This is a genomic window from Streptomyces sp. Y7, from assembly GCF_043195415.1.
GTDB lineage: Bacteria > Actinomycetota > Actinomycetes > Streptomycetales > Streptomycetaceae > Streptomyces.
Genome location: NZ_JBIDDQ010000008.1, coordinates 223734 through 335459 on the forward strand (window position 1 = coordinate 223734; position 111726 = coordinate 335459).

Below are 111726 nucleotides of genomic sequence, written 5' to 3' on the forward strand. Positions count from 1 at the left end.
CGGCGCGCCCTGGTAGACGTCGGGCGTCCACATGTGGAACGGGACCGCACCCACCTTGAACAGCAGTCCCATAACGATCATCGCGGAGCCGACGAGCAGCAGCGCGTCGTTGCCCATGGTGTCGGCGAGCGCCGGGGTGACGTCCGGTACCGCCCCGTCGACGACCTGCGCGATCGTCGCGTACGACACGGAGCCCGCGTACCCGTACAGCATCGCGATGCCGAACAGCGTGAACGCGGAGGCGAAGGCCCCCAGCAGGAAGTACTTGACCGCCGCCTCCTGCGACATGAGCCGCTTGCGCCGGGCCAGCGCGCACATCAGGTACAGCGGGAGCGAGAGGACTTCCAGGGCGATGAACAGCGTCAGCAGGTCATTGGCCGCCGGGAAGATCAGCATGCCCGCGATGGCGAACAGCAGCAGCGGGAACACCTCGGTGGTGGTGAACCCGGCCTTCACCGCGGCCTTCTCGCTGTCGCTGCCCGGCACGGAGGCCGCCTGGGCGGCGAAGGAGTCGACCCGGTTGCCGTGCGCCGCCGGATCGAGCCGCCGTTCGGCGAACGTGAACAGGCCGACCAGGCCGGCTAGCAGGATCGTGCCCTGGAGGAACAGGGCGGGTCCGTCGACGGCGATCGCGCCCATCGCGGCGATGCCCGACTTGGTCGTGGCGTATCCGCCGGCCGCCAGCGCCACGACCGCGGCGAAGGCGGCGACGAGCGCCACGACGGAGACGAACACCTGGGCGTAGTAGCGCGCCTTGCGCGGTACGACCGCCTCGATCAGCACGCCGACGATCGCCGCACCGACAATGATCAAGGTGGGCGACAGCTGCCCGTACTCGATCTTCGGCGTGTCGATCTTCAAGATCGGGTCGGCCGCGGTTGTCCACAGGCTGTGGACGGCTGATGTGCTCACTTGGCCGCCTCCACCTCGGGCTGAGGATCCTTCTTCTGAACGTCCGACATGGTCTGCTGGACCGCCGGGTTGACGATGTCCGTGAGGGGCTTCGGGTAGACGCCCAGGAAGATCAGCAATGCGACCAGCGGGGCGACGACCACGAGTTCACGCACCCTGAGGTCGGGCATCGCGGAGACCTCCGGCTTCACCGGGCCCGTCATCGTCCGCTGATAGAGGACGAGGACGTACAGCGCGGCGAGCACGATGCCGAAGGTGGCGATGATGCCGATCACCGGATAGCGCGTGAACGTGCCGACCAGGACCAGGAACTCACTGACGAACGGCGCGAGTCCCGGCAGCGACAGTGTCGCCAGGCCGCCGATCAGGAAGGTGCCGGCGAGTACCGGGGCGACCTTCTGCACACCGCCGTAGTCGGCGATGAGCCGTGAGCCGCGCCGGGAGATCAGGAAGCCGGCGACCAGCATCAGCGCGGCCGTCGAGATGCCGTGGTTGACCATGTAGAGCGTCGCGCCGGACTGGCCCTGGCTGGTCATCGCGAAGATGCCCATGATGATGAAGCCGAAGTGCGAGATCGACGCGTACGCGATCAGGCGCTTGATGTCCCGCTGGCCGACCGCGAGCAGCGCCCCGTAGACGATGCTGATCAGCGCCAGGACGAGGATCGCGGGCGTCGCCCACTTGCTGGCCTCGGGGAACAGCTGGAGGCAGAAGCGGAGCATCGCGAAGGTGCCCACCTTGTCGACGACCGCGGTGATGAGGACGGCGACCGGTGCGGTGGCCTCCCCCATCGCGTTCGGCAGCCAGGTGTGCAGCGGCCACAGCGGCGCCTTCACCGCGAAGGCGAAGAAGAAGCCGAGGAACAGCCAGCGTTCGGTGTTCGTCGCCATGTCCAGCGTGCCGTTGGCGCGGGCCTCGGCGATCTCCTGGAGGCTGAAGTTCCCGGCGACCACGTACAGGCCGATCACCGCGGCCAGCATGATCAGACCGCCGACCAGGTTGTAGAGCAGGAACTTCACGGCGGCGTACGACCGTTGCGTCGACGCCACCTTCTCGCCGTGCTCGTGGGCACGGTCCCCGAAGCCGCCGATGAGGAAGTACATCGGGATGAGCATGGCTTCGAAGAAGATGTAGAAGAGGAAGACGTCGGTGGCCTCGAAGGAGATGATCACCATCGCCTCGACGGCCAGGATCAGGGCGAAGAAGCCCTGGGTGGGCCGCCACCGCTTGCTGCCTGTCTCCAGCGGGTCGGCGTCGTGCCAGCCCGCGAGGATGATGAACGGGATCAGCAGCGCCGTCAGCACGATCAGCGCGACCGCGATGCCGTCCACGCCGAGTTCGTAGCGGACCCCGAAGTCCGCGATCCAGGAGTGCGATTCGGTGAGCTGATAGCGGTCGCCGTCGGGGTCGAAGCGGACCAGGACGGTGATCGCGAGGGCGAGTGTGCCGAGCGAGACGAGCAGCGCGAGCCATTTGGCGGCGGTGCGCTGCGCGGCCGGTACGGCGGCCGTGGCGATCGCCCCGATCGCCGGGAGCACCGCCGTGGCTGTCAGCAGAGGAAAGGACATCGGTATCAGACCGCCCTCATCAGCAGGGTCGCGGCGATGAGGATCGCCACACCTCCGAACATCGAGACCGCGTACGACCGCACGAAGCCGTTCTGGAGCCTGCGCATCCGTCCGGACAGGCCGCCGACGGAGGCCGCCGTGCCGTTGACGACGCCGTCGACCAGGGTGTGATCGACGTACACCAGGGACCGCGTGAGGTGCTCGCCGCCGCGGACGAGGACGACGTGGTTGAAGTCGTCCTGGTACAGGTCGCGGCGGGCGGCCCGGGTGAGCACCGACCCGCGCGGGGCGACGGCCGGGACCGGGCGGCGGCCGTACTGGCCGTAGGCGATGGCGACGCCGATGACCATGCACGCGACGGTCGCGCCGGTGATGACTCCCGCGCTGAGCGGCGCGTGCCCGTGGTCGTGCCCGGTGATGGGCTCCAGCCAGTGGATGAAGCGGTCGCCGATGCTGAAGAACGCACCGGCGGCGACCGAGCCGACGGCCAGCACGATCATGGGGATCGTCATGACCTTGGGCGACTCGTGCGGGTGCGGTTCGTTGCCGTTCTCGTCCGGCTGCCAGCGCTTCTCACCGAAGAACGTCATCAGCATCACGCGCGTCATGTAGAACGCCGTGATCGCGGCGCCCAGCAGGGCGCAGCCGCCGAGGATCCAGCCCTCGGTGCCGCCCTTGGCGAACGCCGCCTCGATGATCTTGTCCTTGGAGAAGAAGCCGGACAGGCCCGGGAAGCCGATGATCGCGAGGTAGCCGAGGCCGAAGGTCACGAAGGTGACCGGCATGTACTTGCGCAGGCCGCCGTACTTGCGCATGTCGACCTCGTCGTTCATGCCGTGCATCACCGAACCGGCGCCGAGGAACAGCCCGGCCTTGAAGAAGCCGTGCGTCACCAGGTGCATGATCGCGAAGACGTAGCCGATGGGGCCGAGGCCGGCCGCGAGGACCATGTAGCCGATCTGCGACATGGTCGAGCCGGCCAGCGCCTTCTTGATGTCGTCCTTCGCGCAACCGACGATCGCACCGAACAGGAGCGTGACGGCGCCGACGATCGTGACGACGAGCTGCGCGTCGGGCGCCGCGTTGAAGATGGCGCCGGAGCGGACGATCAGGTAGACGCCCGCGGTGACCATCGTCGCGGCGTGGATGAGGGCCGAGACCGGGGTCGGGCCCTCCATCGCGTCCCCGAGCCAGGACTGCAGCGGGACCTGGGCGGACTTGCCGCACGCGGCGAGCAGCAGCATCAGGCCGATCGCGGTGAGCTTGCCCTCGCTCGCGTCCCCGACCATGCCGGGCTCGCCCTCACCGCCGAGCAGCGGCCCGAAGGCGAAGGTGCCGAACCACAGGAACATCAGCATGATCGCGATCGACAGGCCCATGTCGCCGACGCGGTTGACCAGGAAGGCCTTCTTCGCGGCGGTGGCGGCGCTGGGCTTGTGCTGCCAGAAACCGATCAGCAGGTAGGAGGCGAGACCGACGCCCTCCCAGCCGACGTACAGCAGCAGGTAGTTGTCGGCGAGGACCAGCAGCAGCATCGCCGCGAGGAACAGGTTCAGATAGCCGAAGAAGCGGCGGCGCCGCTCGTCGTGCTCCATGTACCCGACCGAGTACAGGTGGATCAGCGAGCCGACGCCGGTGATCAGGAGCACGAACGTGATCGACAGCTGGTCGAGGCGGAAGGCGACGTCCGCCTGGAAGCTCTCGACCTGGATCCAGCTGAACAGGTGCTGGGTGAGGGTGCGCTGTTCGGGATCCTTGCCCAGCAGGTCGGCGAAGAGGACGACGCCGAAGGCGAAGGAGACGAAGGACAGGAGCGTGCCGAGCCACTGGCCGACGGCGTCCAGCCGCCGGCCGCCGCACAGCAGTACGGCCGCTCCGAGCAGGGGCGCTGCGATCAGCAGCGCAATCAGGTTCTCCACGTTTTCTTCCGACCCCTCAGAGCTTCATCAGGCTGGCGTCGTCGACCGAGGCCGAGTGGCGGGAACGGAACAGCGACACGATGATCGCCAGCCCGACGACGACCTCCGCGGCGGCGACGACCATCGTGAAGAAGGCGATGATCTGGCCGTCGAGGTTGCCGTGCATCCGGGAGAAGGCGACGAGCGTCAGGTTGCAGGCGTTGAGCATGAGCTCGATGCACATGAACACGACGATCGCGTTGCGCCTGATCAGCACGCCGGTGGCGCCGATCGTGAACAACAGGGCAGCGAGATAGATGTAGTTGACCGGGTTCACTTCGACGCCTCCTCCGGCCGCTTGAAGGTCGACGGCTCGATGGCGGTGCGCTCCAGCCGCTCCTCGGCCCGCTGCTCCAGCGCCCGCAGGTCGTTGAGCGCCTCGGTGGACACGTCGCGGATCTGGCCGCGCTCGCGCAGCGTCTTGCTGACCGTGAGGTCGGAGGGGGTGCCGTCGGGCAGCAGGCCCGCGATGTCCACCGCGTTGTGCCGGGCGTAGACGCCGGGGGCCGGCAGCGGCGGGATGTGCTTGCCTTCGCGGATGCGCTCCTCGGACAGCTCGCGCTGGGTCTTGGCGCGCTCGGTGCGCTCGCGGTGCGTGAGCACCATGGCGCCGATCGCGGCCGTGATGAGCAGGGCGCCGGTGATCTCGAAGGCGAAGACGTACTTGGTGAAGATGAGGGCGGCGAGGCCCTCCACGTTGCCGTTCGCGTTCGCCTGGGCGAGGCCGTTGAACTCCGTGATGGAGGCGTTCCCGATGCCCGCGAAGAGCAGGATGCCGAAGCCGAGCCCGCAGAGAAGGGCCAGCCAGCGCTGGCCCTTGATGGTCTCCTTCAGGGAGTCCGCCGCCGTCACGCCGACCAGCATCACCACGAACAGGAACAGCATCATGATCGCGCCGGTGTACACGACGATCTGCACGATGCCCAGGAAGTAGGCACCGTTGGCGAGATAGAACACGGCGAGGACGATCATGGTCCCGGCCAGGCACAGGGCGCTGTGCACGGCCTTCTTCATGAACACGGTGCACAGAGCGCCGATGACGGCGACGGTGCCGAGGATCCAGAACTGGAAGGCCTCTCCGGTGGAGGTGGAGTAGGCCGCGAGTTGCGCGGTCATCGGCCGATCACCTTCTCGGACGCCGGCTCGGTCCCGCCGAAGGTCGAGTCGGCCTCCTGCACGACCTCACCCTTGGAGTGGGCGACCTGCTGCTCCGTGCCGGGCGCCGCCTCCGTCACCAGACCCCGGTAGTAGTCCTGCTCGTCGGTCCCCGGGAAGATGGCGTGGGGCGTGTCGACCATGCCGTCCTCGAGACCGGCGAGCAGCTGCTCCTTGGTGTAGATGAGGTTGGCGCGGCTGGAGTCCGCGAGCTCGAACTCGTTGGTCATCGTGAGCGCGCGCGTGGGACACGCCTCGATGCACAGGCCGCACAGGATGCAGCGGGCGTAGTTGATCTGGTAGACGCGCCCGTACCGCTCGCCGGGCGAGTAGCGCTCCTCTTCGGTGTTGTCGGCGCCCTCCACATAGATGGCGTCGGCGGGGCAGGCCCAGGCGCACAGCTCGCAGCCGACGCACTTCTCCAGGCCGTCCGGATGGCGGTTGAGCTGGTGCCGTCCGTGGAAGCGGGGAGCGGTGGTCTTCTGCTGCTCCGGGTACTGCTCGGTCAGCCGCTTCTTGAACATGGCCTTGAAGGTCACGCCGAAGCCTGCGACGGGGTTCATGAAACCGGGCTTGGTCTCCTTGGGCTCCTCAGCCATCGGACGCCTCCTTTCCATCCAGAGATCCGTCACTCTGAGTATCGGGCCCACCACTGACAATCAGCTCCCGCTCGCGGCGCGAGGGGCGGCGCGGCACCGGCGGCAACTCCTGCCCCGGCAGCGGCGGTACGGGGAATCCGCCCGCCATCGCGTCGAACGAGGCCGGTTCCTCGACGGCCGCCTCGGCTCCCTTGGCCTTCTCGCGGAACATGTCGGCGAGGAAGGAGAGCAGGAGCAGCGCGAGGACGCCGCCGCCGACGTAGAGGGCGATGTCGGCGAAGTCGTAGTTCTCGTTGCGCAGGGTCCGCACGGTCGCGACGAGCATCAGCCAGACGACGGAGACCGGGATGAGGACCTTCCAGCCGAGCTTCATCAGCTGGTCGTAGCGCACGCGCGGGAGCGTGCCGCGCAGCCAGATGAAGAAGAACAGCAGCAGCTGGACCTTGATCACGAACCAGAGGAGCGGCCACCAGCCGTGGTTGGCGCCCTCCCAGAAGGTGCTGACCGGGTACGGGGCCCGCCAGCCGCCCAGGAAGAGCGTCACCGACACCGCCGAGACCGTCACCATGTTCACGTACTCGGCGAGCATGAACATCGCGAACTTGATCGACGAGTACTCGGTGTTGAAACCGCCGACCAGGTCGCCCTCGGACTCCGGCATGTCGAAGGGGGCGCGGTTGGTCTCGCCGACCATCGTCACGATGTAGATCAGGAAGGACACCGGCAGCAGCACGATGTACCAGCGGTCCTGCTGTGCCTCGACGATCGCCGAGGTCGACATCGAACCGGAGTAGAGGAACACCGAGGCGAAGGCGGCGCCCATCGCGATCTCGTAGGAGATCATCTGGGCGCAGGAGCGCAGGCCGCCGAGGAGCGGGTAGGTGGATCCGGAACTCCAGCCCGCCAGCACGATGCCGTAGATGCCGACCGAGGCGACCGCGAGGATGTAGAGCATCGCGATCGGCAGGTCGGTGAGCTGCATCGTGGTGCGCTGACCGAAGATCGAGATCTCGTTGCCGGCCGGGCCGAAGGGGATCACCGCGATCGCCATGAAGGCCGGGATGGCCGCGACGATCGGTGCGAGGACGTAGACGACCTTGTCCGCGCGTTTGACGATGACGTCTTCCTTGAGCATCAGCTTGATGCCGTCGGCGAGCGACTGGAGCATGCCCCAGGGGCCGTGCCGGTTGGGCCCGATGCGCAGCTGCATCCAGGCGACGACCTTGCGCTCCCAGACGATGGAGAACAGCACGGTCACCATCAGGAAGGCGAAGCAGAACACCGCCTTGATGACGACCAGCCACCAGGGGTCGCGGCCGAACATCGAGAGGTCTTCAGCGGCGAGGAAAGGGCTCATGCCTCCACCTCCTCGGGGCCCTCGGACGTGAGGGTCGCCGGGCCGATGCGGACGAGTGAGCCGGGCAGCGCCCCGGAGTCGGAGGCGACGCCGGCGCCCACGGAGTTCAGCGGGAGCCACACCACCCGGTCGGGCATCTCGGTGATCTGCAGCGGCAGTTCCACGGATCCGGCGGGGCCGGTCACGGCGAGGACGTCGCCGTCCTTCACCCCGGCCTCGGCGGCGGTGGCGGCCGACACGCGCGCGTGGGCGGCGTGCCGGGTTCCGGCGAGCGCCTCGTCGCCCTCCTGGAGGCGGCCTTGGTCCAGCAGCAGCCGGTGCCCGGCGAGGACCGCCTCACCGGCGGCCGGCCGCGGCAGCTGGGCCCCGGTCTGAAGGGGTGCGGTGGCCCGCGGCCCGTCCCAGGCGCCGAGCCGGTCGATCTCCGCGCGCGTGGTGCGCAGATCGGGCAGGCCCAGGTGTACGTCCATGGCGTCGGCGAGCATCTGCAGGACCCGCGCGTCGGCCGGGGCGAGGCGGCGGGTCATCTGGTCGGGCTTGAGCGCGGCCTCGAAGAAGCGTACCCGGCCTTCCCAGTTGAGGAAGGTGCCGGCCTTCTCGGCGACCGCGGCGACCGGCAGCACGACGTCGGCGAGCTCGGTCACCTCGCCGGGCCGCAGTTCCAGCGACACCACGAAGCCGACCTCGCCGAGCGCCTCACGCGCGCGTGCCGGGTCGGGCAGGTCGGCGACCTCGACGCCCGCGACCAGCAGGGCCTGGAGTTCGCCGGTCGCGGCGGCCTCGACGATCTGGCCGGTGTCGCGGCCGTAGCGCAGCGGGAGATCGGCCAGTCCCCAGACGGCGGCGACCTGTTCACGCGCGCGTGGGTCGGTCGCGGGACGTCCGCCCGGCAGCAGCGACGGAAGCGCGCCCGCCTCGACGGCACCGCGCTCTCCGGCCCGGCGCGGGATCCACACCAGTTCGGCGCCGGTCGCAGTCGCGGCCCGTACGGCCGCGGTGAGCCCGCCGGCGACGGCGGCGAGCCGCTCACCGACGACGATCACCGAGCCCTCGGTGCGCAGCGCCTCGGACGCCAGCGCACCCGCCCCGTCCAGGCCGACGCCGCTCGCGAGCGCGTCCAGCCACTCGGTCTCGGTACCGGGAGCGGCCGGCAGCAGGGTGCCGCCCGCCTTCTCCAGGCCGCGCGTCGCGTGCGTGGCGAGCGAGAAGACCTTCTGGCCGTGCCCCCGCCAGGCCTTGCGCAGCCGCAGGAAGATCCCGGGCGCCTCCTCCTCGGCCTCGAACCCGGCCAGCAGGACGGCCGGCGCCTTCTCCAGGGAGGCGTACGTGGCACCCCTTCCGTCCAGGTCACGGCCGTGGCCGGCGACCCGCGCGGCGAGGAAGTCGGCTTCCTCGCCGCTGTGCACACGCGCGCGGAAGTCGATGTCGTTGGTGTCGAGCGCCACGCGCGCGAACTTGCTGTACGCGTAGGCGTCCTCGACGGTGAGCCGGCCGCCGGTCAGCACACCGGTGCGGCCGCGGGAGGCGAGCAGGCCCTGCGCGGCGATCTGCAGCGCCTCCGGCCAGGAGGCCGGTTCCAGTTCGCCCTCGGCGTTGCGCACGAGCGGTGTCTGGAGCCGGTCGCGCTGCTGGGCGTAGCGGAAGCCGAACCGGCCCTTGTCGCAGATCCACTCCTCGTTGACCTCGGGGTCGTTGGCCGCGAGGCGTCGCATGACCTTGCCGCGCCGGTGGTCGGTGCGCGTGGCGCAGCCGCCGGAGCAGTGCTCGCACACCGACGGCGAGGAGACCAGGTCGAAGGGGCGGGAGCGGAACCGGTACGCCGCCGAGGTGAGGGCGCCGACCGGGCAGATCTGGATGGTGTTGCCGGAGAAGTACGACTCGAACGGGTCGCCCTCACCGGTGCCGACCTGCTGGAGCGCGCCCCGCTCCAGGAGCTCGATCATCGGGTCGCCCGCGATCTGGTTGGAGAACCGGGTGCAGCGGGCGCACAGCACGCAGCGCTCGCGGTCGAGCAGCACCTGCGTGGAGATCGGGACGGGCTTCTCGTACGTGCGCTTGCGTCCCTCGAAGCGGGACTCGGCCTGGCCGTGCGACATGGCCTGGTTCTGCAGCGGGCACTCGCCGCCCTTGTCGCAGACCGGGCAGTCCAGCGGGTGGTTGATGAGCAGCAGCTCCATCACACCGTGCTGGGCCTTCTCGGCGACGGGCGAGGTGAGGTGCGTCTTGACGACCATGCCGTCGGTGCACGTGATCGTGCAGGACGCCATCGGCTTGCGCTGGCCCTCGACCTCGACGATGCACTGCCGGCAGGCGCCGGCCGGGTCGAGGAGGGGGTGGTCGCAGAAGCGGGGGATCTCGATGCCGAGCTGTTCGGCGGCCCGGATGACCAGAGTGCCCTTCGGCACACTGATCTCGACGCCGTCGATCGTCAGCGTCACGAGATCTTCCGGCGGGACCGCCGCCTCTCCCCCTCCGGAGGGAGCGCTGGTGGTCACAGTCATGCGTTCACCTCCGTGCGGTGGTCGGCCCAGAGCGTCGACTTGGCCGGGTCGAAGGGGCAGCCACGGCCCGTGATGTGCTGCTCGTACTCCTCGCGGAAGTACTTCAGCGAGGAGAAGATCGGCGAGGCGGCGCCGTCGCCGAGGGCGCAGAACGACTTGCCGTTGATGTTGTCGGCGATGTCGTTCAGCTTGTCGAGGTCGCTCATCACGCCCTTGCCGGCCTCGATGTCACGCAGCAACTGCACGAGCCAGTACGTGCCTTCGCGGCAGGGCGTGCACTTGCCGCAGGACTCGTGGGCGTAGAACTCGGTCCAGCGGGTGACGGCGCGCACCACGCAGGTCGTCTCGTCGAAGCACTGGAGCGCCTTGGTGCCGAGCATGGAACCGGCGGCGCCCACGCCCTCGTAGTCGAGCGGGACGTCGAGGTGCTCGTCGGTGAACATCGGCGTCGAGGATCCGCCCGGCGTCCAGAACTTCAGGCGATGGCCGGGGCGCATGCCGCCGCTCATCTCCAGCAGCTGGCGCAGGGTGATGCCGAGGGGGGCCTCGTACTGGCCGGGGCTGGCGACGTGGCCGCTGAGGGAGTAGAGCGTGAAGCCGGGGGACTTCTCGCTGCCCATCGAGCGGAACCATTCCTTGCCGCGGTGCAGGATCGCGGGAACTGACGCGATCGACTCGACGTTGTTCACAACAGTCGGGCAGGCGTAGAGACCTGCCACCGCGGGGAAGGGGGGACGCAGCCGCGGTTGTCCACGGCGGCCTTCGAGCGAGTCGAGCAGTGCGGTCTCCTCACCGCAGATGTACGCGCCGGCGCCGGCGTGCACGGTGAGTTCGAGATTCAGGCCACTGCCGAGGATGTTCTCGCCGAGGAAGCCGGCCGCGTAGGCCTCGCGCACGGCCTCGTGCAACCGCCGCAGAACGGGGACGACTTCACCACGCAGATAGATGAAGGCATGCGAAGACCTGATGGCGTAACACGCGATGACGATGCCCTCGATGAGGCTGTGCGGGTTCGCGAAGAGGAGCGGAATGTCCTTGCAGGTTCCGGGCTCCGATTCGTCGGCGTTGACAACTAGATAGTGCGGTTTTCCATCCCCTTGCGGAATGAACTGCCACTTCATTCCCGTCGGGAATCCCGCGCCGCCGCGCCCGCGCAGACCGGAGTCCTTGACGTACGCGATCAGGTCGTCCGGCGACATGGCGAGCGCCTTGCGGAGCCCCTCGTACCCCTCGTGCCTTCGGTAGACGTCCAGCGACCAGGACCGGTCCTCGTCCCAGAAGGCCGACAGCACGGGTGCGAGCAGCTTCTCGGGGCTGTTTTCCTTCAGCTCTGGTGCCAACGTCATCACTCCCCCTCCTCGGCGACAGGCCCTGCCGGGTGGGCGGGGTCGGATGCCGACGTCTCATGCGGCGCGTCGTGCGAACTGAGGTGCTCGGTCGGCGAGGGCTCGTGCGGGGCCCTGTCCTGCGGCTCGTCGTGCGGGCCGCCGTCGCGTGGATGGACCACGCGCGCGGGTCCGGTTTCCCCCTTGGCCAGGCGGAGGCCCACCAGCGAGGCCGCTCCCGCACTGCCGCTCTCCTCGACGGCCCCGGGCCGCTCGTCGGGGAAGCCGGCCAGGATCCGCGCGGTCTCCTTGAACGTGCACAGCCGCGCCCCGCGCGTCGGCTCCACGGGCCGCCCCTCGCGCAGGTCGTCGACGAGACGCTTGGCGCTCGCGGGGGTCTGGTTGTCGAAGAACTCCCAGTTGACCATCACGACGGGCGCGAAGTCGCAGGCGGCGTTGCACTCGATGTGCTCCAGGGTGACCTTGCCGTCGCCGGTGGTCTCGCCGTTGCCGACGCCCAGGTGCTCCTGGAGCTCCTCGAAGATCGCGTCGCCGCCCATGACCGCGCACAGCGTGTTGGTGCAGACGCCGACCTGGTAGTCACCGCTCGGCTTGCGCCGGTACATGGTGTAGAAGGTGGCGACCGCGGTGACCTCGGCCGTGGTCAGCTCCAGTACGTCCGCGCAGAACTGCATGCCGGTGCGCGTGACATGTCCCTCCTCCGACTGCACGAGGTGCAGCAACGGCAGGAGGGCGGAACGGGAGTCCGGGTAGCGGGCGATGATCTCGCGCGCGTCGGTCTCCAGCCGGGCCCGGACGTCGTCCGGGTAGCCGGGCGCGGGCAGTGCGGGCATGCCCAGGCTGACGCCCCGCTCGGAAGAAGAGGTGGTCACCGGTCGACGCCTCCCATCACGGGGTCGATGGACGCGACGGCGACGATGACGTCGGCGACCTGGCCGCCCTCGCACATCGCCGCCATGGCCTGAAGGTTGGTGAAGGACGGGTCGCGGAAGTGGACCCGGAAGGGGCGGGTGCCGCCGTCGGACACGGCGTGCACACCGAGCTCGCCCTTGGGCGACTCGACCGCGGCGTACGCCTGTCCCGCCGGGACGCGGAAGCCCTCGGTGACCAGCTTGAAGTGGTGGATCAGGGCCTCCATGGAGGTGCCCATGATCTTCTTGATGTGGTCGAGGGAGTTGCCGAGCCCGTCGGGTCCCAGAGCGAGCTGGGCGGGCCAGGCGATCTTCTTGTCGGCGACCATGACCGGGCCGGGCTGCAGCCGGTCCAGACACTGCTCGACGATCCCGAGCGACTGGCGCATCTCCTCCAGGCGGATCAGGAAGCGCCCGTAGGAGTCGCAGGTGTCGGCGGTCGGGATCTCGAAGTCGTAGGTCTCGTAGTCGCAGTACGGCTGCGACTTGCGCAGGTCGTGCGGGAGACCGGTGGAGCGCAGGATCGGCCCCGTCGCGCCGAGGGCCATGCAGCCGGCCAGGTCGAGATAGCCGATGTCCTGCATGCGGGCCTTGAAGATGGGGTTCCCGGTGGCGAGCTTGTCGTACTCCGGGAGGTTCTTCTTCATCTTCTTCACGAACTCGCGGATCTGGTCCACCGCGCCGGGCGGCAGGTCCTGGGCGAGACCGCCGGGGCGGATGTACGCGTGGTTCATCCGGAGGCCCGTGATGAGCTCGTAGATGTCGAGAATCATTTCACGATCACGGAATCCGTAGATCATGATCGTGGTGGCGCCGAGCTCCATGCCGCCGGTGGCGATGCACACCAGGTGGGAGGAGAGCCGGTTCAGCTCCATCAGGAGCACCCGGATGATCTTGGCGCGCTCGGTGATCTGGTCCTCGATGCCGAGGAGCTTCTCGACGGCGAGACAGTAGGCGGTCTCGTTGAAGAAGGACGTCAGGTAGTCCATGCGCGTCACGAACGTGGTGCCCTGCGTCCAGGTCCGGTACTCGAGGTTCTTCTCGATGCCGGTGTGGAGGTAGCCGATGCCGCAGCGGGCCTCGGTGACGGTCTCGCCGTCGATCTCCAGGATGAGGCGGAGCACTCCGTGCGTGGAGGGGTGCTGGGGGCCCATGTTGAGGACGATGCGCTCGTCGTCGGCACGGGCCGCGGCCTCGACGACCTCGTCCCAGTCGCCACCGGTGACCGTATATACGGTGCCCTCGGTGGTTTCGCGGGCGGATGCTGACTGCGTGCTCACGAGTACGACCTCCGCTGGTCCGGAGCCGGGATCTGGGCGCCCTTGTACTCGACGGGGATGCCGCCGAGGGGGTAGTCCTTGCGCTGCGGGTGGCCCTGCCAGTCGTCCGGCATCATGATCCGCGTCAGGGCGGGGTGACCGTCGAAGACGATGCCGAAGAAGTCGTAGGTCTCGCGCTCGTGCCAGTCGTTGGTCGGATAGACGGAGACCAGCGACGGGACGTGCGGGTCGCTGTCGGGAGCGCTGACTTCGAGGCGGATCAGCCGGTTGTGGGTGATCGAGCGCAGGTGGTAGACGGCGTGCAGTTCCCGGCCCTTGTCGCTCGGGTAGTGGACGCCGCTGACCCCGGTGCACAGTTCGAAGCGCAGGGCGGGGTCGTCGCGCAGCGTGCGGGCGACGCGGACCAGGTGCTCGCGTTCGACGTGGAACGTGATCTCGTCCCGGTCGACGACCGTCTTCTCGATGGCGTTGGCGGGCACGAGGCCCTGTTCCTCCAGCGCGCCCTCGAGTTCGTCGGCGACTTCGTCGAACCAGCCTCCGTAGGGGCGGCTCGCCGGGCCCGGGAGCCGGACCGAGCGGACGAGGCCGCCGTAGCCGGAGGTGTCGCCGCCGTTGTTGGCGCCGAACATGCCGCGCTGGACGCGGATCTCCTCGCCGCCCTGGCCGCGCTGGCCCGGGAGGTTGTCGGCGGAGAGGTCCTTCTCGGGGTTGACCCCGTTGGACCCGTTCGCCCCGTTGGTGCCGTTCGCGTCGCTCACCGCAGCAGCCCCTTCATCTCGATCGTGGGCAGGGCCTTGAGCGCCGCTTCCTCCGCCTCACGGGCCGCCTCCTCGGCGTTCACGCCGAGCTTGGAGGTCTGGATCTTCTGGTGGAGCTTGAGGATGGCGTCCATCAGCATCTCGGGCCGTGGCGGGCAGCCCGGCAGATAGATGTCGACCGGGACGATGTGGTCGACGCCCTGCACGATCGCGTAGTTGTTGAACATGCCGCCCGAGGAGGCGCAGACCCCCATGGAGATCACCCACTTCGGGTTCGGCATCTGGTCGTAGACCTGCCTGAGCACCGGCGCCATCTTCTGGCTGACCCGGCCGGCGACGATCATCAGGTCGGCCTGGCGCGGGGATCCGCGGAAGACCTCCATGCCGAAGCGCGCCAGGTCGTAGCGGCCGGCGCCGGTGGTCATCATCTCGATGGCACAGCAGGCGAGGCCGAAGGTGGCCGGGAAGACGGACGACTTGCGCACCCAGCCCGCGGCCTGCTCGACGGTGGTCAGCAGGAATCCGCTCGGCAGCTTTTCTTCGAGTCCCATGTCTAAAGGCCCCTCAGTCCCATTCCAGGCCGCCGCGCCGCCATACGTACGCGTACGCGACGAAGACGGTGAGCACGAAGAGCAGCATCTCCACGAGCCCGAAGATCCCCAGGGAGTCGAAGGTGACGGCCCAGGGGTAGAGGAAGACGATCTCGATATCGAAGATGATGAAGAGCATCGCCGTCAGGTAGTACTTGATCGGGAAGCGCCCGCCGCCGGCCGGCGTGGGGGTCGGCTCGATACCGCACTCGTAGGCCTCGAGCTTGGCCCGGTTGTACCGCTTCGGACCGATCAGCGTGGCCATGACCACGGAGAAGATCGCAAAGCCTGCCCCGAGGGCTCCCAGTACGAGGATGGGCGCATACGCGTTCACCGCTCCTCGCTCCTCTCAGTCGGCACTGACTGCTGGCGGTTGCACTGGGCTCACATCCGCCTCACCAGTTCCACGAGCCCCGCTCGTCCCGGCGAAGATCGAGAACATGTGAAGCAGGTCACAAGCCCAACTGCCTCGCATCTTATGCCTGCCGGTCTGTGATCTGCGACACGGGGTATTGCACAAGCTTTGTGATCTCCACCACCTGACGAAGGATCATGAACACGGATGAGCAGTGATCTTCACACGAGAAGCGTCCGAGTGATCACCAGAGGTGACATTTTCGCTCATCGGCGCAGCTCGGAGAGGGCGTCTCAATATCAAGATGGTTCCCTTGCATGCAAATTGGCGCTGGACCGGATGAGTTGGTAGAGGACCTCGTTCACACGTCAGGGGGAGAGTCGGGGGCGGGTGTGGACGCGTGCACGCATTCACGAGCGGCGACGGTCGCGATTCGCGCACCGGACGCGCACGGGCTCGTAACCGTTGCGTGACCTCTGCCACATCGATGAGAGACCTCTGAGAACCGGGCTTGGCCACCGGTCCCAACAGGTGGTAGGTGCAGAGCAATTCGGACTTAATGATGAAAGGCCGTGATCACGGGCAAGCAATGAGCGCCCGCAATGTCCGTTACGGCGTCAATAAAGGGTGACGCGGGCGAATTTCGGGCCGTCGATTGAACAACTGTGGCGCAGCCCACGTTTCTTGAAGGTATGGAGGAGCCCCTGATACCCGTTGTTCTCATGTCCCACACCGCTCACATACGCAGCCACCGGAAGCCCCGCCGCACCGCGTCGTCGACGATCGCGATGCGTGCCGGAGTTGCCGGTGGCGTCCTCAGCATGGCAGCGGCAGGCGCAGCGGCCACGGCGCACGCCGCCGAGCCCGTGACGCAGACCATCGAACTGCCCACCCTCACGGGTGACCTGGCGGACCAGCTCGCGCAGTCCGCCGACGCCACGCAGCTGGCGGCGGCGAACTACGAGCTCGACGCCCAGCGTGACGCGGCCGCCGCCGCGGCCGCCAAGGAGGCCAAGAAGGACCTCGCCGAGGCCAAGAAGAAGGCCGAGGCGAAGAAGAAGGCCGAGGAGGCCCGCCGGGCCGCCGCCGAGGAGGCCGCCTCCCGCAGCACCGAGCGGACCACCCTGTCCGCCTCCGCCGGCGCCACCGCGGACGTGTCCGCTCCCGCGAGCGGCAGCGTCGGCACGGTCATCGCCTTCCTCAAGGCGCAGCTGGGCGACGCGTACGTCATGGGCGCCACCGGCCCCAACGCGTGGGACTGCTCCAGCCTGGTCCAGGCCGCCTACAAGCAGGTCGGCGTCGACCTGCCGCGGGTCTCGCAGGACCAGTCGATGGCCGGCACCGACATTCCGCTCTCGCAGGTCCAGGTCGGTGACATCCTCTACTGGGGCGGCAAGGGTTCCGCCTACCATGTGGGCGTCTACATCGGTAACGGCCAGTACCTGGACGCGGCCAACCCCTCCAAGGGCGTCGTCATCCAGGACCTGTCCGGCTACCCCGCGTCGGGCGCGGTGCGCGTGCTCTGACGCGAGCCGTACAGCACAGGCGTACGGATGGGGCCGCAGCCGCTCGGGGGCAGCGGCCCCTCCGTCCTGTCCGGAGCCCGGTGTCTATCCGAGGTCGAAGGTGTTGGGCAGGCCCAGCTTGAAGCGCACCTCGTCGATCCGCTTGAGGGGCTCCATCTCGGGGGGCCGGTACAGCTCCTGGATCTCACAGCGCTCGGCGTCCGAATTGTCCGCGTCCAGGAGCGCGTTGACCGCTAGGCGGGCCGACTCGTTGGCGCCCTCCATCGTCGCGAGGTCGACGTCGGTGCGGACGTAGTCGCCCGCGAGGAAGAAGTTGGGGACCCTCGTGCGGGCCGTGGGGCGGTTGTAGAGCGTGCCCGTGGGGTGGATGAGGAGCTGTTCGCGGTTCTGCGGGTCCGGGCCGCCCAGACCCGTCACCGCCGGGTCCATGAACCAGCCGAGGCGGTCCTCGTCCCGCAGCACCGTCTTGCCGGCGTCATTGAGGCCGTCCTTCAACTGGGCCCAGAGCTCGGCGACGACCTCCTCCTTGGTGCACTCCTTGGCCGTCTTGCCGTACAGGATGCCCGGCTTGTCCCACTCCGAGATGATGGCGGAGAGGCAGTCCTGGGCGCGTCCGTCGCCGTAGTCGCGGGAGAAGTCCCGCCCGGCCCAGAACTGGGCCTGGCCGACGCCGGTCACCGACCAGGGTGAGTCCAGGCAGTTGATGTGGCCGTGCACGACCGGGGTGGGGGTGCGCAGGTAGAACATCACGCCGGTCATCCAGTCCGCCTGGAGGGCGTCGCAGCGCGCCAGCTGCGGATCGGCCGCGCGCAGGGCGGGGCCCCAGGTGCCGCGCGCGTGCTCGACGGGGAGGGCGCAGACGTAGTGGTCGGCGGTGACGGTGCGTTCGTCGCTGCCGTCGCGGGCCGAGACGCGGACGCCGGTGACGCGGCCGCCGGCGTAGCCGACCTCGCGGACCTGGGTGCCGAGGGCGAACTCGACGCCGAGGGAGCGCAGGTGGGTCTCCCAGGGGTCGATCCATGCCTCGCTGGTGGGGGCGTTCAGGACCCGGTCGATGTCGGCGTCGCCGTCCATGCCACGGCCGAGCAGCCCCCACAGGAGCAGGGCCTCGATGATGACGCGGCCGACGGTCCGGGTGGAGGCGACCTCCGCGCGCGTGGCGACCAGGTTGCGGGTCTGGCCGATGCCGAGGACGGTCCGGTACTCCTCGCTCATCTCCTCGGCACGGATGAAGTCCCACCACGAGACCTTCTCCCACTGACGCTCGCGCCGGGCGTCGCAGCTGGTGAGGTGGACCAGGACGCGGTCGACGAAGTAGAGGGCCTCGTGGGCGGGCAGGCGGGTGCCGAGCTCCAGCACCGACAGCAGCTGATCGCGGATCCAGCCGAGGGTGAGGTCGCCGGGGCGCGGCGCGGTGGTGGCGCGGCGCAACGGGAAGTGCAGGTCGGCGCGGCCGCCGGAGCGGGCGAACAGGGCCTCGGTGCCGCTGACGAGGTTGTCGTGGACGCCGTGCGCGTTGCCGGGGAAGGGGATGCGGCGCATGGTGTCCGGCAGGTTCCGGTAGAAGCCGGGAAAGAAACGGAAGCCGTGCTCGGCGGGGAGGTCGGCGCGGCCGCCGGCCGCCGTTTCGGGGAAGGGCATCGAGCGGGCCTTGCCGCCGAGGGCGTCGTGGTACTCGTAGACGGTGACGGCGTAGCCGCGTTCGGCGAGTTCGTGGGCGGCGCTCAGGCCGGAGACTCCGCCGCCCAGGACGGCGACGCGTCTGCCGGTGGCGGCCCGGGCCGGGCCGGCGGGCCATAAGGCGACGGCGCCGGCCACCGAGCCGGCGCCTGCCAGGAAGCGTCTGCGGGTGTGGCCGGACGGTGTGTGACCTGTCTGCTCCTGGGTCTCGTGCGCGTGTTCTGTTGTCATGAGACCCGGAGGGTAGGGAGGGTCCGCGGAGGCCGGAAGGCCGTTTCTCGCCCGGCCACAGCATCCTCACAACCCGCAACGGCAGAAGGACCGAAAGGGAGAACGACGATGCCCAGCGTTTTCGTGCAAGGCAGGCCCGTGGAGTCGTACCCGCCGCTCGCACCCGAGGCCCGGCGTGGCTCGGTGCGGCGGATCACCGAGGTGGGCGAGGAGGTGCTGCACAAGCCGTGCCGGGACGTGACCGAGTTCGGGCCGGATCTCGCCGCGCTCATCGACGACATGTTCCTGACGATGTACATCGCCGACGGGGCGGGCCTGGCGGCGAACCAGGTCGGGGTCGACGCGCGGCTGTTCGTGTACGACTGCCCGGACGACGACGGGGTCCGGCATGTCGGGCACATCGTGAATCCGGTGCTGGAGCCGCTCGGCGCCGCGGACCGGCGGCTGCTGACCGACTCGGAGGGCTGTCTGTCCGTGCCGGGGGCCGTGATGGACGTACCGCGTCCGGACCGGGCCGTGGTGCGGGGCGTCGACAAGGACGGCGAGCCGCTCGTGATCGAGGGCACCGGGTACTTCGCCCGCTGTCTCGCGCACGAGGCCGATCACTGCGGCGGGCAGGTCTATCTGGACCGGCTGTCCACGCGGGAGCGCAAAGAGGCGCTGCGGCAGGTGGCGGACCGGCGCGACGAGGTGTTCGCGCGCCGGGCCGCCAACGTGGAAGCCGTCGAGAAGGCGCGGACGACAGGCTGATCCCTGCCTGGACGACAGGGCTGAGCCCGGTCGGCACGACAGGCTGAGCCCTGTCCGGGCGACAGGCTCAGCCCTCCCCCGGGCCACAGCCGTGGCTAGGCCTTCGGGGCCACCTTGCTCAGGCCGTTGATGATGCGGTCCATCGCGTCGCCGCCGGTCGGGTCCGTGAGGTTCGCGAGCAGCTTCAGCGTGAACTTCATCAGCATCGGGTGGGTCAGGCCGCGCTGGGTCGCGATCTTCATGACCTTCGGGTTGCCGATGAGCTTCACGAAGGCGCGGCCCAGCGTGTAGTAGCCGCCGTAGGTGTCCTTCAGGACGCGCGGGTAGCGCTGGAGGGCCAGTTCGCGGCTCGCGGGCGTCGGGCGGGCGTGGGCCTGGACGATGACGTCGGCGGCGATCTGGCCGGACTCCATGGCGTAGGCGATGCCCTCGCCGTTGAAGGGGTTCACCAGACCGCCGGCGTCGCCGACCAGCAGCAGGCCCTTGGTGTAGTGCGGCTGGCGGTTGAAGGCCATCGGGAGCGCGGCACCGCGGATCGGGCCGGTCATGTTCTCCGGCGTGTAGCCCCAGTCCTCCGGCATGGAGGCGCACCAGGCCTTCAGGACCTCGCGCCAGTCCAGCTCCTTGAAGGAGTCGGAGGTGTTGAGGACGCCCAGGCCGACGTTGGAGGTGCCGTCGCCCATGCCGAAGATCCAGCCGTAGCCGGGCAGCAGACGGTCCTCGCCGGGGCCGCGGCGGTCCCACAGCTCCAGCCAGGACTCCAGGTAGTCGTCGTCGTGGCGGGGGCTCTCGAAGTACGTCCGTACGGCGACGCCCATCGGGCGGTCCTCGCGGCGGTGCAGGCCCATCGCGAGGGAGAGACGGGTGGAGTTGCCGTCGGCGGCGACCACCAGGGGCGCGTGGAAGGTGACCTCGCGCTTGTCCTCGCCGAGCTTGGCGTGGACGCCGGTGATCCGGCCGGTGCGGTCGTCGATGATCGGGGCGCCGACGTTGCAGCGCTCGTAGAGCCGGGCGCCTGCCTTCTGGGCCTGGCGGGCGAGTTGCTCGTCGAAGTCGTCGCGCTTGCGGACGAGGCCGTAGTCGGGGAAGGAGGCGAGATCCGGCCAGTCCAGCTGGAGGCGGACGCCGCCGCCGATGATGCGCAGCCCCTTGTTGCGCAGCCAGCCGGCCTCTTCGGAGATGTCGATGCCCATGGCCACGAGCTGTTTCGTGGCGCGGGGGGTGAGGCCGTCGCCGCAGACCTTCTCGCGCGGGAACTCGGTCTTCTCCAACAGGAGTACGTCGAGGCCGGACTTGGCGAGGTGGTACGCCGTAGTGGAGCCGGCCGGCCCCGCGCCCACGACGATCACATCGGCGGTGTTCTCGGTGAAAGGGGAGGAGTGGGGCTCGGTCACGACGGTCACGGCTGGATCTCCCCAGGGTTCGAAATCTGCGTGCCGACCGGCACTGGACATGGGCAGTCTATTCAGCAGAATTGATCACCCGGCTGAAGGGCTGCCCTGTGAACCGAGCTCTCCCCGTAGTACGGCTGCGTGTGCCCACCGACGAGGACGCGATCGCGTGGCACCGGGTGTTCGCCCACCCGGACGTCATGGAGTTCCACGGCGGCCGGACCGCCGAACTGTCCGTCTACGAGGAGCTCACCGCCCGCCAGCGCCGGCACGACGCCGAGCGGGGGTTCTGTCTGTGGACGCTGCTCGACGAGCGGGAGCGGGTGCTCGGTTTCACCGGCGCCCAGCCCTGGGAGCGGCCGTGGGGTCCCACGGGCGAGATAGAGATCGGCTGGCGGCTCGGGCGGGAGCACTGGGGGCAGGGGTACGTCACGGCCGCCGCGCGGTTGACGCTGGAGCGGGTGCGGGCGGCCGGCGTGGCGGACGTGGTCGCCATGGTCGACGCCGGCAACACGCGGTCGATCGCGGTGACACGGCGGCTCGGGATGCGGCTCGCGGAGGAGTTCACCGGCCCGGACGCCGGGCGGACGGCGCACTGCTACCGGCTCGATCTGTGAGCGCGGGACCCGAGAGAACTGCGAGCCTCGATTCCGGATTCATCACTTTGAGTAACCGACTGTTACAGAAAGGTACTTGAAGCTTCCGGACGACACCCCCGGGCGGTTACCCTTCCAGTACCGCTGGGGGTGACATCTGTGCGCATAACACCCAAAACGCCCGAGGTGCGGGTTCCGAAACTCGTCGGACTGATGGCCATGGACGCGCGCGAGGCAGCGAAGTCGCACGGCCTTCTCCTCAACGCACCGGACCGGCCCGACTTCCATCTCACCGTCGTCGACTACGTCGTCCGCCAGTATCCCCAGCCCGGAGCCGAGGTGCCGCGGGACTCGATGGTCTACATCTGGTTCGACTTCGGCGAGGGCGAGGGCGGCGGAGGCATCCGCGAGCCACGCATACCGCGACCGCCCTCGGGTGGACTCAGGCGCGAGCTCGACGAGCCAGGTGAGGATCCGTACCCCGTGGTCAGCTCGGCCTGAACCCGGTGTTCAGTCCTGCTTGAAGCCCCGGTGCAGGGCCACGACCCCGCCCGTCAGGTTCCGCCACGCCACCTTCGACCAGCCCGCCTTGCGCAGGCGCTCGGCCAGGGCCGGCTGGTCGGGCCAGGCGCGGATGGACTCGGCGAGGTAGACGTACGCGTCGGGGTTGGAGGACACCGAGCGCGCGACCGGGGGCAGGGCCCGCATGAGGTACTCGGTGTAGACGGTGCGGAACGGCGCCCAGGTCGGGTGCGAGAACTCGCAGATCACGACCCGGCCGCCGGGGCGCGTCACCCGGTACATCTCGCGCAGCGCGGCGTCGAAGTCCTGGACGTTGCGCAGTCCGAAGGAGATCGTCACGGCGTCGAAGGTGTCGTCCTGGAACGGCAGCCTCGTCGCGTCCCCGGCGGTGAACGGCAGCCAGGTGTGCTTGCGCTTGCCGACCTGGAGCATCCCGAGCGAGAAGTCGCACGGGACGACGTAGGCACCGGTCTGTGCGAAAGGCAGCGAGGAGGTGGCCGTACCGGCGGCCAGGTCCAGGATCTTCTGCGCCGGGCGGGCGTCGACCGCCTTCGCGACCTCCTTGCGCCATCTGCGGTCCTGGCCGAGCGACAGCACGTCGTTGGTCAGGTCGTACCGTTCCGCCACGTTGTCGAACATCGAGGCGACTTCGTGCGGCTGCTTGTCCAGGGATGCGCGGGTCACGGGCCCATTGTGGCAGTACGGCCGTCCGGGGTCGCAGTACGGCCTCCCGGGAGCAGTTTCGGCTCCTTCTTCCCGGCCACGTCCTCCACCCAGCCGCACAGCAGCACGAAGACGGCGATCAAAATCCAGCCGACGCCGAACATGAACCACTGGCTCTCCAGCGGCAGGTACGTCTCGAACGCGGGCACGTTCCAGAACTGGTCGATCAGCGGGACGGCGAGGATCAGGGCGATCTCGTGCCAGAGGTAGATCGTCACGGCACGGGCGTTGAAGACGGTGACGAGGCGGTCGAGACGGCGGAAGCGGGCGAGCCACGCGAAGTCGATGCCGAAGAAGTCCTTCGCGTACATCAGCAGCGTCACGAAGCCGGCCGACCAGAACGCCTGGGCGAGCGGGATGTCGTCCAGGTCGTAGGAACCGGTCTCGGCCTGGTGCGTGAAGGCGTACCAGCCGCCGAAACCGATGGCGGCGAGCGACAGGACGGCCACGGCGAACGGCCTCAGCCGGGCCAGCACCCCGTCGCGGTGCGCGAAGCCGAGGATCCAGCAGAACAGGAACGTGGCCAGGTCGGTCAGCGCGCTGCCGAGGCGGTCGTCGGGGGGCTCCCACGCGAAGTGGAGGACGATGACGGGCACCAGCGACAGCAGCAGCACCGCCACCGGAGCCGACCGGAACACCCGCAGCAGCAGCGGTGACAGCAGGACGAACCACAGATACGTCCGCAGGTACCAGAGGATCTCCCAGGCCTGCTCGGCCCACGCGTTGCCCGGCGGATCGCCCAGCGGCACGATCCAGTAGACGATCTGCCAGCCCGGCATCCAGTCGTGGATCAGCATCGCCACGACCACGAAGAAGCCCCAGAACCAGAACGGCGGCAGCAGCCGGCGCAGCCTGCCGCGCACCACCTTCGGCGCGGGGCGTTCGAGGGACTTCGCCATGAGGCTGCCGGCGAGGGCGAACATGATCCCCATCGAGGGGAGGACCATGCCCGCCCAGGCCCAGCCGAAGGTGTGGTAGGTGACGACGCGGATCAGGGCGACGGCACGCAGGGTGTCGAAGTAGCGGTCCCGGCCCGGGGGCCGAGGCGGAGGCTTCTCCTCCTCCGCCTCGGCGGCTGCGGGCGGCGCCGGGGCCTCGGGCTCCGGCTCCGGTTCCTGCTCCACCACGGGCAGGGGTGCCGTCGCCTGCGCCGGTCCCTGGTCGTGGTCGGCGTACTCCTGGGGATACGGCTGATGCGTGTAACCCGGGTACCCGTACCCTTGACCGTACCCCTGCTGGTGCCCCGGCTGCTGGTACGGCTCCGGATAGCCGGACTGCTCATAGGGCTGCCGCTGTTGCCCCGGGTGCTGCCCGTACCCAGGTTGCTGCTGGTACCCCGGCTGCCGCCCGTACCCCGGTTCCTGCCCGTATCCCGGTTCCTGCCCGTATCCCGGCTGCTGCCCGTACCCCGGCTGCTGCTCCCAGCTCATCGGCCCGCCCCCGCCGGCGTCCCGACCTCGCCGGTGCGCTTCAGCTTCTGCCAGCGCAGCCGGCCGCCCGTCATCGCCGTGATGCAGGAGTGGATCAGGACGAGGTACATCATCTGGCGGTAGGCGAGCTGCTGCAGCGGCATCATCAGCAGATAGCGGTACTTCTCGCGGTCCAGTCGGAAGGCGTACGCCGCGCACAGCAACTGCACCGCCAGCACCGCGAGCCAGGCCAGCAGGGCCGCACGGAAGTCGACGAAGATCATCGAGTAGACGGTGAAGACGTCGATCAGCGGCGCGAAGACCGGCGTGACGATCTGGAAGATCACGACGAGCGGCATGCCGACCCGGCCGAAGCGGCCCGAAGGACCCTTGTCCGTCAGCGACCTGCGGTGCTTCCACAGCGCCTGCATGGTGCCGTACGACCACCGGTAGCGCTGCGACCAGAGCTGCCCCAGCGAACCGGGCGCCTCGGTCCAGGCGCGTGCGTGCTCCTGGTAGACGACCCGCCAGCCCGCGCGGTGCATGGCGATGGTGATGTCGGTGTCCTCGGCGAGGGTGTCCTCGCTCATGCCGCCGACCTGAAGGACCGCCTCGCGGCGGAACGCGCCGATCGCGCCCGGGATGGTCGGCATGCAGCGCAGCAGGTCGTACATGCGGCGGTCCAGGTTGAAGCCCATCACGTACTCGATGTGCTGCCAGGCGCCGATCACGGTGTCGCGGTTGCCGACCTTGGCGTTGCCGGCGACCGCGCCGACACCCGGGTCCGCGAAGGGCTGCACGAGCAGCCGTACGGTGTCCGGCTCGAAGACGGTGTCGCCGTCCATCATCACGACGATGTCGTGACTGGCGCTGCGTACCCCGTTGTTCAGCGCGGCGGGCTTGCCCGCGTTCTCCTGGCGGATGACGCGGACGTTGGTCATGCCGAGGTCCATGGCCGCGCTGCGGGCGATCTCGGACGTGCCGTCCGTCGAGCCGTCGTCGACCACGATGATCTCGATCGGGTGGGTGCTCCGCGCCAGCGACTCCAGGGTGTTGGCGATGCACTCCTTCTCGTTGTACGCCGGGACGATCACGCTCACCGGCCGCTGGACCGGTGGTCCCCAGCTGAAGCGGCGTCTGTTGCGCTGCCGGTAGTGGCGCCGGGCGAGGATCAGCATCATGCCGAAGCGGCCCATGACGGCCACGCCGACGACGAGGAGGCCGACCGAGAGCACCGGCACCGTCCATTCGGCGACGGCGACCGCCCCGATCAGGGCCTTGCCCTCGTAGAGGGTGGCGCCGGTGGCCTCGCGGTGCGCGGCCTGGAGGTTCGAGGTGCCGGACCCCGCGCCCACGGCACCGGCCTGTCCGTTCGGGCCGCCCTGCGCCTGCTGCGCCTGGCCGGCCTGAGGGGCGTTCGCCGTCTCCTGCTTCCGGAGGGCGCCGCTGATCGTGGTGAAGGTGTACCCCTTCGCCCGCATCTTCTCGATGTACCGCGGCAGCGCCTTGATCGTCTGCGAGCGCTCGCCGCCCGCGTCGTGGAAGAGGACGGACGCGCCCTCGCCGTCGTCCGGAGTGGCCCACTTGATGATGTTCGAGACGCCCGGCCGCTTCCAGTCGTCGCTGTCGGTGTCGACGAAGACGCTGGTGTAGCCGTCCTCGCCGAGCTTCTTGTAGACGGGCCAGCTGTAGTTGTCGATGGCGTCCGTCTCCGAGGAGTACGGCGCCCGGAACAGCGTCGTGGTGATGCCGGCCGCGCCGGCCAGTGCGAGCTGGGTCTGCTGCATCTCGCGGTTGACGCGGGCGTCGCTCTGGTACGAGAGGTCGACGTGGGTGAAGGTGTGGATGCCCACCTCGTTTCCCTCGTCGACCATGTCCGCGACGATCGACGGATAGCGCGAGACCATCGAGCCGACCACGAAGAACGTGGCGGGGATGTCGTACTTCCTGAGGATCGCCAGGACCTGCGGTGTCCAGGTGGGGTTCGGGCCGTCGTCGAAGGTGAGCGCGATCGTCTTGTCCGGCACGGACACGGTGGTGGCCTGACCACCCCGGAACGTGAGGATCGGACCGCCGTCGAGGACCTTGTCGGGGACCTCGCCCGAGCTGGCCCCGGTGCGTACCCGCTGGTCGCCGCCGACCTCGGCGCGCAGATAGCCGTCGAGCAGCATGACGCTGGTCAGCGCGAGCAGCAGCAGCGCGGCCAGGATGACCCGGGGCTTCTGCAGGGCCGCGGCCTTGCCGGCCACCCGCTCGATGCGGGTGGGGGCGCGGCGGCGGCGACGTGAGGGCGTCGTCGTGGTCATGAGTGGGCCTTGCGCTCCGGGTCAGTTGGCGGACGCGTCGGCGGACGCGGACGGGGCGGGGGCGCCCGAGGGCGGCGCCGACGGGGTACCGCTGGGCAGGGTGACGGGGTTGCCGCGGCCTCCCTGGGGCTCGTTGCCCGGGCCCGTGCCGCCGGGACCGCCCTGGCCGTTCGCGAAGGGCAGCAGCTGCGACGGGTTCAGCGAGGTGCCGATGCCCATGAAGGCCATGCCCAGCACCACCGCGTAGCCGAGACAGGCGACGCCGAGCAGGAGGCCGAGGCGCCGCAGCAGCTTGGAGCGGCGTCCGGAGTTGTCAACGAACACGGGCCCCTCTGCGGACCCGTTGCCGCGTTTGCGGCGACGACCGCGCACACGCGTTTCTGCGGCGCGGTTTTCGATGGCAGGCTCGGAATGCATTCCCCGGATGTTAGGGAGCCTTTATGTGCCAACAGCTCTCTTTTTATGTGAGACGCCCATGAGAAATGCCTGAGCCTGTCCTCTGCCTGAGAATTTGGACGACGGCCGCGAAATGATGAGAGATTTGCCGTCATGCATACGTACCCAGGGAAGTCGGCGGCCTGTCTCATCTGTGTGGTCGCACTGGCCGTCACGGGGTGCTCCGCGGGCTCCGGCGGCACGGCGGATGCGGCCCCGCCGACGACCTCGCGAGCTGAGGCGTCGCCCTCCGAGAGCGCCTCGTCGGGCACGTCGTACGCGCCCTATGTCAGCGCCACCGAGGCCTCCGCGCAGGACTCGGCCGGCTCTCCGTCGACGTACAACCTGGCCTTCGTCATCTCGGACGGCAGCGACTGCACGCCGAAGTGGAACGGCACCACCGCCCTCTCCGACTCCGCCGTGAAGTCCCGTACATCCAAGCTCACTCAGGACGGCGCCACCGTGCGCGTCTCCTTCGGCGGGGCGTCCGGCAAGGAGCTGGCGGCGAGTTGTGACAGCGCCTCGGAGCTGGCGCAGGCGTACGGGGAGGCGCTGGACGCGGCGGGTTCCTCGCAGGCCGACTTCGACATCGAGGGCGACGAGTTGAGCGACTCGGACTCGGTGGATCTGCGGTCGGAGGCGATCGCGCTGCTGCAGAAGGAGCGCGAGGTGGAGGTCTCCTTCACTCTGCCGGTGATGCCGTCCGGGCTGGACGACGACAGCGTGGCGCTGCTGGAGTCCGCCAACGAGCACGATGTCCAGGTCTCCACCGTGAACATCATGACGATGAATTACGGCGAGTCGTACGGCGACGACATGGGGGACTACGCGATCACTTCCGCGAAGGCCGCCCATTCTCAGCTGAAGGAGGTTTTCGGTACGTCGGACGCCACCGCTTGGAAGGCGCTGGCGTTGACGTCGATGCTCGGTACGAATGACGTCGACAACGAGACGTTCACGCTCGACGACGCGGCGCAGGTACGGGAGTTCGCCGACGAAAAGGGGATCGGGTGGGTGTCCATGTGGGCGACGTTCCGGGATCAGCAGTGCGGTGCCGACTCCGACGATGACGAGTTGACCAACTGCAGTGGGGTGGATCAGGAGAGCGGGGCGTTCGCGGAGGCGTTCTCGGGGTGAGCTCGGGTGAGCCCGGGGTGAGCTCGGGGGCTTCCGACGTACGCGGGACGCGGGTCGTTCGTGGTTGATCGCGCAGTTCCCCGCGCCCCCGGAACCCTTCAGCGCCGCCGATACAGCAGCCGGCCGTCCACCACCGTCGCCACGCACGTCCCCGCGCCCCGCTCCGCGAGCTCGGACTCGTCCCGTACGTCGAACACCGCGAACCTCGCCGCGGAGTCGCGCTCCCGCGGCTCCGCGAACTCCACCGGGATCCCGGAGGCATACGGATCGAGAGCCGGCGTCCCGGCCGGGCGGCCGAGCCTGCCCATGACCGCCAGGCCCGAGCGGTGCACGGCGTCGCGTACCGCGCGGTTGGTCAGGTCCTCGCAGGCCGCGCGGACCGTGCCGTGCGCCAGCATGCGCTGCACTCCGCGCCGGGCGCTCGCGCCCCAGCGGGCGTCGTCCATGGTGAGGGCCGCGAGCGCGGCGCCGGTCAGCGGCTCGGTGCCCAGCTCGTCGGCCTCGCGCGGATCGGGGTGGTACGCCTGCTCCAGCAGCTCGTTGCCGTGGAGGTTGATCAGGCCGGGCGTGAGGATGCCCGGCCACTGCCGCACCCGTGCCCCCGGATGAGCGGCGACCAGGTCCTCCGCCCGCCCGGCGTCGGCGATCCACGCGCCCTTGACGGCGAGCGCCCGCCCCCTGGAGTCCGCGTGGATCGTCAGCACGGGTACGTCAGTTGGAGGCGAGGATCTTCAGCTCGGGGTGGGCCGTGCCACCCGCGATCGCCGTGGACGAGATGTGGGACATGACCCGCTCGTCGACGGGGTCGTTCGCCGGGTCGTCGTGCACGACCAGGTGCTCGTACGTCGTGCTCCGCTGGGCGGGGACGCGGCCCGCCGTGCGGATCATGTCGATCATCTCCTGGAGGTTGGAGCGGTGCCTGGCACCGGCCGCCGAGACGACGTTCTCCTCCAGCATGACCGAGCCGAGGTCGTCGGCGCCGTAGTGCAGCGTGAGCTGGCCCGCGTCCTGGCCGGTGGTCAGCCAGGAGCCCTGGATGTGGGCGATGTTGTCCATGAAGAGCCGGGAGATCGCGATCATCCGCAGGTACTCGAAGATCGTGGCCTGGGTGCGGCCCTTCAGGTGGTTGTTCATCGGCTGGTAGAGGTAGGGGATGAAGGCCCGGAAGCCGCCCGTGCGGTCCTGGACGTCACGGATCATCCGCAGGTGCTCGATGCGCTCGGCGTTGGTCTCGCCGGTGCCCATGAGCATGGTGGAGGTGGACTCCACGCCCAGCCTGTGCGCCGTCTCCATGATCTCCAGCCAGCGCTCGCCGGACTCCTTGAGGGGCGCGATGGCCTTGCGGGGGCGCTCGGGGAGCAGTTCCGCGCCGGCGCCCGCGAAGGAGTCGAGACCGGCCGCGTGGATGCGCTGGATCGCCTCCTCCACGCTCACCTTCGAGATCCGCGCCATGTGCTCGACCTCGCTCGCCCCCAGGCTGTGGATGACGAGCTGGGGGAACTCCTTCTTGATGGCGGCGAAGTGCTTCTCGTAGTACTCGACGCCGTAGTCCGGGTGGTGGCCGCCCTGGAACATGATCTGGGTGCCGCCCAGTTCGACGGTCTCCGCGCAGCGGCGCAGGATGTCGTCCAGGTCGCGGGTCCAGCCCTTGTCCTTGGCGGTGGGCGGCGCGTAGAAGGCGCAGAACTTGCACGCCGTGACGCACACGTTCGTGTAGTTGATGTTGCGCTCGATGATGTACGTCGCGATGTGCTCGGTGCCCGCGTACCTGCGGCGGCGTACGGCGTCGGCGGCGGCGCCCAGCGCGTGCAGCGGGGCGTCGCGGTACAGGTCCAGCGCCTCGTCGGGCGTGATGCGCCCACCCGCGGCGGCACGGTCGAGGACGGACTGAAGGTCGGCCTTCTCGGTCACCGGGGCGTCCCTTTCGTCAAGGGTTGTGGACTGATCCACCTTGTTGGCAGCGGACCGAACCAGCGTACGCCAGGCCGTTCACGGGACGGACGTCAGGCCGTTCACGCGCGGGATGCCAGGCGCTTCACGGGCGGGACGTCAGGCCGCGTAGGCCCCGATCAGCAGTCCCACGAGCGCCCCGCCGAGCAGGAACGGCCCGAACGGGATCGCCGACTTGCGCCCGGCCCGCCGCAGCGCGACGAGTCCCCAGCCGTAGAGCGCCCCGAGCAGGAACCCGGCGAACGTCCCGAGCATCACCGTCGGCCACCCGTACCAGCCCAGCGCCGCCCCCGCCCCGAGCGCGAGCTTCACATCACCGAACCCCATGCCGCCGGGGTTGATCAGGTGCAGCGCGTAGTACCCGGCGCCCAGCGCGAGCGCGCCCCACGCGGCGGTCGGCCAGTCACCGGCGTGTTCGGGGACCAGGGCGACCAGGCCGAGCAGCCCGAGCGCGGCCCCGGCGAGGGCCAGCGTCAGCGGGTTCGGCAGCCGCCGTACCCGGAAGTCGACCACCGTGAGCAGCACGCCGACCGGCGCCAGCACCAGCCAGACGCCCAGTTCGGGCCGGGTGCCGGTGGCGGCGGCGAGGGCGGCGCAGACCAGGGCGGTGGCGACGGCGAGCGCGGCGGCGCCGGTGCCGTACGACGTGCCCCGCCCGCAGCGCGCGCACCGGGCCCGGCCGAGCCAGCCCGGTATCGGATGCCCGCCGGGGCAGTGCTCCCGCCACCCCTCCTCGTCCGGCGCGGAGAACCGGTAGGCGGCCCGGGGCAGGAGCAGCCCGGCCGCCAGGCCCCAGAGCGCGGCGACGGCGACCACGCCGAGTGTGCTCACCCCGACTCGCCCGTCACCGCCCGGCCTTGGACAGCCGTGCCTCGGGATTCCCCTCGTCACCGCTCTCCGACCGGTACACCAGATCATCGCCGGCCGGGGTGATCCGGACGGTGTGCGGGGCCGGGTTGCAGCCGCCGTGGTTGTCCTTGCGGCCGACGGACGTCACGACGAGCTCCTTCGCCGACGCCTTCTTCAGGGTCAGTACGTCGTTGCAGACACCGCCGAGCAGATCGGTCTGCCGCAGGGTGCCCACCTCGTCGCCGACCTCGGCCTTGTGCACGGTGAGCCGGAAGGTACCGGCCGGCAGGGCGCCGTCCAGGGCGGTGGCCTTGCCCTCCCAGGTGCCGAGGTAGCCGGCGGGTACGGCGTTCCCGGCCGGCTCGGCGGACTGCTGGGGCGCCTGGGACGAGGCGGCTCCGGAGTCCCCGCTCGCGCCGTCCCGTTCGCCGCCGGGCAGCAGCTCGAACACGAACACCGACCCCACGGTCACGGCCGCCAGCGCGCCCGCGACGGCCAGCGCCACCGTGCAGCTCATCCTGCGCCCGCGCCCGCCCTCCCCCGGTGTCGAGGTCGCCGCGACGGACACGGCGAGCTTGCCGGGCCGGCGCTCGGCGGCGGGGACGGCGTCCTGCGGGGGCGGAGCGTCACGCGGTTCGGGTACGACGACCGGAACGGCTCCCGACGGCGGGGAGGCCGGGACGGGCGGCGGCGGTGTGGACATGGCGGAGGGCGACGCGGACACCGGCCCGGGACCCATCACCGGCGGCGGGCCGAACTCCCCCACCGTCGCCCGCCCGGCCCCCGCACCGCCGGCCGTCGTGTCCACCGCTCCGACGGAAGGCAGGTCGAAGCGCACCGGCCCGGACGAGACGTCGTCCCCCGCCTCCAGATTCAGCAGGCGCACGGCGCCGCGGCTGACCTGCTCCACCAGGGGCCCGGGCAGCCAGCCGCCCGCGACCAGGCGAGCCGCGCCCTGCGGAGCCAGGCGCCGGGCCACCTCACCCGGGGCGGGCCGGGCGCCCGGCTCCTTCGCCAGGCAGTCCGCCACCAGCTCCCGCAGCTCGCCGTCCAGCGCGTCGAGTTCGGGCTCCTCGTGCACCACCTTGTAAAGGAGTGCCGCCGAGGAGTCCCCGGAGAAGGGCGGCCCCCCGGTCGCCGCGTACGCCAGCACGGCACCGAGCGAGAAGACGTCCGCCGCTCCCGTGGCCCCCTTGCCGAGGATCTGCTCGGGCGACATGTAGCCCGGGGAGCCGATCGAGACGCCGGTGGACGTCAGGGACGCGGTGCCGTCCATGGCGCGGGCGATGCCGAAGTCGATGAGCAGGGGTCCGTCCAGGGTGAGCAGGACGTTCGACGGCTTCACGTCCCGGTGCACCAGGCCCAGATCGTGCACCGCGGCCAGCGCCTCCGCGAGACCCGCGCCGAGCGCTCGGACCGAAGGGGCGGGCAGTGCGCCCGAGTCCGCGACCGCGGACGTCAGCGACGGACCCGCCGCGTACGCCGTGGCCACCCACGGCACCGCCGCCTCCGGGTCGGCGTCCAGGACGGGCGCCGTCCACGCGCCGCCCACCCGGCGGGCCGCCTCCACCTCCCGGCGGAAGCGGGCGCGGAACTCCTCGTCCAGGGCGAAGTGCGGATGCACGATCTTGACGGCGACCGTGCGGCCGCCGGCGCTGCGCCCCAGGTACACCCGCCCCATGCCGCCGGAACCGAGCCGGCCGAGCAGCCGGTACGGCCCGACGACCCTGGGTTCGTCAACTCCGAGCGGCTGCATCCGCGTCCACTCCTCCCCCGTAGGAACCGTCAGCAGATTAGTGCGGAATCCCCGCGCGCCTCACGGCTGGAGCAGATCCACCTTCACATCCGCCGGAAATCCGGTGGTCGGTCCCACCCTGCGCGCGAACTCCGCGACCGCCGCCAGCTGCGGGCCGCCGAACCGGAAATCGAGGGTGGTGAAGTACCGCTCCAGGACCTGCTCGTCGAAGGCCTCCCAGCGGGCCGCCTGTTCGGCGACCTTGCTCACCTCTTCCAGGGAGAGGTTGCGGGAGGAGAGGAACGCCTCGTGGACCTGGCGGGTGATGACCGGTTCGCGCTCCAGATAGTCCCGGCGCGCCGCCCAGACGGCGAAGACGAACGGCAGCCCCGTCCACTCCTTCCACAGCGCCCCGAGGTCGTGCACCTCCAGCCCGTAGCGGGGCCCGTCCAGCAGGTTCGCCCGCAGCGCGGCGTCCCCGATGAGCACGGCGGCCTCCGCCTCCTGCATCATCAGGCTGAGGTCGGGCGGGCAGGTGTAGTAGTCGGGCTGGACGCCGTAGCGCTCGGCGAGCAGCAGCTGCGCCAGCCGCACCGAGGTGCGCGAGGTCGAGCCGAGGGCGACGCGGGCGCCGTCCAGCTCGTCCAGCGGGACCTGCGAGACGATCACGCAGGACATCACCGGGCCGTCGCAGCCGACGGCGATGTCGGGGAAGGCGACCAGATCGTCGGCGTTGCGCAGGAACTCGACCAGGGTGATCGGCCCGATGTCGAGGTCGCCGCGCACCAGGCGCTCGCTGAGCTTCTCCGGCGTGTCCTTGGTGAGCTCGAAATCGAGCAGGGTGCCCGTTCTCGCGAGCCCCCAGTACAGGGGCAGGCAGTTCAGGAACTGGATGTGGCCTACGCGCGGCCGGGTGCGAGAATTGTCCACATCGCGAGACTAGACCCCATGAGGTAGCGTGCAGCCTTCAGGGTCGTGACACCCTCGTCACAACCGCCCGTCACCCGAGTGTCGGATTCACCTCGTCACCGAGACGGGCGTCGGCCCCGTCAACACGAAACGGGCCACTCAAACGTCCGAGTGACGTGATCTTGACCTCTATTGCTTTCGGCTGCCTGCGTGCTAGGCTCGCCGCAAGTTGCAGTTTGGTTTCCCTTGCAGTACAGAGCCTGCGGAGCATGTAACCGCAGGCTCTCGTCGTTTTCAGACGTATGCAGTTGTGCGGGACTTTGTTTTCACACTTGCAGGGTTCTGGAGCAGGGCAACCCTTTGGGCCCAAGGAGGGCTTATGGCTACCGGAACCGTGAAGTGGTTCAACGCCGAAAAGGGCTTTGGCTTCATCGCCCAGGAAGGCGGCGGCCCCGACGTCTTCGTTCACTACTCCGCGATCAACGCGAGCGGCTTCCGTTCGCTGGAGGAGAACCAGCAGGTCTCCTTCGACGTGACCCAGGGCCCGAAGGGCCCGCAGGCGGAGAACGTCACCCCCGTCTGATCATTCGGTCTCGGAGCCTGGTGCTTTGATCCGGAACAGATAGCAGTACCCAAGGAGCCCCGTGCCGCAAGGCGACGGGGCTCCTGCCTTTTGCCTCCCGCGGCCCTAGATGTGCTGCATGACCAGGAGGAACGTCGTCCCGGGCGCGAGCGCCTCGTAGGAGTGCGGCACATCCCCGCGGTACGACATGTAGTCGCCGGGCCCGAGCTCGGCCTCGTCGCCCCTGGGACCCGCCTTCACCCTGCCCGTGCTGACGACCAGATGCTCCACGGTCCCCGGGATGTGCGGGTCCGACTCACGGGCCGCGCCCGGTTCCGCGCGCAGGTGGTAGATGTCCCGGCGGGCGCCGGGCGGGCTGGCGGAGAGCAGGGTGGCCACGAAGTCCGCCCGCTCGGAGGCGACCGTGGGCCCTTCACCCGCACGGATCACCTGGACGGCCGGCGCCGGCGGCTCCACCAGCACGCTGAACGGCACACCGAGCGCGACGCCCAGCGCCCACAGCGTCTCCACGCTCGGGTTGCCGCTGCCCGCCTCCAGCTGGGACAGCGTGGACTTCGCGATCCCCGCCCGCTTGGCCAGCTCCGACAGCGACAGCCCGGCCCGGGTGCGCTCGCGGCGCAGGGCGACGGCGATCCACGTGAGGGGCTCGCTCATCCGGTTCACTTCCCGTCGTTCGCTCTACAGGTACGTTCGTTCGGCTTGACGAACCGTCGCCCGTCTGTTCATTCTGGGAAACATGCGTTCGCTCCTCCGAACACCGATGATGACACCCCTGGTGCGCGACAGTGCACTGGTCTGGCTGGCGAGCGGAGTCGTCGGCGTCTCCTTCGGCGCGATCTCGGTGGCGGGCGGGCTGCCGCTCTGGGTGCCGGTGGCGATGTCGTTGATCGTGTACGCGGGCTCGGCGCAGTTCAGCGCGGTCGGCGTGCTGCTGGCCGGGGGCGGGCCGCTCGCCGCGGCGGCCACCGGGCTGCTGCTGAACACGCGCACGGCCGCCTTCAGCCTCGCCGTCGCCGACGTCCTCGGTGGCCGGAGCCGGCTCACCCGCTTGGTCGGCGCCCACCTCGTCACCGACGAGACGGTGGCCTTCACGCTCGCCCAGCCCGGCCCCGAACGGCGCCGGGCGGCGTTCTGGGTGAACGGACTCGGGCTGTTCGCCGCCTGGAACACCGGCGTCCTGGCCGGTGCGCTGGCCGGGACCGCGCTCGGCGACACGGCGAAGTACGGGCTCGACGCCGCCTTCCCGGCCGTCCTGGTGGCGCTGGTCCTGCCCACCCTGCGCGCGGACACCCGCATCCGCCGGTGCGCGCTGCTCGGCGCCGCGCTGGCCCTGGCGGTGACCCCGGCCGTCCCGGCGGGCGTGCCGGTGCTGCTGGCACTGGCGGGGCTGGTCCGCTACGGCCGCAAGGAGGTGGCGGCGTGAACGCCACGGTCGCCGTGATCCTGGTGCTGGCGGTGGGGACGTACGCCTTCCGGCTCGTCGGCCCGGCGTTGCACGGGCGTGTCGAACTCCCCGCCCGTGTACAGAAATTGCTGTCCGCCGCGGCGGTGGTGCTGCTGGTGGCGCTGCTCGCGACGGGGGCGCTGACGGAGGGCGGCGGCTTCTCGGGGTGGGCCCGGCCTGCCGGGGTGCTGGTCGGGGGCGTGCTGGCGATGGGGATACCCCTCGGCCGAGGCAGGCACAGCGCCTGGGGGAAGCCGGCGCCGTTCCCGGTGGTGGTGCTGGGAGCCGCCGCGACCACCGCGCTGCTGCGAGCGGCGGGACTGTCCTGAGCGACGCGTGGGAGGATCGCCGTATGACCAGCGGTGACGAGAACGCCCAGGGGGAGGACCACGGGACCCCCGCCGACGACAAGCCGGCGACGGGCCTGCCCGTCGGCCTGCCCGTCGGCCTGCCCGTCGGCCTGTCCCTCGGCACGGCCATCGGCGTGGTGTTCGGGCTGACCGTCTTCGACAACCTGGCCCTCGGGCTCGCCCTGGGCCTGTGCCTGGGCGTCGCCGTCGGCAGCGCGATCGGGTTCGGCGGGGGACGAGGCGGCGCCGAGCAGGGGGACGGCGGCACGGAGTAGGGGGACGGCGGCACGGAGTAGGGGTGGGTGCGGGCCGGCACGTCGCAGACGGCGGCGCTCGCCCGGTCCTCACCTGCCGTGCGAGCGGCCTTCGCCGAGGCCGACGGCCTTGTCAGTGCCGTTCGCTAGGGTCCCCGGCCATGACCGACGCTGACTTCCTGACCGCCACCCGCACCTTCTACGACGCGATCGCCGAGGACTACGCGACGCTCTTCCAGGACGAGCTCGTGGGAAGGCCCGTGGAGCGGGCGGTACTGGCGGTGTTCGCCGAACTCGTCGACGGGGACGGGCCGGTGGCGGACCTGGGCTGCGGGCCGGGGCGGACCACGGCCCGCCTCGCCGCGCTGGGGCTGCCCGTGTTCGGGGTCGACCTGTCGGAGTCGATGCTCGCGATCGCCCGCCGCGAGAACCCGCAGCTGCGGTTCGAGCAGGGCTCGATGCTGGAGCTGGACCTGCCCGACGGCACGCTGGCCGGCGCGCTGTCCTTCTACTCCTCCATCCACACACCCGTGGACCGGCTGCCCGCCCTGTTCGCCGAGTTCCACCGGGTGCTGGCCCCGGGCGCGCCGCTGCTCGTCGCCTTCCAGGCCGGTGACGCGCACCGGCACCACGACCGGCCCTTCGGCCACCCGGTCGCGCTCACCTTCCAGCGGCGGCGCCCGGAGCACATCGCCGAGCTGCTGACGGCGGCCGGCTTCGCCCTCTTCTCCCGGACCGTCCGTGAGCCCGACCCGGCGCTGGACGAGACGTCGCAGCAGGCGTTCCTCCTCGTCAGGAAGCCCGCCTAGCCTCCTTTACAGGCTTCCGGCGATGTCCTTCGCCGCGATGTACCCGAAGGTCATCGCCGGGCCGATCGTCGAGCCCGCGCCCGCGTAGCTGTGCCCCATGACGGCGGCGCTCGCGTTGCCCGCCGCGTACAGGCCCCGGATGACCGAGCCGTCCTCCCGCAGGACCCGCGCGCGGGCGTCGGTGAGGAGGCCGCCCTTGGTCCCGAGGTCGCCGGGGACGATGCGGAAGGCGTGGTACGGGGGCAGCCAGAGGGGTGCCAGACAGGAGTTGGGCAGCACGGACGGGTCCGTGTAGTAGTGGTCGTAGGCGCTGTCGCCCCGGTGGAAGTCGGGGTCCTTTCCTTTCAGGGCCTGCGCGTTGAAGCGGTCCACGGTGGTGCGCAGGGCCGTCGCCGGGACGCCGATCGAGGCGGCGAGCGCGTCCAGCGACCAGGCCTTGTGCGCGGCACCCGAGTCGTACCAGGAGGCGGGGAAGGGCAGGGCCGGCAGGACGTCCTTGAAGAGGTAGCGGTTGCGGTAGTGCTGGTCGACGACCAGCCAGCACGGGATGGCCGGACTGGTGTCGTGGACGTCGTACATGGTGTGGACGACGTCGCTGTAGGGGGCGGCCTCGTTGACGAAGCGGGCGCCGGCCGCGTCGACCAGCAGGCCGCCGGGGAGGGTGCGTTCGGCCAGGCAGAAGTACGGCTGGCCGGGGACCGGGATCGCCGGGCCCCACCAGGCGTCGTCCATGAGGCCGAGCGCGGCGCCCAGCCGGTGCCCGGCCCGGATGCCGTCGCCGGTGTTCTCCTTCGCGCCGACCGTCCAGTCCGTGCCGATGGGCTGACGCTGGTACTGCGCGCGCATCGCCGCGTTGTGCTCGAAGCCGCCCGAGCCGACGATCACGCCGCGCCGGGCCCGGACCAGGCCCGGACCGCCGTCCCGGGTGACGACCGCTCCGCTCACGGCGCCGTCCTCGACGTACAGGTCGGTCAGCGGTGTGCCGAGCCATACGGGCACCCCTGCCGAGCGGAGCCCGAGCCGCAGCCCGGCCGCCAGCGACTGGCCCATGGTCAGCGGCTTCTCGCCGCGCAGCGCGGCCGCCGTGCCGCGCGCCAGGCACTGCGCGGCCACGGCGGCGCCCTTGGCGTTCACGGCGGCCAGGGCCAGCCACTTGTAGTCGGCGCTGAAGACGACCATGCCGGCGGGCACGTCCATGTACGGCGGGTTCAGACGTGCCAGTTCGGCGCCCAGGAGGTTGCCGTCGAGCTGGTCGGGTTCGACGGAGCGGCCGTTCGGCAGGCCCCCGGGCAGCTCGGGGTAGTAGTCGCTGTACCCCTCCATCCAGCGGAAACGCAGGGGGCTGTGGGCCATGACGAAGGAGAGCATCGCCGGGCCGTGGGCGAGGAAGGCCCGCTGCCGGTCCTCGGGCACGTCCGGGCCGACGACGGCGGAGAGATAGGCGGCGGCCTTCGCGGGGGTGTCGGGCACACCGGCCGCGAGGAGCACGGAGTTGTTGGGGATCCAGATCCCGGCACCGGACCGGGCGGCGGACCCGCCGAAGGTGGGCGCCTTCTCCAGCACCACACAGCTCAGGCCCTGCCGCGCCGCGGTGAGGGCGGCGGTCATGCCGGCCGCGCCGGAGCCGACGACCACGACGTCGTACGTGCCGAGGAGCGGCAGGTCGGCCGCCCGCGCGGGCTGCTGGATCGCCCCGGTGAACCCGAGAGCGGTGGCGGCCGTGCCCGCGGCACCGGCGGCGAGGACATGTCTTCGGGAAGGGTGCGCGCTGGTGGTCATGGGGACGGCTCCCGCCTGGACGGCTCCACGTTTCTGAGGGTGTGTCAGAAATGCGAATGTGGCGCGGATGCCTTGTGAAGTCAAGCGCGGGACAAGGGAGTCAAAGCTCTGTGGTGGGTCGGCACCCGCTCCCTCCCGCCTTGGTCCGGACGCCGGCGGGGCGAGGAGCGGGTTGCCGCCCGGGCCCGTCCGAAATCGTCGTCCATCGGGCAAAGCCCAGTCAATCCTTGGGATTTGTCACCACACCCAAGCATTAACTTGGGTGTCATGACCCTCGATGACCTACGGGTGTTCGTGGCCGTGTGCCGGGCCGGGAGCCTCAGTTCGGTGGCGCGGGAGCTGGGCTGCACCCAGTCGGCCGTGAGCCAGCATGTGAAACGCCTGGAGCGGGAGACCGGTGTCGCCCTGCTGGAACGCCGGCCCCGGGGCGTGGTGCCGACCCAGGCGGGCCGGGTGCTGGAGGCGGCGGCCGCCGAGGGGATAGCCGGGCTGGATGTGGCGGTACGGCAGCTGCGGGACCTGGTCGACGGCGAGAGCGGATACGTGCGCGTGGCGACGGGAGCGACGACGGTACGGCACTTCATGTCGGAGGCGGTGGTCGCGTACCGGCGCCGGCATCCCCGGGTCAACCTGGAGTTCCGCACGGTCAGTTCGGGCCGGGGCAGCTTCGACGCGCTGGCCGACGGCACGCTCGACCTGGCCTGGATCACCCTCGGCCCCCCGGTGCGCGGCATCGAGCAGCGGCCGGTGGTGGAACTGCCGTGGGTGCTGGCGGTGCGGGCCGACGATCCGCTGGCCCGTCGGCCGTACGTTGACGCCGCCACCGACCTGGCGGACGTACGGCTGATCCGGCTGCCGCCGAACTCGGCGTCGGCGGCGCATCTGGACGCCGCCTGCGCCGAACTGGGCGTCCGGTTCGCGCGGGACACCAGCGTCGCCGACTGGGACACGGCGCTGCTGCTGGCCGAGCTGGGGGTCGGGCGTGCGGTGGTGCCCGCGCTGCCGGGGCTGGCGGTTCCCGGCGACGGCGACCTGCGGCTGATCCCGCTGCCCGCGCTGCGTCCGCTGCCCGTGGGCTGGGCCGTCCGCCGGTGGGACGCGCTCAGCCCGTCGGCCAGGGCGTTCGCGGACCTGGTGGAGAGGCACCGCCGGGGCTGACTACGTCAGACCGATCCGGTCGCAGTCCGCCTGGTACTCGGGGGTGCAGATCTGGTCGACGGTGTAGACGCCGTCCTTGATCACCGTCTCCTCGATGTTGGACTTCGTCAGCGCGACCACCGTCACCAGGTGGGCCGGGATGTCGTCCTGGGTGGGGCTGTCGACCGAGTCCTGGGTGAGCGAGTCGAACTCCAGGTCACGGCCCTGCACCTTGTACACGGCCATCTTCGCGGCGTTGGTCGCCTCCTGCAGGAAGGGCTTGTACACCGTCATGAACTGCTCGCCCGAGACGATCCGCTGCACGGCGTCCAGGTTCGCGTCCTGCCCGGTCACCGGCGGGATCGTGCTCGCGCCGGCCTCCTTGAGCGCGTCGATCACGGCACCGGCCATACCGTCGTTCGCCGAGTAGACGGCTCCGACGCTGCCGACCCCGACCGCGGCGATCGCCTTCTCCATGTTGGCCTTGGCGGCCTCGGGCGACCACTTCGTGGTGTCGTACTTCTTGACGATGTTCACGGCGCCCTCGAGCTCCGCGAGGGCGCCCTTCTTGAACCGGTCCGTGTTCGGGTCGGCGGGGTCGCCGTTCATCATGACGACCTTGCTGCTCGCGGCCTTGTCGCCGAGTTCCTCGACCAGGGAGCGGGCCTGCACCTCACCGACGAGCTCGTTGTCGTGGGAGACGTAGGCGTCGATGGGGCCCTCGGCGAGACGGTCGTAGGCGATGACCGGGATGCCCGCGTCCTTGGCCTTCTGCACCTCGGGGGCTATGGCCTTGGCGTCCACCGCGTCCACCAGGACGACGTCGACCTTGTCGTCGATCATCTGCTGGAACTGCTCGCTCTGTCTCTGCGGGCTCGCCCCGGCATTGGCGTAGACGACCTTGCCCTTGTCCTTGGTGAGGGTGCCGACTTCCTTCTTGATGAGCGGGTAGTCGAACTTCTCGAAGCGGGCGGTGTCCTTGTCGGGCAGCAGCAGCCCCACCGTGATGTCGTCACCCTTCTCCGGCGAGGCCGAGCTGTCACCGCCCCCGATGCCGTCGATGACACCGCACGCGGCGAGCGACATCGCCGACGCGGAGGCGACGAGGGCTGTACCGATCCGGCGTACGGCGGAGGTGTGGGGGGTGCGAGCGTTCACTTCTGGGCCTTCCGAGCGGAGGAGCGGCGTTGCTACCCGGGTGGCGGTAGCCAACGCGGACGGGGCATGTCACGTCAAGCGGTTGTCGTAACGAGACGGCAACCGTTCGTCCTGTGCGGCTCCTGCCCGCCGCTCGGGCGATCACGCGCGTGTGCGGCCTCCCCGGGCGCCGCGAGCGCGGCGCTACTTCGCGTACAGGTCCTCCACCTCGGTCGCGAAGTCCCGCATCACCACTTCCCGGCGCAGCTTCATCGACGGTGTCAGGTGGCCGGCCAGCTCCGTGAAGTCCGTCGGCAGGACGGCGAACCGGCGGATGGACTCCGGGCGGGACACCAGCTTGTTCGCCTCGTCGATCGCGCGTTGCAGGATCGCCCGCAACTCCTGGTCGTCCACGAGGAGTTCGGCGGGCACGGCGTGCTTGCCGTTCATCCGGCGCCAGTGGGTGACGCCGTCCATGTCCAGGGTGACCAGTGCCGAGACGTAGGGGCGGCGGTCGCCCAGGACCATGCACTGCGAGATCAGCGGGTGCGAACGCAGCCAGTTCTCCAGCGGTGCCGGGGCCACGCTCTTGCCGCCCGCGGTGATGAGGAGTTCCTTCTTGCGGCCGGTGATCGTCAGATAGCCGTCGTCGTCCAGGGCGCCGATGTCACCGGTCGGCAGCCAGCCGTCCGCCGTGGCCGGGACCACGCCGCCGGCCGCCGGGTCCCAGTAGCCGCGCAGCACCTGGTCGCCGGCGACCAGGATCTCGCCGTCGGCCGCGATACGGACGCGGGTGCCGGGAAGCGGCCAGCCGACCGTGCCCAGGCGGGGCTTGAGCGGCGGTGTCACGGTCGCGGCGGCGGTCGTCTCGGTGAGGCCGTAGCCCTCGTAGATCTCGATGCCCGCCCCGGCGTAGAAGGCCGCCAGGCGCCGGCCGAGCGGGGAGCCGCCGCAGATCGCGTACTTCACGCGGCCGCCCATCGCGCTGCGGATCCGCCGGTAGACCAGGGGGTCGTAGAAGGCGCGGGCGGTCTTCAGGGCCGCGTTGGGTCCCCCGCCGGTTCCGGACGCGCGAAACTCCAGCGCCTCGCCGTAGCGCTCGGCGACCGACGCCGCCCGGTCGAAGGACGAGGCGCGGCCGCCCGCCTCGGCCTTGGCGCGGGCGGAGTTGAAGATCTTCTCCAGCATATAGGGGATGGTCAGCAGACAGGTGGGGCGGAAGGCCGCGAGGTCCGGCAGCAGGTCCTCGGCCTTCAGGCTCGGCGCGTGGCCGAGGCGCACCCGGGCCCGTACGCAGGCCACCGCGACCATCCGGCCGAAGACGTGCGACATCGGCAGGAAGAGCAGGACGGACGCCTCTTCGCTGGTGCGCGCCTTGAAGATCGGGTAGAGCAGCTCGATGGCGTTGTCGACCTCGGCGAAGAAGTTGCCGTGCGTCAGCGCGCAGCCCTTCGGGCGGCCGGTCGTGCCGGAGGTGTAGATGAGGGTGGCCAGCGTGTCCGGCACCAGCATGCCCCGCCGTACGGCCACTTCACCGTCGGGCTGCTGTGCGCCGGCCTCCGCCAGCCGGTCCACATGCCCTTTCTCCATCACCCACATGTGGCGCAGGTCGGGCACCCGGTCCAGTTCGGGGCCGAGCGCGGCGGCCTGGGCCGCGGTCTCGGTGACCAGGGCCACCGCGCCGGAGTCCTGGAGGATCCAGCGGGTCTGGAAGACGGAGGAGGTGGGGTAGACCGGGACCGTCACCAGGCCGGCCGCCCAGGCGGCGAAGTCGAGCAGCGTCCACTCGTAGCAGGTGCGGGCCATGACGGCGATCCGGTCGCCGGGCACCAGTCCCTCGCCGATCAGCCCCTTCGCCACCGACTGCACCTGCTCGGCGAACTCCGCGGCCGTCACGTCCGTCCACTGCCCGTCCGCGCCCTTGCGGCTGAGGACCACGGCGTCGGGCGCCTGGTCCGCGTTGTCGAAGGGCAGGTCCGCGAGTGAGCCATGGGTGACCGGCGGCGCGAACGGCGGTACGTACGCCTCCCGTACGACGCCGTCCAGCCGCCTCGTCACCGGCTGCACCAGGGTCGGGCCCGGGGCGTCGTCGAACGCGGCCGAGGGGGCGAAGGACGGAAGCGAGGTGGACACGGGCGGCTCCTGCGGCGGGCTTGCAGCGAAGAAATCTGCTTGCTGCATGACGTACGTGCCTCGCGCACCGTGGCGTTCACCTGCGGAGGCCTGCGGAAAGGGGTTACCGCTGGTTAGGCAGGAGATCGTACGGCTCACGCGTGTGGGGGTTGTGCGGGTTCGGGGGTGGTCCGGAGCCGGGTATGTGCAACCTCGGGGGTTATGTGAGGGGCACTCAGCTTCGTCTCACCCGTTCCTTACCTTCGCTCCAGGATCGCCGTCACGCCCTGGCCGCCGGCCGCGCAGACCGAGATCAGCCCGCGCCCCGAACCGCCCGTCTCCGCGAGCGACTTGGCCAGCGTGGCCACGATCCGGGCTCCGGTCGCCGCGAAGGGGTGACCGGTCGCCAGGGACGAGCCGGTGACGTTCAGCCGGGCGCGGTCCACGGGCGCGAGCCCCCGTTTCTCCCACGCCGCCAGCGTGGCCAGCACCTGGGAGGCGAAGGCCTCGTGGATCTCGACGAGGTCGAAGTCGGCGACGCCGAGCCCCGTCCGCTCCAGCATGCGCGGGACGGCGTACGCCGGTGCCATCAGCAGCCCGTCCTCACCACCTGCCACATCGCCGTGCACGAAGTCCACGGCCGCCGTCTCATGGGCGGTGAGGTAGGCCAGCGGCTCCAGTCCCCGGCGCCGCGCCCACTCCTCGCTCGCCAGCAGCACGACAGCCGCCCCGTCCGTCAGCGGGGTCGAATTGCCCGCCGTCATCGTCGGATCGGCGCCGTCCAGACCGAACACCGGCTTCAGCGCGGCGAGTTTCTCCGGCGTCGAGCCGGGTCGCAGGTTCTGGTCCCGCTCCAGCCCACGGAAGGGCACGACCAGGTCCTGGAAGAAGCCGCGTTCGTACGCCGCCGCGAGCCGCTGGTGGCTGGCCGCCGCCAGTTCGTCCTGGGCCTCGCGGGTGACGCCCCACGCGCGTGCCGTGACGGCGGCGTGCTCGCCCATGGAGAGCTTCGTGCGCGGCTCGGCGTTGCGGGGGATGTCCGGGACGAGGTGGGAGGGGCGCACGCGGGTGAGCGCCCGGACCCGGCCGCCGAGCGACTTGGCCCGCCGGGCCTCCAGCAGGAGGCGGCGCAGTTGGTCGTTGACGCCGAGGGGGGCGTCGCTGGCCGTGTCGGCGCCGCCGGCGATCGCGGACTCGGTCTGGCCGAGCGCGATCTTGTTGGCGGCGGCGATGACGGCCTGAAGACCGGTGCCGCAGGCCTGCTGGATGTCGTACGCGGGGGTGCGCGCGTCCAGCCGCGAGCCGAGGACGGTCTCGCGGGCGAGGTTGAAGTCGCGGCTGTGCTTGAGGACGGCCCCGGCGACGAACTCGCCGACGGCGCCCGGGTCCGCGAGGTCGTACCGCTCGACCAGACCGTCGAGGGCGGCCGCGAGCATGTCCTGATTGGACGCGGTGGCGTACGGGCCGTCGGAGCGCGCGAACGGGATGCGGCTGCCGCCGATCACCGCGACGCGCCGGACCGACGGGGCCGGCACGGAGCTCGCGCCGGAGCTCGTCCCGGAGCTCTTGCTGGGGCTCATCTCCACCCACTCCTCACGTCCACCATGGGATTACCTCCGGTAACCTTACTCCAGAGTCAGTTCCGGAGCGCACCTGGGAGTCGCACATGGCCGACCGCTATCTGAGCTTCACCGGCACCGCACCCGGCCGCTTTGTCACCCGCCGCCTCGGGCTGCCCCAGCCCGCGGCACTGAAACGCTTCTCGCCCGAGCGGCCCGCGCTGGAGGGCGACCGGCTGCTCCTCACCGCCGGCAAGTCGGACCTCGACCTCGCCGCGACGGGCCTCGACCTCGCGGCGACGGGCCTCGGCCCGACCACCGCCCGCGAGCAGCCGGCCGCCGTCGTGCTGGACGCCACGGGAGTGCGGGACGTCGAGACGCTCGCCGAGGTGCACGCGGCCCTGCACCCGGTGGTGCGGTCGGTGACGAGCAGCGGCCGGATCGTCGTCCTCGGCGCTCCCCTCGACCCGGCCGACCACCACCAGGCGGCCGCCCAGCAGGCCCTGGAGGGCTTCACGCGCTCGCTGGGCAAGGAGATCGGGCGCGGCAGGACCGTGAACCTGGTCCGGCTGACGGACGCCCGCGCCGCCGCGTCGACCCTCGCCTTCCTCCTCTCCCCCAAGTCGGCCTACGTCAGCGGCCAGGTCGTCGAGGTCGGCCCGCAGGACGTCACCGCGCCCGCGGACCCCGCGCGTCCTCTCGCCGGCCGCACCGCCCTGGTCACCGGCGCCGCACGCGGCATCGGGGAGGCGGTCGCCGAGACGCTGGCGAGGGACGGCGCCCGGATCGTCGTACTGGACGTGCCGCAGGCCGAGCAGGACGCTCGGCGGGTGGCCGACCGGCTCGGCGGCACCGCGCTCACGCTGGACATCACCGCCGACGACGCCGGAGCGCGGATCGCCGCCGCGCTGCCCGACGGGCTGGACGTCCTCGTCCACAACGCCGGCATCACCCGGGACCGGCGGCTGGTCAACATGCCCGCCGAGCGCTGGAGTTCGGTGCTCGACGTGAACCTCGCGAGCGTGCTGCGCACCACGGACGCGCTGCTGGCGAGCGGAACCCTGCGCGAGGGCGGCCGGATCGTGGCGACGGCGTCGATCGCGGGGCTGGCGGGGAACGCCGGGCAGACCAACTACGGCGCGAGCAAGGCGGGCGTCGTCGGCCTGGTCCGCTCCCTGGCGCCGCGGGCGCTCGCCGAGCACGGGGTGACCGTGAACGCGGTCGCGCCCGGGTTCATCGAGACGAGGATGACCGCCGCGATCCCCCTGTTCATCCGGGAGGCGGGCCGGCGTATGAACTCGCTCGCGCAGGGCGGCCTGCCGGCCGACGTCGCCGAGACGACCGCCTGGCTCGCACACCCCGCGTCGGGCGCGGTCAACGGCCAGGTCGTCCGGGTCTGCGGCCAGAGCCTGCTGGGGGCCTGATGACGACCGTGCTGACCGGCGCCCCCTCCCTTCCGGCCCTGCTCGCCCGGGGCGCGGTGCTCTCCGCGTTCAAACGGCCCCGCCCCGACGCGGAGTTCCCCCGCACCCGGCTCGTACTGCCCGGCGTGCGCGTCGACCTGGCGCGGCTGGCCGCCTACGAACGGGTGTGCGGCTTCGCGACCGGCGACGACGCGCTGCCCCTGCCCTACCCGCACGTCCTCGGCTTCCCGCTGGCCATGAGGCTGATGAGCGAGCGGGCGTTCCCCCTGCCGCTGCTCGGGCTCGTCCACACGTCCATCGAGGTCACCCGGCACACGGCGATGCCCGCGACCGGCGCGTACGACGTCGGCGTGCACGTCGACCGGCTGGCGGCGCACCGCCGGGGCACCGAGGCCGTGGTGGTCACCGAAGTGCGGTCGGGCGGGGACGTCGTGTGGGAGTCGACGAGCAGGTATCTCGCCCGGCACCGTACCCACGGCACCGACACGGCTGCGCCCACACCGCCGGCCGAGGAGCCCAAGCCCCTGCCGCAGGTCGCCGAGTGGCGTATCGCCGGGGACGTCGGACGCCGCTACGGCGCCGCCTCCGGTGACCGCAACCCGATCCACCTGCACCCGCTCACCGCCCGCCTGTTCGGCTTCCCGCGCGCCATCGCGCACGGCATGTGGACGGTGGCCCGCTGCCTCGCCGCCCACGGCACCGCGGACGCGGTACGGGCGCGGGCGGACTTCCGGGCGCCGGTGCTGCTGCCCGCGACGGTGACGTACGCCGCGGAGGGCGGGCGGTTCGAGCTGCGCGGCGGGGACGACCGCGTCCATGTGCGGGGTGAGGTCTATCCGCTCGCCTCGTGAGCTGCCTCCGGCGGCGTCCAGGGCCGGCCGTCCATGAGGTTGCCCAGACCGGCCCACGCGAAGTTCATCAGCGTGGCGGCCGCCTGCCGCGCGCTCACCCCCGGCGTGGTGTTGGCCCAGTCCGCGAGCGACTCCGCGGCGCCCACCAGGGCTTCGGCGATACCGGCGACCTCGCTGGCCGGGAGGTCGGGGTCACGGTGCGCCTCGCGGGCGGCCACCACGATCAGCTGCGTCACGAAGTCGACGATCTCGGCCCGCATCGCGGCGACCTCGGTGGCGAACGGCTCGCCGTGCGTGCGGGCCTGGAGGTGCAGGACGGACCAGGCGTCCGGGTAGTGCGAGGTGTGGGTGAAGAACGCCCGCAGCCCGTCCCAGAGCTGGCGGTCGGCCGGCAGCTCGGTCCGGACGCTCCCGCGCACGGCCGCGACCAGCGCGGCGGCCTCCCGCCGGATGCAGGCGGTGAAGAGGTCTTCCTTGGAGTTCAGGTACAGATACACCAACGGCTTGGAGACACCGGCGAGTTCGGCTATCTCGTCCATCGACGCGGCCATGTACCCGCGCCTGCCGAAGGTCCGCACGGCGGCGTCCAGCATCTGCTGCTCACGGACGGCCCGCGGCATCCGTTTGGTCTTCACGGCACCCATGGCCGTAGCGTACGGGCCGGGAGGGAGATCCCACCCGGCCCGCCGTGAACGCCTGCCCTACTCGTCGCCGCCCAGCTCGTCGGCGAACCGGGCCATCCGGTCCGTCAGTACCTGCCCGTCGACGGCCGGCAGGGCCGTCAGCCGGGGCAGCAACTGCGCGGTGAGCAAGGTCGACAGGGCCGAGGTGTCGGCGCCGGTGCCGTCGGTGCGCACGACCACCGGCTGCGGTGCCCGGCCCGCGAGCTTAGCGCCCACCTCCAGGCGGCGCCGGGCCAGCTCGTACTGGAGCACGGCACGGTTGTCGCGGTACGCCTTGGCGAGGGCACGCTGGGCGCGGGCCTCGTTCTCCGCGGCGATCAGACCACTGCGGCCCCGGGTCTCGATCTCGAACCGCACGCGCTGGGCGTTGGTCTCCTGCTGCTCCAGGAGCTGGGCGACCTCCTCGCGGGCCCGGTTCAGCGCCGCCTTGACCTCCACGATCCGGGCGTCGCGCACCTTCTTGGCGCGCTCGATGTCCATGCCCAGCTGGTCGATCCGGCGCTTGCGGATCAGGCCCCACTCCTGGTCGTAGGCCGTGCGCTCCTTGGCGACCCGCTCCCGGGTGGCCAGGTGCTGCTGGTACTGCGTCGGCAGCTGCACGTCCGGGATGTTGGAGCCGGTGATGCGCACGCCGTAGCCGGACAGCTGGCGGTTGAGCAGCTCCTGCATGTCGGCCACGTCCGAGCCGCGCAGGTCGTACGCCCGCTCGGTGCGCATCTTGCGGGCGCGCTGGCGGATCGCGTCCTGCACGGCGCTGGAGAGCACCAGGTCGAAGTTGCCCGCGCCGATGGTGCGCACGAACAGCACGGCGTCGGTGATGCGGAACTTCAGGAAGAACTCGATCGAGCGCAGCGGTACGTTCTCCTGCGTCGGACAGGCCATCACCGGCGCGGAGTAGGGGATCTCCGTGGCCGTGTCGACGACGAAGTCGACGCGGGACCAGGGGTGCCACAGGTAGTGGCGGCCGGCGTCCAGGGTGCGCACGACGGCGCCGTAGCGGGTCAGGACGCCGTTGGTGCCCTGCTCGATCTCCACGATCGAGGAGCGCCACCACCACAGTCCGCCGACCAGCAGCAGCAAGGCGCCGCCGGCGTAGGACAGGGTGGCGAGGGTGCCGTAGGCGAGGTCCCCGGCGGCCGAGGAGGCGTCCGCCTCCTGGAGGGACAGCATCACGCCCATGAACAGGGCGTACACCCCGATCCACAGCGGCAGCATCCACCACAGACGGCGCCGGTGGCGGGGGATGATGACCGGGATGAGGGTGTCGGCCTCGCCGCCGCGCAGCAGCCGCGCGATGTCGGCCCAGGGGGCGACCTTCTCGGAGATGACCGACCTGCGCTGGGTACGGACGGTGCTCATCGGGTGGCCTCCTCGGCGGTGTCGGAGCCGGCGTCGCGGGCGTCGCCGGCGGCCGGTGCGGGCTGGTCGGGAACCTGCGGCACCGTGGGCCGCTCGGCCGCCAGCAGCGCGCCGATCTCCGCCTCGCGCGCGGCGATCCGCTCGGACACCTCGCCCAGACGCTCCCGTACGGCGGCCATGTCCTCGTCGGTGAACAGCTCCGTGCCGCGCTCGCCGACCAGCTCGCGGGCCAGCTCGAGGAAGTCGATGCCGGCGACGCCGCCGTCCGTCGTGCCGCCGATGCGCACCAGCCGCGGCAGGTGGTCGGCGACCTGCTCCAGTGTGTCCAGCACCTGCTGCTGGTAGCGGTATTCGAGGATCTCCGGCGCCTCCGCGGCGGTCACCGCGCGGATGTCGAGGGCCTGTGCCTCCAGCAGGGCCGCGTTGGCCTTGGCCTCCGACTCGGCCTGGACATAGCGCTGCCGGGCGAGTGCCTCGGCGCGGTTGGTCTCACGCTCCACGGCGGTGTCCATCTGCGCCTGGTACTGGGCGATGTCGGCCTGGATCGCGGACAACGTCTCGTGGCTGGAGGCGAGTTCCCGGGTGAGGTCGCCCTCGTCCTGCTCCTTGCGGAGCTGGAGCGCGTACTCATGGGTGTACGCCTCCTTGGCCACGCGCACCATCTCCGGCGCCGCCAGGTCCATGCGGTAGCGCTGGTCGGAGGGTTCGGCGTGGGTGATGTTGGCGTTGGTCAGCTCGACGGCCGGGCGGAACTGCTGGTTGAGCTGCTCCAGGAGGCGGCCGGTGTCCTCACCGACCATGTCGTAGATCCCGGCGGCTTCCTGCTCGTAGATCAGGCTGCGGATCGTCTCGCTCACCGCGTTGCTCAGCTTCTCCTCGAAGCCGCGCACCGCGCCCAGCGTGTAGACGAACTCCGTCGGGTCGCTGATCCGGAACTGGATGAACAGGTCGATCGAGCCCTTCACCCCGCCCCGGGTGGGCGCCTCGCGCACCGGCGCGTTGAACGGGTACTCGATCGTGGTGTTGACGATGTACGACACCCGCTTCCACGGGCTCAGCAGCACGATCCGTCCCGGCCCGACGACCTTCTCCAGCTTGCCGAAGCGGGTGATCATCGCCTGGCAGCCGTCGGGGACCATGACCATGCCCTGACGCCACCACACGAACGCGACGGCGAGCAGTGAAATGACCCAGTAGTGCACGCCGAACAGGGGGTTGGTGAGCACGTCCGCGCCGGACGCCCCCACGATGCCCGCGCCGACCGCGCCCAGCAGGAGCAGCATCAGCACCGGCAGCATGGAGATGATCGAGCGGCCCTTGGGGATCACCATCGGGCAGATGGCGTGCACCGTCTCGGTGCCCTCCCGGATCTGCTCGCTGCGGCCGAGCGCCTCCCCGGCCTCGTCCAGCGGCACTGTCTTCTGTCGCATGACGGTGGCGGTGGAGCCGCCCTGTTCCCGTGCGGCCGGGAAGTCGGCCGGGTCGATGCCCTGGCCCTGGGCGTCGTGGTCACCGCCGCCGGCGCCCCGTGTCCCTCGTCCGCCGGCCTGCCGCCGCAGTTCCTCCTGTGCGGCCGTCCGCGGATCGGTGCCGGAGGCCACTGCCTCGGCAACACGTCGTGCGCCCTGTTTCGCGCGCGCTCGCGCCACGGTTTCCCCCTTGTGTTCCGGTGCCCGTCGCATGCGGGTCCTACAGCTGATACACCGGTCGGCCCGATGTGGTTCCAGCCATCCCACATCATGATCCGGACAAGGGTAAAGGAGGCACCCGCGCAGTTACCCGTCGGTATTCACTGCCGGGATCCGGAAGAGCGGGGCGGCGGCCCTACGAGGCCCGGGAAGCCTGCCCCGGCGTGCGGGAGGCGTCGTCCTCGATGTCCTCCTGGCTGCGGTTCGCCTCCAGGTTGGCCTTCATCCGGTCGACGCGCTGCACGATCCCGGCGGAGGCGCGGTCACGCTCCTTGCGCAGCACCACGAAGCTGATGGGGGCCGACAGCACCAGGGCGAGCAGGACGACCCACATGCCGTTGGAGTCGCCGAGGCCGCGGGGGGCGAGGCCGGAGTAGACGAGGCCCCAGACGACCACGAGGCAGCCCACGAAGATCCCGAGGCGCATCAGTGTGTAGCGGAGCATCTCAATCCACTCTTCCGATTCCAAAAAGGGCCACTGCCCAGTGAAGCACGGCGGACCGCCGATCTTGCAGGGGGGTCAGCCGACCGCCTGTTCGAGCGGCAGCAGCATGATCACGTCGTCCCGGTCGTCGCCCGGCGCGACGCGGATGGCGTCCGGGATCCGGCCGACCTCCTTGTAGCCGCAGGAGCCGTAGAAGCGCTCCAGACCGAGGCCGCCCCGGCAGGTGAGCCGGATCGCGTCGACGCCGTCGAAGGTGCGGGCCGAGCGCTCGGCGGCGGCCAGCAGGTCACGGCCGTAGCCCTTGCCCTGGTGGTCGGGGTGGACCATCACCGTGTACAGCCACACCCAGTGGGTCATCAGCCGGTGCGTGTTGAAGGTGAAGAACGCGGTCGCGGCCACCTCGCCCGCCGCGTCGTGCCCGACCAGCAGCCGGCAGCGCCCTTCGGCCATCGCCACGAAGTGCCGCACCAGCTCCGGCCGGACCTCCTCCCGCCCCACCGGCGGCACGAATCCGACGGCTCCGCCCTTGTTGGAGACATCGGTCCACAGATCGAGAATGCCGTCACGCAGGGCGGGGGTGACGGCGGGGTCCAGGGTGAAAGTAAGGGACACGGCATCATCGTAGCCATTACGTCAGGGCGTGTGCGGCCACCTTCGGATCCGCGACCGGGCCGTCGTACGCGGCCTTGCGGAGGCCCCGGTGGCAGCCATGCCGCACCGAGCGCCCGCCCTCGGGCGCGGGGAACTGCGCGCGCAGCCCCCGCGCACCCGGCCGGGCTCAGAGGCGCATCGGCTGCGGGGACTCGCGGCGTGCCGGGTCCGCGCCGTCGTACTCGCGGATGATCTCGTAGCGCGTGTTGCGCTCGACCGGGCGGAAGCCCGCGTCCCGGATGAGGTCCAGCAGGTCGTCGCGGGTCAGCTTGTTCGGGGTGCCGAAGTTGTCCGCGTCATGAGTGATCTTGTACTCGACGACCGAGCCGTCCATGTCGTCGGCGCCGTGCTGCAGGGCCAGTTGGGCCGTCTGGACGCCGTGCATGACCCAGAAGACCTTGACGTGCGGGACGTTGTCGAAGAGCAGCCGGGAGACCGCGAAGGTCTTCAGGGCCTCGGCGCCGGTGGCCATCTGGGTGCGGGCCTGGAGCCGGTTGCGGACCTTGCCGTCCTTCATGTCGACGAAGTCGTGCTGGTAGCGCAGCGGGATGAAGACCTGGAAGCCGTTCGTCTCGTCCTGGAGCTCACGCAGGCGCAGGACGTGGTCGACGCGGTGGCGCGGCTCCTCGATGTGGCCGTAGAGCATGGTGGAGGGCGTCTTCAGGCCCTTCTCGTGCGCCAGGCGGTGGATGCGGGACCAGTCCTCCCAGTGCGTGCGGTGGTCCACGATGTGCTGACGGACCTCCCAGTCGAAGATCTCCGCGCCGCCGCCGGTCAGGGACTCCAGGCCGGCGTCGATGAGCTCGTCGAGGATCTCGGAGGCCGACAGCCCCGAGATGGTCTCGAAGTGGTGGATCTCCGTGGCCGTGAACGCCTTCAGGGAGACGTTCGGCAGGGCCGCCTTCAGCTCCCGCAGCGAGCGCGGGTAGTAGCGCCACGGCAGGTTCGGGTGCAGGCCGTTGACGATGTGGAGTTCCGTGAGGTTCTCCGCCTCCATCGACTTGGCCAGCTTCACGGCCTCCTCGATGCGCATCGTGTACGCGTCCTTCTCGCCCGGCTTGCGCTGGAAGGAGCAGTAGGCGCAGGAGGCCGTGCAGACGTTGGTCATGTTGAGGTGACGGTTGACATTGAAGTGGACCACGTCGCCGTTCTTGCGCGTGCGCACCTCGTGGGCCAGTCCGCCGAGCCACGCCAGGTCGTCCGACTCGTACAGCGCGACGCCGTCCTCACGGGACAGCCGCTCACCGGAACGGACCTTCTCCTCCAGCTCGCGCTTGAGCCCGACATCCATGCGTGCACCTCTCTCGATCAGACTCCGTCAACCGTACGCCCAGCCCCCTAGACCTCTTCCGGCAGCTCACCCACCCGGTTCTCCCACTTCGTGGAGAGCACGATCGTGGTACGGGTCCGGGAGACGCCCGTGGTGCCGCTGAGCCGCCGGATGATCTTCTCCAGACCGTCCACGTCGGCCGCGCGCACCTTGAGCATGTAGGAGTCGTCGCCCGCGATGAACCAGCAGTCCTCGATCTCGCCGAGGTCCCGCAGACGGTTCGCCACGTCCTCGTGGTCGGTGGCGTCGGACAGCGAGATGCCGATCAGCGCGGTGACGCCGAGACCGAGCGAGGCCGCGTCGACGGTGGCGCGGTAGCCGGTGATGACGCCGGCCGCCTCCAGCCGGTTGATGCGGTCGGTGACGCTGGGGCCCGACAGGCCGACGAGACGCCCCAGCTCCGCGTACGAGGCCCGGCCGTTCTCCCTCAGGGCCTGGATGAGCTGCCTGTCCACCGCGTCCATGCGATTGAAAGCCTTCCGCTGAAGAGGTCTGACGTACGTGCTGAGCGACGTACTTGCCGAACTGAGCCTTGAAGTGATGAGTCCTGCTGGTACCGCTTGATGCTGTGGCGTGCCGGGTCAGGTGTGACGGTCGCCGCCGCCCAGTTCGCCCTTCCAGCGGCGGTAGAGACGGTGCTCCACGCCCGCCGCGTCGAGGACGCGTCCGGCGACGAAGTCCACCAGGTCCTGGATGTGCGTGGCCCCCGCGTAGAAGGCGGGCGAGGCGGGCACGACGGTCGCCCCCGCGTCGTCCAGTGTCACGAGGTGACGCAGCGTCTGCCCGTTGAGGGGCGTCTCCCGTACGGCGACGACGAGCCCGCGCCCTTCCTTCAGGGTCACGCTCGCCGCCCGCTGCAACAGGTCCTTGGACAGCCCGAGCGCGACTCCGGCGACGCAGGCGGTGGAGGCGGGCACGATCAGCATGCCCTTGGTGGCGTACGACCCCGAGGACGGCCCGGCGGCGAGGTCCCCGGCGTTCCAGTACCGGACGTCATCGATGTCCGCCTCGAAGGTCCCGGGCTTGCCGTCGGCGCCCCGCGCCAGCCACTCCCGCAGGTCGTCCTGCCAGTGGGCGTCACGGAAGGAGATCCCCGTCTCGTCGAGCAGGGTGAGCCGCGAGGCCCGGCTGACGACCAGATCGACGCTCTCGCCGGCACCGAGGAGCGCGCGCAGCACGGCGGCGGCGTATGGGGTGCCGGAAGCGCCGGACACCCCTACGATCCAAGGCGTACGCGCCGTCTCTCCTGGCTTGACTGGGTTCACGACACCGAGCCTATCCGGCGTGGCGGGGTGGGAACCGACCAAGGGGTGCCAGGCGTTCCCGTTTGGGGACGAGTTGGGCAGTGGGGGTTGCCGTGCCGGGTATGTGGGATGCGCAGCGCGCGGGGTCACCGGGTGACCGGGCGCTGACGGCCGCCAAGCTGATGGCGGGCTGGGTGGCGCTGCTGTGGCTGCTGGAAGTGGCCGATGTGATCAGCGGGCACGCGCTGGACGGCTTCGGCATCGTCCCGCGCACGACTTCCGAGCTGGTGGACGTCGTCCCGGCCGCCTTCATCCATTTCGGCTTCGCCCATGTCGCCGCGAACAGCGTGCCGCTGCTGGTCCTGGGGTTCCTCGCGGCGCTCAGCGGCATACGCCGGTTCGCCGCGGTCTGTGCGCTGATCGTCGTCGCGGACGGGCTCGGCGTGTGGCTGATATCGCCGTCCGGCACCAACACCGCGGGCGCGTCCGGCCTGATCTTCGGCCTCTTCGGCTTCCTGCTGGTCACCGGATTCGTCGAACGGCGCCCGCTCGGCGTGCTGGCCGGCCTGCTGGTCGCCGCGGTCTGGGGCGGCTCGATCCTGGCGGGCCTCGCCCCCACCCAGTCCGGCGTGAGCTGGCAGGGGCATCTGATGGGGCTGGTGGCGGGGGTGGCGGCGGCGTTCGTGTTCCGCCGCCGCAGGTCCGCATCCTCCGGTCAGGAGCTCATCGCCTAGCGCCCCGCCGAAACGGGGCGCACGGTGCCTGCCGAGGGCGCCGACGGCCCCTTCGTTCCGTCAGACGGTGAGTCCGCGCACCAGCAGATCCAGCAGCGCGCACACGAACAGGGCGATCCCGATGAACCCGTTGACGCTGAAGAACGCCCGGTTCAGGCGGGACAGGTCATGGGGGCGGACGATCGAGTGCTCGTACACGAACGCGCCCGCCACGATCAGCAGACCGAGCCAGAAGAAGGCGCCCGCGTCCGTGGCGAGCGCGTACCAGGCGAACAGGGCCGTGGTGACCGCGTGACAGACCCGCGCGCCCCAGATCGCCGCGGGGATGCCGAAGCGGGCCGGGACCGACATGACGCCGATCTCGCGGTCGGTCTCGACGTCCTGGCAGGCGTAGATCAAATCGAAGCCGCCGATCCAGATGCCGACGGCGAGGCCGAGGATCACCGCGTCCCAGGACCAGGTGCCGGTGACGGCCAGCCAGCCGCCGACCGGGCCCATCGCCTGGGCCAGGCCGAGGATGGCCTGCGGGAAGTTCGTGAACCGCTTGCCGTAGGGGTAGACCACCATCGGGATCACCGCGATGGGGGCGAGGGCCAGGCACAGGGGGTTCAGCAGGGCGGCCGAGCCCTGGAAGATCACCAGGGCGATCAGCGCGCCGGTCCAGGCGTGCCGTACCGACATCGCGCCCGTCACCAGCTCGCGGTGCGCGGTGCGCGGATTACGGGCGTCGATCTCGCGGTCGATGATCCGGTTCACGGCCATCGCGAAGGTCCGCAGACCCACCATGCAGACCGTCACCAGCAGCAGCCGGCCCCAGTGGATGTTCTTGTCCCACTGGAACATGGCGGTGAGCGCGGCGATGTACGCGAACGGCAGCGCGAACACCGAGTGCTCGATCATGACGAGGCGGAGGAACGCCTTCGTGCGTCCTGGCTGCGGAATCGCCGCGGAGGCGCTGCTCACAGGCCGTACTCCTTCCAGCGGCGGTCGACCTTCGCCGCCGTCTCGGGATCGGACTCGACCATGTCGGGCCAGCCGCCGTCGCGGGTGTAGCCCTCCTCGGGCCACTTCTTCGTCGCGTCGATGCCCGCCTTGCCGCCCCAGAACTGCTGGTAGGAGGCGTGGTCGAGATGGTCGACGGGGCCTTCCACGACCGTCAGGTCGCGGGCGTAGTCGGTGTTGCCCAGCGCCCGCCAGGAGACCTCGTGCAGATCGTGCACGTCGCAGTCGGAGTCGACGACCACGATCAGCTTGGTCAGGGACATCATGTGCGCGCCCCAGATCGCGTGCATCGTCTTCTGGGCGTGCTTGGGGTACTTCTTGTCGATCGAGACGATCGCGCAGTTGTGGAAACCGCCGGACTCCGGCAGGTGGTAGTCCACGATGTCCGGGACGATGATCTTCAGCAGGGGGAGGAAGAAGCGTTCCGTCGCACGACCGAGGGGGCCGTCCTCCGTCGGAGGCCGGCCTACGACGATCGACTGCAGCAGGGGTCGGCGGCGCATCGTCACGCAGTCGATCCTCAGTGCCGGGAACGGCTCCTGCGGGGTGTAAAAACCGGTGTGGTCGCCGAAGGGCCCCTCCGGCAGCATCTCCCCGGGCTCCAGCCACCCCTCCAGGACGACCTCGGCCTGCGCGGGGACCTGGAGCGGGACGGTCTTGCAGTCGACCATCTCGATCCGCTTGCCCGCGACGAAGCCGGCGAAGAGGTACTCGTCGATGTCGCCGGGCAGGGGCGCGGTGGAGGCGTACGTCACCGCGGGCGGGCAGCCGAAGGCGATCGCGACGGGCAGCCGCTCTCCCCTGCGCGCCGCCACCTGGTAGTGGTTGCGGCTGTCCTTGTGGATCTGCCAGTGCATGCCGATGGTGCGCTTGTCGTGGCGCTGGAGGCGGTACAGACCGAGGTTGCGCACCCCGGACTCCGGGTCCTTGGTGTGGGTGAGCCCCAGGTTGAAGAAGGAGCCGCCGTCCTTGGGCCAGGTGAACAGGGCGGGCAGCCGGTCGAGGTCGACCTCGTCGCCCTGCAGCACGACCTCCTGGACCGGCGCGCTGTCGGACTTCACCTTCTTCGGCGGCACGTGCGTCATCGCGCCGAGCTTGCCGAAGGCCTCGCGGACGCCGACGAACCCGTGCGGCAGCTCGGGCTTCAGCAGCCCGCCGATCTTGTCGGAGATGTCGCCGTACGACTTCAGGCCCAGGGCCTTCAGCAGCCGCCGGTCGGTACCGAAGACGTTCATCGCGAGGGGCATCGAGGAGCCCTTCACGTTCTCGAAGAGCAGGGCGGGACCGCCGGCCTTCTGTACCCGGTCGACGATCTCCCCGACCTCCAGATACGGATCGACCTCAGCCTTGACACGCTTGAGGTCGCCCTCGCGCTCCAGCGCCCTGAGCAGGGAACGAAGATCGTCGTAAGCCATGGGGTCAAGTATCCCCGAGCGGCTACCCTGGCCCTTACCCCGGGGGCCGTGCCCCCGGTTCGCCGACCGTTTCGTTGAGAGGGCCCATGCTCCGGGTGCTGATGTTCCTCGTGCCACTGGCGCTGAGCGTGTACGCGTTCATCGACTGCATCAGCACGAAGGAGGACGACATCCGCCACATGCCCAAGCCGCTGTGGGCGATCCTCGTGCTGGTGTTCCCGCTGGTCGGCTCGATCTCCTGGCTGATCGCGGGCAAGAAGCGCAGCCCGGCCGCGGACGGCTGGTCCGGCGTACGGGACCGCGGCGGCCGCCGGCAGTGGGTCGCGCCCGACGACAACCCCGAGTTCCTGAAGTCCCTGGGCGACGACGACAAGTCGCGGGACGAGGACGACGACAAGAACAAGCGCGACGAGCCCTGACCGGGTCCGCCCGCACGGCTGACGCCGCTATTTGACGTAGGTCTCCCTCAGCTGCCGCAGCCGCGCGGCCTCGCGCCGGCCGAGGTCGAGGGCCATCGTGCCGCGTCCGTAGAGAGAGAAGGCGTCCTCGCGTACCCGGGGGTCCAGGCCGCGTGCCCGGCACAGCGCGTTGTAGTGGACGTCCAGGGAGAGCCGGGTGCCCGACATCCAGTCGCGGGCCGGGGTCGTCAGCGCCTCACGCAGCACGTCCTTGAAATGGTCGCGCGTCAGCCGGTCCGCCGCGTCGGGGCGGGGCGCGCCGGGACGGTACGGGTGGTGGTCCCCGAGGTCGTCCGCCCACGCCTCCAGCGTCCGTAGGGCGTCCTCGGCCGCATCGAGGTCGCCTCCGTCGTACGCGAGCGTGCACACCCCCGTCGCCAACTCCCGCGCCTGCCGGGATCGTTCCTCGTCACGTCCGCCGCAGGCAGCCACGAACGCCGCCGGCCCGACCCCCCGTTGCCGCAACGCGGCGATCCGCCACGCCCGCCCGAACGACACCATCAACCCTCCCCGCCCCCCGAGTTCCTGGTGATCACCGGGCCCGGCCACATAACACCCGCCGACCGTCGCGCAGGGGACCGGGGCCACGGGGACGGGCGGGACCACGGCGGGGACCGGGGCCGCGGAGACCGCAGCAAGAAGACCGGGGTCAGCGCGACCGTCGCTCCGGGCCCCGAGACCACGGCGAGATCCGGGACCAGGGCAACGACCGGCTCGTGCTCCGTCGCTGTGCCGGCTCGCCCCCCTTTCCGCCGTTGCCCGTGCCGGTCCGTCACTGGAGAGTGGGGGCATGGATCAGTCGGAGACACGGGAGTGGCTCGGCACCGCGCTCGCGGAGGCGCGCGCCGGGCTCGATGAGGGCGGCATCCCCATCGGGGCCGCGCTGTACGGGGCCGACGGGGCGCTGCTGGGGCAGGGCCGTAATCGCAGAGTGCAGGACGGCGACCCCTCCATGCACGCGGAGACGGCGGCGTTCCGGGCGGCGGGGCGGCAGCGGTCGTACCGGGGCACGACCATGGTGACGACCCTCTCCCCCTGCTGGTACTGCTCGGGCCTGGTGCGGCAGTTCGGCATCTCCCGGGTGGTGATCGGCGAGGCGGTCACGTTCCGCGGCGGGCAGGACTGGCTGGCCGGTCAGGGTGTGGAGATCGTGCTGCTCGACGACCCCGAGTGCATCGCAATGATGCATGCCTTCATCGAGCACCAACCCGACCTGTGGAACGAGGACATCGGTGAGTGACCCACGCCGTACCCCCGGCACCCCCAGCACCCCACGCATCCCCACCATCGACCTGCGGCCCTGGCTGACCGGCGACGCCGAAGCCCGCGGGTCCATCGCCCGCACCGTCGACGAGGCCCTGCGGACCGCGGGGTTCCTCCTGGTCACCGGGCACGGCGTGGATCCGTCCCTGCGCGAGCGCATCCGCGCCGCCGCGCGCGCCTTCTTCAAGCTCCCCGCCGAGGCCAAGCAGGCGTACGAGGTGAAGGTCGGCGGACGCGGCTGGCTCGGGCCGGGCGCGGAGGCCAACGGCTACTCGGAGGGCACCGAGACGCCCCCGGACCTGAAGGAGTCGCTGAGCTTCGCGACGCACGAGCCCTTCGAGGACCCGGTGGTCAACGCCGAGTGGTACGCGCCGAACGTCTGGCCGGCCGAAGTACCCGCGCTGCGGCCGCTGGTGGAGGAGTACCTCGCGCGGATGGGCGACCTGGAGAACCGGCTCCTCGCCCTGCTCGGCGAGGCCCTCGGCCTCGAACCCGACTTCTTCACCCGGCACATGGACCACCCGACCTACGGCTTCAACATCAACTGGTACCCGGGCAGGGAGGTCCTCGGTGAGCCGGAGCCGGGTCAGTTCCGCATCGGACCGCACACCGACTTCGGCACGGTGACGATCCTCGACCGGCAGGCGGGCAAGGGCGGTCTGCAGGTCTTCACGGACGACGGCGGCTGGGAGGACGCGCCCTACGACCCGGCGGCGTTCACCATCAACATCGGTGACCTGATGGCCCGTTGGACCGGTGACCGGTGGCGGTCGGGACGGCACCGGGTACTGCCGCCGCCCGCGGACGCGCCCGCCGAGGAGCTGATGTCGCTCGTGTACTTCGGGGAGTGCACGCCCGGCACGATCGTGGAGTCCGTGCCCGCCCCGGTGGGCCGGGTGGCCCACCCGCCGGTCGACTCGCACGTGTATCTGCGGCGGCAGCTGGACTCGATCACCGTCGACCGGCCCGACTGATCGCCGGGCCGTTTCTGAGGAAGGGTTGCCTCGTTGGGCGGGATACCACCCTTTCGGGTGTGTCCCCCGCCGCGAATGGAGCCGCCCGTGCGAATGACTGACATCCAGCGCTGCGAGGTCCGGCCCGGACAACTCGTCGAATGGACGTTCAGTCCGGCGAGCGTCGCCGCGGCGGCAGACCTGCCGGAGGACTCGCGGCCTCCGGCGTACATCCAGGAATCGCACATCAGGACCGCCCGGTCCGTGCGGGACGGCGGCCTGTTCGTACCGACCTGGCTCGGTACCGCCTTCGACCTCCCGGGCCGGGCCGACCTCGACGCGCTCGAGGAGGCGCTGCGCAGCTGGACGATCCGGCACGAGACGCTGCGCAGCGGCTTCCGCTGGTCCGGCGAGTCCGGCGACGAGATGCGCCGGTTCACGCTCGACGCCGACGCCGTGTCCCTGCACCGCACGGTGGTCGGCGACTTCACCGACCCGGACGAGCTGGTCCGCCACCTCCAGGACCGCTTCGACGCCACGGCGGACGCGCTGCGCTGGCCCAACCTCATCTACACGGCCGTCGTCCGGGACGACTCCACCAGCGTGTACATGGCCTTCGACCACAGCAACGTCGACGCCCACTCCATCCACCGCGTCCCCGCCGAGATCCACGAGCTGTACACGGCGCGGCTCGCGGACGGGCCCCCGGAGGCGGTACCGGCCAGCAGCTACGTCGACTTCTGCGAGATCGAGCGCACGGACGCCGACCGGATCGACGACAGCCACGAGATCGTGGCACGCTGGCGGGAGTTCATCCGCCGCTGCGACGGCCGGCTGCCGAACTTCCCCGTCGACCTCGGCCTCGACCCCGAGGCGGGCCTGCCCACGCAGAGGCTGCTGCGCGAGGAGCTCACCGACCCGGACACCGCCGCCGCGTTCGAGGCGTACTGCCGTCCCTACGGCGGCAGTTCGGTCGGCATCCTGGCCGCCACCGCCCTCATCGTCCACGACCTCGGCGGACAGTCCGTCTACCGCACCGTCGTGCCGTTCCACACCCGGGTGAAGTCCCGCTGGACCGACTCCGTGGGCTGGTACGTCGGCGGCGCGCCCATCGAGATCCCCATGGAGCAGGCGTACGACCTGCCCAGCGCCCTGCGGACGGTGCGCGACGCGCTGCACGCCGCCCGGCATCTGGCCCGTATGCCGCTCGCCCGGGTGCTGCGTCTGCTCGGCGCGGACTTCCGACCCACCTCGCCCGACCTGTACTCGATCGTCTCCTACGTCGACAGCCGAGGCGTCGCCGGATCCGGGCAGTGGACCGAGCAGAAGGCGTACGGGCTGATCAGGGTGTCGTACGGCGACCAGGTGTGCGCCTGGGTGACCCGGCTGCACGAGGGCCTGTGGTTCGCCGGCCGCTACCCGGACACCGATGTCGCGCAGAAGAACATGCGGCTGTACGTGGAGCGGCTGCGGGACATCATCACCTCGACCGCCCCGTAGACCGCCGGGCCGGTCAGGCCCGTCACGCCGTTCAGGCCGTCAGGCTCGTCCCGCCCGTCCCGCCCGTCCCGCCCGTCACGCCCGTCACGCCGTTCAGGAGCCGTCCTCCTCCAGCACGACGATCAGCCTCTCGAAGCGGGCCCGCCAGCGCTGCTCCGTCTCCGCCTCGCCCTGGAACTCGTGGGTGAAGCGCAGCGCGGCACCCGTCTCGCCGTCCCGTTCCAAGTGGAACCGGATCCGGCCGCCCTCCACGGTGTACTCGACGACCCGGTCCACGTCCCAGGCGGTGATCTGCCCGCTGCCGAAGTCACGCAGGTCGACCTCGCCGCCGAGGCGCGGTTCCAGGGTGTCGACCGGAGAGGCCCAGGCCGTGAGGCCCTCCGGGGTGGCGAGGCACGGCCAGACCGCGTCCATGGGCCGGGGAAGCCGCACCAGGAAATGCAGGATGTGGGTGTTCCCGTGGGTCTGGCTGATGCCCTGCTCTATCGAACCGGTCATGACACCAGCCTGACCCCGCCGGACCCGAAGCGCACCCCTTACGGCCTCTGACCTGCGCGATCGACCACGGCCGGTCGAGGATCGCCGTGTTGTCGAAGACCCATGAGTGGTCGAGGCCTCGTAGCCCTACTCGTCCGGTATTGACTTCCGGCGCCGTTGGCCACTGACCGCGTGCGCTCTCCTTGATCAAGCCCGTGCGGGTGCTGTCGACTGACGGGCAGTGCCGTATCCGCCACCCGCGCTCTCGGCCGCCGATCCGATGCCTTCGACCATCAATTCGAACCATTTCGGGCAAACCAATTTTAACCCGACCTTTCATGTCGCAATATCCGCTAGCACTGGAGCATGAGTTCGATTATGATCTTGGGCGACCACTAGATTTATATCGAAACGGCTGGGAATGAAAATCTCTCTGGGCAGGAAGTCCGCACATATCCTGGGAACCGCTGTAGCCACGGCTGGGCTGGTTCTTTCCATAGGCGCTGGAACCGCCGCCGCCGGACCTTCCGGGGTCAGGTTCGATGTCGGCCCCAAGCTGAGCGACGGCTCACGCGAGATCGACATCTACCTCAACAACAAGTACGCCGGATACGGCAAGTGGACGGCGAACGGCGACACCCTCACGGCTCACGACTCCGCCGCCGACGGGTACGGCATCGGCGCGTACCTGGGCACGAATCCCGTTCGTGAGGCCGGAACGTTCGGGAAGAGCGCGCCGTTCACCAAGAACGTCGGCGGAGACCTCGGCGAGGACAAGAATTACAACTTCTGGGTCTGCATCGGCAGCAACAGCGCCGGCTTGACTTGCTCCGACGTCTACTCTGTGACGTCGTAGCGACACTCCACAACAGGGCTGGAGTACCCGCTTTCTCGCGGGTACTCCAGCATTTCCGTTTCAGGATATCGACCAGAGAATCAAATCGAGCCCGCCAGCGCCATCCCCATTCCTCCTCCCTCGGAATTCATGGGTGAGCTGCACGACGCGGCCCGGACCACACCGCACGCCTTGACCCACTGTTTCCCGACACCGCCCGGGCGGATCAGGGCGCCTGGCCGCGCGCGTTCTCGCGGTTCAAACTGATGTCCTGTTGCATGGCACCAGCCTGACTTCGTCGGCAGAGGATTCTCGCCGCTCACAGACGCTGACCCGCTTCTACGCCTGAGGCCGCTACACGCCCGCGTAGGAGTGCTTGCCGGAGACGAAGATGTTGACGCCGTAGTAGTTGAAGAGCCAGCAGCCGAAGGCGATGAGGGCCAGGTAGGCGGCCTTGCGGCCCTTCCAGCCGGCCGTGGCGCGGGCGTGCAGGTAGCAGGCGTAGGCGACCCAGGTGATGAAGGACCAGGTCTCCTTGGGGTCCCAGCCCCAGTAGCGGCCCCAGGCGTCGCCCGCCCAGATGGCGCCCGCGATGATCGTGAACGTCCACAGCGGGAAGACGGCCGCGTTGACGCGGTAGGAGAACTTGTCGAGGGACGCCGAGGCGGGCAGCCGGTCGAGGACGGAGTTCGCGAAGCGGCCGGGGGTGCCGCCGTTCGCGAGCTTGTTCTCGTAGCTGTCCTTGAAGAGGTAGAGCAGCGTGGACATCGCACCGACGTAGAAGACCGCGCCGCAGAAGATCGCCGTGGAGACGTGGATGTACAGCCAGTACGAGTGAAGGGCGGGAACCAACTGGTCACTGGCGGTGTACAAGACAGTGACGGCGAGGCCGAGATCGAGGAGGACCGTGGTGATCAGGAACAGCCCGAGCCAGCGCACGTTCTTCTTCAGGGCGAGCAGCGCGAGGTACACACCGACGGCGACCGTGGAGAAGGTGATGTTGAACTCGTACATGTTGCCCCACGGCGCCCGCTGCACCGACAGGGCCCGCGTGAGCACACCGCCGAACTCGACCAGGAAGGCGAGGACGGTGAGGGAGATGGCGATACGCCCGTAGAGGTCGCCCTGCTCGTCCCCGCCGTGCGCGCCGGGACCGTCCGGCACGTCCCGCTGCCCGGCCGCGGCCCGCACGACGACCTTTGGCCGCTCCAGAACGGCGGTGGAGCCGCCCTTCTTCACGGTGACGGCGGGTGCCTGGGCCTTGGCGGTCTTGGCGGGGGTGAGCGCGGCGGCCGTGCGGCCGACCTTGCTGCGGCTGCCGAGGAGCCATTCGGCGATGTACGCGAAGAAGGCCAGGGTGTAGACGGCCATCGACGAGTAGATCAGCGTGTTGCTGATGCTGGCGAGGTTCTCGTTGGTGGCGGCGGCCAGATCGGTTGCGGCGGCGAGAGTCACTTCTCAGCCCCTTCGGCAGGTACGACTTGGGGGTCGGGGGAAGCTTCGGATTCTGCGGGGTCGTCTTCGGCATCGGGGGCGCCCGGCGCCTGCTCGTAGAGGATTCCGGCGAGGTCGCCGAGTTCCTCGGGCACCTTGGCGGACTCGCTGCGGCCGAGGCCGGCCATCTCGACGACCGTGACGCCGTCGCTGCCGGTGGCGGCCCGCACCCACACGCGGCGGCGCTGGATGAACAGGGAGGCGGCGAGGCCGAAGATCGCGGCGAGGGATCCGGCGAGCGCCCAGCCGCTGCCGGGCTGCTGCGTCATCTGGAAGTTCGCCCACTCCTTGGTGCCCTCATAGGTGACCGAGCCGGCGCCGCCGGGGAGCTTCATGGTCTCGCCGGGCTTCAGGTTCTCCCGGAGCTGCTTGCCCTTGGAGTCCTTGAACTCCTTCATGTGCGACTTGTCGAGCTGGTACACGCTCTGCGGGATGCCCGAGTCGACTCCGAGATCGCCGTAGTACGGCGCCAGGTTCAGCACGGGGTTCAGCAGGGCCGGAAACGTCGAGGCCGTCTCACTGCCCTTGGTGTAGGTCGGCAGGAGGAAGGCCGAGATGCCGAGCTGTTCCCTGGCGCCCTTGGCGTTCTTGTAGCCGTCCAGGACCTTGACGACACCGGTGGACGTGACATTGCCGTCCAGAGGCAGCAGCGGGACGGCGTCGCGGAACACGACCTTGCCTCTGCCGTCCCGGACCGTGATGACGGGGGCGTAGCCGTGGGCCGTGAGGTAGACCTTCGAGTCGCCGATCTCCAGCGGTTTGTTGACCTTGACGATCGTCTTCTCGTCCTTGCCGTAGGCGCCCTCGGAGTAGGTGAGGGCGGCCTGGTAGGTACGGGGAGTGCCCTTGTTGGGGCCGGAGACCTCGTAGGTGCCGGTGAAGTCGTTCAGGTCGAAGCTGTACGGCGTCAGGTCGTCCGTGGTGAAGAGGCTGCCGGATTTGAAGTCGTCGTAGGAGATCAGGGTGTTGGAGAAGCCGTTGCCCTCGACGAGCAGCTTGTTGCCCTCGGACTTGAAGAGCTGACCCCAGGCGAACGCGACCAGCATCACGATCAGAGCGACATGGAAGGCGAGGTTGCCGACCTCGCGCAGATAGCCCTTCTCGGCGGCGACGGCGTCACCCGCGAGGTGGGCGCGGAAGCGGCGCTTCTTCAGCAGGGCGAGCGCGGCCTCACGGACCTGCTCGGGCTCGGCCTCGGTGCGCCAGGTGGTGTAGGCGGGCAGCCGGGTCAGCCGCTTGGGGGCGCCCGGCGGACGGCCGCGCAGCTGCCCGACGAACTGCCAGGTACGCGGGACGATGCAGCCGATGAGGGAGACGAACAGCAGGATGTAGATCGCGGAGAACCACACCGAGCTGTAGACGTGGAAGAGGCCGAGCTTGTCGTAGATCGGAGCGAGCGTCTCGTGCGCCTTGCGGAACTCGGCGACCTGCGTCTCGTCGATGCCGGTCTGCGGGATGAGCGAGCCGGGGATCGCGCCGAGTGAGAGCAGCAGAAGCAGAAGCAGGGCCACCCGCATCGAGGTGAGCTGCCGCCAGAACCAGCGGGCCCAGCCGATGACACCGAGCGAGGGCAGGTTGGGGGCGTCCTCGGCGGGGGCGGTGGAGAGCTGGGAGCCGGCGGCGCCCAGGTCGTGGTCCTGCCCCTCGGAGGCGACCGGGCCGGCCTTGTCGGTCGTGTTGCTCATCGATCAGATCCCTACAGTGAATCCTGCGGACCAGGACTGCATGTCCCGGACGAGGCTGTCCCAGATACCTGTCAACAGCAGCACACCGGTCACGATCATCATCGTTCCGCCGATCCGCATCACCCAGGCATAGTGCCGCTTGACCCAGCCGAACGCACCGAGCGCCTTACGGAAGGCGACCGCCGCGACCACGAACGGCACACCGAGGCCGAGGCAGTAGGCGACCGTCAGTATGGCGCCGCGGCCCGCGCTCGCCTCGTTGTAGGAGAGCGCGATCACGGAGGTCAGCGTCGGACCGATGCAGGGCGTCCAGCCGATGCCGAACAGCGCGCCGAGGAAGGGCGCGCCGACCAGCCCGGTCACAGGCCGCGTGTGGATGCGGAATTCACGCTGGGTCATCCAGGGCATCAGGCCCATGAAGAACACACCCATGACGATCATGAGTGTGCCCAGCACCTTGGACAGGACGTCCTTGTGCTCCTGCAGGCTGTCACCGAAGTAGCCGAACAGGGCCCCGCTGGAGACGAACACGGCGGTGAAGCCGAGCACGAACAAGGAGGCGCCGGCGACCATCCGTCCGCGCCGGGCCTCGGCCAAATCCGTGCCCGTGACCCCGGTCACGTAGGAGAGGTAGCCGGGGACCAGCGGCAGGACGCACGGAGAGAAGAAGGAGACGAGGCCGCCGAGCAGTGCGACGGGCAGAGCGACGAGCAGAGCGCCGCTCAGCACGGTCTGGTTCGGATCTGTGGCCGCGGCGAGCGTGGCAACTGTGCTCACGTCACTTCTCCGCGAGGACCGGGGTGATCATGGAACGCAGCTTCTCCTCGCTGAGCGCGGCCAGGGAACGGGCCGCGATCTTCCCGTCCCGGTCGAGGACCAGCGTGGAGGGGATCGCCTGGGGGTTGAGCGTGCCCTTCCCGAAGCGGAGCATCAGCTTGCTGCTCGGGTCGTACAGGCTCGGGTAGGTGACACCGAACTCTTTCTCGAAGGCGCGGGCGTTGTTGACCTGCGGGTCGGCGACATTGAGGCCGACGAACTGCACGCCCCGCGCCTCGAGGTCCTTGTACACCTTCTGGAAGTTGGACGCCTCAGCACGGCAGGGGGCGCACCAGGACCCCCACACGTTCAGGACCACGACCTTGCCCTTGAAGGACGAAACCGCGAGCTGCTTGTCGTCGATGGTCTTGCCCGACAGGTCCGGGGCCGGGTGGCGCTTGCCCTTCTCGACCGTGGAGATGCCGTCCTTGCCCATGATGAAGTTGGTGTCACCGCCCCCACCGGAAACGCCGCCCGAACTGCACGCGGACAGCGCCAGCGCGGCGGCTGCGGTGGCGGCGAGCAGGGCGGTACGGCTACGGGCGCGACGGGCGGCACTCATGTGAAAAGTTTCGCATGTCCGTTCCGGGGATCTTGCGCACCCCCCTCCCGGGCGTAAAACCGCATTTCAGGCGGCGTTTTGGGTGCCGCTGGAGGAGTTCGAGGAGGTGCCGGTGGAGCCGGTCTTCAGGAAGGAGCTCCAGCCGCCCACGGGCTCCTGCCCGACTTCCAGAGTGCGCAACTTGTCGAGAATGTCCGGCTTCTGGACATCCATCCAGTCCACGAACTGCCGGAAGGAGACGAGTCGGATGTCACCGCCCTTCTCCCGCTCCCGCGCGATGTGCTTGAGGGCCTCCTCGACGGCGTCCATGTAGATGCCGCCGTTCCACTGCTCGAAGTGGTTGCCTATGAAGAAGGGCGCGCGGTTTGTCTCGTATGCCCGCTTGAATCCCTGTATGTACGCCTGCGCCGACTGCTCGCGCCAGCCCGGGTAGTTGTGGCTGGGGGCGTTCGTCGAGTTGACCGACTGGTTGGCCAGCATGTTGTAGTCCATCGACAGGACCTCGAAGCTGTGGCCGGGGAAAGGTATCTGCTGCAACGGCAGGTCCCACAGCCCCTGCTTCTTGTCCGGCCACGTCTGACGGCCGCCGGGCGAGGAGGCGTCGTAGCGCCAGCCCAGCTCCTTGGCGGTGGGCAGCAGGTTGTCCTGGCCGAGGAGGCAGGGCGTGCGGCCGCCGACGAGCTCCTTGTCGTAGTCGAAGGGCAGCGAGGGCAGATCGGTCCACCCCGAGTTCGTCCGCCACTCCTTGACGAAGGACTTGGCCTGGTCGATCTCGCTGCGCCACTGCTTCGGGGTCCAGTTGCCGACGGTGCCGGTGCCGCCGCAGAAGTGGCCGTTGAAGTGGGTGCCTATCTCATGGCCTTCGAGCCAGGCGCGCCGGACGCCCTTCAGCGTCTGCTTGATGTGGTCGTCGGTGAGATAGCCGATGTCGGAGGCGCCGCGCGGGTTGTTCGGCGGGTCGTAGAGCCGCTTCTTGCTCTCGGGCAGCAGATACAGCCCCGAGAGGAAGAAGGTCATGTGCGCCTCGTGCTCCTTGGCGAGGTCGAGGAAGCGCGGGAAGAGACCGTTGCCGACCTCGCCGGCGCCGTCCCAGGAGAAGATGACGAACTGCGGCGGCTCCTGGCCCGGCTCCAGCGGCTCGGGCTTGGCGGGCTGGTTCGGCTGCTTGCCGGTGAAGGAGGTGGAGCCGTCGCCTATGGGGCGGGCGCGGTTGGTCTGGGTGCCCGGCTTGTTTGCCGAGCCGTCCCCGGAACCCGATGACCCGTTCGAACCGTCTGACGAGGTGAGCGTGCCGCACCCCGCGAGTGAGAGGCCGGCGGCCGCTCCGGCACCGAGTCCGATGGCTCCCCTTCGGCTGAAGTTGCGCATTGCTGCCCCGTCCGTCGTGCTTGCTCTGGTGGTCACCCAGTCAGAGGGCACGACGAACGAGGAGGTTCCTCCAGATCACGGAGGATTCGCAACAAATGTCACAAAGGCGTCTTAAGCGCCGAAAGCCTTGTCCTTCCCCTTCACCGGCTGGGCGCCGGCGCGGAGATGGGCGGGCACGAGATCGATGGCCGGCTCGGTGTAGCCGACGGAAACGATCCTGTCGCCCTGGTACGTGAAGGTCGTCAGGGACGCGAGGGTGCACTGCCGCTTGCGCGGGTCGTGCCACAGCCGGCGGCGCTCCACGTAGCTGCGCACGATCCAGATCGGCAGCTGATGGCTGACCAGCACGGCCTCGTGCCCGCGGGCAGCGTCCTTGGCTGCGTCCAGCGCACCCATCATCCGCACGACCTGGTCGACGTACGGCTCACCCCAGGACGGCCGGAACGGGTTGACGAGGTGCTTCCAGTTCGCCGGCTTCTTCAGCGCGCCGTCGCCGACGCCGAAGGTCTTGCCCTGGAAGACGTTGCCCGCCTCGATGAGCCGCTCGTCGGTCGCGAGGTCGAGTCCGTGCGCCTTGGCGATCGGCGTCGCGGTCTCCTGCGCCCGCTCCAGCGGGGACGCGCACACGTGGGTGACGTCACGGGGAGCGAGGTGCTCGGCGACCCGGTCGGCCATCTGCCGTCCGAGCTCGGAGAGGTGGTAGCCCGCGAGACGGCCGTAGAGGATCCCGTCCGGGTTGGCCACCTCGCCGTGCCGCATGAGGTGGACGACGGTGATGTCCTCGCCGGTCATGGTGCCGTCGTTCATGGAGTTGTCGCTCATTCCGCCGTGGCCTCCGCCGCCGCTCGGGCCGCCGCCGGGAGGGCGTCGGCGATGCGCTGGACCGCCCGCTCGTCGTGTGCCGTGGACACGAACCAGGACTCGAAGGACGAGGGCGGCAGGTACACGCCCTGCGCCAGCATCGAGTGGAAGAAGGCGGTGAAGCGGAAGGACTCCTGGCGCTTGGCGTCCTCGTAGGTGCGGACCTCACGGTCGGTGAAGAACACCGAGAACATGTTGGAGGCGTTCTGGAGCCGGTGGGCGACGCCTTCCTTGGTGAGGGCCTCGGTGACGAGGGTCTGCACGGTCCGCGACACCGCGTCGATCTTGTCGTAGGCGGCCTGGTCGAGGAGCCGCAGCTGGGCGAGGCCCGCGGCGGTGGCGACCGGGTTCCCGGACAGGGTGCCCGCCTGGTAGACGGGGCCGGCCGGGGCGAGGTGGGCCATCACATCCGCGCGCCCGCCGAAGGCCGCGGCCGGGAAGCCGCCGCCCATCACCTTGCCGAACGTCATGAGGTCGGGCCTGACCCCGTCGACGCCGTACCAGCCGGCGCGGCTGGTGCGGAAGCCGGTCATGACCTCGTCGGAGATGTACAGGGCGCCGTTCTTGTGGCAGGCGTCCCGCAGCCCCTCGTTGAAGCCGGGCAGCGGCGGGACGACGCCCATGTTGCCGGGCGAGGCCTCGGTGATGACGCAGGCGATCTCGCCGGGGTGGCGGTGGAAGGCCTCGTGCACGGACTCCAGGTCGTTGTACGGCAGCACGATGGTGTCGCCGGCCTGGGCGCCGGTGACGCCGGGCGTGTCGGGCAGCGCGAAGGTGGCCACACCCGAACCGGCGGCGGCCAGCAGCGAGTCGACGTGCCCGTGGTAGCAGCCGGCGAACTTGATCACCTTGGTGCGCCGGGTGAACCCGCGGGCGAGACGGATCGCGGACATCGTCGCCTCGGTGCCGCTGGAGACCAGCCGCACCTGCTCCAGCGGCTCGATCCGGTCGACCATCTCCTCGGCGAGCGCGACCTCGCCCTCACCGGGGGTGCCGAAGGAGGTGCCGCGGGACACCGCGTCCTGGACGGCGGCGATCACGTCCGGGTGGGAGTGCCCGAGGATCATGGGCCCCCAGGAGCAGACGAGGTCGACGTACTCACGCCCGTCGGCGTCGGTCAGGTACGGACCGGTGCCGGACACCATGAACCGGGGCGTACCGCCCACGGCGCGGAAGGCGCGCACCGGGGAGTTCACGCCGCCCGGCGTGACGGCGGCCGCACGGTCGAACAGAGCCTGCGAGGCAGGCGCATCGTATGGATAGGGCGTTCCTGAAGAGGGCGCTTCGCTCATGACCTGCGACTACTCCGACCTTCTCTGACCTACTCCGATGATCTCGGACTCCGGTTGCCAGTGACCTCATCAGAGTAGGCCAGGGGGCGGCGACGGCAGCGGGGCGCTACCGGCGCGGGCAGCGGTCGTCCCGTCCTCCCGCACCCCAGGCGCCCCTGCCTTCACCCGCCGTCACCGCTCCGGGAATCTGCGAGACTGGACGTGATACACACAGCTCATGCGGGGCGTGGTGATCGGGGACTGAGAAGATCCCGCGGACAGGTGTTTCAGCGCACGTTTCGGCGGGCGGCCGTGGGGGAGGTCACTGACACGATGATCGGGTTGCGCGGCGGGGCCTGCGCGTCCTAGAAAAGCAGTCGGGTGGAGATATGCATCGCGGTGGCGGACTGGGCGAGGGGACTGACGACCTGGGTCCTCGACGTGCCCGGCGGGGAAGGCACCGACGCGACGCGGAGGATTCGAACGAAGCACGCCAGGGACACGTTGTACCAGGTATGCCAGACGCGACGGGTGTACCGGGTGTACCGAGTGAGCACGAGCCGTTCGACCGGCGGATCGACGGCCAGGTCGACCGCCTCCGGGCGGAGAGCAGGAATGGTGGTCGGGTGGGGGTGACGTACAAGTACTTCGGCGCGCCGGACGGCGCCACCGCTGCCCGCGTCCCCATCTCCATGCGACCCGAGGAGCTGGGCGGCGACGAACTCGGCATGAACGGCATGTTCACCAAGATCAAGCCGGAGACCATGGCCGCGATGGTGCTGACGGGCATCGAGGGCGTGCCCCTGCACAAGGTGCCGCCGCTGGAGCTTGTCGTCCTGCACCCCGACTACGCGGTCGTCAAGCTGCCGATGACGGTGGTCGACCCGCTGCGGGGCATAGGAGAGGAAGCGGTCGGCGCGGCCGCGTTCATCTGGTCGACGGTCCCGGACCGGGGTGGTCCGCGGGACGCGTTCAACGTGTACCAACTCCTGCACGAGTGGCAGGACTTCAGCCATCGCCTCCACGAGGCGGGGCATCAGCCGTACTGCCTGGTCTGGCCCTGAGCCAGGGGTTCTCGGGCGGTCGGCACAGCGGGCGGGGTTCGCGGACCCCGCCTTCGTCGCGTTCCGGGAGGGACACGGGCGGCCGGGGCGGTCCTCCGCGCGGCGCACGCGGCAGGCGGTCCTCTGCGCGGCCCACGCGGCGGGCGGACCGGGGTCGCGGCCCCACGTAGCCTCTTCCCGTGCCAGCCTCCCGTCTGCATCGCGTCGCCGTTCTCGTTCTCGAGGGTGCGAAGCCGCTCGATGTCGGAATCCCCGCGCAGGTGTTCACGACCCGCGCGAGCATGCCGTACGAGGTGCGGGTGTGCGGGGCGGCACCCGGTCTCGTGACCGGCGGTGACGGGCTGTCGTACTACGTCGCCCACGGCCTGGACGCGCTGGCGTGGGCCGAGATCGTCTTCGTGCCCGGCTACCGGTTCCCGGACCGTGAGGACCCGCCCCGGGCGGTCGTCGACGCGCTGATCGCCGCCCACGCCCGGGGCGCCCGGCTCGCCGCCATCTCCACGGGCGCGTTCGCGCTCGCCGCCACGGGGCTGCTCGACGGCAGGCGCGCCACGACGCACTGGCACTACACGCGGGCGCTCATGGCCAGGCATCCGCTCGTGCAGGTCGACGAGAACGTGCTGTTCGTCGACGAGGGCCGTGTCCTCACCTCGGCCGGCGCCGCCTCCGGCATCGACCTGTGCCTGCACATCCTGCGCGGCGACCTGGGGGTGGCCGCCTCCAATCACGCGGCCCGCCGCCTGGTCGCGGCCCCCTACCGCAGCGGCGGCCAGGCCCAGTACGTGCCGCGCAGCGTCCCCGAACCGCGCGGCGAGCGCTTCGGCGCCACGCGCGAGTGGGCGCTGCACCGGCTCGGCGAGCCCCTCACCCTCGACGTACTGGCGCGGCAGGCCGGGGTCTCCCCGCGGACGTTCTCCCGGCGCTTCGTCGAGGAGACCGGCTACACGCCGATGCAGTGGGTGATGCGCGCCCGTATCGACCTGGCCCGCGAGCTGCTGGAGCGGTCGCAGCGGAGTGTCGAACAGATCGCGGCCGACGTCGGCCTGGGCACCGGCGCGAACCTGCGCCTGCACTTCCAGCACATCCTGGGCACCACACCGAGCGAGTACCGGCGGACCTTCACCCGGGGCGAATAGCAGCTGGGACGGGGTCCTTTGCGGCAGCCGTGGCGGGCTCCCTCTGCACCAGACCACGTGGGATCCCCCTCTGCACCAGACCACTGGGATCCCTTTGCGCGAGTAGTGGCGGGATCCTTTTGAACCATGGCGATCGCGCCACTGTCAGCGCCGGGGGCGGCGGGCGAGCCTGGTGGCGAGGAGAAGGGACATCACTCATGACTCGCATCGCCATCAACGGATTCGGCCGTATCGGACGCAATGTGCTGCGCGCGCTGCTGGAGCGCGACAGCTCCCTGGAGGTCGTGGCCGTCAACGACCTCACCGAGCCCGCCGCCCTCGCCCGGCTGCTCGCCTACGACAGCACGGCCGGGCGCCTCGGGCGTCCGGTGACGGTCGACGGGGACGCCCTCGTCGTCGACGGCCGCCGCATCACCGTCCTGGCCGAGCGCGAGCCGGCGCAGCTGCCGTGGGCCGAACTGGGTGTCGACATCGTTCTGGAGGCCACCGGCCGCTTCACCTCGGCCAAGGCCGCCCGCGCCCACCTCGACGCGGGTGCGAGGAAGGTGCTCGTGAGCGCGCCGTCGGACGGGGCCGACGTCACGCTCGCGTTCGGGGTCAACACCGACACCTACGACCCGTCCCTGCACACGATCGTCTCCAACGCGTCCTGCACCACCAACGCGCTCGCGCCGCTGGCCAAGGTGCTCGACGAACTCGCCGGTATCGAGCACGGGTTCATGACGACGGTGCACGCCTACACGCAGGAGCAGAACCTGCAGGACGGTCCGCACCGCGACCCCCGTCGTGCCCGGGCGGCCGGCGTCAACATCGTGCCGACGACGACCGGGGCCGCCAAGGCGATCGGCTTGGTGCTGCCGAACCTGGACGGGAAGCTGTCGGGCGACTCGATCCGGGTGCCGGTGCCGGTGGGCTCGATCGTCGAGCTCAACACGACCGTCGCCCGTGACGTGACCCGCGACGACGTGCTGGCGGCGTACCGCACCGCGGCTCAGGGGCCGCTCGCCGGTGTTCTGGAGTACTCGGAGGACCCGCTGGTGTCGTCCGACATCGTGGGCAACCCCGCCTCCTCGATCTTCGACTCGGCCCTCACCCGCGTCGACGGCCGCCACGTCAAGGTGGTCGCCTGGTACGACAACGAGTGGGGCTTCTCCAACCGCGTGATCGACACGCTGGAACTCCTCGCCAACGGCTGACGGACACCGCCTCGGACACCGCCCCGCCCGGCGCCTTCCTCCTACTGGTCGGCTTTCCGGTCGCCGGGGCGGTTCTCGTTCGCGCGGTGGACCGTCGTGATGGCCCGCATCGTGCCCAGGAAGCGGCGGACGGTGGCCAGTTCCTGGTCGTCGTAGGAGCGCGGGGCGCCGACCATGTCCTCGATGAGGGGACCGAAGAAGGTCCAGCCGAGGGTGACGGCCTTGTCGGTGACAGTCAGCAGGACGCGCCGGCGGTCGTGGGTGTCGCGTTCGCGGCGGACGGTTTCCAGCCGTTCCAGGCGGTCGACGAGGGCCGTGGTCGATGCCGAGTTCACGCCGAGCTGTGCCCCGAGCCACCCGGGAGTGGCGCGTACGTCCTCGCGGTGGGCGTCTAGCAGGTGGATCAGTGCGCGCACGTCCGTGGAGTGGAGGCCGTTGCGGCCGGCGAAGTCGCCGGTGAGAAGGTCCAGTTCCACGGTGACGGCTCGCAGCAGGTGCACCAGTGGGAGCCCCGGGTGCAGGTGACCCCGGGCTGCAACGACTGCCATACCGAGGTCACGCCGACGACCGGTGGACGACCGTGATGTGGCGGTCCGCGCCGGGGCTCTCGATCTCGTCGCCCACCGCCACGGCCAGGTCCTCCGCGCTGATCCACGGCCGGCCCGCCTCCGGGTCCGTGAGCAGGGTGTCGGTACCGCGCCGGTAGCGGCCGGTCCGTTCGCCGGGTTCGAGCTGGGCCGGCGGGCTCAGGTAGACCCAGTCGGCGTCGGCGTGGGCCTCGCACGCCCGCAACTGCGCCGTCCCGGCGAGCGCCACGGCCCGGTACTCGGCGGGCACGTACGCGCGGTCGCCGGCCACCAGCCGGCCGGGGGCGCCGGGGCTGCGCAGGGCACCGGCGCCGCCGACCACGAGCACCCGGGTGCCGAGCCGCGCGGCGGCGTCCAGCACGGTGCGGGTGGCGCCGACCAGGAACTCCCGGTCGGCCGGGAAGGACCGTACGGCGAGGACCACGGCGTCCGCGCGGCCGGTCGGGGCCCCGTCACCGAACCCGTCCGTCCCCGACTCGCTCGCCCCGAACCAACTCGCCCCGAACCGGCTCCCCCTGAACCGGCTCACCCCGGACCGGCTCACCCCGGAACGGCTCACCCCGGACCGGCTCCCCGTCAACCGGCTCACCCCGGACCGGCTCACCCCGGACCGGCTCCCCGTCAACCGACTCGCCCCGGAACGGCTCCCCGTCTACCGGCTCGCCCCGGAACGACTCCCCGTCAACCGCCCCCTCCGGCTCCCCGCCCCACGGAACCCGTCGTCGTCCGCGCGCCGGTCGCCGGGGCATGCCCTTCGGAGACTCGAACTGCGCTGCCAGCAACGAGGCCAGGGCGAGGGCGAAGCCGAGGGACTGGGGCAGGCTCAGGGACTCGCCCAGGGCGATGCCGATGACCGTCGCGACCAGCGGGGACAGCAGCACCAGCGGTGCGGACGCGCCCACCGACAGCTTTCCGATGCCGCGGAACCACAGCGTGTACGCGATCAGCCCGCCCACGCTGCCGAGCCACAGGTAGCCGGCCGCCGCCCCCGCGTCGATCCGCTCCGGCACTCCCTCGATCACCAGGGTGAGCGGGAGCAACAGCACGCCGCCGACGGCCAGTTGCCAGCCGGCGAAGGCGAGCGGGCCGACCCCCGCGGGCCGCCCCCAGCGCTTGGTGAGGACGGTGCCGCAGGCCATCGCGGTCGTACCGCCGAGGCCGGCGAGCACCCCGACGGCGTCCAGCCGGGCCTCCGGGCCGAGCACGACGAGCCCGACGCCGACGACACCGAGCACCCCCCAGGTCCAGCGCCAGACCGTGGCCCGGACGTGGAGCGCCGCGATGGCGAGCCCGGCGACCAGCAGGGGCTGGGCGGCGCCGAGGGTGGCGGCGACCCCGCCGGGGAGCCGTTCGGCGGCCAGGAAGAGCAGCGGGAACAAGGTGCCGATGTTGAGCGCGCCGAGGACGCCGGCCTTCCACCACCAGTCGCCGCGCGGCAGCACGCGGGTGAGCGCCAGGGCGAGCAGCCCGGCGGGCAGGGCGCGGACGAGCCCGGCGAACATCGGATGCCCGGGCGGAAGGAGTTCCGTGGTGACGGCGTAGGTGGCGCCCCACGCCGCGGGAGCGAGGGCGGTCAGTGCGACGGTTGCCACCGGCAGCGCGCGGGAACTCCGCGCCGGGCCCGGTGACCGCTCGGTCGAGGGATGCATGAGAAGCAGTCTCCGCAGCCCGGCCCCATGGCTCCAATACATGGTTGTCATCACAGCCATGAACGAGAACCATGGTCCTGTGGATCTCCAGCAGATGCGCTACGTCGTCGCCGTGGCCGAAACCCGTAACTTCACGCGCGCGGCGGAGCGCTGCTACGTGGTGCAGTCGTCCCTCAGCCATCGGATCGCCGGTCTGGAACGGGAGCTCGGGGTCAAGCTGTTCGCCCGTTCCAGCCGCCGTGTCGAACTGACCAGTGCGGGTGAGGCGTTCGTGGCCGCGGCGCGCGAGTGCCTGGCCGCCGCCGACCGCGCGGTCGCCGACGCCGCCGCGGCTACCGGTGTCGTACGGGGCCGGCTCGCCGTCGGCGTGATCGTGACCACGGCCGCGGTGGACGTACCGGACCTGCTGCAGCGGTATCGCGCGCGGTACCCCGATGTGCGTGTCGTGCTGCGTTCCGGGCGCAGCGACGAGCTGGCCGCGGCGGTGCGGGACGGCGAGCTGGACATCGCCTTCCTGGGGCTGCCGGAGGGTGAACGGCCCTCCGGGGTCGAGACCCTCGTCCTCGACCACGACGAGCACGCCCTGGTCGTGCCGGCCGGGCACCGGCTCGCGGGCGTGGACCGGGTCACCCTGGCGGAGATCGCCGAGGAGACCTTCGTGGACTTCGCGGCCGGCACCCCGGCCCGGGCCCAGTCCGACCGGGCCTTCGCGGCCGCGGGCCTGGTCCGGGACGTCGCCTACGAGGCCGGTGTGGTCGAGCTGATCTCCCGGCTGGTCGCGCGCGGGCTCGGTGTCGCGTTGCTGCCGTCGGCGTACGTCCGCCCGCTGGCCGCCGACCATCCCGAACTGGCGCTGGTCCGGGTGCTCGACGGGCCGCATCGGCTGGAGTACCTGGTGTGGAGCCGCTTCAACCCGAGCCCGGCGACCCGGGCGATGCTCGACGTCCTCGGGGTCGGTCCGCACACGGCCGGATCCTGAGCGCGAACCAGAGGGCCCGGCTGCCGTCGCCTCACGGATGGCCGGACTCCGTACCATGAGAGCCATGAAGGAGACCGTCGAGCCGCCGATGCCGCCCGCGCCGGGCGCGGAGCAGTACCCGTCGCTCGCCCTCGTCAACAGCGTCGTCGCGCTGCCGGGCGGGCAGTTCGTGGATCAGCTCGGCACTCCGGCGGCGGCGAACGACTGGCTCGTGGAGCGCGGACTCGCTCCCGTCGACGCGGGGATGCGGGAGATGTGCGCGGCCCAGCTGCGGTCGCTGCGCGAGCAGGTCCGGTCGCTGTTCGACTCGCGGGTCGCGGCGCTGCCCGCGCTGCCGGCGGCGCTGGCCGCCGTGAACGACGCGCTGACCAGGGTGCCCACGGCTCCGCTGCTGCAGTGGGACGAGAAGGACGGCCCGTACCGCGCCGCGACGCACCCCACCACCGAGATCGTCGACCACGCCCTGGCGACCCTCGCCGCCGACGCCGCCGACCTGCTCACCTCCGCCGACGCCGAACGCCTCACCGCGTGCGGCTCGGCCCCCTGCAACCGCTACCTGCTCCGCCACGGCCGCCGCCACTGGTGCTCCACCCGCTGCGGCGACCGCGCCCGCGCGGCCCGCGCCTACGCCCGCCGCACCCGGGCGACAGCCGACTGAACGACGAGAACCGCACGAGGGTCCGGGGGCGTACGGCGCACGCTGGCGAAGGCCGGCAGTGGGCCGAGAACCGCACGACGGTCCCGGGACGTACGACACACCCGAGCAACCGCCGGCAGAGAGCCGAAGACCGCACGACGGTCCCGGGACGTACGACACACCCGAGCAACCGCCGGCAGAGAGCCGAAGACCGCACGACGGTCCCGGGACGTACGACACACCCGAGCGACCGTCGGCTGAGCGACGAGGACCGCACGACGGTCGTCGGGTGTTCGGCGCCGAGCGCCCACGCACGCCGGTCGGCTCACTTGACGCCGACCGTCCGCAGCACCGTCACCGCCAGCGTCCGCGCCACCTCGACCACCTCGGCGAGCGTGACCTGTTCCCGCGCGCTGTGCGCCACCCGGATGTCCCCCGGCCCGTACTGCAGGGTCGGTATCCCCGCCCCGGAGTACAGCCGCAGATCGCTGCCGTACGGCGCCCCGCACTCGCGCGGGTCCGCCGCTCCCGCGGTGTCGGCGTGGGCGCCGCGGATCAGTTCCGGCAGCGGGTGGCCCTCGGGCAGCCGGCCGCTGGCGAACTGTCCGCCCGGCCACGTCACCATCGCCGGGTGGTCGCGCAGCCACGGATCGGCGGCACAGGCCTCGGCGACGCACCGCTCGAAGGCGGCCCGTGCCTCCGCCGGGTCCTCCCCGAGCCGTACGCCCAGCCGCCCTTCGGCGATCAGGAGATCGGGCACGCTGCTCGCCCAGTCCCCGGCGCGCACGGTGCCCACCGACAGGGCGTACGGGATGGGGTGTTCGGCCATCAGCGGATGGGCGTCGCGGTTGCGTTCGGTCTCCAGCCGGGCCAGCGCCGCGTGCAGCGGCACATACGCGTCGATCGCGCTGACGCCCTGGTCGCGGGCGCTGCCGTGGGCCGCCTTGCCGGGCACGGCGAGCCGGAAGGTCAGCGCGCCGGCGTTGGCGGTGACGAGCGCGCCGCCCGTCGGCTCGGTGATGACGCAGACGTCGCCGCGGTGGCCGCGCCGCAGCGTGCCGAAGGCGCCGAGACCGCCGTCCTCCTCCCCCACCACGAAGTGCACGCCGACCCGTCCGCGCAGCCGCACCCCGGCGGCGCGTATCGCCGCGAGCGCGGCGAGGTGGGCGGTCAGGCCGGCCTTCATGTCACAGGCACCGCGCCCGTACACGACGTCCCCGACGACCCTCGGCACGAACGGATCCCCGGCCCACGCCTCCCGGTCCCCCGGCGGTACGACGTCGACATGGCCCTGCAGGACGAAGACGGGCCCGTCCCCACCGTCCTCGGTCGCCCCGACCAGCCCCCAGGCCTCCGCCCGCGCGGCCTCCGTCCCCGGGAACCCGGGGTCCGCGCGCAGCGCGTCCAGGTCCATGGACCACAGGTCGACGTCGAGCCCGAGCCGCTCCAGCCGCCCCGCCAGCAGATGCTGCAGCTCGGACTCGGCCGCGCTCCCCGTCACGCTCGGCACGGAGATCAGCTCCAGCAGCGTCCGTCCGATCCCGGCCGCGTCGATCTCCGCCAGTACGGCGTTCTCCACGTCACTCAGCACGACGACGTCCTCCCCTCGGCCACCGGGCGCACGGCCCGCCCGATGAGATGGTGGCCCATCGCGGACGTATCCGAGAGAGGGCGGCCCCCGGACCGTGATTCCTCCGCCCCAGCCGGCCCTTCCGCTCCAGCCGGCCTGGCTCGTCCGCCTCAGTCGGCCTGGCTCGCCCGCCTCAGCCGACCCCCCGCCACGTCAGCCGACCCCGCCACGTCAGTCAGCCTGGCCAGTTCAGTCAGCCTCGCCCTCCGCCTCAATCGACCCCGCCACCTCAGTCAGCCTCGCCACCTCAGCCGTCCCCGCCACCTCAGTCAGCCTCGCCACCTCAGCCGTCCCCTCCGGCTCAGCCGGCCCCGCCGACCGTGAATCCGATCGCCGTCCCCCCGCCCTCCCGCCGGAAGGCGAACGGCGCTCCGCCGTGGGCCAGTGCCACCTCCCGCACGATGGACAGGCCGAGCCCGGATCCCGGCAGGGAACGCGCGTCGGGGGCGCGGTAGAAGCGGTCGAAGACGCGGATCAGGTCGTCCTCGGCGATACCGGGCCCGCGGTCCAGGACCTCGACACGGACCGTTCCGGGCCGTGCGGGCCCGGCAACGCTGATCTCGATGGGCGCGGTGCCGTCGCGGTCGAACTTCGCGGCGTTCTCCACGAGGTTGGTCACCGCCCGCTGAAGCATCGCCGGCCGGCCCTGCGTGGTCGTGTCGCCGCACGCCCGGACCTGGATCCGCCGTCCGGTACGCCGTCGCGCCAGCCCGGCGACGTCCTCGGCGATGTCGGCGAGGTCCACCCGCTGGGCCGGCTCGGTGTCGGACTGCCCGGCCGCCAGGTCGACCAACTCGTTGACCAGGTCGGTCAGTTCACGTGCCTCCTGGCCCAGGTCGGCGACCAGCTCGTCGCGGGCGTCGGGCGGCAGCTCGTCGATGCGGCGCAGCAGGGAGATGTTGGTGCGCAGGGAGGTGAGCGGGGTGCGCAGTTCGTGGCCCGCGTCCTGCACCAGCCGCCGCTGGTCCTCCTCGGACTGGGCCAGCCGCCCCAGCATCCGGTCGAAGGCCCGGCCGAGGCGGCCCACCTCGTCGTAGCCGGTGACGGGCACCTGGATGCCCAGCTGCCGGGTGCGCGCGACGTCCTCGGCCGCGTCGGTGAGGACGACCAGCCGGCGGGTGATGCGCCGGGCCAGCCACCAGCCGAAGAGCCCCGCGAGCGTCACGACGGCCGCCACCAGCAGCAGCGTCCGCTGCTGGAGCGCCCGCAGCAGGTCCTCGGTGTCGCTGAACTCCTGGGCGATCTGCACGGCGCCCCGGCCGCCGCCGAGCGCGACCGTCGCCACCCGGTAGACGTCGCTGCCGACGTCGACGTCCTTGTGCTGGACCATCCGCCCGGCCGTCCCGTCGGCCGCGATCCGCCGGTCGGCGGCGGTGACCGGCAGCCCCGGGCGCCCCGGGTCGACGACGGCGCCGTCCGGGCCCAGCACCTGCACGTCGGTGCGGGCGGGCCGTACGAGATCGTGGCCGGGGGCGGAGGAGGAGAAGTCGTCCGGCCGCATCGGCCGCTGCCGCACCTCGCCGCGCAGGTCCTGGACGACCTCGTCGAACACGGACTCCTGGTCCACCCGCACCAGCCGGGCGGCGGCGGTGTACGACAGCAGTCCGACCAGGACGGTGACGACGGCGGCCACGGCGGCGAAGGACACCGCGAAGGTGGAGCGCAGCGAGACGAGCCCGGTGCGGCGCCGTCCGGTCAGCAGCCGTGCGGTCACGATCCTGGCGAGCCGACGGCGGGCGGGGCCGCCCACTCAGTCCTCCCGCAGCACGTAACCCACCCCGCGGACCGTGTGGATCAGCTGCGGGGCGCCCGGCTCGTCGAGCTTGCGGCGCAGGTAGCCGACGTAGACGGCGAGGTTCTTGGAGCCGGGGCCGAAGTCGTAGCCCCAGATGCGGTCGTAGATGGTGGCGTGGTCGAGGACGATGCCGGCGTTGCGCACGAGCAGCTCCAGCAGCTCGAACTCGGTCCGCGTCAGCTCCAGCTCCCGCGCGCCCCGCCAGGCCCGGCGCGCCTGCGGGTCCATCCGCAGTCCGGCCGCCTCCAGCAGCCGGCCGGTGGGCTCGGGGGCCGGCTTCGGGGGTACGTCGACCGGGGCGCCGTTCGTCTCGCTGGTGCGGCGCAGCAGGGCGCGCAGCCGGGCGAAGACCTCCTCCACGTCGAAGGGCTTCACCACGTAGTCGTCGGCGCCCGCGTCCAGGCCCGCGATGCGGTCCTGGGTCTCCACGAGCGCCGTCAGCATCAGGATCGGGGTGCGGTCGCCCTCGGCGCGCAGCACCCGGCAGACCTGGAGGCCGTCTATGCCGGGCATCATCACGTCCAGCACGAGTACGTCCGGGGGTGTGCGGTGGGCCTGCGCCAGCGCTTCGACGCCGTCGGCGACCGCGGTGACCCGATAGCCCTCCAGGGTCAGCGCGCGCTCCAGGGCGTGGCGGATGGCGCGGTCGTCTTCGGCGAGGAGAACAGTCTGGGACACCCGTTCAGTCTGCCAAGGCCTCCGGCGGTTCGGCCGGGTGGGCTGCGCCGCGGTTGCCCTTCTTACTGGGCTCACACCCTCACACGGCCCCTGGGGGCTCCGCCCCCAGACCCCCGTTCGGCCTGAACGGCCTCGTCCTCAAACGCCGGACGGGCTGACAGACGCCCCGCGCCCCAGCCGCCGGACGGACTGAGACACGCCACCCGGCCCCAGCCGCCGGACGGACTGAGACACGCCACCCGGCCCCAGCCGCCGGACGCGCTGAGACATGCCACCCGGCCGCCAGCCGCCGGACGGGCTGAGGCATGCCACCGGGCCCCGGTCGCCGGACGGGCTGAGGGATTCTCCGGGGTCTCAGCCGCCGGCCGGGCTCGACAGCGCCGCCAGCTGCTCGGCGAACGGCACCACCGTGAGGTCGTCCCCGGCGGGCCGCCTCGTCCCCGACAGCCCCTGCACCAGCGTGACCAGCTCGTCCGCCGCCCGCTCGATGCGCCCGTCCAGGCCCTCGGCGCCCCAGTCCTCCGAGGCCGCGTACACGCCGGTCGGGACGACCACGGCGCGCAGATGGGCGAAGAGGGGACGCAGCGCGTGCTCCAGGACCAGCGAGTGCCGGGCCGTGCCGCCGGTCGCGGCGATCAGCACCGGCAGGCCCGCCAGCGCGTCCTTGTCGATCACGTCGAAGAACGACTTGAACAGTCCGCTGTACGACGCGGAGAACACCGGCGTGACGACGATCAGTCCGTCGGCCGAGGTCACCGCGTGGATCGCGGCGGCCAGCTGCCGGCCGGGGAAGCCGTTGGTGAAGTTGTGCGCGATCTCCACGGCCAGGTCGCGCAGCTCGACGACCTCGACCTCCACGGGGTCCGCGGCCAGCCGCCCGGCCGCCGCCGCCAGCCGGTCGCCCAGCAGCCGGGTGGAGGACGGGACGCTCAGCCCCGCGGACACGACGACGAGCTTCATGCGACGGTCACCTCTTCCGACTCCTTCTTGGCCAGCAGGGAGGCGTGGGTCGGCGCGTCCGGCACGCCGGCCGGACGTCCGGCGGCGAACTCCTTGCGCAGCACCGGCACGACCTCCTCGCCGAGCAGGTCGAGCTGCTCCAGGACGGTCTTGAGCGGCAGCCCGGCGTGGTCCATCAGGAACAGCTGGCGCTGGTAGTCGCCGGCGTAGTCGCGGAAGGCGAGCGTCTTCTCGATCACCTGCTGCGGGGACCCGACCGTCAGCGGCGTCTGGTCCATGAAGTCCTCCAGCGACGGGCCGTGCCCGTAGACCGGGGCGACGTCGAAGTAGGGCCGGAACTCGCGGATCGCGTCCTGGGAGTTCTTCCGCATGAAGACCTGACCGCCGAGGCCGACGATCGCCTGCTCGGGCGTGCCGTGGCCGTAGTGGGCGTACCGGGTCCGGTACAGCTCGACCATCTGCTTGGTGTGGTCGGCCGGCCAGAAGATGTTGTTGTGGAAGAAGCCGTCGCCGTAGTACGCGGCCTGCTCGGCGATCTCCGGGGAGCGGATGGAGCCGTGCCAGACGAACGGCGCGACGCCGTCCAGCGGCCGGGGCGTGGAGGTGAAGCCCTGCAGGGGCGTGCGGAACTTGCCCTCCCAGTTCACGACGTCCTCGCGCCACAGGCGGTGCAGCAGGGCGTAGTTCTCGATGGCGAGGTTGATGCCCTGACGGATGTCCTGCCCGAACCAGGGGTAGACCGGGCCGGTGTTGCCGCGGCCCATCATCAGGTCCATCCGGCCGTCGGCCAGATGCTGGAGCATCGCGAAGTCCTCGGCGATCTTCACCGGGTCGTTGGTCGTGATGAGCGTGGTGGAGGTGGACAGCACCAGCCTCTCCGTCTGCGCCGCGATGTAGCCGAGCATCGTCGTCGGCGACGACGGCACGAACGGCGGGTTGTGGTGCTCACCGGTCGCGAAGACGTCGAGTCCGACCTCCTCGGCCTTCAGCGCGATGGCGACCATGGCCTTGATGCGGTCGCGCTCGGTCGGCGTACGGCCCGTGGTGGGGTCCGGCGTGACATCGCCGACGCTGAAGATCCCGAACTGCATGGTCGCTCACCCTCCAGGTTGTTGACGGTTCAACTATACCCGGAGAACGGAGACCGTGCGGGGGCTATTCCCGCCCCACCGAAACGACCGCCGCCCCACCCAAACGACCGCCGCCCCACGGACACGACGACCCGACCTGCCCGGACGACGACGACACCTCCCTACCGACCGGCCATGTCCAGCGCCCAGCCGGCTTCGCCCCGCCGGCCCGCCCCGACTAGCCCCAGCGGGGATCCCTGCCCGTCCGTGCGAGCAGGCGCTCGAAGGGGGACGCTCCCTCCGGCTCGGGGGCCGGTTCCCCGAAGACCCCCATCTTCCTGGCCGTCGGCGACAGCGTGTCCACCGTGCCGGCGAGCTCCGCCACGACCGCCTCGTCGGCGGCCGCGTAGTCCTGGCCGGTCGCCCGCGCCAGGTCCCACACGTGCACCGTCAGATCGAGCAGCGCCATCGAGCCGACCAGCCGGGCCGGCATGTCCATCCCGCCGGTCCGCCCCTCCTCCGCGCCGGGCGCGGACCAGGCCGCCACCAGCAGGTCCGCCTCGCGGCCGAGGTCCTCGCGCCACTCGGCGTTCCCCGTGACCCGGTCCGGGGTGTCGCCGAAGTCCGACGCCTCCTTCGCGGCCAGCCGCTGGAACTGCACGATCACCTGATAGAGGTGGTTGACCAGGTCCTTCACGTCGTACTCCGCGCAGGGCGTGGGCGCGGCGAGGTCCTCGTCGGAGATGCCCCGCACCACCGGGACCGCCCGCTCGCGGGCCATCGCCAGCAGCTCACCGATGCCGTACGTCTTCACACCGTTCGTGTCCATGTCTCGACGGTAGGGACACCGACGGCTGCCCTTCTTGAAGAAACGCGACGTACCATCCGGCCATGGAGGCACCCCGCCACGACACCCGCGGGATCGTCGACCCGGCCGGGCTGCTCAGGCGTGTGCGGTTTCGCCGCCACGAGCCCGCCGAGCCGCTGCGCCGGTACGTCGAGTGGTACTGGCTCATCGACTGGGACCTGCCCGAGCCCTACGCCTCCCATGTCGTCCCGCACCCGGCCGTCAATCTCACCTTCCAGTGGGACGAGGACGAGGGCGGGCCCTACGCCGAGGTGACCGGTGTCGCGCTCGGCATGTACACCCGGAAGCTGACCGGGCGGGGAAGGGTCTGCGGGGTGAAGTTCCGGCCCGGCGGGTTCCGCCCGTACGCCGCCGAGGCTCCGGTGTCCCGGTGGACGGGCCGCACCGTGCCCGCCCGGGAGGTGTTCGCACCGGCCACGGCCGAGACCGCCGGCACGATCGTCACCCCGGCCGACGACCAGGCCCGGGTGGCCGCCCTGGACGCCTTCCTCCTCGCGCTCCCCCGCACCCCCGACCCGCAGGCCGACCTCGCGATCAGCCTGGTCAGGCACATCCGCGCCGACCGCACGGTCCTGCGCGTCGGCGACTTCGCGCGGGCGCAGGGGCTGTCGGTCCGGGCGCTGCAACGGCTCTTCTCGACCTACGTCGGCGTCAGCCCCAAGTGGTGCATCCTGCGCTACCGCATCCACGAGGCCCTGGACCTCGCCGGCACCCGCACGGACGTCGACTGGGCCGCCCTCGCGGCCGACCTCGGCTACGCCGACCAGGCCCACCTGGTACGGGACTTCACGGCCACGGTGGGCGTTCCACCGACGGCCTACGCACAGGGCGGACAGCCCCGATAGCCCCGGCCGTCACCGCATCCGCCCGAACCCGCCGAGCCGGGCACATCCCCCGCCACGGTCCCGTCCACGCGGCCGCCGGCCCGGCACCCCGGGCCGGATCCCGCCGAAGGTGAGCAGCAACGCCCTGAAGGGGCGCGGGGAACTGCGCGCCCACCCCCAACGGCGCCGCACCCGAACGACAACGCGAGAAAACCAGCAGCACCCGACCACACCCCCCACCAACAACACCCTCAAGGGGCGCGGGGAACTGCGCGACCAGCCCCAACGGCGCCGCACCCCGAACCGCCCGACCAGCCACGACGGCGCCGCACCCGGACGACGACGCATCGCGGCACCCGGTCACGGCACCAGCACCAACCGCCCGCGAACCCCGCCCTCCGCCAGCCGCGCATGCGCCTTCGCCGCGTCGTCCAAGGCGTACGTCTCCGCCACCCGGAGGGTCAGCGCCCCCTCGTCCACCAGCCGGACGAGTCCGGCGAGCTGCGTGCCGTCGGCGTTCACCTCGACCGCTCCGGTGCGCACCCCGCGCACCGGCCCCGGCTCGGCGTGCGGGATGACGCCGATGTAGGCGCCCCCGTCCCGGACCCACTCCAGCGCCGGCGCACCCAGGACCGCCGCGTCCAGCACGGCGTCGAAGCCGCCCGCCGCGACACCGCCCGCCGTGAAGCCGGCCGCTCCCAGCGACCGTACGAACTCCTCGTCCGTCTCCCGGGCCAGCGCGGTGACCGTGATCCCCCGGCGCGCGGCGAGCTGCACGGCGTACGCGCCGACCGCGCCCGCCGCCCCCGTCACCAGCAGCGACTGACCGGACGTCACTTCCAGACGGTCCAGGGCCTGTGCGGCGGTCAGGGCGTTCAGCGGCAGTGACGCCGCGTGCACCGCGTCCGCCGCCGCCGGCGCCGGGGCGACGGCGTCCGCGTCGACCACGACGTACTCCGCGTGCGTGCCGAGCGGCTTGACCATGCCGTAGTGCAGGGCCACCACCTCCTCGCCGGTCCGCCACGTTCCCCCGGCGGCGCCGCCGACGGCGTCCACCGTCCCGGCGACGTCCCAGCCGAGTCCGGTCCGCCCGGCCAGAGCGCCGAAGACCCCGGCCCGCACCCCCGCGTCCACGGGGTTCAGCGCGGCCGCCGCGACCTTGATCCGTATCTGCCGCTCGCCGGGCTCCGGCACGTCGGTCTCCACGACCCGCACGGCCTCGGGCCCACCGACCGTATCCACCACAACAGCACGCACAGCGACTCTCCTCGGTTCGTCAGCGTGTGGGCGGGATGATCTCCCGTCCGCTGCGAACAACCCTAGGAAGAGTTACTATCTCTAGGTAAGTAGTTACCTGAGAGTGCGTATGTACCCCAGAGGTGAGCCATGGCGACCACGACGGCGGCCCAGCGACGCGAGCAGGCCCGGATCGAGTACGACGCCTTCCTCAAGAGCTGCCCGACCAACCAGCTCCTGGACCGCATCAGCGACAAGTGGGTCAGCCTCGTCGTCTCTGCCCTCGCCGCCGGCCCCATGCGCTACAGCGACCTCGGCCGCAGGATCGCGGGCGTCAGCCCCAAGATGCTGACCCAGACCCTGCGCTCCCTCGAACGCGACGGCCTGCTCACCCGCACCGTCACCCCGTCCGTCCCGGTCCGCGTCGACTACGAACTCACCGCGCTCGGTCAGAACCTGGCCCTGCTGCTGACCGCCGTGAAGAACTGGGCGGAGACCCACTTCGACGAGGTCCACCGCTCCCGCGCGGCCTACGACGCCGACAACCCCGACGACTGACGGCGTCAGAAGTAGTACGTGTCCCCGGTGTCCAGCACCAGGACCGGCTGCCGCTCCCGCGCCCGGGTCTCGTCGACCACCCCGCCGCCGCCCACCGGAGCGAACTCCAACAGCACCTCCGCCGGCGCGTCACGCAGCCGTACCCGCAGGCCGATCCGCTCGCCGGAGTCGTGCGCGGCCAGCGGCCCGACCCGGCACCGCACCGCCCGGTCCCCGTCCGGCGCGCACCCCGCGGGCAGCGACTGCCCCTCCGCCAGCGGCTGCGACCAGCGGATCCGCACCGCGGAGTCCGGCACGGCGCCCGGCCCGTGATTGTGCGGCGTGAACCGTACGTCGATCCGGCCCCCGACCATGTCGGCGGACCCGTGATACGCGAGATCGGCCTCGGCCCGACGCACCGCCTCCGAACCGCGCACCGGCCCGGACCCGCGCACCGCCCCGGCGGCCGGAGTCAGCCCGCCGGCCACCGTCACCACGGCCGCTCCGCACACCGCAGCAACCCGCATCCGCCGCATACCGCCACTCCTCACTTCACGTGGTCGTAGCGATGTATCCCCCGCCCGGCGCCCGGCAGGCGCCGTCCAACAGGTGACACGCGGCCGAGGGCCCCCGACCGGGGCGTGCGAAGCTGACCGCCATGCTGATCGTCCGCTCCGTCGCCCTCTTCGTCGTCGCCGCGCTGTTCGAGATCGGCGGCGCGTGGCTGGTCTGGCAGGGCGTGCGCGAGCACCGCGGCTGGCTGTGGATCGGCGCCGGCGTCATGGCGCTCGGCGCGTACGGTTTCATCGCCACGCTCCAGCCCGACGCCGCATTCGGCCGGATCCTCGCCGCGTACGGCGGTGTCTTCGTCGCCGGTTCGCTGGCCTGGGGCATGGTCGCCGACGGCTACCGCCCGGACCGCTGGGACGTCACGGGCGCACTGATCTGCCTCGCGGGCATGGCGGTGATCATGTACGCGCCGCGAGGGAACTGACCGGCGGCCCGGCCCCGCTCAGGACGGCTCGTCGGGCAGCAGTCCGAGCTGCGCCAGGAACTCCATCTCGTCGAAGTAGAGCCGGTAGTCCACGATCCGCCCGTCGTCGTCGACGGTGGCGAAGTCCACCCCGCGGATCCTGATCTCCTTCTGCGTCGGCGGCAGCGTCTCGCCCGTCGGCAACTGGATCGGCCCGGTGTTCTTGCCGGTGAAGACGCCCTCGTCGATGGCGGTGTCGCCGACCTCGTAGGAGTGCACCGACTCGTAACTGCCGTCCGGAACCGCCTCGGTCATCTGCCGCCAGTACGCGGCGATGTCGTCGCGCCCGTGAAGCTCCCCGCCGTCCGGGGTGACCGCGACCGCGTCCTGCGCGTAGAGACCGGCGATCGTGTCGGAGTTCCCGGTGGTGATCGCTGCGGTGAGCCGGTCCATGACCTCGCGTGCCTGTCCCATGATCCACCTCCTGCCCTTGGGGATCACCCATCTCATTGTCCCACCGCGCCGCCCGCCTATCCTGGCCGGACAGGCCCTCGACCCGGCCCGGACCGCATCGACCCGCACGAGGAGCAGCCATGCCCACCGCCGCACCGTCCGCCGCCTCCCGCATCGCCGTCGTCACCGGTGCGAGCAGCGGTATCGGAGCCGCCACGGCACGGCAGCTCGCCGGGGCCGGCTACCGGGTGGTCCTCACCGCCCGCCGCAAGGACCGCATCGAGGCGCTGGCCGAGGAGATCAACGCGGCCGGCCACGCCGCGACGGCGTACCAGCTGGACGTGACGGACCGCGCGGCGGTGGACGAGTTCGCGACGGCCTTCCAGAGCATCGGCGTCCTCGTCAACAACGCCGGCGGCGCGCTCGGCGCCGACCCGGTCGCGACCGGCGACCCCGCCGACTGGCGCACGATGTACGAGACCAACGTCATCGGCACCCTGAACCTCACCCAGGCCCTGCTGCCCAAGCTGGAGGCGAGCGGCGACGGCACGGTGGTCGTCCTGTCCTCCACGGCCGGCCACGGCACGTACGAGGGCGGCGGCGGCTATGTCGCCGCCAAGCACGGCGCCCACGTCCTCGCCGAGACCCTGCGCCTGGAGATCGTCGGGCGCCCGGTCCGGGTCATCGAGGTCGCGCCCGGCATGGTCAGGACCGACGAGTTCGCCCTGACCCGCTTCGGCGGCGACGAGACCAGGGCGGCGAAGGTCTACGAGGGTGTGGCGGAGCCCCTGACGGCCGACGACGTGGCCGACACCATCACGTGGGCGGTCACCCGCCCCAGCCACGTCAACATCGACCTCCTCGTCGTGCGCCCCCGCGCCCAGGCGTCCAACACGAAGGTGCACCGGGACCTGTGACCGCGCCCGGGGAGAACAAGCCCAAGGACCCCCACGACGAACGCCAGATGTGGTGGTGGCTCGGCTATTTCCTCTTCGGCATCCACATCGTGGCCTTCGTGATGATCTACGCGGTGACCCACGCCCCGAAGTAGCGGCAGCGAAAGGCCCCCCGGTGTCGACCGGGGGGCCTCACACGTCCGTCAGCCCTTCACGCACACGACCTGCTTCAGCTTCGCCACGACCTCCACGAGGTCCCGCTGCTGATCGATGACCTGCTCGATCGGCTTGTAGGCGCCCGGGATCTCGTCCACGACACCGGAGTCCTTGCGGCACTCCACGCCCCGTGTCTGCTCCTCCAGGTCCTTGGTCGTGTAGCGGCGCTTCGCCGCGTTCCGGCTCATGCGCCGGCCCGCGCCGTGCGACGCCGAGTTGAAGGCCTTCTCGTTGCCGAGGCCCTTCACGATGTACGACCCCGTGCCCATGGACCCCGGGATGATGCCGTACTCGCCGGAACCGGCCCGGATCGCGCCCTTGCGGGTCACGAGCAGGTCCATCCCGTCGTAGCGCTCCTCGGCCACGTAGTTGTGGTGCGCGCTGATCTCGGCCTCGAAGGCGGGCTTGGCCTTCTTGAACTCCTTGCGGATCACGTCCTTCAGGAGCGCCATCATGATCGTGCGGTTGTACCGGGCGTACTCCTGCGCCCAGAACAGGTCGTTGCGGTACGCCGCCATCTGCGGGGTGTCCGCGACGAAGACGGCGAGGTCGCGGTCGACCAGGCCCTGGTTGTGCGGGAGCTTCTGGGCCACGCCGATGTGGAACTCGGCCAGTTCCTTGCCGATGTTCCGGGAACCGGAGTGCAGCATCAGCCAGACGGAACCGGTCGTATCCGTGCAGACCTCGACAAAGTGGTTGCCGGATCCGAGGGTTCCCATCTGCTTGGTCGCCCGCTCCTCACGGAACTTCACCGCCTCGGCGACCCCGTCGAACCGCCCCCAGAAGCCGTCCCACCCGGACGTGCCGAAGCCGTGCAGCCGGCCGGGGTCGACAGGGCTGTCGTGCATTCCCCGCCCCACCGGAATCGCCTGCTCGATCTTCGACCGCAGCCGGGACAGGTCGCCCGGCAGGTCGTTCGCCGTCAGGGACGTCTTCACCGCCGACATCCCGCAGCCGATGTCCACGCCGACCGCCGCGGGACACACGGCCCCGTGCATCGCGATGACGGACCCGACCGTCGCGCCCTTCCCGTAATGCACGTCCGGCATCACGGCGAGGCCCTTGATCCACGGCAGGGTCGCGACGTTCTGGAGCTGCTGGAGCGCGGAGCCCTCGATCGTCGCCGGGTCGGCCCACATACGGATGGGTACCTTCGCGCCCGGCATCTCCACGTACGACATATCGTCCTCAATCCCCCTGAAACAAAACACAAGTCTTAAATCGCAAAACCGGCGCCAGGGTCGATGAAAAGGGACAACGGACCGGCGTCCACAGCAGTGCGTGCGATACACATTGTCTCCAGTGGGCGCCCCCGCGCGGCAAGCGAATAACCAGCGGGGACACTGAGAGACCGGCAGCGGACCGACCACACAGCCACCGCAGAGAGGAGCCTGACCGTGCAGCGGAAGGCCTACGTATCCGGCGTCGCCGCACTCCTCGCGGTGCTGCTGGCCGGCTGCACCGGCAGCTCCGACAGCGGCGGCGCAACCGACGACTCCAACCCCGGCGACTCCGGCACGGCGTCCGCGACGGCCGAGCCCGGCCGCTACCGCACGCTCCCCGAACCGTGCGGCGTGGTCGGCGAGGACACCCTCGACTCGCTCCTGCCCGGCATCCAGCAGCTCCCGGACGCCGAACAGCAGGAGAAGGCGTACGAGGGCACGCCGACGCTCACCTACGACACCGACCGCAGGATCGGCTGCCGTTGGAAGGTCGAGTCGGCCGACGCCACCGACCATCTCCTCGTCAGTTTCGAGCGCGTGGTGTCGTACGACACCTCGGTCAGCGACGACAGCGAGGCGGAGCAGCTCTTCGCGACGAAACAGGAGGCGGCGGACCTGCCCGAGCCGGTGAGTCCGGACGGCGACGCCGGCACGGCGTCCACCGATCCGTCGGCGGGCGGCGGCGGAAGCGGCAGCCCGAGCGGCTCACCCTCCCCCTCGGCCTCGAACTCCGCGTCCCCGTCCGTTTCGTCCTCGACGTCCCCCTCCTCGTCCGCGTCCACCGACGACGCGGCCGCCGCCGAACTCCAGCCCCGGGTACTGGAGGACCTCGGTGACGAGGCCTTCCTCGACGACCAGCTCGCCGGCTCCGGTTCGACGGCCCAGCAGCGCACGGTGACTGTGGCGTTCCGCACGTCCAACGTCATCGTGACCATCGAGTACGAGGAGCAGCCGGCGACCGTCGGCGCGGTCCCGGACAGCGAGGAAATGCAGGACAGAGCGCAGAAACTGGCCGCGCAACTGGCGGACGCGCTGGCGGACTAGCGCCCTTCCTTCACACCTCCACACCCTTGTGCGACGTAACCGAAACGAGACCGCACACCTTCTTCACCGCGTACCGTGGCCCCTCGGACCCGATCCGACCGCAGGAACCACGAGTGGCCGTCATGAGTGAAGGAACCATGCAGCGAGCAGTGAAGCGAGACCAGCATCACCGGCGTGACCAGCGCGAGCAGCGGGCGAGGGGCCTGCGCCGAGCCGTTGTCAGCGCGGCCGCAGTCCCCGTGATGCTGGTCGCCGCGGGCTGCTCCTCGGACTCCGGTTCGGGCGACAAGGCCGCCGCCGACAGCGGCACGAAGACCTCGGCGTCGTCGTCCGCGAGCCCGTCGCCGACGGTGCAGGCGGCCGTGTACAAGTCGATCCCGGACGCGTGCAAGGTGCTGGACAAGAAGACGCTGGAGGACCTGGTCCCCGAGGCCAAGTCGGGCAAGAAGGGCTCTTCGGACGAGGCGTCGACGCGTGCCTCCTGCTCCTGGAGCAGCCTGGACAACAACGGCGTGAAGGGCTCGCAGTTCCGCTGGCTCAACGTCTCGCTGCTGCGCTTCGAGTCCGACGTCACGCGCGGCTCGGGCGCCGAGCTGGCGCAGGCGTACTACAAGACGCAGGTGCAGGACGCGAAGTCGGTGTCCGGCGCGAAGAACCTGAAGTCGGCGCCGGTCGCCGGGGTGGGCGACGAGGCGACGGCGGTGCGCTACGACCTGAAGAAGAAGGAGGGTTCCTTCAAGCAGGAGACGGTCGTGGCCCGGGCCGAGAACGTCGTCGTGACGCTCGACTACAACGGCGCCGGTCTCGCCGGCGAGAAGACCCCGAGCGCGGACACCCTGAACAAGCTCGCCCAGAAGGCGATCAAGGAGGCCGTGGCCGCGGTCGCCGAGGCCAACGACGGCGGCGGCGCGGGCACGCCGAGCAGCGCCCCCTCGAAGTCGGCGTCGAAGTCCCCGTCCGGCAGCTCGTCGAAGGCGGCGTCCAGCTCCCCGTCCAAGTCAGCGGCGAAGAAGAGCTGACCGTCACACCCGGCACAGCGCTGCGTCACAACGCGCAGCTCAGCCAAGCCCTTTGTACGAGCCCGGCCCGATAACGGTCCGGGCTCGTGCCGTACCGGGAGAACGCACGCCGTACGAATGTGCCACTCTGTTGCGCGCAACAACACGCAAGGGGAGGGGAGTACGAGTGGCCGCGCCACCGCAGCTGACTCGGATGCACCGCGTTCTCATCGGCGTGGTCGTGTTCGGCGCCGTGATCATCGCCGGCATCGGCTTCGCCGGTTCGTACGCGGCCGTCCGTGAGCTGGCCATCCAGAAGGGCTTCGGGAACTTCAGCTATGTGTTCCCGATCGGCATCGACGCGGGCATCTGTGTCCTGCTCGCCCTCGACCTCCTGCTCACCTGGATCCGCATACCGTTCCCGCTGCTGCGGCAGACCGCCTGGCTGCTGACGGCCGCGACGATCGCGTTCAACGGCGCGGCGGCCTGGCCGGACCCGCTGGGCGTCGGCATGCACGGGGTGATCCCGATCCTGTTCGTGGTGTCCGTGGAGGCCGCCCGGCACGCGATCGGCCGCATAGCCGACATCACCGCCGACAAGCACATGGAGGGCGTCCGCCTCACGCGCTGGCTGCTCTCCCCGCTGCCGACGTTCCTGCTGTGGCGCCGGATGAAGCTGTGGGAGCTGCGCTCCTACGAGCAGGTCATCAAGCTGGAGCAGGAGCGCCTGGTGTACCAGGCCCGGCTGCGTTCCCGCTTCGGCCGCGCCTGGCGCCGCAAGGCCCCGGTGGAGTCGCTGATGCCGCTGCGCCTGGCGCGCTACGGCGTTCCGCTGGCGGACACCGCTCCCGCAGGGCTGGCCGCGGCGGGCATCGAGCCCGCGCTGCTGCCGCCGGCGACACGGCAGCCGGCCCTGGACGCCGTACCCGCGGCCGAGGTGACCGCGGCGGCACCGGCCGCCGCCAACCCGGCACCCGTACCGCCGCAGGCGACGCCTCCCGGCGAGCAGCGCCCGCAGCTCGCGGGCCCGCCCGGGCCGGAGCAGCAGGACTACGTGCAGGACTGGTTCAACACGCCCCGCCAGGTCGAGTACCAGGGCGGCTACAGCGCCACGTACGACCCGCAGGGGCACTACGAGGAGTGGTACCAGGAGCAGGTCCAGGCGGAGCAGTACCAGGACCAGTACCAGGAGGAACCGCCGGTCCAGGAGCCCTCTCCGGAGGACACGGGCACCTTTCCGATCCCGGTGACCGGCAACCGCACCCGCCAGCTCGGCGAGGGCGGCGGCACTCCGGCGCCGGAGCCGGGCGAGGAGGACTACTACCTGGTCTTCCGTGAGTCCATAAAGGGCGGGAACGGCGCGCCGACCCCGCGCGGGTTCATCGCCGACGTCGAGGCGACGTACGGCGTCGCCCTCGAAGAGGCCGAGTCCAAGCGGATGGTGAACCGCTTCTCCAACCGCCTGAACGCGGAACTGACGGACGAGCACATCGCCTGACCGCGCACCGCCCGGCCGCACCTCCCTGACACACACGAGAAGGGGCCCTCGACGGATCGAGGGCCCCTTCTCGTCGTGCCGACTATGCGCCGAGCAGGCGCCGTACCCGCTCCTGCCCCACCGCGAGCAGCAGCGTGGGCAGACGCGGCCCGGTGTCCCGGCTCACCAGCAGGTGGTAGAGCAGGGCGAAGAACGTCCGCTGGGCAGTCTTGATCTCGGCGGGGAGTTCCTTGGGCGTGGCATCGGCGGAGAACCCGGCCTGCACCTTGGGCACGCCGTAGACGAGGTGGGTCAGCCCGTCGAGCGACCAGTGCTCGGCGAGGCCGTCGAGCAGCAGCCGCAGCGACTGCTGGGACGCCTCGTCGAGGGACTTCAGCAGCTCGGCGTCGGGCTCGTCACGCACGATGGTCCGCTGGTCGGCGGGCACCTGCGTGTTGATCCACGCCTCGGCCTTGTCGTACCGGGGACGGACCTCGTCCAGGGTGGCCGGCGGGTTCTCCGGGTCGAGCTCGGATAGGATCCGCAGCGCCTGGTCCTGGTGTCCGGCGGTGACGTCGGCGACGGACGCGAGCGTCCGGTACGGCAGCGGGCGTGCCGTGCGCGGCAGCTCACCCGCGGCCGTGCGCACGGCACGGGAGTGCGCGGCGACGTCGGCGGGCAGCGCGGAGCCGTCCTCGACCTTGGCGTCCAGCTTGTCCCACTCGTCGTAGAGCCGCTGGATCTCCTGGTCGAAGGCGATCTTGAAGGACTGGTTGGGCCGGCGGCGGGCGTACAGCCAGCGCAGGATCTGCGGCTCCATGATCTTCAGCGCGTCGGCCGGGGTGGGCACCCCACCGCGCGAGGAGGACATCTTCGCCATGCCGCTGATGCCGACGAAGGCGTACATGGGACCGATGGGCTGCGCGCCGCCGAAGATCCCGACGATCTGCCCGCCGACCTGGAAGCTCGAACCCGGCGACGAGTGGTCGACCCCGCTGGGCTCGAAGATGACGCCCTCGTAGGCCCAGCGCATGGGCCAGTCGACCTTCCAGACCAGCTTGCCGCGGTTGAACTCGTTGAGCCGGACGGTCTCGGAGAAGCCGCACTCGTCGCAGGTGTACGACAGCTCGGTGGTGTCGTCGATGTACGAGGTGACGGTGGTGAGGTCCTTCTCGCAGTTGCCGCAGTACGGCTTGTACGGGAAGTACCCGGCGGAGCCGGAGCTGCCGTCGTCCTCGCCGGCCGCGCCGGAGCCCTCGGCGGCCTCCAGCTCGGCCTCGTCGAGGGGCTTCTGCGACTTCTTGGCGCCGCCCTTGGGCTTGGTGCGGTACTGGGCGAGCACGGCGTCGATGTCACCGCGGTGCTTCATGGCGTGCAGGATCTGCTCCCGGTACACGCCCGAGGTGTACTGCGCGGTCTGGCTGATCCCGTCGAACTCCACGCCCAGCTCGGCGAGCGACTCGACCATCGCGGCCTTGAAGTGCTCGGCCCAGTTCGGGTACGCCGAGCCCTGCGGCGCCGGCACGGAGGTCAGCGGCTTGCCGATGTGCTGCGCCCACGACTCGTCGACCCCGGCGATCCCGGCCGGCACCTTGCGGTAGCGGTCGTAGTCGTCCCAGGAGATCAGGTGCCGGACCTCGCGCCCGCGTCGCCGGATCTCGTCGGCGACCAGGTGCGGGGTCATGACCTCGCGCAGGTTGCCCAGATGGATGGGGCCGGAGGGGGAGAGTCCGGAGGCGACGACGACCGGTTTGCCCGGGGCCCGACGCTCCGACTCCTCGATGACCTCATCCGCGAAACGGGAGACCCAGTCGGTGGTCTCGGTGCTCTGAGCCACGATCGGCACGTCCTTCTTTCTCCAGGGCAGCCGTACGGTCAACGGCTGGCGCCCTCATTGTCCCAGCAAGGACGGCAACAACGAAAACGCCTTTGCGGGCAGCGCCCTGAAAGGGCGCGGGGCTGTATCGATCTGCGGCTCCGCCGCGTGGGCGCGACAAGCCCCCACCGGCTCGCACCCGCGAAAAGCGCTTTACCCCCCATGGGATACTGAGCACGTCTACCAAACCCACGAGGAGAACGGCTCCCACCCCATGGCCTCGGTCACGCCCCTCAGCGCTTCCGTCGAGCAGCAGCTCACGTCCGCCCTCTCGGCCACCCTGCCGGAGGCGACCGACGTCGACCCGCTGCTGCGACGTAGCGAGCGGGCCGACTTCCAGGCAAACGGCATTCTCGCCCTCGCCAAGAAGGCCAAGGCCAACCCCAGAGAGCTGGCCACCCAGGTCGTCAGCAACATCACCACCGGTGACGTGATCAAGGACATCGAGGTCTCCGGACCCGGCTTCCTCAACATCACCGTCGCCGACCGGGCGATCACCGAGAACCTCGCCGCGCGGCACGCGGACGGCGAGCGCCTCGGCGTGCCGCTGAAGGAGAACGCCGGCATCACGGTCGTCGACTACGCCCAGCCCAACGTGGCGAAGGAGATGCACGTCGGCCACCTGCGGTCGGCGGTCATCGGCGACGCCCTGCGCGGCATGCTCGACTTCACCGGCGAGCAGACGATCGGCCGGCACCACATCGGCGACTGGGGCACCCAGTTCGGCATGCTCATCCAGTACCTGTTCGAGAACCCCGGCGAGCTGGCCCCCGCGGCCGACGTCGACGGCGAGCAGGCGATGAGCAACCTGAACCGGGTGTACAAGGCCTCGCGCGCGGTCTTCGACTCGGACGAGGAGTTCAAGGAGCGGGCCCGCAAGCGGGTCGTCGCCCTCCAGTCCGGCGACAAGGAGACGCTCGAACTGTGGCAGCAGTTCGTCGACGAATCGAAGGTCTACTTCTACTCGGTCTTCGAGAAGCTCGACATGGAGATCCGCGACGACGAGATCGTCGGCGAGTCCGCGTACAACGAGGGCATGCCGGAGACCGCCCGCCTCCTGGAGGAGATGGGTGTCGCGGTGCGCTCCGAGGGCGCGCTCGTGGTGTTCTTCGACGAGATCCGCGGCAAGGACGACCAGCCGGTCCCGCTGATCGTGCAGAAGGCCGACGGCGGCTTCGGCTACGCGGCCTCCGACCTGACCGCGATCCGCAACCGCGTCTTCGACCTGCACGCGACGACGCTGCTGTACGTCGTGGACGTCCGCCAGTCCCTGCACTTCAAGATGGTCTTCGAGACGGCACGCCGGGCCGGCTGGCTGGGCGAGCACGTCACCGCGCACAACATGGGCTACGGCACGGTGCTGGGCGCGGACGGCAAGCCGTTCAAGACGCGTGAGGGCGAGACCGTACGGCTGGAGGACCTGCTGGACGAGGCGGTGCAGCGGGCCGCCGAGGTCGTCCGGGAGAAGGCGCTGGACCTCACCGAGGACGAGATCCAGGAGCGGGCCGCGCAGGTCGGCATCGGCGCCGTGAAGTACGCGGACCTCTCGACGTCGCCGAACCGGGACTACAAGTTCGACCTGGACCAGATGGTCTCGCTGAACGGCGACACGTCCGTGTACCTCCAGTACGCCTACGCCCGGAACCGGTCGATCCTGCGCAAGGCGGGCGACACGCAGCCGGCCGCGCACCCGGAGCTGGAACTGCACGCGGCGGAGCGGGCGCTCGGCCTGCACCTGGACGCGTTCGGCGACACCGTCTTCGAGGCGTCCGCGGAGTACGCCCCGCACAAGCTGGCCGCGTATCTGTACCAGCTGGCGTCGCTGTACACCTCGTTCTTCGACAAGTGCCCGGTGCTGAAGGCCGAGACGCCCGAGCAGGTGCAGAACCGTCTGTTCCTGTGCGACGTGACGGCCCGGACGCTCCACCAGGGCATGGCCCTGCTGGGCATCCGGACGCCCGAGCGGCTCTGAGCATCTGATGTGACGCCGAGGCCCGTCCTTCCCGCGCGGGAAGGACGGGCCGCTGTCATGTCGGGGCGACGACTCAGCAGTACGGCCTGGAGTCGGCCGCGAAGTCCTTGAACGCGGCCCGGGTGCCCGACCCGGCGATGCCGTCGATCGCGCCGGTGTAGCCGTGGTGCGCCTTCAGGTCACGTTGCAGGGCCTTGATGGTGTTCGGGCCGACGATCCCGTCGATGCTGTCGTTGTAGCCCCAGTGCGCCTTGAGCCAACGCTGGAGCGCCTTCCAGCTGTTGGTGCCGAGCTGCCCGTCGAGGGCGCCGGTGTAGCCCCAGTAGTCCTGGATCCAGCACTGGACGTACCGGGCCTCGGTGGTGCTCAGGCCGAGGTTGTTCACCGCGAGGACGCCGACCTCGGAGCGCACGGCCGGCTTCGCGTCCGAGGCGGCGAAGGTGGTCCCCGCGGTGGCGAGGCTTCCGGCGGCGAGGCCGACGACGGCACCGGCGCTCACGAGAGTCCTCGTCCAGATGTTCGCTCGCATGTGCTTCCCTCTCGCTCTGGTTCGGCCGGCGGCCCCTGCCGCCGGCCGGCGAAACGAGAGTGCGCGGCGGGCGGTGAGGGGGGCCAGGGCCCCCGCCCAAGTGACGTCAGCGCGGGACGTCCCACCCGCTGACCTGCGCGGACGCCGTCCGTCCGGACGTCGCGGCGGGACGCCTGTGACGGGCTGGTGGCCGATTCCGTACCGGTGCCGGAACCAACTTCCGGTGCGGGCCGTGGATGCTGATGCAGAATGCGGCGGGGCGCGGGGGCCGCTGACCACGGACCGCGGGCCCGGACCGTGAACGCGGTGGGGGGGAACATGTCGCGTTGGGCAGCGCTGCCCGCGGAACTGGATCCGCGGGTACGGCAGTTGGTGGTGCGGTTACGCCGGCTGAAGGACCACAGCGGGCTGAGCCTGCGCCGGCTCGCGGCGCGCACGGGGTACAGCCAGAAGTCGTGGGAGCGGTACCTGGGCGGCCGGTCGCTGCCGCCACGGGCGGCCGTCGAGGCGCTGGCGAGAGCCGTGGACGAGGATCCGACGCGGTTGCTGGCGTTGCACGAGGTCGCGGCGGAGGCGTGGCGCGGCGCACGCGCCGACGCGACGGAACCGGAGCCGGAGCCGCCGGAGCGGGAGCCGGAGTCGCCGGAGCGGGAGCCGGAGTCGCCGGAGCGGGAGCCGGAGTCGCCGGAGCCGGAACCGGAGTCGCCGGAGCCGGAACCGGAGTCGCCGGAGCCGGAACCGGAGTCGCCGGAGCCGGAGTCGCCGGAGCGGACGGCGGAGCAGGTCGCGGCGCCGGTCATGGCGCCGGAGTTCCTCTCCGTCGAGGTCAACGGCGCACGGTCGCCCGGCCGTTCCCTGCGGGTCGCCCTGGTGGCGGGTGCCGTGGCGCTGGTGCTCGCGCTCTCCACGGCCGTCCTGGCCGTCGTACGGCTGAGCGGAGACGGCCGGGCACAGCCGACGGCCCCCCTCGTCGCGACCGGCATCCCGTCGTCCCCGGCCGCCCCCGCGCCCCGGCCGCCGTCCGCTGCGGCCTCGCCCTCGGCACCGGCGTACACCTGCCGTCTCGCACAGGTCGGCGGCCGCTGGTACGCGGGCATCAGCCGCACCGGGGACGCCATCCTGGCGGGCGGCCACGCGGGGCCGGACGTCGCCGAGGCGCAGTGTCTGCTGCGCCGGGCGGGCTTCTCGCCGGGCGGCATCGACGGGATCTTCGGGCCGGTGACGGAACGCGCGGTCGAGCAGGTGCAGCGGCGGGCGGGGCTGGTGGTGGACGGCATCGTCGGGCCGCACACCTGGAAGGCACTGCGAGGATGACGACACCGTCTCCGGAACGGACCCGACTGGCCGCCGCGCTACGGGAGTTGAAGATCCGCACCGGCCTGAGCCTGGCCGGCCTCGCGGCCAAGACCGCGTTCAGCAAGTCGTCCTGGGACCGCTACCTCAACGGCAGGACGCTCCCGCCGCGCGAGGCGGTGCAGGAGCTGTGCCGGCTCGCCGGGGAGCCGGAGGGGCGCTGTGTGGCGCTGTGGGAGCTCGCCGAGTCGGAGGGGAGCGGACGGGCCGCGTCGGAGGCGCGGCCGAGGACCTTGCCCCGGGCCGCGGCGGACGGGCGGACGGGGACCCCGCCCCGGTCCCCGTCGGAGGGACGGCCGAGGACCCCGCCCCGGGCCGCGTCGGACGAGCGGCCGGGGACCCCGCCGCCCGACCGGGCCGCGCCCGGCGAGGAGGGCAGCCTGCCGGGCTCGGCGCACCAGGGTTCCGGCCACCGCGGCGCGACGCTCGTCGCGGTCCTCGCGTCGGTGTCCGCCGTGGCCGTCGGAGGTGTCGCCGCGGCCGCCCTGCTGCTGCCGGACCGCTCCGGCGAGCCCGGGGCGTCGCTGTCGCCGCCCCCGTCGGTGACCGGGCCGCGCTGCCGGGGGCAGGTGTGTGAGGGCAAGAGCCCGATGCGGATGAAGTGCGCGGCCGCGCCGCAGACCCTGGCCTCGTACCGGACCGCCACCGGCGCCTCGCTGGAGCTGCGCTACAGCCAGGAGTGCGGGACGAGTTGGGCCCGGATGTGGGGGACGCGGATCGGTGACCGGCTGGAGGTGTCGGCGACCGGAGGTGCCGGGGAGAGCGCCGGGGACCGTCGAGTACGCGGCGTGGAGATCCGGGACGGCGTCGACGCGGACTCCTACGTCTACACCCCCATGACCGCGTCCGACCCGGGCAGCGTCGTGCGGGCCTGCTTCGACCCGTCGGCGGGCGGCGGCGAGGAGTGCTTCGACAGCCGGGTGATGAGGTGAGTGTCAGTGCCGCCCCCTACAGTCACCGGCATGGCGACTCTTCCCAACCCGCTGCCGAAGCTCACGAGCGACCCCACGGGTGCCGCTCTCGGACTCCAACTCCCGCCCGGGCGGCTCGTGGACGCGACCGTCGAGGGCGATTGGCACGAGCCCCTGCTGTGGCTCGCGGACGATACGGCGGCGCCCGGCGCCTGGGCCGCGCTGGCCCCGGCCCGGCGCACGGCCGGCCTCCTCCCGGTCGTCGTCGACGCGGGCGCCCGGCACGGCGGCCCGGAGCTCTGGGAACTGGCGCCCGACGCGGTGTCGTACCCGGGAGATCACGACGCCGACGAGGTGCTGGCGGATCTCTGGGAGGAGTACGCCGCCGGGGAGACCCAGCAGGAGTGGCCGGGCCTGGCCGACGCCACCGCCGACGCCGGCTCCGCCGAGGACCCGGACGCGGTGGCCATGGACATCGCGGACGACCTGGTGGGGAGCGGCGGTCTGCTGGAGGAGCCCCGCCTCGCCCTCGTCCCGGCCCGCCGCAGCGCGGACATCCCGGCGGCGATCGGCTGGTCCGGGCCGGTGAACCACGAGGGCGACACCGCCCGCCTGTGCGCGGTGCTCCGTACCTGGGAGGACCGCTTCGGCATACGCGTCGTGGCACTCGGCTTCGACCACCTGCTCGTCTCCGTCGCGTTCCCGCCGACCACCCTCGCCGAGGCGGAGGCCGTCGCCGCCGAGCACTTCGCGTTCTGCCCGGACAACATCCTCCAGAGCGACGACACCAGCATCCGTGCCTACGCCGAGAAGCGGCTGCTGGGTCAGCCGGCCTGGCACTTCTGGTGGGACTGACGGCCTGCCCGGCTCTCCTGCCGGGACCTACGGCCCGTCCTCACCCGGGCAGCAGCGTCATCCCTTCCGGGACGTCGATCCCGAACTCCTCGTCCAGCAGCCGCCGCGCCTGAGCCTCCCCCGTCACCTCGCGCTCGAGAACCGTCCCGTCCGCCCGGGTCTCGGCGAGGAGCCGGCCGTTGAGCAGGAGATGGCGCTCGGCGGACAGGCTCTGGACGTAGACGCGCTGGGTGAAGGGCGAGCGCGGGTTGGTGCCGATGTGCCAGTTGATGACGTCGAAGTCGGGCTTCTCGAACGGCTCCAGGGTGAACGCGTACTGGTCGGCCCAGTCGCCCTTCGCCCGGTCGTGGGCCTGGAGCAGCCACAGCGGGAGCGGCCCGTCGTGCGGGGCGTGGGCGAGCCGGTGCCGGCGCTCGGCGTCCCGGAACTCGACACCGGCCGTCAGCGGCACCGGCGCCGGCAGCGCGCCGATCGCGCCGAAGCCGACGTCCGCGAGATACGGCTGCGGATCGCCGGGCGCCTCGACGAGCAGCGCCATGTGGGTGCGCGGCCGGCTCTCGATGCGGTCGGCTCCGACGACGACCCGTGCGGCCAGCCGGGTCACCCGGAATCCCAGCGCCTGCAGGACGCCGGCGAAGAGGGTGTTGTGCTCGTAGCAGTAGCCGCCGCGCCGGCTGTGCACCAGCTTGGCCATCAGGTCGGCCGGGTCGAGGGAGGGGGCGATACGCCGGAGGGCGTCCAGGTTCTCGAACGGGATGGCCCGCAGGTGTGCCAGGTGCAGCTCCCGCAGCGTCGCCAGGTCGGCCCGCCGCTCCCCCTCCCGGCCGATCCGCCGGAGATACGCGTCGAGGTCGAACCGCTGGGTGTCGGACATGCCTCCACCCTAGGAACCCGACCGGCCCGCGTCTGCCGCCCACGGCCCGACCCGCACCGGGTCCTTGGCCCTAGGACCGCAGTCCCTTCCCCAGCCGCCGCAGCCCCTCCTCGATCTCCTGCGGCGTCTGCGTCACGAAGCACAGGCGCAGCGTCGAACGGTCCGGCTCACCGGCGTAGAAGGGCGCCCCGGGAACGTAGGCGACGTCGTGCCGCACGACCCGCGGCAGCAGCGCCGTCGTGTCGTAGGACTCCGGAAGGCGGGCCCACAGGAACATGCCGCCCTCGGGGCGGTCCCACGTCGACCCCTCCGGCAGCGCCCCGGGCAGGCCCGCCAGCATGGCGTCGCGGCGTGCGCGGTACACGTCGCGGACATGGGCCACATGGGCGTCGAGGCCGCCGAGGCAGCGGGCCGCGGCGAGCTGGTTGACGGTCGGGGTGTGCAGGTCGGCGGCCTGCTTGGCGACCGCGCAGGCCCGTCGCAGCGCGGCCGGGGCACGCAGCCAGCCCAGCCGCAGCCCGGGGGCCATCACCTTGGAGAAGGAGCCGAGCAGCACCGTCCGGTCCTCGGCGCCCGGGTACGAGGCGATCCAGGGCACCCGTTCGCCGTCGTACCGCAGCTCGCCGTACGGGTCGTCCTCGACGACCCATACCCCGAGGCGGGCGGCGACCTCGGCGACGGCGGCCCTGCGTGCGGCGGGCAGGGTCCGGCCGGTCGGGTTCTGGAAGGTGGGCACGGTGTAGAAGAGCTTCGGCCGCTCCCGCGCCACCAGTTCCTCCAGCGCCCGCGGATCCACGCCGTCCGCGTCGCCGGGCACGGCCACGATCCGGGCTCCCGCGAGGCCGAAGACCTGAAGTGCCGCCAGATAGCAGGGGTCTTCGACGAGGACCGTGTCGCCGGGCTCCAGCAGCGCCGTGGCCAGCAGCGAGAGGCCCTGCTGGGAGCCGGTGGTGACGAGCAGGTCGTCGGAGTCGGTGGCCAGGCCCCGCGCCGACATGCGTGCGGCGAGCCCGCTGCGCAGCGCCGGTTCGCCCTCGGTGGTGGAGTACTGCAGGGCCCGCGCCGACGTCTGCGCGAACACGTCCCGGAAGGCGGCGGCGATGCCGTCCCGGTCGAACAGCTCCGGCGCGGGCAGCCCGCCCGCGAAGTTGATGACCTCGGGCCGGGCGGTGACGGCGAGGATGTCCCGCACGGGCGAACCGCCGACGGTTCCGGTCCGCGCCGCGAGGGGCGGCACGGCGGCCGGGGCGGATCGGGGCGCGGGTTCGGTGACGGTCATGGCACGGCTCCTTGGGCTGCGGCGACACGGCGACGGCTCGTGCCGGGCAGCCTAGAGAACTGTGTGCCCTCTACAAGCGACTTTTCGGGATGCGGACCCCGAGCACTCCGCGGAGAGGCCTACAACCGGTTCCGACGGCTTCGCGCGTCCCACGCCCAGTCGCCCGGTTCTGCCGTCCCCGCAGGTCAGCGGCCGTCCCACGGCTCGGGCGTCCCGAATCGGCGGCCCATGCTGGCGGTCGGGACGAGTGATCACGCAGGCTGGAGTCCGATCCCGACCCCCACCCATGGAGAGGGCCGCACCATGTCCGCGTCCGCACACCCCCCTCGCTCCCGGGCCCGGCTGTTCGCCGCCACGCTGGTCGCGGTCGCCGCACTCGCGCTCACCGCGTGCGAGGACGGCCAGGGCCTGCGCGACGAGGGTCCGTCGACCCCGACCAGTCCCACGGCGACGTCGCCCACGACGCCGCCTCCGTCGGACGGCCGGTGAGGGGCCGCGGTTACTGCCGGCCCAGCTTCTGCGCGGCCTCCGTCGCCCAGTAGGTGAGGATGTTGCGCGCACCGGCCCGCTTGATGCCGGTCAGGGTCTCGAAGATCGCCCGGTCCCGGTCGATCCAGCCCTTCTCGGCGGCGGCCTCGACCATCGAGTACTCGCCGGAGATCTGATAGGCGGCGACCGGCACGTCCACCGCGTCCGCGACCCGCGCCAGGATGTCGAGGTAGGGCCCGGCCGGCTTGACCATCACCATGTCGGCGCCCTCCTCCAGGTCGAGGGCCAGCTCGCGCATCGACTCCCGGACGTTCGCGGGATCCTGCTGATACGTCTTGCGGTCGCCCTGGAGCGAGGAGGCGACGGCCTCACGGAAGGGCCCGTAGAAGGCGGAGGCGTACTTGGCCGTGTAGGCGAGGATCGCGACGTCCTCCCGCCCGATCTGGTCGAGCGCGTCACGGATGACGCCGATCTGCCCGTCCATCATGCCGCTGGGCCCCACGACATGGGCTCCGGCGTCGGCCTGCACCTGCGCCATCTCGGCGTAGCGCTCCAGGGTCGCGTCGTTGTCGACACGCCCTTGGTCGTCCAGCACACCGCAGTGCCCGTGGTCGATGGTCTCGTCCAGGCACACGTCGGACATGACGAGGAGGTCGTCGCCCACCTCGGCGCGCACGTCCCGGATGGCGACCTGGAGGATCCCGTCGGGGTCGGTGCCCGGCGTCCCGAGGGCGTCCTTCTTCTCCTCCTCGGGCACCCCGAAGAGCATGATCCCGGAGACCCCGGCCTGTACGGCCTCCAGCGCGGCCTTCTTCAGGCTGTCGCGCGTGTGCTGGACGACGCCCGGCATGGCGGCGATCGGCACCGGCTCGCTGATGCCCTCGCGCACGAAGGCCGGGAGGATGAAGTCGGCGGGGTGCAGCCTGGTCTCGGCGACCATCCGCCGCATGGCGGGAGTGGTCCGCAGACGCCGCGGCCGAGTACCGGGGAAGGATCCGTACGTCGTCATGCCACCTACGCTACGCCCGCCCCGGCAGCACCTTTGCCGACTGGCCGTCGGCACGGAAGCCCGCCCCCGCGGCCCGCATGCGGCCCCCCGCACACCGGGTCCATCCTGAAGGAGAGCCCCCAGCCCCGGGCTCCAGGGCCACGGCCTGCCGACCCCGCGGCCCCCGAACGCACGGACCCCGGCGGCCGGCCCCGCCCGCCGCCTCGCCGCCGCCGTCCCTCCGTACGAACCCGCACCACGGAGGACGCGATGACCGCCACCCACCGCAACACGCCCGACCTGTTCGCCCTCTCCGATGTCCGGGGCCCGGTGCTGCGCCCCGGCGACGACGGTTACGCCGACGAGGTCACCGGCTTCAACCTGGCCGCGCTGCACACCCCCGACGTGGTGGTGGGCGCGACGGGCGTCGACGACATCGTGGCGGCGCTGCGCTGGGCGTCGGCCACCGGCACCCCGGTCGCGGTCCAGGCGACGGGCCACGGCGCGAACTTCCCCATCGACCACGGCCTGCTGATCAGCACGGCACGGATGACGGACGTACGCATCGACCCGGACCGGCGCCTCGCGACCGTCGCCGCCGGAGCCAGGTGGCGGGACGTCCTGGAGGCCACGGCACCGCACGGCCTCGCCGCGCTCTGCGGCACCTCCACGGACGCGGGCGTGGTCGGCTACACCCTGGGCGGCGGCCTGCCCGTCTTGGGCAGGGCCTACGGCTACGCCGCCGACCTGGTGCGCTCCTTCCAGGTCGTCACACCCGACGGCACACTCCGCGAGAGCGACCCCGAGCACGAACCGGAGCTGTTCTGGGCGCTGCGCGGCGGCAAGGGCAACGTCGGCGTGGTGGCCTCCATGGTGTGCGAGCTGCTGCCCCTCGACACGATCTACGGCGGGGGCGTCTACTGCCCCGGCGAACACGCCGAAGTCCTGCTCAGGACGTGGACGGACTGGACCCGCACCCTGCCGGACGCCATGTGCAGCGCCTTCACGCTGCTGCGCCTGCCGCCCTTCCCGGAGATCCCCGAGCCGCTGCGCGGCGGCTTCTGGGCACGGGTCGCGATCGCCTGGCCGGGGGACCCCGCCGAGGGCGAACGCCTGCTGGCCCCGATCCGCGCGGCGGCGCCGGTGTCCGTCGACACGGTGGAGGTGATGCCGTACGCCGCCATGGACCGCATCCACATGGAGCCGCAGGACCCGCTTCCCGCCCGCGAGTCGTGCGCCCTGCTGCGTGACCTCGGTCCCGAGGCCCTGCGCACGTTCCTGTCGCAGGCGGGCCCCGACGTCAGGGACTACCCCCTGCTGATGGTGGAGCTCCGCCACCTGGGGGGCGCCCTCGCCCGGCCCGCTCCCCACGAGGACGCGATCTGTGCCCGGGACGCGGAGTACATCCTGGAAACGGTGGGCGTCCTCGCCGCGCCACCGGCGGCACAGGCCATCGAACAGGCCACGACGTCCCTGTACGAGGCGATGTCCCCCTACGGCACGGGCCACACCATGGTCAATCTCCACGGCACCCCGGGCAGCGCGTCCGACCGGGCGCGCGCCTGGAGCCCGGAGGTCTACGACCGCCTGCGCAAGGACAAGTCGGCCTACGACCCGGCCAACCTGCTCGCCTTCGGCCACACGGTGACGGGCCCCTGAGGACGAACGATTCAGCCCCTGCGGCGTTCGGGGAGCGGGGGTCGAGGGGGCACAGCCCTCTGACGGCGCCCCACCCCCGCACCCGTCACGTCGTGGACCGGCGTCGCCGGGCCCCCGGCCGCCGCTCGCTCGGCCGGGTGACCGGATCCCCGGCCTCGACCGCGGCGGCCCGCCGCCGCAACCCGAAGTCCGCCAGCGCCTCGGCCAGCTTGTGCACGGACGGCTCCGGAGCCATCACGTCCACCCGCAGCCCATGCTCCTCGGCGGTCTTCGCGGTGGCCGGACCGATACACGCGATCACGGTCACGTTGTGCGGCTTACCGGCGATCCCCACGAGATTGCGCACCGTGGACGACGACGTGAAGAGAACGGCGTCGAAGCCACCGCCCTTGATCGCCTCCCGCGTCTCCGCCGGCGGCGGCGAGGCCCGCACGGTCCGGTAGGCCGTGACGTCGTCGACCTCCCAGCCGAGCTCGATGAGCCCGGCCACCAGGGTCTCCGTGGCGATGTCGGCCCGCGGCAGGAACACGCGGTCGATCGGGTCGAAGACCGGGTCGTACGGCGGCCAGTCCTCCAGCAGCCCGGCGGCCGACTGCTCCCCGCTCGGCACCAGGTCCGGCTTCACGCCGAAGGCGACGAGCGCCTTCGCGGTCTGCTCCCCCACCGCCGCGACCTTGATCCCGGCGAACGCACGGGCGTCGAGCCCGTACTCCTCGAACTTCTCCCGCACGGCCTTGACCGCGTTCACCGAGGTGAAGGCGATCCACTCGTACCGTCCGGTCACGAGCCCCTTGACGGCCCGCTCCATCTGCTGGGGCGTGCGCGGCGGCTCGACGGCGATCGTCGGCACCTCGTGCGGCACGGCCCCGTACGACCGCAGCTGGTCGGAGAGCGAAGCCGCCTGCTCCTTCGTCCGCGGCACGAGGACCCGCCACCCGAAGAGCGGCTTGGACTCGAACCACGACAACTGGTCGCGCTGTGCTGCGGCGGAACGCTCACCGACCACGGCTATCACCGGTCGGCCGCCCTCCGGCGACGGCAGCACCTTGGCCTGCTTCAACGTCTGGGCGATGGTGCCCAGCGTCGCGGTCCACGTCCGCTGCCGCGTCGTCGTACCGGCGACGGTGACCGTCAGCGGCGTATCGGGCTTGCGTCCCGCCGACACCAGCTCACCGGCGGCCGCGCCGACGGAGTCCAGCGTCGTGGAGACGACCACGGTGCCGTCCGACGCGCCGACCTCGGTCCAGCACCGGTCCGACGCGGTGCGCGCGTCGACGAACCGCACGTCCGCGCCCTGCGCGTCCCGCAGCGGCACACCGGCGTACGCGGGCACGCCCACGGCCGCGGCGACACCCGGTACGACCTCGAACGGCACACCGGCCGCGGCGCACGCGAGCATCTCGTTGGTGGCGTACGTGTCGAGCCCGGGATCCCCGGACACCGCCCGCACGACCCGCCTGCCGCCGCGCGCGGCCTCCATGACAAGATGTGCGGCATCCCGCACCGCGGGTAGCCCAGCGGTCGTTGACGCGCCGTCAACAACCGCTAGTAGAGGCGTGCCTGTGCCCGGGACGGCGTCCGCGTCGGGACCCGTGTCCGTATGCACTTCGGCGATGCCGGCTCTGGCGTGCTGGCGTACCACGTCGAGCACCTCGTGCTCGGCGACGAGTACGTCGGCGTTCGCCAGCGCCTCGACGGCGCGCAGAGTCAGTAGCCCCGGATCCCCGGGTCCGGCACCGAGGAAGGTGACGTGCCCGTGTTCAAGGCCGGCGGGAAGAGTGGTGGGGCTCACTGTGCTCGCTCCCCCATCAGACCGGCCGCGCCCTGGGCAAGCATCTCGGTAGCGAGTTCGCGACCGAGCGCCAGCGCTTGGTCGTGCGTCTCGGGCACGGGACCGGTGGTGGACAGCTGCACCATGCGCGAACCGTCGGTCGTGCCGACGACGCCACGCAGGCGCATTTCCTTGACAATCTGCCCGTCGGCCAGAAGGTCGGCCAGCGCGCCCACAGGGGCGGAGCAGCCGGCCTCCAGGGCGGCGAGCAGTGATCGCTCGGCGCTCACGGCGACCCGCGTGAACGGGTCGTCGAGCTCGCCGAGCGCGGCGACGAGGTCCGCGTTGTCCGCGGTGCACTCGATCGCCAGTGCCCCCTGGCCGGGGGCGGGCAAAACCGTGTCGACCGACAGGAAGTCGGTCACTTCCTCGCTGCGGCCGATGCGATTGAGGCCGGCCGCGGCCAGCACGACCGCGTCCAGCTCGCCGTCGCGCACGTACCGGATCCGGGTGTCGACGTTCCCGCGGATCGCGACCGTCTCGAAGTCCAGCCCGTGGCTGCGCGCGTACGCGTTCAGCTGGGCCATCCGGCGCGGCGAACCCGTACCGATGCGCGCCCCGCGCGGCAGGTCGGTGAGCTTGAGGGCGTCCCGGGCGACTATCACGTCACGCGGGTCCTCACGCTCGGGGACGGCCGCCAGGGCCAGCTCTTCGGGCTGCGTGGTCGGCAGGTCCTTCAGCGAGTGCACCGCGAAGTCGACCTCACCCCGCACGAGCGCGTCCCGCAGGGCGGTGACGAACACGCCGGTGCCGCCGATCTGCGCGAGCGCCTCGCGCGAGACATCGCCGTACGTGGTGATCTCGACGAGTTCGACGGGCCGTCCGGTCACCCGGCGTACGGCGTCCGCGACCTGCCCGGACTGGGCCATGGCGAGCTTGCTGCGCCTGGTCCCGAGCCGTAGTGGCTGCTGAGTCATCGTGGGCCTCGGTTCTTCTCGGTGCTGTCCTCGGCGCGGGAGACGGAGGCCACCGTCTCCTGATCGAGGTCGAACAGGGTCCGCAGGGCGTCCGCGTACCCGGCGCCGCCGGGCTCGGCCGCGAGCTGCTTGACCCGCACGGTCGGGGCGTGCAGCAGCTTGTCGACCACGCGCCGCACGGTCTGCGTGATCTCACCGCGGTGCTTGTCGTCGAGGCCGGGCAGACGGCCCTCCAGACGGGCGATCTCGTTCGCCACGACATCGGCGGCCATGGCGCGCAGCGCGACGACGGTGGGCGTGATGTGCGCGGCCCGCAGCGCCGCGCCGAACGCGGCGACCTCGTCGGAGACGATCCGGCGGACCTGGTCGACGTCGGCCGCCATCGGCGCGTCGGCGGAGGCTTCCGCCAGCGACTCGATGTCCACCAGGCGCACGCCGGCCAGCCGGTGCACGGCGGCGTCGATGTCGCGGGGCATGGCGAGGTCGAGCAGGGACAGCGCCGGCCGGGGCCGGGGCACCTCCACGACCGGTTCGGGCTTGCGGCGCTCGGGGATGCGGCCGACGGTGGCCGCGGTCGCGGCGAGCGCGGTGATCAGCTCGGCGTCGGCCTCGGGGCTGCGCCGGGCGGCCTCACGCCGGTCGACGGCACTGCCCGCCGCCCACGCCGCGTGCTGCTCCAGGGTGGCCGCGTCCATGCCGGCGACGGCGGCCTCGCCGAGCACAGAGAAACCTCCCTGCACGGCGGCGACGTCGAGCGGGCAGTTCTCGTCGGTGCCGACGCTGGTGGGCGGCAGCGGCGTCTGCCGTACGTCGGCACTGTCGGCGTTCGCCCTGGGGGCGGGCGCCTTGTCGGCCGTACGGCCGACGCTGTCGGCCCCGTCGAAGGCGACCGGCCGACCGGTACGCCCCTCCACCGCGGCGGCGACCTCCTCGGCCGCGAGGACGAGACCGGTCGCACCGGTGCAGGAGACGGCGATGTCGGCACGTGTCAGCTCGACCGGCACCGACTCCATCGGTACCGCGCGGGCCAGCACGTCCGTGTCGTCCGCCGCCGTCAGGATCTCGGCGAGGCGCTCGGCGCGGTCCTGGGTGCGG

The 111726-nt window shown here is 71.1% G+C and carries 107 protein-coding genes and 1 pseudogene (2 of these 108 running past the window's edge); 38 read left to right on the forward strand and 70 right to left on the reverse strand.

Annotated features, from left to right (window positions below):
* The 14 genes in view from nuoN to ACGFW6_RS22435 are tightly spaced (at most 16 nt apart) and all read right to left on the reverse strand, a layout consistent with a single transcriptional unit that may run on beyond the window.
* Positions 1-912, reverse strand: partial view of an NADH-quinone oxidoreductase subunit NuoN gene (nuoN, locus tag ACGFW6_RS22370; RefSeq protein WP_393512444.1) — the 5' portion only. 738 nt of this gene lie to the left of the window's left edge; only the first 912 of its 1650 coding nucleotides appear in the window; the start codon lies at positions 910-912; its stop codon lies off the left edge, out of view.
* A complete protein-coding gene (locus ACGFW6_RS22375) occupies positions 909-2480 on the reverse strand; it encodes an NADH-quinone oxidoreductase subunit M (RefSeq protein ID WP_393512447.1) in 1572 nt (523 codons plus the stop codon). Before ACGFW6_RS22375 ends, nuoN begins: the two co-directional genes overlap by 4 nt.
* 5 nt (positions 2481-2485) lie before the next feature.
* A complete protein-coding gene (nuoL, locus tag ACGFW6_RS22380) occupies positions 2486-4399 on the reverse strand; it encodes an NADH-quinone oxidoreductase subunit L (RefSeq protein WP_393512450.1) in 1914 nt (637 codons plus the stop codon).
* 16 nt (positions 4400-4415) lie between these two features.
* Positions 4416-4715: an NADH-quinone oxidoreductase subunit NuoK gene (nuoK, locus tag ACGFW6_RS22385; RefSeq protein WP_107904232.1), complete on the reverse strand. Its 300-nt coding sequence runs from the start codon at positions 4713-4715 to the stop codon at positions 4416-4418.
* Entirely contained in the window at positions 4712-5554 is an 843-nt protein-coding gene (locus ACGFW6_RS22390) for an NADH-quinone oxidoreductase subunit J (RefSeq protein ID WP_393512453.1), read from the reverse strand. The genes nuoK and ACGFW6_RS22390 overlap by 4 nt, the downstream gene beginning before the upstream one ends.
* The gene (gene nuoI / locus ACGFW6_RS22395) at positions 5551-6192 is read right to left on the reverse strand and encodes an NADH-quinone oxidoreductase subunit NuoI (protein ID WP_393512456.1); all 642 of its coding nucleotides are present in this window, start codon (positions 6190-6192) and stop codon (positions 5551-5553) included. Before nuoI ends, ACGFW6_RS22390 begins: the two co-directional genes overlap by 4 nt.
* Positions 6185-7549 (reverse strand): NADH-quinone oxidoreductase subunit NuoH, encoded by a 1365-nt coding sequence (gene nuoH, locus ACGFW6_RS22400; protein ID WP_393512459.1) that lies wholly within the window; start codon positions 7547-7549, stop codon positions 6185-6187. The genes nuoI and nuoH overlap by 8 nt, the downstream gene beginning before the upstream one ends.
* Complete coding sequence (locus ACGFW6_RS22405; RefSeq protein WP_393512462.1) at positions 7546-10050, reverse strand: NADH-quinone oxidoreductase subunit G; 2505 nt, start codon at positions 10048-10050, stop codon at positions 7546-7548. The genes nuoH and ACGFW6_RS22405 overlap by 4 nt, the downstream gene beginning before the upstream one ends.
* Positions 10047-11396, reverse strand: coding sequence for an NADH-quinone oxidoreductase subunit NuoF (nuoF, locus tag ACGFW6_RS22410; RefSeq protein WP_393512465.1), 1350 nt, complete (start codon positions 11394-11396; stop codon positions 10047-10049). The genes ACGFW6_RS22405 and nuoF overlap by 4 nt, the downstream gene beginning before the upstream one ends.
* Entirely contained in the window at positions 11396-12268 is an 873-nt protein-coding gene (nuoE, locus tag ACGFW6_RS22415; protein ID WP_393512468.1) for an NADH-quinone oxidoreductase subunit NuoE, read from the reverse strand. Before nuoE ends, nuoF begins: the two co-directional genes overlap by 1 nt.
* Positions 12265-13587, reverse strand: coding sequence for an NADH-quinone oxidoreductase subunit D (locus ACGFW6_RS22420; protein ID WP_107904246.1), 1323 nt, complete (start codon positions 13585-13587; stop codon positions 12265-12267). Before ACGFW6_RS22420 ends, nuoE begins: the two co-directional genes overlap by 4 nt.
* Positions 13584-14345 (reverse strand): NADH-quinone oxidoreductase subunit C, encoded by a 762-nt coding sequence (locus tag ACGFW6_RS22425; protein ID WP_393512472.1) that lies wholly within the window; start codon positions 14343-14345, stop codon positions 13584-13586. The genes ACGFW6_RS22420 and ACGFW6_RS22425 overlap by 4 nt, the downstream gene beginning before the upstream one ends.
* Complete coding sequence (locus ACGFW6_RS22430) at positions 14342-14896, reverse strand: NADH-quinone oxidoreductase subunit B family protein (RefSeq protein WP_010041554.1); 555 nt, start codon at positions 14894-14896, stop codon at positions 14342-14344. Before ACGFW6_RS22430 ends, ACGFW6_RS22425 begins: the two co-directional genes overlap by 4 nt.
* Before the next feature lie 13 nt (positions 14897-14909).
* Positions 14910-15269 carry an NADH-quinone oxidoreductase subunit A gene (locus ACGFW6_RS22435; RefSeq protein ID WP_030950624.1) on the reverse strand — a complete coding sequence of 120 codons (360 nt, stop codon included), beginning with the start codon at positions 15267-15269 and terminating at the stop codon, positions 14910-14912.
* Positions 15270-15982: 713 nt separating this feature from the next.
* Here ACGFW6_RS22435 and ACGFW6_RS22440 point away from each other — a divergent pair.
* Positions 15983-16816, forward strand: coding sequence for a C40 family peptidase (locus ACGFW6_RS22440; RefSeq protein ID WP_393512475.1), 834 nt, complete (start codon positions 15983-15985; stop codon positions 16814-16816).
* Positions 16817-16900: 84 nt separating this feature from the next.
* Here the strand turns inward: ACGFW6_RS22440 and ACGFW6_RS22445 are convergent, their stop codons facing one another.
* Positions 16901-18727 (reverse strand): FAD-dependent oxidoreductase, encoded by a 1827-nt coding sequence (locus tag ACGFW6_RS22445; protein ID WP_393512478.1) that lies wholly within the window; start codon positions 18725-18727, stop codon positions 16901-16903.
* Positions 18728-18835: 108 nt separating this feature from the next.
* Here ACGFW6_RS22445 and def point away from each other — a divergent pair, with 108 nt between their 5' ends.
* Positions 18836-19477 carry a peptide deformylase gene (gene def / locus ACGFW6_RS22450; RefSeq protein WP_393512481.1) on the forward strand — a complete coding sequence of 214 codons (642 nt, stop codon included), beginning with the start codon at positions 18836-18838 and terminating at the stop codon, positions 19475-19477.
* A 95-nt stretch (positions 19478-19572) separates the two neighbouring features.
* On the opposite strand, the gene ACGFW6_RS22455 is transcribed toward def, so the two are convergent.
* A complete protein-coding gene (locus ACGFW6_RS22455) occupies positions 19573-20871 on the reverse strand; it encodes a geranylgeranyl reductase family protein (protein WP_393512803.1) in 1299 nt (432 codons plus the stop codon).
* Between the two features lie 80 nt (positions 20872-20951).
* On the opposite strand from ACGFW6_RS22455, the gene ACGFW6_RS22460 reads away from it, so the two are divergent.
* On the forward strand, positions 20952-21485 hold the full coding sequence (locus ACGFW6_RS22460; RefSeq protein ID WP_393512484.1) for a GNAT family N-acetyltransferase: 534 nt from the start codon (positions 20952-20954) through the stop codon (positions 21483-21485).
* 165 nt (positions 21486-21650) lie between these two features.
* Positions 21651-21965 carry a PASTA domain-containing protein gene (locus ACGFW6_RS22465; RefSeq protein WP_393512487.1) on the forward strand — a complete coding sequence of 105 codons (315 nt, stop codon included), beginning with the start codon at positions 21651-21653 and terminating at the stop codon, positions 21963-21965.
* A 9-nt stretch (positions 21966-21974) separates the two neighbouring features.
* Here the strand turns inward: ACGFW6_RS22465 and ACGFW6_RS22470 are convergent, their stop codons facing one another.
* The 4 genes from ACGFW6_RS22470 to ACGFW6_RS22485 are packed head-to-tail and all read right to left on the reverse strand — an operon-like array spanning position 21975 to position 26748.
* A complete protein-coding gene (locus ACGFW6_RS22470) occupies positions 21975-22670 on the reverse strand; it encodes a demethylmenaquinone methyltransferase (RefSeq protein ID WP_393512490.1) in 696 nt (231 codons plus the stop codon).
* On the reverse strand, positions 22667-24139 hold the full coding sequence (locus ACGFW6_RS22475) for an acyltransferase family protein (RefSeq protein WP_393512493.1): 1473 nt from the start codon (positions 24137-24139) through the stop codon (positions 22667-22669). The genes ACGFW6_RS22470 and ACGFW6_RS22475 overlap by 4 nt, the downstream gene beginning before the upstream one ends.
* A complete protein-coding gene (locus ACGFW6_RS22480; RefSeq protein WP_393512496.1) occupies positions 24136-26424 on the reverse strand; it encodes a bifunctional polysaccharide deacetylase/glycosyltransferase family 2 protein in 2289 nt (762 codons plus the stop codon). Before ACGFW6_RS22480 ends, ACGFW6_RS22475 begins: the two co-directional genes overlap by 4 nt.
* A 21-nt stretch (positions 26425-26445) precedes the next feature.
* A complete protein-coding gene (locus tag ACGFW6_RS22485; protein ID WP_393512499.1) occupies positions 26446-26748 on the reverse strand; it encodes a hypothetical protein in 303 nt (100 codons plus the stop codon).
* A 225-nt stretch (positions 26749-26973) separates the two neighbouring features.
* Between ACGFW6_RS22485 and ACGFW6_RS22490 the strand changes: the two genes are divergently transcribed.
* A complete protein-coding gene (locus ACGFW6_RS22490) occupies positions 26974-27996 on the forward strand; it encodes a chitinase (RefSeq protein ID WP_393512502.1) in 1023 nt (340 codons plus the stop codon).
* 98 nt (positions 27997-28094) lie between these two features.
* Here ACGFW6_RS22490 and ACGFW6_RS22495 read toward each other — a convergent pair whose 3' ends face one another.
* From ACGFW6_RS22495 to ACGFW6_RS22515, 5 genes are all read right to left on the reverse strand, one after another.
* On the reverse strand, positions 28095-28700 hold the full coding sequence (locus ACGFW6_RS22495) for a hypothetical protein (protein WP_393512505.1): 606 nt from the start codon (positions 28698-28700) through the stop codon (positions 28095-28097).
* Between the two features lie 7 nt (positions 28701-28707).
* Positions 28708-29907 carry a cyclic dehypoxanthinyl futalosine synthase gene (mqnC, locus tag ACGFW6_RS22500; protein WP_393512508.1) on the reverse strand — a complete coding sequence of 400 codons (1200 nt, stop codon included), beginning with the start codon at positions 29905-29907 and terminating at the stop codon, positions 28708-28710.
* 138 nt (positions 29908-30045) lie between these two features.
* Positions 30046-30777 (reverse strand): prepilin peptidase, encoded by a 732-nt coding sequence (locus ACGFW6_RS22505; protein WP_393512511.1) that lies wholly within the window; start codon positions 30775-30777, stop codon positions 30046-30048.
* 13 nt (positions 30778-30790) lie between these two features.
* Positions 30791-32551 carry a serine/threonine-protein kinase gene (locus ACGFW6_RS22510; RefSeq protein ID WP_393512514.1) on the reverse strand — a complete coding sequence of 587 codons (1761 nt, stop codon included), beginning with the start codon at positions 32549-32551 and terminating at the stop codon, positions 30791-30793.
* Positions 32552-32611: 60 nt separating this feature from the next.
* Positions 32612-33460, reverse strand: coding sequence for a menaquinone biosynthetic enzyme MqnA/MqnD family protein (locus ACGFW6_RS22515; protein ID WP_393512517.1), 849 nt, complete (start codon positions 33458-33460; stop codon positions 32612-32614).
* Between the two features lie 358 nt (positions 33461-33818).
* Between ACGFW6_RS22515 and ACGFW6_RS22520 the strand changes: the two genes are divergently transcribed.
* Positions 33819-34022, forward strand: coding sequence for a cold-shock protein (locus tag ACGFW6_RS22520; RefSeq protein ID WP_003992177.1), 204 nt, complete (start codon positions 33819-33821; stop codon positions 34020-34022).
* Positions 34023-34127: 105 nt separating this feature from the next.
* On the opposite strand, the gene ACGFW6_RS22525 is transcribed toward ACGFW6_RS22520, so the two are convergent.
* Positions 34128-34676, reverse strand: coding sequence for a helix-turn-helix domain-containing protein (locus tag ACGFW6_RS22525; RefSeq protein WP_393512520.1), 549 nt, complete (start codon positions 34674-34676; stop codon positions 34128-34130).
* Positions 34677-34758: 82 nt separating this feature from the next.
* On the opposite strand from ACGFW6_RS22525, the gene ACGFW6_RS22530 reads away from it, so the two are divergent.
* The 4 genes from ACGFW6_RS22530 to ACGFW6_RS22545 all read left to right on the forward strand — a co-directional run bounded on the left by ACGFW6_RS22530 (position 34759) and on the right by ACGFW6_RS22545 (position 36879).
* Complete coding sequence (locus ACGFW6_RS22530; RefSeq protein ID WP_393512523.1) at positions 34759-35445, forward strand: AzlC family ABC transporter permease; 687 nt, start codon at positions 34759-34761, stop codon at positions 35443-35445.
* Entirely contained in the window at positions 35442-35795 is a 354-nt protein-coding gene (locus ACGFW6_RS22535; protein ID WP_393512526.1) for an AzlD domain-containing protein, read from the forward strand. Before ACGFW6_RS22530 ends, ACGFW6_RS22535 begins: the two co-directional genes overlap by 4 nt.
* Positions 35796-35818: 23 nt before the next feature.
* The gene (locus ACGFW6_RS22540) at positions 35819-36091 is read left to right on the forward strand and encodes a hypothetical protein (RefSeq protein ID WP_393512529.1); all 273 of its coding nucleotides are present in this window, start codon (positions 35819-35821) and stop codon (positions 36089-36091) included.
* A gap of 140 nt (positions 36092-36231) precedes the next feature.
* Positions 36232-36879 carry a class I SAM-dependent DNA methyltransferase gene (locus tag ACGFW6_RS22545; RefSeq protein ID WP_393512532.1) on the forward strand — a complete coding sequence of 216 codons (648 nt, stop codon included), beginning with the start codon at positions 36232-36234 and terminating at the stop codon, positions 36877-36879.
* A 6-nt stretch (positions 36880-36885) separates the two neighbouring features.
* On the opposite strand, the gene kstD is transcribed toward ACGFW6_RS22545, so the two are convergent.
* Positions 36886-38658, reverse strand: coding sequence for a 3-oxosteroid 1-dehydrogenase (gene kstD / locus ACGFW6_RS22550; RefSeq protein ID WP_393512535.1), 1773 nt, complete (start codon positions 38656-38658; stop codon positions 36886-36888).
* A 267-nt stretch (positions 38659-38925) separates the two neighbouring features.
* On the opposite strand from kstD, the gene ACGFW6_RS22555 reads away from it, so the two are divergent.
* Positions 38926-39816, forward strand: a complete 891-nt coding sequence (locus ACGFW6_RS22555; RefSeq protein WP_393512538.1) for a LysR family transcriptional regulator — start codon at positions 38926-38928, stop codon at positions 39814-39816.
* Here the strand turns inward: ACGFW6_RS22555 and ACGFW6_RS22560 are convergent, their stop codons facing one another.
* The 3 genes from ACGFW6_RS22560 to ACGFW6_RS22570 all read right to left on the reverse strand — a co-directional run bounded on the left by ACGFW6_RS22560 (position 39817) and on the right by ACGFW6_RS22570 (position 44624).
* A complete protein-coding gene (locus tag ACGFW6_RS22560; RefSeq protein WP_393512541.1) occupies positions 39817-40953 on the reverse strand; it encodes a sugar ABC transporter substrate-binding protein in 1137 nt (378 codons plus the stop codon).
* Positions 40954-41136: 183 nt separating this feature from the next.
* The gene (locus tag ACGFW6_RS22565) at positions 41137-43065 is read right to left on the reverse strand and encodes an AMP-dependent synthetase/ligase (protein ID WP_393512543.1); all 1929 of its coding nucleotides are present in this window, start codon (positions 43063-43065) and stop codon (positions 41137-41139) included.
* 236 nt (positions 43066-43301) lie between these two features.
* Positions 43302-44624 carry an acetyl-CoA C-acetyltransferase gene (locus tag ACGFW6_RS22570; protein ID WP_393512546.1) on the reverse strand — a complete coding sequence of 441 codons (1323 nt, stop codon included), beginning with the start codon at positions 44622-44624 and terminating at the stop codon, positions 43302-43304.
* 86 nt (positions 44625-44710) lie between these two features.
* Here ACGFW6_RS22570 and ACGFW6_RS22575 point away from each other — a divergent pair, with 86 nt between their 5' ends.
* Together ACGFW6_RS22575 and ACGFW6_RS22580 are read left to right on the forward strand one after the other, a co-directional pair.
* Positions 44711-46027 carry a 3-oxoacyl-ACP reductase gene (locus ACGFW6_RS22575; RefSeq protein WP_393512549.1) on the forward strand — a complete coding sequence of 439 codons (1317 nt, stop codon included), beginning with the start codon at positions 44711-44713 and terminating at the stop codon, positions 46025-46027.
* Positions 46027-46878 carry a MaoC family dehydratase gene (locus ACGFW6_RS22580; protein ID WP_393512552.1) on the forward strand — a complete coding sequence of 284 codons (852 nt, stop codon included), beginning with the start codon at positions 46027-46029 and terminating at the stop codon, positions 46876-46878. The genes ACGFW6_RS22575 and ACGFW6_RS22580 overlap by 1 nt, the downstream gene beginning before the upstream one ends.
* On the opposite strand, the gene ACGFW6_RS22585 is transcribed toward ACGFW6_RS22580, so the two are convergent.
* From ACGFW6_RS22585 to ACGFW6_RS22620, 8 genes are all read right to left on the reverse strand, one after another.
* Positions 46860-47522, reverse strand: coding sequence for a TetR/AcrR family transcriptional regulator (locus ACGFW6_RS22585; RefSeq protein ID WP_393512555.1), 663 nt, complete (start codon positions 47520-47522; stop codon positions 46860-46862). The genes ACGFW6_RS22580 and ACGFW6_RS22585 overlap by 19 nt on opposite strands.
* A 57-nt stretch (positions 47523-47579) precedes the next feature.
* Positions 47580-48920, reverse strand: a complete 1341-nt coding sequence (locus tag ACGFW6_RS22590; RefSeq protein ID WP_393512558.1) for an SPFH domain-containing protein — start codon at positions 48918-48920, stop codon at positions 47580-47582.
* Positions 48917-50569 (reverse strand): SPFH domain-containing protein, encoded by a 1653-nt coding sequence (locus ACGFW6_RS22595; RefSeq protein WP_393512560.1) that lies wholly within the window; start codon positions 50567-50569, stop codon positions 48917-48919. Before ACGFW6_RS22595 ends, ACGFW6_RS22590 begins: the two co-directional genes overlap by 4 nt.
* Before the next feature lie 175 nt (positions 50570-50744).
* Complete coding sequence (locus ACGFW6_RS22600) at positions 50745-51053, reverse strand: DUF4229 domain-containing protein (protein WP_393512563.1); 309 nt, start codon at positions 51051-51053, stop codon at positions 50745-50747.
* 75 nt (positions 51054-51128) lie between these two features.
* On the reverse strand, positions 51129-51665 hold the full coding sequence (locus ACGFW6_RS22605) for a GNAT family N-acetyltransferase (protein ID WP_393512565.1): 537 nt from the start codon (positions 51663-51665) through the stop codon (positions 51129-51131).
* 166 nt (positions 51666-51831) lie between these two features.
* The gene (gene mqnE / locus ACGFW6_RS22610; RefSeq protein ID WP_393512568.1) at positions 51832-52995 is read right to left on the reverse strand and encodes an aminofutalosine synthase MqnE; all 1164 of its coding nucleotides are present in this window, start codon (positions 52993-52995) and stop codon (positions 51832-51834) included.
* A 47-nt stretch (positions 52996-53042) separates the two neighbouring features.
* Positions 53043-53498 carry an Lrp/AsnC family transcriptional regulator gene (locus tag ACGFW6_RS22615; RefSeq protein WP_030944826.1) on the reverse strand — a complete coding sequence of 152 codons (456 nt, stop codon included), beginning with the start codon at positions 53496-53498 and terminating at the stop codon, positions 53043-53045.
* A gap of 117 nt (positions 53499-53615) precedes the next feature.
* A complete protein-coding gene (locus tag ACGFW6_RS22620) occupies positions 53616-54248 on the reverse strand; it encodes a UbiX family flavin prenyltransferase (RefSeq protein WP_393512571.1) in 633 nt (210 codons plus the stop codon).
* Positions 54249-54400: 152 nt separating this feature from the next.
* Between ACGFW6_RS22620 and ACGFW6_RS22625 the strand changes: the two genes are divergently transcribed.
* Positions 54401-55012, forward strand: a complete 612-nt coding sequence (locus ACGFW6_RS22625) for a rhomboid family intramembrane serine protease (protein WP_393512574.1) — start codon at positions 54401-54403, stop codon at positions 55010-55012.
* Positions 55013-55072: 60 nt separating this feature from the next.
* Here ACGFW6_RS22625 and mqnP read toward each other — a convergent pair whose 3' ends face one another.
* Together mqnP and ACGFW6_RS22635 are read right to left on the reverse strand one after the other, a co-directional pair.
* The gene (gene mqnP, locus ACGFW6_RS22630) at positions 55073-55975 is read right to left on the reverse strand and encodes a menaquinone biosynthesis prenyltransferase MqnP (protein WP_393512577.1); all 903 of its coding nucleotides are present in this window, start codon (positions 55973-55975) and stop codon (positions 55073-55075) included.
* Positions 55972-57429 carry a menaquinone biosynthesis decarboxylase gene (locus tag ACGFW6_RS22635; protein WP_393512580.1) on the reverse strand — a complete coding sequence of 486 codons (1458 nt, stop codon included), beginning with the start codon at positions 57427-57429 and terminating at the stop codon, positions 55972-55974. Before ACGFW6_RS22635 ends, mqnP begins: the two co-directional genes overlap by 4 nt.
* An 86-nt stretch (positions 57430-57515) precedes the next feature.
* On the opposite strand from ACGFW6_RS22635, the gene ACGFW6_RS22640 reads away from it, so the two are divergent.
* On the forward strand, positions 57516-57848 hold the full coding sequence (locus ACGFW6_RS22640) for a PLD nuclease N-terminal domain-containing protein (protein ID WP_393512583.1): 333 nt from the start codon (positions 57516-57518) through the stop codon (positions 57846-57848).
* 27 nt (positions 57849-57875) lie between these two features.
* Here ACGFW6_RS22640 and ACGFW6_RS22645 read toward each other — a convergent pair whose 3' ends face one another.
* On the reverse strand, positions 57876-58388 hold the full coding sequence (locus tag ACGFW6_RS22645; protein WP_393512586.1) for a hypothetical protein: 513 nt from the start codon (positions 58386-58388) through the stop codon (positions 57876-57878).
* A 289-nt stretch (positions 58389-58677) separates the two neighbouring features.
* On the opposite strand from ACGFW6_RS22645, the gene ACGFW6_RS22650 reads away from it, so the two are divergent.
* The 3 genes from ACGFW6_RS22650 to ACGFW6_RS22660 all read left to right on the forward strand — a co-directional run bounded on the left by ACGFW6_RS22650 (position 58678) and on the right by ACGFW6_RS22660 (position 61603).
* On the forward strand, positions 58678-59127 hold the full coding sequence (locus ACGFW6_RS22650; RefSeq protein WP_393512589.1) for a nucleoside deaminase: 450 nt from the start codon (positions 58678-58680) through the stop codon (positions 59125-59127).
* On the forward strand, positions 59120-60124 hold the full coding sequence (locus ACGFW6_RS22655; RefSeq protein WP_393512592.1) for an isopenicillin N synthase family dioxygenase: 1005 nt from the start codon (positions 59120-59122) through the stop codon (positions 60122-60124). The genes ACGFW6_RS22650 and ACGFW6_RS22655 overlap by 8 nt, the downstream gene beginning before the upstream one ends.
* A gap of 87 nt (positions 60125-60211) precedes the next feature.
* The gene (locus tag ACGFW6_RS22660) at positions 60212-61603 is read left to right on the forward strand and encodes a condensation domain-containing protein (RefSeq protein WP_393512595.1); all 1392 of its coding nucleotides are present in this window, start codon (positions 60212-60214) and stop codon (positions 61601-61603) included.
* A gap of 93 nt (positions 61604-61696) precedes the next feature.
* Here ACGFW6_RS22660 and ACGFW6_RS22665 read toward each other — a convergent pair whose 3' ends face one another.
* A complete protein-coding gene (locus ACGFW6_RS22665; RefSeq protein WP_393512597.1) occupies positions 61697-62101 on the reverse strand; it encodes an SRPBCC domain-containing protein in 405 nt (134 codons plus the stop codon).
* 400 nt (positions 62102-62501) lie between these two features.
* Here ACGFW6_RS22665 and ACGFW6_RS22670 point away from each other — a divergent pair, with 400 nt between their 5' ends.
* A complete protein-coding gene (locus tag ACGFW6_RS22670) occupies positions 62502-62936 on the forward strand; it encodes a hypothetical protein (RefSeq protein WP_393512600.1) in 435 nt (144 codons plus the stop codon).
* Positions 62937-63269: 333 nt separating this feature from the next.
* On the opposite strand, the gene ccsB is transcribed toward ACGFW6_RS22670, so the two are convergent.
* The 7 genes from ccsB to hemL all read right to left on the reverse strand — a co-directional run bounded on the left by ccsB (position 63270) and on the right by hemL (position 70993).
* Positions 63270-64370 carry a c-type cytochrome biogenesis protein CcsB gene (gene ccsB, locus ACGFW6_RS22675; protein WP_393512603.1) on the reverse strand — a complete coding sequence of 367 codons (1101 nt, stop codon included), beginning with the start codon at positions 64368-64370 and terminating at the stop codon, positions 63270-63272.
* The gene (locus ACGFW6_RS22680; protein WP_393512606.1) at positions 64367-66094 is read right to left on the reverse strand and encodes a cytochrome c biogenesis protein ResB; all 1728 of its coding nucleotides are present in this window, start codon (positions 66092-66094) and stop codon (positions 64367-64369) included. The genes ccsB and ACGFW6_RS22680 overlap by 4 nt, the downstream gene beginning before the upstream one ends.
* Before the next feature lie 3 nt (positions 66095-66097).
* On the reverse strand, positions 66098-66871 hold the full coding sequence (locus ACGFW6_RS22685; protein ID WP_393512609.1) for a cytochrome c biogenesis CcdA family protein: 774 nt from the start codon (positions 66869-66871) through the stop codon (positions 66098-66100).
* A 1-nt stretch (position 66872) separates the two neighbouring features.
* Positions 66873-67472 (reverse strand): TlpA family protein disulfide reductase, encoded by a 600-nt coding sequence (locus ACGFW6_RS22690; protein WP_393512611.1) that lies wholly within the window; start codon positions 67470-67472, stop codon positions 66873-66875.
* Between the two features lie 66 nt (positions 67473-67538).
* Positions 67539-68840 carry a hypothetical protein gene (locus ACGFW6_RS22695; RefSeq protein ID WP_393512806.1) on the reverse strand — a complete coding sequence of 434 codons (1302 nt, stop codon included), beginning with the start codon at positions 68838-68840 and terminating at the stop codon, positions 67539-67541.
* Positions 68841-68951: 111 nt separating this feature from the next.
* Positions 68952-69662, reverse strand: a complete 711-nt coding sequence (locus tag ACGFW6_RS22700) for a histidine phosphatase family protein (protein WP_393512614.1) — start codon at positions 69660-69662, stop codon at positions 68952-68954.
* A complete protein-coding gene (hemL, locus tag ACGFW6_RS22705; RefSeq protein ID WP_393512617.1) occupies positions 69659-70993 on the reverse strand; it encodes a glutamate-1-semialdehyde 2,1-aminomutase in 1335 nt (444 codons plus the stop codon). Before hemL ends, ACGFW6_RS22700 begins: the two co-directional genes overlap by 4 nt.
* A gap of 368 nt (positions 70994-71361) precedes the next feature.
* Here hemL and ACGFW6_RS22710 point away from each other — a divergent pair, with 368 nt between their 5' ends.
* The 3 genes from ACGFW6_RS22710 to gap all read left to right on the forward strand — a co-directional run bounded on the left by ACGFW6_RS22710 (position 71362) and on the right by gap (position 74368).
* Positions 71362-72036, forward strand: a complete 675-nt coding sequence (locus ACGFW6_RS22710; RefSeq protein ID WP_393512620.1) for a hypothetical protein — start codon at positions 71362-71364, stop codon at positions 72034-72036.
* Between the two features lie 179 nt (positions 72037-72215).
* Complete coding sequence (locus ACGFW6_RS22715) at positions 72216-73172, forward strand: GlxA family transcriptional regulator (RefSeq protein WP_393512623.1); 957 nt, start codon at positions 72216-72218, stop codon at positions 73170-73172.
* A 197-nt stretch (positions 73173-73369) separates the two neighbouring features.
* Positions 73370-74368, forward strand: coding sequence for a type I glyceraldehyde-3-phosphate dehydrogenase (gap, locus tag ACGFW6_RS22720; RefSeq protein ID WP_393512626.1), 999 nt, complete (start codon positions 73370-73372; stop codon positions 74366-74368).
* A gap of 41 nt (positions 74369-74409) precedes the next feature.
* On the opposite strand, the gene ACGFW6_RS22725 is transcribed toward gap, so the two are convergent.
* From ACGFW6_RS22725 to ACGFW6_RS22735, 3 genes and pseudogenes are all read right to left on the reverse strand, one after another.
* Entirely contained in the window at positions 74410-74916 is a 507-nt protein-coding gene (locus ACGFW6_RS22725; RefSeq protein ID WP_393512628.1) for a MarR family winged helix-turn-helix transcriptional regulator, read from the reverse strand.
* 7 nt (positions 74917-74923) lie between these two features.
* Entirely contained in the window at positions 74924-75484 is a 561-nt protein-coding gene (locus tag ACGFW6_RS22730) for an NAD(P)-dependent oxidoreductase (protein WP_393512631.1), read from the reverse strand.
* A 196-nt stretch (positions 75485-75680) separates the two neighbouring features.
* A pseudogene (locus tag ACGFW6_RS22735) lies at positions 75681-76604 on the reverse strand (EamA family transporter); the annotation flags it as partial.
* A gap of 79 nt (positions 76605-76683) precedes the next feature.
* On the opposite strand from ACGFW6_RS22735, the gene ACGFW6_RS22740 reads away from it, so the two are divergent.
* Together ACGFW6_RS22740 and ACGFW6_RS22745 are read left to right on the forward strand one after the other, a co-directional pair.
* Positions 76684-77583, forward strand: a complete 900-nt coding sequence (locus ACGFW6_RS22740) for a LysR family transcriptional regulator (RefSeq protein WP_393512809.1) — start codon at positions 76684-76686, stop codon at positions 77581-77583.
* 55 nt (positions 77584-77638) lie between these two features.
* Positions 77639-78241, forward strand: a complete 603-nt coding sequence (locus tag ACGFW6_RS22745; RefSeq protein ID WP_393512634.1) for an ABATE domain-containing protein — start codon at positions 77639-77641, stop codon at positions 78239-78241.
* A gap of 304 nt (positions 78242-78545) precedes the next feature.
* Here the strand turns inward: ACGFW6_RS22745 and ACGFW6_RS22750 are convergent, their stop codons facing one another.
* The 6 genes from ACGFW6_RS22750 to ACGFW6_RS22775 all read right to left on the reverse strand — a co-directional run bounded on the left by ACGFW6_RS22750 (position 78546) and on the right by ACGFW6_RS22775 (position 85182).
* Positions 78546-79811 (reverse strand): ArgE/DapE family deacylase, encoded by a 1266-nt coding sequence (locus ACGFW6_RS22750; RefSeq protein WP_393512637.1) that lies wholly within the window; start codon positions 79809-79811, stop codon positions 78546-78548.
* A gap of 340 nt (positions 79812-80151) precedes the next feature.
* Positions 80152-81600 (reverse strand): ATP-binding protein, encoded by a 1449-nt coding sequence (locus ACGFW6_RS22755; protein ID WP_393512640.1) that lies wholly within the window; start codon positions 81598-81600, stop codon positions 80152-80154.
* Entirely contained in the window at positions 81601-82323 is a 723-nt protein-coding gene (locus tag ACGFW6_RS22760) for a response regulator transcription factor (RefSeq protein WP_393512642.1), read from the reverse strand.
* A 354-nt stretch (positions 82324-82677) separates the two neighbouring features.
* Positions 82678-83283, reverse strand: coding sequence for an FMN reductase (locus ACGFW6_RS22765; RefSeq protein WP_393512645.1), 606 nt, complete (start codon positions 83281-83283; stop codon positions 82678-82680).
* Entirely contained in the window at positions 83280-84374 is a 1095-nt protein-coding gene (locus ACGFW6_RS22770) for an LLM class flavin-dependent oxidoreductase (RefSeq protein WP_393512648.1), read from the reverse strand. Before ACGFW6_RS22770 ends, ACGFW6_RS22765 begins: the two co-directional genes overlap by 4 nt.
* A gap of 217 nt (positions 84375-84591) precedes the next feature.
* On the reverse strand, positions 84592-85182 hold the full coding sequence (locus ACGFW6_RS22775; protein WP_393512651.1) for a TIGR03086 family metal-binding protein: 591 nt from the start codon (positions 85180-85182) through the stop codon (positions 84592-84594).
* A 62-nt stretch (positions 85183-85244) separates the two neighbouring features.
* On the opposite strand from ACGFW6_RS22775, the gene ACGFW6_RS22780 reads away from it, so the two are divergent.
* Positions 85245-86066, forward strand: a complete 822-nt coding sequence (locus tag ACGFW6_RS22780; protein ID WP_393512654.1) for a DUF6597 domain-containing transcriptional factor — start codon at positions 85245-85247, stop codon at positions 86064-86066.
* Positions 86067-86405: 339 nt separating this feature from the next.
* Here the strand turns inward: ACGFW6_RS22780 and ACGFW6_RS22785 are convergent, their stop codons facing one another.
* Complete coding sequence (locus tag ACGFW6_RS22785; protein ID WP_393512657.1) at positions 86406-87302, reverse strand: NADP-dependent oxidoreductase; 897 nt, start codon at positions 87300-87302, stop codon at positions 86406-86408.
* A gap of 129 nt (positions 87303-87431) precedes the next feature.
* Between ACGFW6_RS22785 and ACGFW6_RS22790 the strand changes: the two genes are divergently transcribed.
* Positions 87432-87839 (forward strand): winged helix-turn-helix transcriptional regulator, encoded by a 408-nt coding sequence (locus ACGFW6_RS22790; RefSeq protein WP_393512660.1) that lies wholly within the window; start codon positions 87432-87434, stop codon positions 87837-87839.
* Positions 87840-87844: 5 nt separating this feature from the next.
* Here the strand turns inward: ACGFW6_RS22790 and ACGFW6_RS22795 are convergent, their stop codons facing one another.
* Positions 87845-88354: a hypothetical protein gene (locus ACGFW6_RS22795; RefSeq protein ID WP_393512663.1), complete on the reverse strand. Its 510-nt coding sequence runs from the start codon at positions 88352-88354 to the stop codon at positions 87845-87847.
* Between the two features lie 122 nt (positions 88355-88476).
* On the opposite strand from ACGFW6_RS22795, the gene ACGFW6_RS22800 reads away from it, so the two are divergent.
* A complete protein-coding gene (locus ACGFW6_RS22800) occupies positions 88477-88812 on the forward strand; it encodes a YnfA family protein (RefSeq protein WP_393512666.1) in 336 nt (111 codons plus the stop codon).
* An 18-nt stretch (positions 88813-88830) separates the two neighbouring features.
* Here the strand turns inward: ACGFW6_RS22800 and ACGFW6_RS22805 are convergent, their stop codons facing one another.
* Positions 88831-89265, reverse strand: a complete 435-nt coding sequence (locus tag ACGFW6_RS22805; protein WP_393512669.1) for an ester cyclase — start codon at positions 89263-89265, stop codon at positions 88831-88833.
* Between the two features lie 119 nt (positions 89266-89384).
* Here ACGFW6_RS22805 and ACGFW6_RS22810 point away from each other — a divergent pair, with 119 nt between their 5' ends.
* Both ACGFW6_RS22810 and ACGFW6_RS22815 read left to right on the forward strand, forming a co-directional pair.
* Complete coding sequence (locus tag ACGFW6_RS22810; RefSeq protein WP_393512672.1) at positions 89385-90161, forward strand: SDR family NAD(P)-dependent oxidoreductase; 777 nt, start codon at positions 89385-89387, stop codon at positions 90159-90161.
* Entirely contained in the window at positions 90158-90295 is a 138-nt protein-coding gene (locus tag ACGFW6_RS22815) for a hypothetical protein (RefSeq protein ID WP_393512675.1), read from the forward strand. The genes ACGFW6_RS22810 and ACGFW6_RS22815 overlap by 4 nt, the downstream gene beginning before the upstream one ends.
* 48 nt (positions 90296-90343) lie before the next feature.
* Here ACGFW6_RS22815 and ACGFW6_RS22820 read toward each other — a convergent pair whose 3' ends face one another.
* The gene (locus ACGFW6_RS22820) at positions 90344-91537 is read right to left on the reverse strand and encodes an RtcB family protein (RefSeq protein WP_393512678.1); all 1194 of its coding nucleotides are present in this window, start codon (positions 91535-91537) and stop codon (positions 90344-90346) included.
* A gap of 216 nt (positions 91538-91753) precedes the next feature.
* Between ACGFW6_RS22820 and ACGFW6_RS22825 the strand changes: the two genes are divergently transcribed.
* From ACGFW6_RS22825 to ACGFW6_RS22835, 3 genes are all read left to right on the forward strand, one after another.
* Positions 91754-92623 (forward strand): DUF3558 domain-containing protein, encoded by an 870-nt coding sequence (locus ACGFW6_RS22825; RefSeq protein WP_393512682.1) that lies wholly within the window; start codon positions 91754-91756, stop codon positions 92621-92623.
* Positions 92624-92760: 137 nt separating this feature from the next.
* Positions 92761-93642: a DUF3558 family protein gene (locus ACGFW6_RS22830; RefSeq protein WP_393512685.1), complete on the forward strand. Its 882-nt coding sequence runs from the start codon at positions 92761-92763 to the stop codon at positions 93640-93642.
* Positions 93643-93808: 166 nt separating this feature from the next.
* On the forward strand, positions 93809-95119 hold the full coding sequence (locus ACGFW6_RS22835) for a DUF2637 domain-containing protein (RefSeq protein WP_393512688.1): 1311 nt from the start codon (positions 93809-93811) through the stop codon (positions 95117-95119).
* Positions 95120-95201: 82 nt separating this feature from the next.
* Here the strand turns inward: ACGFW6_RS22835 and lysS are convergent, their stop codons facing one another.
* Complete coding sequence (gene lysS, locus ACGFW6_RS22840; protein ID WP_393512691.1) at positions 95202-96944, reverse strand: lysine--tRNA ligase; 1743 nt, start codon at positions 96942-96944, stop codon at positions 95202-95204.
* Between the two features lie 244 nt (positions 96945-97188).
* On the opposite strand from lysS, the gene argS reads away from it, so the two are divergent.
* Positions 97189-98946, forward strand: coding sequence for an arginine--tRNA ligase (argS, locus tag ACGFW6_RS22845; protein WP_393512694.1), 1758 nt, complete (start codon positions 97189-97191; stop codon positions 98944-98946).
* A 73-nt stretch (positions 98947-99019) separates the two neighbouring features.
* On the opposite strand, the gene ACGFW6_RS22850 is transcribed toward argS, so the two are convergent.
* The gene (locus ACGFW6_RS22850; RefSeq protein WP_393512697.1) at positions 99020-99475 is read right to left on the reverse strand and encodes a peptidoglycan-binding protein; all 456 of its coding nucleotides are present in this window, start codon (positions 99473-99475) and stop codon (positions 99020-99022) included.
* Between the two features lie 318 nt (positions 99476-99793).
* On the opposite strand from ACGFW6_RS22850, the gene ACGFW6_RS22855 reads away from it, so the two are divergent.
* From ACGFW6_RS22855 to ACGFW6_RS22865, 3 genes are read left to right on the forward strand one after another with little or no spacing between them, the layout of a single operon-like run.
* Entirely contained in the window at positions 99794-100789 is a 996-nt protein-coding gene (locus ACGFW6_RS22855; RefSeq protein WP_393512700.1) for a peptidoglycan-binding protein, read from the forward strand.
* Complete coding sequence (locus ACGFW6_RS22860; RefSeq protein ID WP_393512703.1) at positions 100786-101760, forward strand: DUF2690 domain-containing protein; 975 nt, start codon at positions 100786-100788, stop codon at positions 101758-101760. Before ACGFW6_RS22855 ends, ACGFW6_RS22860 begins: the two co-directional genes overlap by 4 nt.
* A gap of 30 nt (positions 101761-101790) precedes the next feature.
* The gene (locus ACGFW6_RS22865; RefSeq protein WP_393512706.1) at positions 101791-102594 is read left to right on the forward strand and encodes a DUF4253 domain-containing protein; all 804 of its coding nucleotides are present in this window, start codon (positions 101791-101793) and stop codon (positions 102592-102594) included.
* 40 nt (positions 102595-102634) lie between these two features.
* On the opposite strand, the gene ACGFW6_RS22870 is transcribed toward ACGFW6_RS22865, so the two are convergent.
* Together ACGFW6_RS22870 and ACGFW6_RS22875 are read right to left on the reverse strand one after the other, a co-directional pair.
* Entirely contained in the window at positions 102635-103468 is an 834-nt protein-coding gene (locus ACGFW6_RS22870) for an arylamine N-acetyltransferase (protein ID WP_393512708.1), read from the reverse strand.
* 70 nt (positions 103469-103538) lie between these two features.
* Positions 103539-104747 carry a PLP-dependent aminotransferase family protein gene (locus ACGFW6_RS22875; RefSeq protein ID WP_393512711.1) on the reverse strand — a complete coding sequence of 403 codons (1209 nt, stop codon included), beginning with the start codon at positions 104745-104747 and terminating at the stop codon, positions 103539-103541.
* 303 nt (positions 104748-105050) lie between these two features.
* On the opposite strand from ACGFW6_RS22875, the gene ACGFW6_RS22880 reads away from it, so the two are divergent.
* Positions 105051-105236, forward strand: a complete 186-nt coding sequence (locus ACGFW6_RS22880) for a hypothetical protein (protein WP_393512713.1) — start codon at positions 105051-105053, stop codon at positions 105234-105236.
* A gap of 10 nt (positions 105237-105246) precedes the next feature.
* Here ACGFW6_RS22880 and hemB read toward each other — a convergent pair whose 3' ends face one another.
* Positions 105247-106245 carry a porphobilinogen synthase gene (hemB, locus tag ACGFW6_RS22885; protein WP_393512715.1) on the reverse strand — a complete coding sequence of 333 codons (999 nt, stop codon included), beginning with the start codon at positions 106243-106245 and terminating at the stop codon, positions 105247-105249.
* 249 nt (positions 106246-106494) lie between these two features.
* Between hemB and ACGFW6_RS22890 the strand changes: the two genes are divergently transcribed.
* Positions 106495-107883, forward strand: coding sequence for an FAD-binding oxidoreductase (locus ACGFW6_RS22890; RefSeq protein WP_393512718.1), 1389 nt, complete (start codon positions 106495-106497; stop codon positions 107881-107883).
* Positions 107884-107968: 85 nt separating this feature from the next.
* Here the strand turns inward: ACGFW6_RS22890 and ACGFW6_RS22895 are convergent, their stop codons facing one another.
* The 3 genes in view from ACGFW6_RS22895 to ACGFW6_RS22905 are tightly spaced (each overlapping or abutting the next) and all read right to left on the reverse strand, a layout consistent with a single transcriptional unit that may run on beyond the window.
* Positions 107969-109675 carry a uroporphyrinogen-III synthase gene (locus ACGFW6_RS22895; protein ID WP_393512721.1) on the reverse strand — a complete coding sequence of 569 codons (1707 nt, stop codon included), beginning with the start codon at positions 109673-109675 and terminating at the stop codon, positions 107969-107971.
* On the reverse strand, positions 109672-110631 hold the full coding sequence (gene hemC, locus ACGFW6_RS22900; RefSeq protein WP_393512724.1) for a hydroxymethylbilane synthase: 960 nt from the start codon (positions 110629-110631) through the stop codon (positions 109672-109674). The genes ACGFW6_RS22895 and hemC overlap by 4 nt, the downstream gene beginning before the upstream one ends.
* On the reverse strand, positions 110628-111726 hold the 3' portion of the coding sequence (locus ACGFW6_RS22905; protein WP_393512727.1) for a glutamyl-tRNA reductase. The gene runs 647 nt beyond the window's last position; the window shows 1099 of its 1746 coding nt (coding positions 648-1746); its start codon lies beyond the right edge, outside the window; its stop codon occupies positions 110628-110630. Before ACGFW6_RS22905 ends, hemC begins: the two co-directional genes overlap by 4 nt.

What these genes read in the sequence shown, in the direction of transcription:
- ACGFW6_RS22375 (WP_393512447.1), bottom strand. Translation starts at nt 2,480, where the DNA reads ATGTCCTTTCCTCTGCTGACAGCCACGGCGGTGCTCCCGGCGATCGGG.
- ACGFW6_RS22390 (WP_393512453.1), bottom strand. Translation starts at nt 5,554, where the DNA reads ATGACCGCGCAACTCGCGGCCTACTCCACCTCCACCGGAGAGGCCTTC.
- nuoI (WP_393512456.1), bottom strand. Translation starts at nt 6,192, where the DNA reads ATGGCTGAGGAGCCCAAGGAGACCAAGCCCGGTTTCATGAACCCCGTC.
- nuoH (WP_393512459.1), bottom strand. Translation starts at nt 7,549, where the DNA reads ATGAGCCCTTTCCTCGCCGCTGAAGACCTCTCGATGTTCGGCCGCGAC.
- ACGFW6_RS22405 (WP_393512462.1), bottom strand. Translation starts at nt 10,050, where the DNA reads ATGACTGTGACCACCAGCGCTCCCTCCGGAGGGGGAGAGGCGGCGGTC.
- nuoF (WP_393512465.1), bottom strand. Translation starts at nt 11,396, where the DNA reads ATGACGTTGGCACCAGAGCTGAAGGAAAACAGCCCCGAGAAGCTGCTC.
- ACGFW6_RS22430 (WP_010041554.1), bottom strand. Translation starts at nt 14,896, where the DNA reads ATGGGACTCGAAGAAAAGCTGCCGAGCGGATTCCTGCTGACCACCGTC.
- ACGFW6_RS22440 (WP_393512475.1), top strand. Translation starts at nt 15,983, where the DNA reads ATGGAGGAGCCCCTGATACCCGTTGTTCTCATGTCCCACACCGCTCAC.
- ACGFW6_RS22445 (WP_393512478.1), bottom strand. Translation starts at nt 18,727, where the DNA reads ATGACAACAGAACACGCGCACGAGACCCAGGAGCAGACAGGTCACACA.
- def (WP_393512481.1), top strand. Translation starts at nt 18,836, where the DNA reads ATGCCCAGCGTTTTCGTGCAAGGCAGGCCCGTGGAGTCGTACCCGCCG.
- ACGFW6_RS22475 (WP_393512493.1), bottom strand. Translation starts at nt 24,139, where the DNA reads ATGAGCTGGGAGCAGCAGCCGGGGTACGGGCAGCAGCCGGGATACGGG.
- ACGFW6_RS22480 (WP_393512496.1), bottom strand. Translation starts at nt 26,424, where the DNA reads ATGACCACGACGACGCCCTCACGTCGCCGCCGCCGCGCCCCCACCCGC.
- ACGFW6_RS22490 (WP_393512502.1), top strand. Translation starts at nt 26,974, where the DNA reads ATGCATACGTACCCAGGGAAGTCGGCGGCCTGTCTCATCTGTGTGGTC.
- ACGFW6_RS22510 (WP_393512514.1), bottom strand. Translation starts at nt 32,551, where the DNA reads ATGCAGCCGCTCGGAGTTGACGAACCCAGGGTCGTCGGGCCGTACCGG.
- ACGFW6_RS22520 (WP_003992177.1), top strand. Translation starts at nt 33,819, where the DNA reads ATGGCTACCGGAACCGTGAAGTGGTTCAACGCCGAAAAGGGCTTTGGC.
- ACGFW6_RS22525 (WP_393512520.1), bottom strand. Translation starts at nt 34,676, where the DNA reads ATGAGCGAGCCCCTCACGTGGATCGCCGTCGCCCTGCGCCGCGAGCGC.
- ACGFW6_RS22530 (WP_393512523.1), top strand. Translation starts at nt 34,759, where the DNA reads ATGCGTTCGCTCCTCCGAACACCGATGATGACACCCCTGGTGCGCGAC.
- ACGFW6_RS22540 (WP_393512529.1), top strand. Translation starts at nt 35,819, where the DNA reads ATGACCAGCGGTGACGAGAACGCCCAGGGGGAGGACCACGGGACCCCC.
- ACGFW6_RS22545 (WP_393512532.1), top strand. Translation starts at nt 36,232, where the DNA reads ATGACCGACGCTGACTTCCTGACCGCCACCCGCACCTTCTACGACGCG.
- kstD (WP_393512535.1), bottom strand. Translation starts at nt 38,658, where the DNA reads ATGACCACCAGCGCGCACCCTTCCCGAAGACATGTCCTCGCCGCCGGT.
- ACGFW6_RS22555 (WP_393512538.1), top strand. Translation starts at nt 38,926, where the DNA reads ATGACCCTCGATGACCTACGGGTGTTCGTGGCCGTGTGCCGGGCCGGG.
- ACGFW6_RS22570 (WP_393512546.1), bottom strand. Translation starts at nt 44,624, where the DNA reads ATGAGCCCCAGCAAGAGCTCCGGGACGAGCTCCGGCGCGAGCTCCGTG.
- ACGFW6_RS22575 (WP_393512549.1), top strand. Translation starts at nt 44,711, where the DNA reads ATGGCCGACCGCTATCTGAGCTTCACCGGCACCGCACCCGGCCGCTTT.
- ACGFW6_RS22580 (WP_393512552.1), top strand. Translation starts at nt 46,027, where the DNA reads ATGACGACCGTGCTGACCGGCGCCCCCTCCCTTCCGGCCCTGCTCGCC.
- ACGFW6_RS22585 (WP_393512555.1), bottom strand. Translation starts at nt 47,522, where the DNA reads ATGGGTGCCGTGAAGACCAAACGGATGCCGCGGGCCGTCCGTGAGCAG.
- ACGFW6_RS22590 (WP_393512558.1), bottom strand. Translation starts at nt 48,920, where the DNA reads ATGAGCACCGTCCGTACCCAGCGCAGGTCGGTCATCTCCGAGAAGGTC.
- ACGFW6_RS22600 (WP_393512563.1), bottom strand. Translation starts at nt 51,053, where the DNA reads ATGCTCCGCTACACACTGATGCGCCTCGGGATCTTCGTGGGCTGCCTC.
- mqnE (WP_393512568.1), bottom strand. Translation starts at nt 52,995, where the DNA reads ATGGATGTCGGGCTCAAGCGCGAGCTGGAGGAGAAGGTCCGTTCCGGT.
- ACGFW6_RS22615 (WP_030944826.1), bottom strand. Translation starts at nt 53,498, where the DNA reads ATGGACGCGGTGGACAGGCAGCTCATCCAGGCCCTGAGGGAGAACGGC.
- ACGFW6_RS22625 (WP_393512574.1), top strand. Translation starts at nt 54,401, where the DNA reads ATGTGGGATGCGCAGCGCGCGGGGTCACCGGGTGACCGGGCGCTGACG.
- ACGFW6_RS22635 (WP_393512580.1), bottom strand. Translation starts at nt 57,429, where the DNA reads ATGGCTTACGACGATCTTCGTTCCCTGCTCAGGGCGCTGGAGCGCGAG.
- ACGFW6_RS22640 (WP_393512583.1), top strand. Translation starts at nt 57,516, where the DNA reads ATGCTCCGGGTGCTGATGTTCCTCGTGCCACTGGCGCTGAGCGTGTAC.
- ACGFW6_RS22645 (WP_393512586.1), bottom strand. Translation starts at nt 58,388, where the DNA reads ATGGTGTCGTTCGGGCGGGCGTGGCGGATCGCCGCGTTGCGGCAACGG.
- ACGFW6_RS22650 (WP_393512589.1), top strand. Translation starts at nt 58,678, where the DNA reads ATGGATCAGTCGGAGACACGGGAGTGGCTCGGCACCGCGCTCGCGGAG.
- ACGFW6_RS22665 (WP_393512597.1), bottom strand. Translation starts at nt 62,101, where the DNA reads ATGACCGGTTCGATAGAGCAGGGCATCAGCCAGACCCACGGGAACACC.
- ACGFW6_RS22670 (WP_393512600.1), top strand. Translation starts at nt 62,502, where the DNA reads ATGAAAATCTCTCTGGGCAGGAAGTCCGCACATATCCTGGGAACCGCT.
- ACGFW6_RS22680 (WP_393512606.1), bottom strand. Translation starts at nt 66,094, where the DNA reads ATGAGCAACACGACCGACAAGGCCGGCCCGGTCGCCTCCGAGGGGCAG.
- ACGFW6_RS22690 (WP_393512611.1), bottom strand. Translation starts at nt 67,472, where the DNA reads ATGAGTGCCGCCCGTCGCGCCCGTAGCCGTACCGCCCTGCTCGCCGCC.
- ACGFW6_RS22695 (WP_393512806.1), bottom strand. Translation starts at nt 68,840, where the DNA reads ATGCGCAACTTCAGCCGAAGGGGAGCCATCGGACTCGGTGCCGGAGCG.
- ACGFW6_RS22700 (WP_393512614.1), bottom strand. Translation starts at nt 69,662, where the DNA reads ATGAGCGACAACTCCATGAACGACGGCACCATGACCGGCGAGGACATC.
- hemL (WP_393512617.1), bottom strand. Translation starts at nt 70,993, where the DNA reads ATGAGCGAAGCGCCCTCTTCAGGAACGCCCTATCCATACGATGCGCCT.
- ACGFW6_RS22710 (WP_393512620.1), top strand. Translation starts at nt 71,362, where the DNA reads ATGCATCGCGGTGGCGGACTGGGCGAGGGGACTGACGACCTGGGTCCT.
- gap (WP_393512626.1), top strand. Translation starts at nt 73,370, where the DNA reads ATGACTCGCATCGCCATCAACGGATTCGGCCGTATCGGACGCAATGTG.
- ACGFW6_RS22725 (WP_393512628.1), bottom strand. Translation starts at nt 74,916, where the DNA reads ATGGCAGTCGTTGCAGCCCGGGGTCACCTGCACCCGGGGCTCCCACTG.
- ACGFW6_RS22745 (WP_393512634.1), top strand. Translation starts at nt 77,639, where the DNA reads ATGAGAGCCATGAAGGAGACCGTCGAGCCGCCGATGCCGCCCGCGCCG.
- ACGFW6_RS22765 (WP_393512645.1), bottom strand. Translation starts at nt 83,283, where the DNA reads ATGAAGCTCGTCGTCGTGTCCGCGGGGCTGAGCGTCCCGTCCTCCACC.
- ACGFW6_RS22770 (WP_393512648.1), bottom strand. Translation starts at nt 84,374, where the DNA reads ATGCAGTTCGGGATCTTCAGCGTCGGCGATGTCACGCCGGACCCCACC.
- ACGFW6_RS22775 (WP_393512651.1), bottom strand. Translation starts at nt 85,182, where the DNA reads ATGGACACGAACGGTGTGAAGACGTACGGCATCGGTGAGCTGCTGGCG.
- ACGFW6_RS22780 (WP_393512654.1), top strand. Translation starts at nt 85,245, where the DNA reads ATGGAGGCACCCCGCCACGACACCCGCGGGATCGTCGACCCGGCCGGG.
- ACGFW6_RS22790 (WP_393512660.1), top strand. Translation starts at nt 87,432, where the DNA reads ATGGCGACCACGACGGCGGCCCAGCGACGCGAGCAGGCCCGGATCGAG.
- ACGFW6_RS22795 (WP_393512663.1), bottom strand. Translation starts at nt 88,354, where the DNA reads ATGCGGCGGATGCGGGTTGCTGCGGTGTGCGGAGCGGCCGTGGTGACG.
- ACGFW6_RS22800 (WP_393512666.1), top strand. Translation starts at nt 88,477, where the DNA reads ATGCTGATCGTCCGCTCCGTCGCCCTCTTCGTCGTCGCCGCGCTGTTC.
- ACGFW6_RS22805 (WP_393512669.1), bottom strand. Translation starts at nt 89,265, where the DNA reads ATGGGACAGGCACGCGAGGTCATGGACCGGCTCACCGCAGCGATCACC.
- ACGFW6_RS22810 (WP_393512672.1), top strand. Translation starts at nt 89,385, where the DNA reads ATGCCCACCGCCGCACCGTCCGCCGCCTCCCGCATCGCCGTCGTCACC.
- ACGFW6_RS22820 (WP_393512678.1), bottom strand. Translation starts at nt 91,537, where the DNA reads ATGTCGTACGTGGAGATGCCGGGCGCGAAGGTACCCATCCGTATGTGG.
- ACGFW6_RS22830 (WP_393512685.1), top strand. Translation starts at nt 92,761, where the DNA reads ATGCAGCGAGCAGTGAAGCGAGACCAGCATCACCGGCGTGACCAGCGC.
- argS (WP_393512694.1), top strand. Translation starts at nt 97,189, where the DNA reads ATGGCCTCGGTCACGCCCCTCAGCGCTTCCGTCGAGCAGCAGCTCACG.
- ACGFW6_RS22850 (WP_393512697.1), bottom strand. Translation starts at nt 99,475, where the DNA reads ATGCGAGCGAACATCTGGACGAGGACTCTCGTGAGCGCCGGTGCCGTC.
- ACGFW6_RS22855 (WP_393512700.1), top strand. Translation starts at nt 99,794, where the DNA reads ATGTCGCGTTGGGCAGCGCTGCCCGCGGAACTGGATCCGCGGGTACGG.
- ACGFW6_RS22860 (WP_393512703.1), top strand. Translation starts at nt 100,786, where the DNA reads ATGACGACACCGTCTCCGGAACGGACCCGACTGGCCGCCGCGCTACGG.
- ACGFW6_RS22865 (WP_393512706.1), top strand. Translation starts at nt 101,791, where the DNA reads ATGGCGACTCTTCCCAACCCGCTGCCGAAGCTCACGAGCGACCCCACG.
- ACGFW6_RS22870 (WP_393512708.1), bottom strand. Translation starts at nt 103,468, where the DNA reads ATGTCCGACACCCAGCGGTTCGACCTCGACGCGTATCTCCGGCGGATC.
- ACGFW6_RS22875 (WP_393512711.1), bottom strand. Translation starts at nt 104,747, where the DNA reads ATGACCGTCACCGAACCCGCGCCCCGATCCGCCCCGGCCGCCGTGCCG.
- ACGFW6_RS22880 (WP_393512713.1), top strand. Translation starts at nt 105,051, where the DNA reads ATGTCCGCGTCCGCACACCCCCCTCGCTCCCGGGCCCGGCTGTTCGCC.
- hemB (WP_393512715.1), bottom strand. Translation starts at nt 106,245, where the DNA reads ATGACGACGTACGGATCCTTCCCCGGTACTCGGCCGCGGCGTCTGCGG.
- ACGFW6_RS22890 (WP_393512718.1), top strand. Translation starts at nt 106,495, where the DNA reads ATGACCGCCACCCACCGCAACACGCCCGACCTGTTCGCCCTCTCCGAT.
- hemC (WP_393512724.1), bottom strand. Translation starts at nt 110,631, where the DNA reads ATGACTCAGCAGCCACTACGGCTCGGGACCAGGCGCAGCAAGCTCGCC.